The sequence below is a fragment of the Mumia sp. Pv4-285 genome (genome assembly GCF_041320275.1).
In the GTDB taxonomy this organism is placed as follows: Bacteria; Actinomycetota; Actinomycetes; order Propionibacteriales; family Nocardioidaceae; genus Mumia; species Mumia qirimensis.
In genome coordinates this window covers 1,183,047-1,295,685 of sequence record NZ_CP162023.1, presented here as the reverse complement: position 1 = coordinate 1,295,685, position 112,639 = coordinate 1,183,047, and the positions used below count along the sequence as shown (strand labels likewise).

Here is a 112,639-nt window from a genome sequence, read left to right as displayed (position 1 = left end):
GCGACGCTCCCGTGGGAGGCGTACACCTTCGCCGTCCCGGAGGACGTCGCCGCCGAGCACCGGCTGCGTCGGTACGGGTTCCACGGCACGTCCGTCGAGTACGTCACCGGTCGCGCCGCCGCGCTGCTCGGCGTCGAGGAGGACGACGTCAACCTGATCGTGTGCCACCTGGGCAACGGGGCTTCGATCACCGCCGTCCGGGGTGGCCGCAGCGTCGACACGTCGATGGGGTTCACGCCGCTGTCCGGTCTCGTGATGGGCACCCGTGCGGGCGACTTCGACGCGTCCGCCGTGCTCTACCTGCAGGACGCCGCCGGCATGTCGACCAGAGAGGTGGCCGAGCTCCTCGAGCGCCGCAGCGGGCTCCTGGGCCTCACCGGAGACTCCGACATGGCGGCGATCCGCGACCGTGCGCAGCGCGGCGACGACGCCGCGCAACGGGCGGTACGCCTCGCCGCGTACCGGGTACGCCACTACGTCGGCGCCTACCTGGCGCTCGTACCCGGCCTCCACGCCCTCGTGTTCACCGGGGGCATCGGTGAGCACGACGACGGCTTCCGGGCCGCGGTCTGCGAGCCGCTCGCACACCTCGGCATCGAGATCGATCCGCGCCGCAACTCGGCGCCGGTCGCCGACGACGGCGGCCTGATCGGCGAGGGCAGCGTCCCCGTGGCGGTCATCCCCACCGACGAGGAAGCCGAGATCGCCCACCACACCGTCAACCTCGTCCGCGGCACCTCGACGCCGCAGACCGAGCGCACGCCCGACCCCTCCCAGACCTGAGGAGAAATCGATGAACGCGACGACCGCACCGGCACTTGCCGACCCGACCGACGACGAGGTGGCCGCTCTCGACGCCTGGTGGCGCGCGAACAACTACCTGACCGTCGCGCAGATCTACCTCAAGAGCAACGTGCTCCTGGAGCGTCCCCTGTCGGCCGACGACATCAAGCCGCGGCTGCTCGGCCACTGGGGCACGAGTCCGGGACAGTCCTTCGTGTACGCCCACCTGAACAGGCTGATCCAGCACACCGGGCAGTCGGCGATCTACCTGTCGGGGCCGGGCCACGGCGGCCCCGCCCTCGTCGCGGCCGGCTACCTCGAGGGCACCTACTCCGAGATCTACCCGGAGGTCTCCCTCGACTCCGACGGGTTGACCCGGCTCTGCCGGCAGTTCTCCACGCCCGGCGGGATCCCGAGCCACGTGTCGGTGACGACTCCCGGCTCGATCCACGAGGGCGGCGAGCTCGGGTACGTCCTGATCCACGCGTTCGGGTCGGTCTTCGACAACCCGGATCTCCTGACCGTGGCCGTGGTGGGCGACGGCGAGGCCGAGACCGGACCGCTCGAGGGCTCCTGGAAGGGCATCTCGTTCGTCAATCCGGCACGCGACGGCGCTGTGCTCCCGATCCTCCACCTCAACGACGGCAAGATCGCGAGCCCGACCGTGCTGGGTCGCAAACGCCGCGAAGACGTTCGCGACATCTTCACGGGACACGGCTACGAGGTGCTCGAGGTCGAGGGCGACGACCTGCCCGGCATGCATCACCGGTTCGCGGCGGTGCTCGCCGAGGCGTACGGCAAGATCAAGGCCATCCAGGACGCGGCGCGCGGCGGGGACTGGGACGGCGAGATGCCTCGGTGGCCGATGATCGTCCTGCGCACACCCAAGGGCTGGACCGGCCCGCACGAGGTCGACGGCGTGACGATCGAGGGCACCTGGCGTGCACACCAGGTGCCGCTGTCGGGCGTCCGCGAGAACCCCGAGCACCTGGCGCTCCTCGAGGCGTGGATGAAGTCGTACGGCCCCGCGGAGCTCTTTCCCGGCGGGAGGCCCAGCGCCGAGATCGAGGCGAACAACCCTCAGGGCGACCTGCGGATGAGTGCGAACCCCGCAGCCAACGGCGGTGTGCTCACGAAGGACCTCACCCTGCGCCCGTTCCGCGACTACGCGATCGAGGTCCTCCATCCCGCCGCCGAGCGCTTCGAGAACACGCGCGTCCTCGGCGCGATGATGGCCGACCTCTACCGCGACAACCCGGACAACTTCCGGCTGTTCTGCCCGGACGAGACCAACTCGAACCGGCTCGGTGCCGTGTTCGAGGTGAGCGATCGCGCGTTCATGGAACGGGTGACCTCCGACGACGTGAAGCTCTCGCGCGACGGACGCGTGATGGAGGTCCTGAGCGAGCACAACTGCCAGGGCTGGCTCGAGGGCTACAACCTCACGGGCCGGCACGGGCTCTTCGCGACGTACGAGTCGTTCGCGATGGTGAGCGCGTCGATGACCGTGCAGCACGCGAAGTGGCTCGAGGAGGCGAACCACCTCTCGTGGCGGGCCAAGATCCCGAGCCTCAACATCCTCCTGACGTCGACGACCTGGCGCAACGACCACAACGGGTTCTCCCACCAGGGGCCGGGCCTGATCAACGTCGTGCTCAACATGCGCGGCGCCGTGTCCCGCGTCTACCTGCCGCCGGACGCCAACTGCCTGCTCTCGGTCGCCGACCACTGCTTCCGGTCGCGGTCGTACGTGAACCTGATCGCCATCGACAAGCAGCCTCACCTGCAGTACCTGTCGATCGACGAGGCGGCCGAGCACTGCGCCAAGGGTGCCGGCATCTGGGACTGGGCCGGCAACGAGGACGGCGACAAGTCGCCCGACATCGTGCTGGCGTGCGCCGGTGACGTCCCGACCGCCGAGACCGTCGCGGCCGCCCAGCTGCTCAAGGAGTGGGTGCCGGACCTCACGTTCCGGGTCGTCAACGTCGTCGACCTGATGACGCTGCCGCGTCAGAAGGATCACCCGCACGGGATGTCCGCCTCCGACTTCGCGGGTCTGTTCACCGACGACGTCGACGTGCTGTTCGCATTCCACGGCTACCACGGCGCGATCCACAAGCTCGTGCACGGGCGCCCCACCGCGGACCGGTTCCACGTCCGCGGGTTCATCGAGCAGGGGACGACGACGACTCCCTTCGACATGACGGTGCTCAACCAGATGTCGCGCTACCAGCTCGTCGAGGACGTCCTCAACAACACGAAGGCGTCTCCGGCCAACGCGCAGGAGCTGCGGGAGCACTGCCGGCAGATGCTCGAGAAGCACCACCGCTACGTGCGGGAGCACCTCGAGGACATGCCGGAGGTGAAGGACTGGGTGCTGAACCCGGCGACCTGATCCGTACGGCTCCCCCGCGCCCCGTGCGGTGAGTGTGGTCCCACCGGCAGCCGGATCGGTGGGACCACACTCACCGCGTCCGTTCGTGTGACGCGGATGTAACACGCTGCACGTAGCCTCCCGGCATGGAGAGCCAGGCACGGGAGAACGTCCAGGCGTTCATCGCCGCCTGCGAGTACCGCCACATCCCGACCGACGACGTCTACAACCGGGTCCAGACCACGCAGGGTCGGCTGCTCACGTATACGACCTCGCGCAATCCGGTCACCGCGGGCTGGATCCTCCCGGCCTCGGTCCCGGTCGAGGACGCGACGCACGCCCTGGTGCTGCCGGTGGGACTCGTCTACGGCGCGACGACGGTACGGCGCAAGTCCGGGCGCAAGGAGCGCAACGGGGGTTCGTCGGCAGAGGCGTGGGTGATGCTCGAGGTGTGGTGGCGACCGTCGTCACCGCACGACCACGGCCTCACGCAGGCGATGTACGACTTCGTGACCGCGTGGGACCGCGCCCACGTGCGCTGACGGGAGTCGCGGCGCTTGCGTGCGCCGGCGCCGTCACACGCGGCGGTGGAGCAGGAACGGCAGCACCGCTGAGGCCCCCGCCGCGCGAAGCGCCGCGCCCACGATGGTGAACGGCCACAGCGAGGACGTGGCGTCGACCACGAGCAGCACCGTGCGGGCGTCGACGGCCGACTGCGTCTGGGGCGGCACGGTCACGGTGTCGCGCCAGAGCGCGGCCTCGTCTGCTGACGTCAGGTCGCGTACGTCGCCTCCGCTGCGGGGCGCGAGCTCGAGGTCTGCCCGGTCGAGCCGCCCGACTCCGGCAAGGTGGCCGGCGACGCTGTCGACGAGTCGGGTGAACCCCGCGGCGGGCAGCGCGATCGCCACCTCGGGGCGGCTCCGCCACTCTGTCTTCCATCGCGCGAGCACCTGGACGGACGCGTCCAGCACCTCCTGCGGGGCGGGACCGTCGGCGGCGAACATCGTCTGCACGGCCTCGCGCCACTCGGGGGCGTCGGCATGCACGATCGCCCGGCCAGGCTCGACGGCGCGGTCGGGCGGGATGCGGCCGCGCGTGCCGAAGGCTCCCCCGGGCCACATCTTGCGCGGCTCCAGCAGGTGGTCCTCGCCGCGCAGGACGCTCGCCACCGCGCGTACGGTCTCGGGTGCGGGAGCGGCGGCCAGCCCGTCGGGCAACGCGCCGCGGCACACCGAGCACCGGCCGCACGGTGCAGCCTCGGGGTCGTCGAGCGACTCCTGGAGCAGCTGCATGAGGCACCGCTCACCACGCGTGTAGGCGCGCATGATGTCGGCTTCGCGGCGCCGGACGGCCACGACGCCTTCGTAGTGCGCCGCGTCGTACGTCCACGGTGTGCCCGTGCGGATCCAGCCCCGCTCGACCCGCTCGGTGACGCCGTCGACGGCGAGCTGCTTGAGCATCAGCTCGACGCGACCGCGCCGCAGCCCCGTCTCGGCCTCCAGGCTGACGACCGTCGCCGGCGTCTCGAAGGTCGCGCCCTCCATCGCCGTGAGCATCCGCTCGACCTGCGCGGGCTGCGGGATCGTCGCGGTCGCGAAGTAGTCCCAGATGCCGTCGTCGGCGCCGGACGGGAGCAGCACCGCGTGGGCGTGGTCGATCGCGCGCCCGGCACGTCCGACCTGCTGGTAGTAGGAGACGGGTGACGGCGGAGCGCCGACGTGGACGACGAAGCCGAGGTCGGGCTTGTCGTAGCCCATCCCCAGCGCCGACGTCGCGACCAGCGCCTTCACCTTGTTGTCGCGCAGCGCGTCCTCGAGGCGTTCGCGCTCGGCAGCCTCGAGCTGGCCGGTGTAGGCGGCGACCGGCACCGACGCACCGTGGACCGCCTGGATGGCGGAGGTCAGCCGGTGCGCGTCGGCCACCGTGAGCGCGTAGACGATGCCGGACCCGGGAAGGGTCGGCAGGTGGTCGACCACCCAGGCGTAGCGCTCGAGCGGCGACAACCGGTCGACCACCGACAGCTCGAGGCTCGAGCGCGCGAGGGGCCCCCGCAGCACCAGGGTCTCGTCGCCGAGCTGGCGCGCCACGTCGTCGGTCACGCGCGCGTTCGCCGTCGCCGTGGTGGCGAGCACCGGAGTGTCAGGGTTGAGCTGCTGCAGCACGTCGGAGACGCGACGGTAGTCGGGGCGGAAGTCGTGGCCCCAGTCGGACACCGCGTGCGCCTCGTCGACGACCAGCAGACCGATGCGGCCCGCCAGCGAGTCGAGGACCCGCCGCCCGAAGCCCGGGTTGGCGAGACGCTCCGGCGACACGAGCAGCACGTCCACCTCGCCGGCGCGCAGCGCGCTCTCGATCCGGGACCACTCCTCGATGTTGGACGAGTTGAGGGTCTCGGCACGGAGCCCCGCGCGAGCAGCCGCTGCGACCTGGTCGCGCATCAGCGACAGCAGCGGCGAGACCACGAGGGTCGTGCCGTGGCCCTCGTCGCGCCGGATCGCGGTCGCGGCCCAGTAGACCGCCGACTTGCCCCATCCGGTCGCCTGCACGACCAGGACCCGGGCTTTCGGCTCCGACAGCGCCGCGACCGCAGTGACCTGGTCGGAGCGCAGCGACGCCTCCGGACCGGCGAGGGCTCCGATGACACGATCGGCGGCGGCGGCACGGGACGGGGGTAGCACGGATGCTGGGGCGGAGGGCATGGCCTCCACCGTACGCATCCGCGCCGACACCCGTCGTACGGCATCCACAGGGCCGCACGCCCGCTCTCCGTTTGAGGCGTTCCCACCCCAAACGCAGGGATCGCACCTCGAATTCGAGGTGCGATCCCTGGCGATGCGGTGTTGACACCCCAAACGTGGGGAGCGTGGCGAACGGACTCAGCGGAGCTTGTAGTCCTTCAGCAGGCTCCGGCCGATGATCATCTTCTGGATGTCGCTCGTGCCCTCGCCGATGAGCATGAACGCCGCCTCGCGGTAGAGGCGCTCGATCTCGTACTCCTTGGAGTAGCCGTAGCCGCCGTGGATGCGGAACGACGCCTCGACGACCTCGTTGCAGTACTCCGAGGCGACCATCTTGGCCATGCCGGCCTCGACGTCGTTGCGCTCGCCGGCGTCCTTCTTGCGCGCCGCCCGCACGACCATCGCGTGCGCGGTCTCGACCTTCGTGCCCATCTCGGCGAGCCGGAACAGGATCGCCTGGTGCTGCGCGATCGGCTTGCCGAACGTCTCGCGCTGCTGGGCGTACGCGATGCCGAGCTCGAAGGCACGGTTCGCGATGCCGACGGCACGGGCACCGACGTTGACGCGGCCGACCTCGACGCCGTCCATCATCTGGTAGAAGCCCTTGCCCGGCTCGCCACCGAGGACCTGCTCGGCCGAGATCTGGTGCTTGTCCAGGATCATCTCGGTCGTGTCGATGCCCTTGTAGCCCATCTTGTCGATCTTGCCCGGGACGGTGATGCCCTGGGCCGTCTCGCCGAAACCGGGCTCCTTCTCGATCAGGAAGGTCGTCATGTTGCGGTAGACCGAGTCGGCACCCTCGTCGGTCTTGGTGAGCACCGCGACCAGGTTGGACGATCCGCCGTTGGTCAGCCACATCTTCTGGCCGGTGATCGAGTACGACCCGTCGTCCTGCCGGGTCGCCTTCGTCGCGACCGCTGCCACGTCCGACCCGAGCGACGGCTCCGACATCGAGAAGGCGCCGCGCACCTCTCCGGTCGCCATCCGCGGGAGGTACTTCTGCTTCTGCTCCTCCGTACCGTGCTGCATCAGCATGTAGGCCACGATGAAGTGCGTGTTGATGACGCCGGAGACGCTCATCCACCCGCGCGCGATCTCCTCGACCACGAGCGCGTACGTCAGCAGCGACTCGCCGAGGCCGCCGTACTCCTCGGGGATCGTCAGCCCGAACAGGCCGAGCTCCTCGAGGCCGTCGACGATCGCCTGCGGGTACTCGTCCTTGTGCTCGAGCTCGGTGGCGACCGGGATGATCTCCTTGTCCACGAACTCGCGGACGGTCTTGAGGATCTCCTCCTGGATGTCGGTCAGACCATCGGTGGTGACCAGGCGGCCCATAGTGCTCTCTTCTCTGTGATCAGGTCCGGTGCTGGGGAGGTCGGCCGACCGTCAGTCGGTCGGCGGCTGCCACGTCGAGCTGCGCTGCATGCCGGCAGCGCGTCCCTTGGCCGAGATCACGAGCGCCATCTTGCGCGAGGCCTCGTCGATCATCTCGTCGCCGAGCATCGCCGAGCCCTTCTTGCCGCCGGCCTCCGAGGTGAACCAGTCGTACGCGTCGAGGATGTTCTCGGCGTGGTCGTAGTCCTCCTGGCGGGGGCTGAAGACCTCGTTGGCCACGTCGACCTGGCCGGGGTGCAGGACCCACTTGCCGTCGAAGCCGAGGGCGGCCGAGCGCGAGGCGACGCGCCGGTAGCCGTCGGTGTCGCGGATCTGGAGGTACGGGCCGTCGATGGCCTGCTTGTCGTACGCCCGCGCCGCCATGAGGATGCTCATGAGGATGTGGTGGTACGCGTCGCCGACGTCGTAGCCGGGGGGCTGCTCGCCGACGACCAGCGACTTCATGTTGATGCTGGCCATGAAGTCGGCGGGGCCGAAGATGATGGTCTCCACGCGCGGCGAAGCGGCCGCGATCGCGTTGACGTTGGTGAGGCCGAGGGCGTTCTCGATCTGTGCCTCGATACCGATCCGACCGACCTCGTACCCCATCGTCTTCTCGATCTGGGTGAGGAGGACGTCGAGCGCGACGACCTGCTCGGCCGTCTGGACCTTCGGGAGCATGATGCAGTCGAGGTTGGCACCGGCGCCCTCGACGACCTCGATCACGTCACGGTACGTCCACTGCGTGGTCCAGTCGTTGACGCGGACCACGCGGACCTTGTCGCCCCAGCCACCCTCGTTGAGCGCGGCGACGATGTTCTTGCGGGCGTCGGGCTTGGCCAGCGGTGCGACCGCGTCCTCGATGTCCAGGAAGACCTGGTCGGCGGGCAGACCCTTGGCCTTCTCCAGGAAGCGCGGGTTCGAGCCGGGGACGGCGAGGCACGAGCGCCGCGAGCGCAGGGCCTTGTCTTCGGTGGGCACAGACTCTTCAGACACGGGTCACCTCGGTGCTACGGGGATCGGATCAGGCCTGACTGTACCTACGAGTAGTGTTAACGACTAGTAACAGCGGTGTGAGTGTGACCCGCTTCTCACCCCCGCCTCAGTCGGAGTCGGGCACCTCGCTCGGGCGCGGCGGGCGCCGGGTCACGACAACTGCCAGGCCCGCCATGATCAGGGCGAGACCGGCGTACACCCCGGCTCCGGGCGCCTGGCCCAGCATCGCGGTCGCGAGCAGCGCGGCGCCCGGCACCTCGAGCAGCAGGATGAGCGACACGAGCATCGGGCTCATCACCGCGAGCAGGTGGTTGATCAGCGAGTGCCCGAGCAGCTGGGCGGTGACGGTGACCGCGAGGATCCCGACCCACGCCTGGGCGCTGAAGCCGACCAGCGGTACGCCTCCGACCAGGCAGGCCACCAGCAGAATCACGGCGCACGACCCGTAGCAGAGGAACGTGTAGGTGGTCGTGGACAGCGACTCCCGCGCCCGCGCCCCCGCGATCGTGTAGACCGCCGCCGTCAGACCACCGACCAGCGCGAGCAGGTCTCCGACCAGCGCGTCGCGCGACAGGGTCAGGTCCACGCCGGTGATGACGAGGACGCCTCCGAACGCGAGTCCGACGCCGAGGAGGACCATCGGAGGGATCGCCTTGCCGCGGAGCCGGTCGATCAGCGCGATCCAGCCGACCTGCATCGACACGAGGGCGATGGCGGCCGCGACCGACGTGAGCTTGAGCGCCGTCACCCAGGTGGCGAAGTGTGCAGCGAGCGCCGCTCCCGCGAAGAGGCACGTACGGAGGTCGGCCCGGGTCAGCGCCCGCAGCTCCCGCCGGTTGCGGGTCACCGCCACCGGCAGCAGGACCGCCTCCGCGAGGGCGTTGCGCCAGAAGGCGATCGCCAGCGCGGGCGCCTGCGTCCCCGCCATCAGCGGACCCGACAACGAGACGCCGAGGACGGCCACGGTCGCGAGCAGGACGTTCACCTCGGCAGTATGCGCTGCGGTGGGACGCCAGAGATCGACGACCACCCCGACGGCCGGGACCGGCCTATGCTGTCGCTCATGGAGCCTGTGGAGCCAGTCGCCGACTTCGATGCCCTGTTCCGGCGGGCGTTCGTGGCCGAGGTCGCGAAGAAGTCGGGGCTGCTCTGGATCATCTACGGCGGCACCTGGCACCCGGTCTGGCACGTGTGGCACGGCGATGCCGTGTGCGTGGTGGCCGGCGGCGACGAGCAGCCTCTGCCGGGCATCCGTGACGAGCGCGAGGTCGTGCTCGACCTCCGCGCGAAGTCCAACCGGGCCCAGGTGGCCAAGGTCCGCGCCGACGTCGAGGTGATCGAGCCCGACCACGAGGACTGGGACGACGTGACGGCGGCGCTGGCCGCCGACCGTCTCAACCTGTTCGAGGCGGACGAGGCCTCGGCACGCTGGGCGCGCGAGTGCGTCGTCGTACGCCTCCGTCCGACCGACCTCCTCGCGTCCCCGGCCGGGCAGCTCGGGACCTCGGACCAGCGCGAGCACCCGGTCGAGTCACCCGCACGGACCGTACGCGCCAGGCCGTTCTCCTTGCACCGGCAGCGACGCGCGCCGCGGTTGTCGGAGCCGACGGACTCATGACCGAGCCGGAGCTCGAGGTCGGCCGCCCCAAGAAGGCGGCCGCCGGCGTGCGCGGCGTCGCGGTGGCCCTCGACCGAACCGTCCGTGCGATGGGTCCGGTGCGCGCGACGAAGACCCTCGCCCGGCTCAACCAGGTCGACGGCTTCGACTGTCCGAGCTGCGCCTGGCCGGATCCCGAGCACCGGTCGGCGGCGGAGTTCTGCGAGAACGGCGCGAAGGCGGTCGCCGAGGAGGCGACCCGCACGCGTGCGACCCCCGACCTCTTCGCGTCGCACTCCATCGCGGAGCTGGACGCCCACGACGAGATGTGGCTCGGTCAGCGGGGACGCCTCACCCACCCGATGGTGAAGCGACCCGGCGCGACGCACTACGAGCCGATCGGCTGGCACGACGCGTTCGACCTCGTCTCCGACCACCTCGCCGCGCTGGAGTCCCCCGACGAGGCGGCGTTCTACACGTCGGGCCGTGCGTCGAACGAGGCCGCGTACAGCTATCAGCTGTTCGCCCGCGCCTTCGGCACCAACAACCTCCCGGACTGCTCCAACATGTGCCACGAGTCCACCGGTGTCGCGCTGCAGGAGACGATCGGCATCGGCAAGGGCAGCGTCCAGCTGCACGACCTGTACGAGGCCGAGCTGATCGTCGTCGCGGGCCAGAACCCGGGCACGAACCACCCCCGGATGCTGAGCGCGCTCGAGACCGCCAAGCGCCGCGGGGCGAAGATCCTCGTGATCAACCCGCTGCGCGAGACGGGCCTCGTCGCCTTCAAGAACCCGCAGAAGCCCCGAGGAGTCGTCGGTCCGGGGACCCCGCTGGCCGACCTCCACCTCCCGGTACGCGTCAACGGCGACCTCGCGCTGCTCCAGGCGATCGGCTCGCTGCTGGTCGAGTGGGACGCGATCGACCACGACTTCGTCGACCGGCACACGGTCGGGTACGCCGCCTGGGCGGCCCACGTCGCCGCCGTCGACTGGGACGTGGTCGAGACAGCGACGGGCCTCGGCCGCGAGCTGATCACCGAAGCAGCGACGATGCTGCGCGGGTCGAAGGCGACGATCTGGTGCTGGGCGATGGGGTTGACCCAGCACCGCAACGCGGTCGCGACGATCAAGGAGGTCGTCAACCTCGCGCTGGTCCGCGGCGACATCGGCAGGCGCGGTGCCGGCCTGTGCCCGGTGCGGGGTCACTCCAACGTGCAGGGCGACCGGTCGATGGGGATCTGGGAGCGCCCGCCGCAGCAGTTCCTCGACACGCTCGCACGGGAGTACGCGTTCGAGCCGCCGCGCGAGCCCGGCTACGACACCGTCGACTCGATCCGCGCGATGCGGGACGGCCGCGTGAAGGTGTTCGTCGCCCTAGGCGGCAACTTCGTCCAGGCAGCGCCCGACACGGGCGTGACCGCGGACGCGCTGCGGCGTACGGATCTCACCGTTCACGTGTCCACCAAGCTCAACCGGTCGCACCTGGTCTGCGGGCGCACCGCGCTCATCCTTCCCACCCTCGGCCGCACGGAGATCGACCGGCGACCGTCCGGCGAGCAGCACGTGACCGTCGAGGACTCGATGTCGGTGGTCCACGCGTCCCGCGGGCGGCTCGAGCCGGCGGGCGAGATGCTGCTGTCCGAGACGGCGATCGTCTGCCACCTCGCGGAGCGCACGTTGTCGCGTCGACCGGGAGCACCGCGGATCGACTGGGCCGCGATGCGCGACGACTACACCGTCGTACGCCGCCACATCGCCCGCGTCGTCCCCGGCTGCGCCGGTTACGAGGCGAACACCGACCGTCAGGGCGGGTTCGTCATGCCGCACCCTCCACGCGACTCGCTGACGTTCCCGACCGTCGCCGGGGCCGCGGTGCTCACCGTCTCGCCGATCGACGTGCTGCACGTCCCCGACGGCCACCTGCTGCTGCAGACCCTGCGCAGCCACGACCAGTTCAACACCACCATCTACGGGTTGTCGGACCGCTACCGCGGGATCGAGGGCGGACGGCACGTCGTCTTCGTGCACCGCGAGGACATCGCGACGCTCGGGTACGACGACGGCGACGTGGTCGACCTCGTGTCGGTGGCCGAGGACGGGTCTCAGCGGCGCGCTCCGGGCTTCCGGGTCGTGGGGTACGAGGTGCCGCGCGGGACCGCCGCTGCGTACTACCCGGAGACCAACCCGTTGGTGCCGTTGGACTCGGTCGCTGTCGGCTCGAACACCCCCACGTCGAAGTCCGTCGTGGTGCGGCTGGAGGGCCCGGGAAGGCCTCTTAATAGTTGAATCTCATACCACGCCGATGCGGTTCTTGTATTGGCCCTTTCATCGGTTATCTTTCTGTAGCACTGATCGTCCTGCCAGGAAGGCACCCCCCTGTGAACACCCTCTTCAAGCGCGCCTCCGCTGCCCTGGCGGGCGGCGCTCTCGCGTTCTCGGGCCTCGCGCTCGTTTCGGCCGCTCCGGCCGCCGCTGACACGCTCGATGGCGCACCCATCGGCAAGGCCGGCGCGCGGGTCACCGCCGCGACCCTCACGCCTCAGCGCCCCGTCGACATCCTCTCGGCCTCCGCGAGCAGCTACGTCGTCAACTCCGCCAGCGAGTACGGCAACATCGCCGTCCGCGGCTCGGCAGCGACCGACATCATCAGCACCTACACGATCACCGCCAACCTCTACCGCGGCGCGACGCGTCTCGGCTCGGTCCGGATCTACACGAACGGCAATGGCTACCTCACCTTCCCGAACCGCTGGGGCCGTGGCACCTTCCGCGTCGCCAACTTCCGTATCACGGGCACGCTGAACAGCGCCTACAACTACCAGAAGTTCGACTACGTCGACGGCGCCACCGGCGGCTACTTCACGGCGAAGTCGGCCCTCCCCTACTCGGCCGGCAAGGTCAGGTACCGGTACGGCTCCTCGAAGAAGGTCGCCACCATCAAGCTGAAGCGCTACACGACCTCGGGCTGGAAGAACTACAAGACCAAGGTTCAGCTGCAGCGCAAGAAGGGCGGCTGGAAGAAGGTCAAGACCCTGAAGCTCAACCGCAAGGGCAAGGCGTCGTACACCTTCTACTCCTCGAAGAAGTACAAGTACCGCTTCGTCGTCAAGGGCACGTCCACGACCGCCGGGGGCAAGTTCACCCTCTCGAGCAAGGTCTGACCTGCGCCTGCACCACGACGACGCCCCGTCACCGCACTCGCGGTGGCGGGGCGTCGTACGTCCGGCACGACGGCGCACCTCGAGCCGTTCCAACCTCGCCCTGTTTCGCCTCGCCCGGCCGGTGAGCCTGGTCCCATGCCGACGCACCCCGGTGGGACCGCACTCACCGCGGGGCGTCGTACGCGTACGCCGGTGGGACCGCACTCACCGCGGGGCGTCGTACGTCCGGCACGACGGCGCACCAGGGCTAGGCTGAGCCCGTGACCTCGACGAGCCGCATCTTCCTCGCCAGGCTGGCCGGGCACGCCGTCTTCGACCCCGCCGGGGACCAGGTCGGGAAGCTGCGCGACGTCGTCGTCACGCAGCGCACCGCCGGTCGGCTCCCCCGCGTCCTGGGGCTGGTGATCGAGGTGCTCGGTCGGCGACGCGTGTTCCTTCCGATGACCCGGGTGACCTCCCTCGACGGCGGGCAGATCATCACGACCGGTGTCCTCAACCTGAGACGGTTCGAGAAGCGCCAGACCGAGACGCTCGTCTTCGGCGAGTTCTTCGACCGTTCCGTCACCGTGCCGTCGCTCAACCTTTCCGGTGACGTCTACGACGTCGCGATGGAGCAGGACCGCAGTCGCGACTGGCACCTGAGCGACGTGGCCGTGCGCGAGCGCGGGTCGCGCTTCGGACGACGCGGCCACGGCGTCGTGGTCGCGTGGGGCGACGTCGCCGACCTCGCCGGCCACCAGCCCGACCAGGGCGCCACGCACCTCCTCGCCACCATGGACACGATGCGGCCCGCCGACCTCGCCAACGCGCTTCGCGAGCTGCCGATCCTGCGCCGTACGCAGATCGCCGCCGAGCTCGACGACGAGCGCCTCGCCGACGTCCTCGAGGAGATGCCCGAGTTCGCCCAGGTCGAGATCCTCGGTCGTCTCGATCCCGAGCGTGCGGCCGACGTCCTCGAGGAGATGTCGCCCGACGACGCCGCCGACGTGATCGCCGAGCTGCCGCTCGCGACCGCCGAGGAGCTGCTCGCCCTCATGGAGCCGGAGGAGGCCGAGGACGTTCGACGGCTGATGGTCTACGAGGAGGGCACCGCAGGTGGCCTCATGACCTCCGACGCCGTCATCCTCCCTCCCGACGCGACCCTCGCCGAGGGACTCGCCCGGATCCGGGAGCCGGAGCTGGCGCCGTCCCTCGCCGCCCTCGTCTACGTCGCCCGGCCACCGGTCGAGACCCCGACGGGCCGTTTCCTCGGCGTGGTGCACTTCCAGCACCTGCTGCGCGAGCCACCGTCGTCGCTGGTCGGCGCCATCGCGGTCAACGACATCGACTGGCCCCGTCCCGACACCTCCCTGCACGAGGTCGCCCGGATCCTCGCCACGTACAACCTCGTGGCGTGCCCGGTCGTCGACGAGTCGAACCACCTCGTCGGCGCGATCACCGTCGACGACGTGCTGGACGAGCTCCTGCCCGAGGGTTGGCGCGACCAGGAGTCGGAGGTGGCGCGATGAGCGAGCGCGAGGACCGTCGCGTCCGCCTCGACCAGCCCCGCGACCCGCAGCGCTGGCGCCGCCGCAAGCGCCGCGTGGACGCCGAGACCTTCGGGAAGTTCGCCGAGGGCTTCGCGCGCTTCATGGGAACGGCCACCTTCATCGCCTGGATGACGGTCTTCGTCGTCGCGTGGCTCCTCTGGAACACGTTGTCGCCGGAGTCCCTGCAGTTCGACCCGTTCCCGTTCATCTTCCTGACCTTGATGCTCTCGCTGCAGGCGTCGTACGCCGCCCCGCTGATCCTGCTCGCTCAGAACCGCCAGGAGGCGCGCGACCGGGTCATCCAGGAGCAGGACCGCGACCAGAACACCCGCGCGCACGCCGACATGCAGTTCCTGGCCCGTGAGGTCGCCAGCCTGCGTCTCGCGCTGGGCGAGGTCGCGACCCGAGACTTCCTGCGGTCGGAGCTTCGCGGCTTCCTCGCCGACCTCGACGAACGGGCCAATCCGTCCGACGAAGCCGTCGCCGACGGGCAGCCCGACCCGACAGGTCGTTGATTCGTCCCCGGCACGTAGCATCGAGACATGCCCACCGAGACCATGGTGAACCCGGACGCCGTCCACACGGCGCTGTCGACCGTCAACGACCCCGAGATCCGCCGACCGATCACCGAGATCGGCATGGTGGAGCGCGTGGACATCGACGGCGGGGCCGTCACCGTGCACCTGCTGCTGACCGTCGCCGGGTGCCCGCTGAAGGACACCCTGACGCGCGACATCACGGCTGCCGTGACGAAGGTCGACGGAGTCACGGACGTGCACGTCGACATGGGCGTGATGAACGACGACCAGCGCAAGAACCTCCAAGAGGTCCTTCGTGGTGGTCAGGCACAGCGGGAGATCCCGTTCGCCGCGCCCGGAGCGCTGACCAAGGTCTACGCGATCGCCTCCGGCAAGGGCGGCGTCGGCAAGTCGTCGGTCACCGTCAACCTCGCGTCGGCGCTCGCCGCGCAGGGGCTGAAGGTCGGCATCGTGGACGCCGACATCTACGGCCACTCGATCCCCGACATGCTCGGTGTGGGTGACTCGCGTCCGACCCAGGTCGAGGACATGATCATGCCCGTCCCCGTCGGCAACATGCAGGTCATGAGCATCGGCATGCTCAAGCCGCGCAAGGATCAGGTCGTCGCGTGGCGCGGACCGATGCTCGACCGCGCACTCGTCCAGATGCTCTCCGACGTCTACTGGGGTGACCTCGACGCGCTGCTCCTGGACCTGCCCCCGGGCACCGGTGACATGGCGATCAGCCTCGGCCAGCACCTGCCGAACGCCGAGGTCATCGTCGTCACGACGCCGCAGGAGGCCGCAGCGTCGGTCGCCGAGCGCGCAGGCACGATGGCGTCGATGATGCATCAGCGCGTCGTGGGCGTCATCGAGAACATGTCGTGGCTCGAGCTGCCCAACGGCGACCGCATGGAGGTCTTCGGGTCCGGCGGCGGCCAGAAGGTCGCGACCACGCTGAGCCAGCGCTTCGGCTACGACGTGCCCCTTCTCGGGCAGATCCCGCTCGACGAGCAGATGCGCGTGGGCGGCGACACCGGTGTCCCGATCGTCGACGAAGCGCCCGACAGCGCTGCAGGCAAGGCGCTGCTTCAGGTCGCCTCGACGTTGTCGGGCCGATCCCGCGGCCTCGCCGGCATGCAGCTCGGCCTTTCGCCGACCGGCCGCTGACCCGCCCCTCGACCACGGGCTAGGCTTCCCCGCATGTGGGACATCGGGCTTCCGGAGATGCTGGTGATCGCCATCGTCGCGATCGTGGTCTTCGGGCCGGAGCGCCTGCCGGAGTTCGCCCGGACGCTCGGCCGCTGGGTCCGCACCGTCCGCCAGATGGCCGACAACGCGAAGGCCGACCTCCAGCGTGAGATGGGCGACGACTTCACGTCGCTGCGGGACGAGCTCAAGGGTCTCGACCCGCGCGAGATGATCAAGGGTGCCGTCGATGACGACGAGCCGGACCGTCCCTCCGACGGCGACGCGAAGTCAGGCCCCGCGAAGTCCCCGGGTCAGCGTCCTCTGGAGGCCGGCGAGCCCGCCCCGTTCGACGTCGACGCCACCTGAGGCACTGCGTATCGGCATTCCGACCACGTGGTGGCGGCAGTGCCGATACGCAACGTCTCAGGAGTCGCGCGACCCCGGCGTCACCCAGGTCGTGAGACGCACCAGACCGGTGCGTACGCGCTCGAGCGGGCCGACGCCGGAGGGGTGCTGCGGCAGGTCGGCGACGGCCTCACGAAGGCGTTCGGCGGATCCGTCGGTGACTGCCGTGTAGACGACGTCGTTCGCGTCCCACGTGGCGACCGTGGGAGCCCCGTCGCGGACCCACACGTCGTTGTCACCGATCCGGACGCGCTCGAAACCGGTCGTCGCGCCTCGATCGAGCGACCCGTGCTGCTCGTAGACGGACAGCGTGGACTCGCCATCGGTGTACGTGAGGGCGATCACGCGCTCGCCGTTGACGTCGATCCAGTGGGCGGCGACGCGCTCGAGCGTGTTGCCGAGGCGATCGTGGCAGGGCCACCCGTCGGCGACCAGGCGCTCCATGACGGCCGGCTCGATCCGCTCGGCGCCCTGCTGAGAGCCCTGCTGCCGAGCCACGGGCGTCCGTGTCGACGCGCTGCGCGCCACGGGCTGGATCGCCCTGACGACCGAGTCGAGTGCGTCGTGCTGCGCGTACCGGACCACCTTGCGGAGGGTGCTCGTCTCCTCGTCGATGCGGTACGAGGCGACCCGGTGCCCCCCGGAGGCCACGACGACCTCGGGCAGGCCAGGACGCTGGCGGTCGACCGAGAGGTCGTACCGGTGCGCGAGGAGGCGCGCGCTGACGTCAGACCCGAGCGCTCTCTCCAGGAGGGTGACGGCCTCGGCCTCGGTGGTGTCGTCCACGGTCGCCGCGGCGTGCGCGGGAACCGCGGCGAGCGACACCTCGGCGGGCGGCCGGGCAGCGGCGCGGACACTCTGCGCGACGGGGTCGGACGCCCCCTGGAACTGCGAGACGAGCTGCCCGACCGGCGGGGTGACGGTCTCGACCGGCTGGTGCGGGGCCCCGACGACGTACGCGATGCCGGCCAGCACGGCCGTGGCGCCGGTCGCCGCGATCGTGGCACGGATGACGAGGTGGTCGAAGATCACGGTGAGCCGCGAGGGTGGGCCGGCGGCCGCGAGACGCTCAGGGTCGGAGAGCGCGGACAGCAGGCTGGAGGACGGACCCGGCGTCGTGACGAGCCCGGTCATCCGGCGCTTGAGGGCCCGCTGGGCACGGACGGCCTCGCGGCACTCCTCGCACGTGGCGAGGTGGGTGTCCGCGCGCGCCGACTCGTCGGCGGGCAGCTGCCCGTCGACGTAGGCTGCGACGCGGTCTCCCAGGTGTGCCATCAGCGCGGGGCCACCACCGCCGGCTCGAGCGGCCCGGCGAACCGGGTACGTGCTCCGGAGGGCGCGCGGTGCTCCAGCGACGAGCGGAGCAGCTTGCGGCCGCGGTGGATGCGGGAGCGGACGGTGCCGAGCTTGACGCCGAGCACGTCGGCGATCTCCTCGTACGAGAGGCCCTCGATGTCGCACAGGACGACGGCCACGCGGAAGTCGTCGGGCAGCGCGGCGAGCGCGGACTCGACGTCGGCGTCGAGGTTGGCGTCGGACCAGGCGAGCTCCGGCGACGGGTCGGCGGCGCGGAGCCGCTCCTCAGCGCCCTCACCGAAGCGGTCGAACCGGTACTTCGACTTCCGGCGGACCCGGTCGAGGAAGAGGTTGGTGGTGATCCGGTGGATCCAGCCCTCGAACGATCCGGGCTTGTAGGAGTCGAGCGAGCGGAACACCCGGATGAAGACCTCTTGGGTGAGGTCCTCGGCGTCGTGCTGGTTGCCGGTGAGGCGGTAGGCGAGCCGGTAGACACGAGCAGAGTGCTGCTCGACGATCTCTTCCCAGCTGCCGACGACGGCTCCCGCCGCAGGCTGGGATCCGGCCGGGGTGCCGGCGGGCTGCGTCGTGGTGGTGCCCATGTGTGTGACGACCTCCTGTGCTGCTCGGATCCTGATCGTCTCCCGTCAACCTGAGACAACGATGAGACGAGCCTGGGCGTTCCCTATGACGCCCGAACGGGACGCGGCCTCGAAGGGCGTGGGTGACCTTGGTCACACCCCGGTGACGGCGGGTACGGCGAGGCGGCCCCGACATCCCCGGTCTCACGCCGGTGATGCCCTAGGCTGTGGCCCAGGTTGCCGGGCTTCCCCGGCGTGCGAGAGGAGTCCGTCATCGCCACCGCGATCACCCCGCAGAGCTGGCTGTACGCCGAGGAGTTCGTCGTCGAGGACGAGCACCTGCAGAACGGGCGCGCCCGCGCGGACGAGGTGGGCGTGGCGCCGATCGGGCCCGGTGGCGGAGCCGCGCTGCGGCTGCTCGCCGCCGTCGCCAACGCCGGCGCCGTCGTCGAGGTGGGCACCGGCACCGGGGTCTCCGGGCTGTGGCTGCTGCGCGGCATGCGCCCGGACGGCGTCCTGACCTCGGTCGACCGCGAGGCCGAGCACCAGCGTCTGGCCCGTGCGACGCTCACCGAGGCCGGCATCGCCGCGAACCGCTTCCGCCTCATCTCCGGATCCGCCCTCGAGGTGCTCCCGCGCCTGGCCGACGGCGGGTACGACCTCGTGTTCGTCGATGCCGACAAGCGCGACTACCCGCTGTTCGTCGACGAGGCGGTTCGCCTGCTGCGTCCCGGTGGCGTGCTCGCCTTCGACAACGCCCTATGGCACGACCGCGTCGCCGACCCCGCGCGTCGCGACGAGGACACCGTCGCCGTGCGCGATCTCGGACGCGCACTGCTCGAGGACGAGCGGTTCGTCCCGGCGCTTCTCCCGGTCGGTGACGGCCTGCTGGTGGCGCAGCTCCGACCCAGCTGATTCAGCCGAGGTCATCCAGCCGGTCGGCCAGCTCGCTGCGGGTGGAGATCCCGAGCTTGATGTAGACGTGCCGCAGGTGGTACTCGACGGTCTTCGGGCTGAGGAACAACGCCGCCGCTGCCTCCCGGGTCGTACGCCCGTCTCCCAGCAGTCGCGCGACCTGGAGCTCCTGCGGGGTGAGCGGCTGCTCGGCTCCCGTCGTACGCCGCTGCACGCGCTCCCCGCTCGCGGCGAGCTCGGCCGAGGCCAGTTCCGCCCACGGCACGGCCGTCAGCCGGTCGAACGTGGCGACGGCGTCCCGCAGGTGCTCCCGCGCCTCGGTCCGTCGTCGCGCGCGACGCAGGAACGCGCCGTATGCCAGCTGCGTCCGGGCTCGCTCGTACGTGTCCGGGCTGCGGGCGTGCTCGAGGAGTGCCGCGGCGTACCGCTCGTCCGGATCGATCCCCGCCAGGGCGACGGCGCGGTGGGCACGGGCCCGCGACCACGGCTGTCCCTTCTCCTCTGCGAGGCGCTCGAACGCCTCCGCCTCAGCACGGGCGCCGTCGAGGTCTCCGACGCGTACGAGGCAGTCCACGAGCTCCGGGACGGCCGAGAGGTCCGCGTCGTCGACGCCGAAGTGGCGTACGAGCGACTGCTGCTCGCGATAGCACCCGACTGCTGTCTCGTACCGGCCGAGCCCCGCCGCGAGGTCGCCCCACGCGAAGCGCACCCACGTCCTCCCGAAGTTGAGGCGGCTGCGCACGCACTGGCGTTCGGCCTCCTCTGCCTCGGCGCGCATCTCCTGCTCTTGCCCGCGACGGGCCAGCAGCCACGCCAGCCCGGCGTGCGCGATCGCCTCGTCGGTGCGCTGGCCGGTCTCGCGAGCGAGGGCGATCGCCTCTTGGTACCCGGCCTCGGCGGTGGTCCAGCGGTCGGTGGCCGCGTCGTCGCGCGAGGCGTGGAAGAGGAGGAACGGCAGCGTTCCCACGGCAGCCTGCTCGCGCGCGTCGATCACCACAGCCTCCACCAGCGCGCGCGCATCGCCCGTCTCGCGCAGCCACATAGGTCCGATGAGGACCCACGCTCGCCACCGCGGGTCGCCGACGAGGTCGCCGGTCCCCGAGGCGGAGACGGCACGACGGATCAGCGCCGTCCCCGCATCGCCCTCGCCGGTGATGACCCGCGCGATGCCGGCGGCGAGATCACCGATGATCCGGCTGCGTGGGTGCTCGGTCCGGCCGTGGACGGCATCGAGCCGGGAGACGACCGTGCGCGCTGCGGCCGTGTCGCACAGGTAGACGGACGCGTACGCGGCCTCGGCCAGCAGCAGGACCGCGGTGTCGGGATCGTCCACGGCGATCGGGGCCGACGCCTCGAGGAGCAGGTCGCGCGCCTCAACCAACGACCCGCACCGGGCACTGACGACGCCGCGCAGGGCCAAGGCACGCCGGCGGTTCGCCTCTGAGGGTGCGCTCGCGACCGCCTCGCCGAAGATCTCGAGGGCGCGATCCGCGAGGCCGCCGAGCCAGGCGTGCTCCCCTGCTCCCACGAGCCGACGTGCGCGCTCCTCCGGGTCGTCGCTGGCGTGGGCAGCGCGCTCGCCCCAGCCGGACGCGACGGCGTACGCGCGCCGCTGCGCCGCCGATGCCGTCGCCGCGTCCAGCACAGCGACCGCCTCGGCGTCCGGCCCGATCGTCGACGCCGAGAGGTGCAGGGCCCGCCTGTCGAGGTCGCCCTCCGGCAGCGCGTGCGCGAGCGTACGGTGCAGCCGCCGGCGTACGGAGGGCTCGGTCCCCTGGACGAGCGAGGCACGCATGAGGGGGTGCAGGAACCGGACCCGGTCGTTCGCCACCTCGACGAGCTCGGCACTCTCGGCCTCGTCGAGGTCGCCGAGGTCGCTACCGGCTGCCGCGCACGCCCGCCCGATCGTGGCGAGGTCGACGTCGCCGGCCAACGCCGCCACCGTCATCGCCGTGCGGGCCCGCGGCGTCAGGACGCCGAGCCGGCCGGCGAACGCCTCCTCGATGAGCCGGGGCACCGGGATCGCGCCAGGATCGCGGGCGAGCAGGTCCGGCGTGCGAGCCATCTCGAGAGCCGCGAGCGGATTGCCGCCGCTGACCGCGTGGAGCCGCTCGACCTGCGTGGACGTGAGCCCACGGGGTGCCACCAAAGCGGTGCACTCCTCGCGCGACAGCCCGCCGAGCTCGATGCGGTCCAGTCCGGTGACGAGATCGTCGACGCCCTCCCCCACCCGTGCCGCGACCACGACCGCCACGGCATCGGTGAGCAACCGGCGGGCGGTGAAGAGGATCGCGTCGACGGACGGCCGGTCGAGGTGCTGCAGGTCGTCGACGAGGAGCAGCAGCGGCTGGTCCTCGGCCGCCCGGCTCACCAGCCCGAGCGTCGCCGCGGAGATCGCGAAGCGCTCACCAGGACCTGTCGGCCCGGAACCACCGCCTCCTGGCCGAAGCGCCAAAGCCTGGGCCAGTGCCTCGGACTGCACGTCAGGGAGGGTGTCGAGGTGGCCCAGCACCGGTCGCAGAAGCTGGGCAAGACCGGCGAACGGCAGGTCCCGCTCGGGAACCGCGCCTGACGTCGCGAGCACCCGCACGTCGGGTCGTGCGGCCTCCACGGCCTGGCTGAGCACCGTCGACTTGCCGATCCCGGCCTCGCCGAGGACGACGGCAGCGCCGCTGGTGCCGTTTCGCGCCCGCTCCAGCAGCGTGGCGATCGCGGCCGTCTCCCGCGCCCGTCCGACGAGCATTCCTCGAATCTAGTGCGTCGGACAGGCCACGAGTCCGTGGTTCGCACGAACCAGGGGGGTCGCCTGATGCGCCGAGACACCGCCGGTTCCTAGCGTCGGCACCACGAGACAGACTCACCGAGGAGGGTGACATGACCGCACAGGTCGACACCGAACAGATCGACGAAGGCGTCCTGATGGCCTTCGTCTTCCGCGCCGTGGACGAGGTCGGGGCGACGCTCAACGCCGCCCTGGTCGTGCTCGGCGACAAGCTGGGCTACTACCGGGCGCTCGCCGACGGCGGTGCTCTCACGCCGTCGGAGCTGGCAGAGCGGACGGGTACGGCGGAGCCGTACGCCCGTGAGTGGCTCAACGCGCAGGCCGCGGGCTCGTTCGTCCGCTACGAGGCCGACACCGGGCGGTACGTCCTGCCGGCCGAGCACGCGATCGCGCTCACGGACGAGTCCAGCCCCGCCTTCCTGCCGGGGCTCTTCCAGATCGCGCTCGGCACGGTCGCCGACTCCGACCGCATCGTCGAGGCGGCCCGAGACTCCGCCGGTGTCGGGTGGCACGAGCACAACAGCGACGTGCACGTCGGCTGCGAGCGGTTCTTCCGCCCCAGCTACCTCGCGTACCTCGTGGACGCCTGGCTGCCGGCGGCGGGCATCGCCGACAAGCTCCGCTCGGGCGCCGCCGTCGCCGACATCGGGTGCGGCCACGGCGCATCGACGATCCTCATGGCCGAGGCGTTCCCGAACTCGACGTTCGTCGGGTCGGACTACCACGCCGCATCCATCGACGTCGCCCGCGAACGCGCCCAGGCCGCCGGTGTCTCCGACCGGACGCGCTTCACGGTGGAGCCGGCGCAGAAGCTCGGTGAAGGCGCGTACGACGTGGTGACCACGTTCGACGCGCTCCACGACATGGGCGACCCTGTCGGTGCCGCTCGCCACGTGTACGGCGCACTGGCCGACGACGGCGTGTGGATGATCGTCGAGCCGATGGCCGGTGACCGGGTCGAGGACAACTTCAATCCCGTCGGACGGGCGTACTACGGCTTCTCGACGCTGCTGTGCACACCGGCCTCGCTCTCGCAGGAGGTGGGGCTCGCCATCGGTACGCAGGCCGGGCCCGCGAAGATCCGGGAGATCACCGCGGCCGCGGGGTTCACGCAGTTCGCCTCGGTCGCCGAGACGCCCTTCCACCGGGTGATCACGGTCCGCAAGTGAGGACCTGGGTTCGCCACGACTGACAACGGCGGGCCGGGGCCCCCGTCTGCAGGCGCAGACTGGGGGCAACGGTCCGTCGCCGGAAGGAGAAGACCTCCATGCGAGCCAGGGAACCCGACAGCCACGGTGTCGTCGAGCGCGACGGCGTGCACGTGGCGTACGAGGTGTTCGGGGACGCGCCGCACACCGTGCTGCTGATGCCGACCTGGTCGATCATCCCGTCGCGCTCGTGGAAGGCGCAGGTGCCCTTCCTCGCGCGACGCTTCCGTGTCATCACCTTCGACGGTCGCGGGTCGGGCGCCTCGGACCGACCCGTCGGCGAGCGCGCGTACGTCGACGAGGAGTTCGTCGCCGACGCGCAGGCCGTGCTCGACGCGACCCGCCGGGGGCCGACGGACACCGATCCGGTCGCCGTCGTGGGGTTCTCCTGCGGCGTCGCTTGGTCGCTGGCCCTCGCGCTCGAGGCGCCCGAACGCGTCGCCGGGGTCGTCGCGATCGGCCCCGCCCTGGGGCTGGTGCCAGGGCTTCCGCAGCGAGACCGGGCGCTGTTCCTCGCCGAGCCTCCCGACCGCGCAGAGCCGTCCGAAGACCCCGACCAGGGACGTACGCCGGTGCCGGTCGGCTGGGAGTCGTTCAACCGGCACCACTGGCTGCACGGTGACTACGACGCGTTCCTCCGCTTCTTCTTCGGCCAGATGTACATCGAGCCGCACTCGACCAAGCAGATCGAGGACTGCGTGGCCTGGGGACACGAGATCGGACCCGAGCGGCTCGTCGAGACCGAGCTGGCGCGGTCAGTGTGCCGTGACCCCGGTTTCGCCCAGCGCGTCATCCACGCCGACGTGCCTCTGCTCGTGGTCCACGGCGACGACGACCACATCCGTCCGGCCGGCGAGGCCCTGGCCCTCGCCGATGCCATGGGCGGGTCACTGCTCACCATCGTCGGGGGCGGCCACGCACCGCACACCCGCGAACCCGTCGCCGTCAACCGCGCGCTGCGTGGCTTCCTCGAGCGGCTGTGGCCCGATGCGGCCGACACTGCTCGACGGACGTGGACGCGCGCACGCCGTCGCCAGCCCCGCGCCCTGTTCCTCACCTCCCCGATCGGCCTCGGCCACGTGCGACGTGACCTCGCCATCGCCGACGCGCTTCGCAAGAGGCACCCTGACCTCCAGGTCGACTGGCTGACGCAGCAGCCCGCGACCACGGTGCTCCAGCGCGCGGGCGAGCGCGTCCATCCCGCATCGGCCTACCTGGCCAGCGAGTGCGCGCACTTCGAGGACGAGGCCGCGGAGCACGACCTCCACGCCTTCCAGGCGATCCGCCGGATGGACGAGATCCTCGTCGCCAACTTCGGCGTGTTCGACGACCTCGTGAGCGACGAGCCGTACGACCTCGTCGTGGGCGACGAGGCGTGGGACGTCGACCACCACCTCCACGAGAACCCGGAGCTCAAGAGGTTCGCGTTCGCGTGGCTGACCGACTTCGTCGGATGGGTGCCGATGCCTGACGGCGGGGCGGCGGAGGCGGCGCTGACGGCGGACTACAACGCCGAGATGCTGGAGCAGCGGGCCCGTCTCTCGCGCGTCCGCGACCGGTCTCTGTTCGTCGGGAACCCGGCGGACGTCGTCGAGCAGACGTTCGGGCCGGGTCTGCCGCGGATCCGCGACTGGACGCAGGACCACTTCGCGTTCACCGGCTACGTCACCGGGTTCGAGGCGGTGAGCGAGGCGGACCGGGCCACCGTGCGCGCATCGGTGGGGGTCGGGCCCGACGAGCTGCTGTGCGTCGTCACCGTGGGCGGCTCAGGGGTGGGTGAGCCGCTGCTCCGTCGGGTGCTCGAAGCGGTGCCGCAGCTGCGCCGCGAGGAGCCCCGGCTGCGGTTCCTCGTGGTCGCCGGGCCCCGGATCGATCCTGGCGCGCTGCCGCGTCGCCGTGGGGTCCGCGTCCGCGGCTTCGTGCCGGACCTGCACCGGTACCTCGGCTCCGCCGACGTCGCGCTGGTCCAGGGAGGCCTCACGACGTGCATGGAGCTCGCGGCGCAGCGCGTGCCGTTCGTCTACGTCCCGCTGCGCCACCACTTCGAGCAGAGCGTCCACGTGCCGCAGCGGCTCGCCCAGTACGGCGCCGGGCGCCGGCTCGCGTACGAGGAGGCCGCCGACCCGGACCTGCTGGCCGACGCGTTGCTCGCCGAGCTGCGAACCGTGCCGGCGGGGCCACCGGTCGAGACGGACGGCGCCGAGCGTGCGGCGGCGATGCTCGCCGAGCTGCTCTGACGAGCCGCGTGCCGCCTGCACGTCGCGTACGACCCGGCGGCGGGCACACGTGATCCCCGCCGCGCATCACCGTGCCGGACTTCGGCGGTCGGCGGTCCGCGGCGGGGACCCGATGGATCAGGCGTACGAAGGGCTGGGCCGGAAGCCCGCCGCACCCTCCGCGATCGCCACGACCTCGCACTCCTCGATCAGCTCCGGTGCGCTCCCGATGATCTGCGACCCAGGAGCGGTCGCCGCGGTGGCCGCGAACGACTCCTGGAAGGCAGCACGAGCGGCATCGTCGACGAACACGTACACGCCCTCGAACCACGCACCCTCACGGGCACGCCAGGTCTTGTACGCGAGGCCTTCCATGCCGGAGAACCGGTCGAAGGAGGTGTCCCGGACGTAGGCCTTCAGCTGCTCGAGCGTGTCGACGGGGGCGTCACGCAGCGACCAACGGACGGTCAGACCGGGCTGCGAGGCCACTCAGACAGCCTTCAGGGCGTCGCCGAGGTTGGATGCTTCGTCGTTGGTCAGCTCGACGACGAGTCGTCCGCCACCTTCGAGCGGAACCCGCATCACGATGCAGCGTCCCTCTTTGGTGACCTCCAGCGGGCCGTCCCCGGTCCGAGGCTTCATGGCCGCCATGCGTTCCCCTTCCTCCGTGCGCAGCGCGGGCGCGTGCACCTTGAATACACCCATTATCGCGCACGCCGGCGTCAGGAGTGAATGCGGCAGACTGAGGCCATGACCGAACCTCACGCTCCCGTCTCGTACGAGGTCGCCGACGGCGTCGCCACGATCGCCCTGGCACGGCCCGAATCCCTCAACGCGTTCGACGACGCGACCAAGGTCGCCTTCCGCGACCACCTGCACGACGCGGCCGCCGACGACACCGTGCGGTGCGTCGTCCTGACCGGCTCTGGGCGAGCCTTCAGCGCCGGACAGGACCTCAAGGAGCTCGTCGCGAAGCGCGACTCGGGCGCTCCTCTGAGCAACACCGTCGAGGAGCACTACAACCCGATGGTGCTCGCGATCACGACGATGCCGAAGCCCGTGATCGCCGCGGTCAACGGCATCGCGGCCGGCGCGGGGGCGTCGCTGGCCTTCGCAGCAGACTTCCGGATCGTCGCCGAGTCAGCAGGCTTCAACCTCGCCTTCGCGGGCATCGCGCTGTCGGCCGACACCGGCGCGTCCTGGACGCTGCAGCGGCTGGTCGGCTTCCCGAAGGCGACCGAGCTCCTGCTGCTGCCTCGTACGATCCGGGCCGACGAGGCGCTGCAGCTCGGGATCGCGACGCAGGTCGTGCCCGACGACGAGCTCGCCGACGTCGTCCGCGAGCTCGCGACCCGGCTCGCCGCGGGTCCGACCCTCGCGTACGCGTCCCTCAAGCGCGCGCTCGCCTACTCGGCGACCCACAGCCTGCCCGAGGCTCTCACGAACGAGGGACGGCTGATGGCGCTGACCGGGGCGTCGGAGGACCACCGGGCGGCGGTCAACGCGTTCCTCGCGAAGGAGAAGCCCACCTTCGTCGGGCGCTGACGCCGCCGGCCTGTCCCGTCCGGCCTGGAATCAGGGGCGAGTGCCGCCCAGCGCCTTGAGAAGACCCTTGGGCGCCGTACGGGTCAGGTAGGCCTTCGACGGGCGGCGGCCGAGCTCGACGGTCACCAGCTGACCGTCGAGCCGGTGGTTGAACCACTGCGACATCGTGCCGTGGCACCCGGACCCGCAGGAGAAGCTCCGCTTCGGAAGGCGCAGGTGCTTGGCCAACCTCCGCGCGAGCGGACGGTTGCCGGTGCCGCTCGTGTCGATCCCGTAGAGCGGCTGGTGGAACGAGACGACCTGGTCGGGCGCGACCTTGCGGAGGAACCGCATCATGGCGCGTGTCTCCGGCTCCGACGCCGCCTTCGGCCCCGACCACGTCGGCCCGCGCTTGGACGCCTTCCACCTCCGCGGGAAGTTGCGGTTGAGATCCACGCCGCGAGCGTTCCGTCGCGCCTTGCGCGCGACACCGTCGGGGTTGGCGTTCGGCACCACCCACAGGTCGAGCCCGCTGATCGGGCTGCCGTCGCGCAGGTTGCGCAGGATCGCCTGCGGCTTGCGCTCGTCGCCGTGCATCGCGGCGATCACCACCGCCGATCGGCGCGCTTCGGGATCGCCCAGGCGGTAGGCGACGATCTCCCGACCTTTGCGGGAGTGCCCGACCACCACGCGCTCGACCACGGCGGGACGTGACGCAGACGTCGCGACCTGCACCGTCAGGACCGCCCGGGGGGCCGAGGTGGTCGGGGACACGGCACCGGCGGGTGCCCCGAGGACGGAGACGACCGCCACGAGGGTGCCGGCGGCGACGGCATGAGCAGTGCGCATGCCGCCGATCCTCGCTCAGTCTGCTGTCGGCCGCACGTGGCACTCGGCCAGGTGGTCGTCGACCATGCCGGTGGCCTGCATCATCGCGTACGCGGTCGTCGGGCCGACGAAGACGAACCCGCGCTTTTTGAGCCCGGCTGCGAGGGCCTTGGACTCCGGTGTGATGGCGGGGACGTCGGCGAGCGTCACGGGCCGTGGCGCGCGCGGCGGGGCGAACGACCACACGAAGTCGGCGAACCCGCCCTCGAACGCTCGCACGGCGGCCGCGTTAGCGATCGTCGCCTCGACCTTCGTCCGGTTGCGGATGATGCCCGCGTCGTCGAGCAGCTCGGCGACACGGCGACCGTCGTACGCCGCGACGACCACCGGGTCGAAGTCGGCGAAGACCTCACGGAAGCGCGGCCGCTTGCGCAGCACGATCGCCCACGAGAGCCCGGACTGGAACGCCTCGAGCGTGAGCCTCTCGAAGAGACCTCGCTCGTCCCGGACGGGCCGGCCCCACTCCGTGTCGTGGTAGGTCTGCATCTCCGCCGCCGACGCACCCCACGGACAACGGGCCAGACCGTCGGGACCCACCACCACGTCACTCACCGCCGTCACCGCGCTCCTCGACAGGATCGCCGGCGGCCTCAGACGGCACGTCGGCGGCCTCGGCTGCCGGAGGCGCCTCGACCACCTCCGACTCGGCGCCACGGGACGACAGGTCGTGCTCCAGCCGCGCGAGCAGCGCGTCCACCTCGTCGCGGGCGTAGCCGCGCCACGCCCAGCTGAACCGGACCGCCCGGAGATCCTCGACCGTGAGCTCACCCTCAGCAGGGACCAGGACGTCTCGGCGCGAGGACGGCAGCGGCGCGAGAGCACCGGTGCGTCCGGCGACCCACGTGACGGCAGCGCCCACGAGCACCGCGACGACGACCACTCCGATCCAGATCACGCCACGATCGTGCCACGGACCTCCGACGACCGGCACCGCGACCGCCGGGCGGACTAGTCGACCGGCTTCGCGAACTTCGCGAACTGGCCGATGAAGGTCTCGTACACCTCGCGCGCCTTCGCGGCATCGCGGTCCACGAGCCAGGCCAGGACGACGCCGTCGTTGATCACCACGACCATCCGCGAGAGCAGCTCGACCGGCACCGCCCACTCGATCCGGCACACCTCCGCGACCTGCTCCAGCGCCCGTGCGGCCACCGCGCGGTAGGTGTCGTACTGCCAGCGCGCGAGGTCGTCGAAGCCGGCGTTGCGCAGGGCGTGGGCGGCGACCTCGAAGGTCAGCAGGTGACCCTCGGGATCGCCCTCGACGTCGGACCACATGTGGTTGAAGCTCGCCTCGAGGAGGGTGGTGACGTCCGCCTCCTCAGGCGGGGGCAGCTCGCTGACGCTGACGACGTAGTCCTCTGCCATCCGCGAGATCATCGCGCGCAGCAGCTCCTCCATCGAGGAGAAGACGTAGTGGACGATCCCAGGGGTGGCGCCGGCCTCGGCGGCGACCGTACGGGTGCTCACGCCGCCGACGCCCTCACGCTTGGCGACCACCAGCGCGGCCTCGATGAGCTGTTCGCGTCGCTTCTCCGACGAGACCCGCACGTGTTCTCCGTCCCTCGAGCTTGTCCCCCTGATTGTGCCGCACAGGGCACGTCAGGACGGTACGAACTGCCCGACGACCTCCTCGAGATCGTCGGTCACGATCAGCCGGTCGACGTCTGCCGCCGCGATCGCACCGTGCTCGAGGACCGAGTCCCGGAGCCAGTCGATGAGGCCTGACCAGTACGGCGTCCCGTAGAGGACCACGGGGAACTGCGTCACCTTGCGGGTCTGCGCGAGCGTCAACGCCTCGAAGAGCTCGTCGAACGTGCCGTAACCGCCGGGGAAGACCACGAACCCCTGCGCGTACTTCACGAACATCGTCTTGCGGGCGAAGAAGTAGCGGAAGTGGACCCCCAGGTCGACCCAGGGGTTCATCCGCTCCTCGAAGGGCAGCTCGATGCCGAGGCCGACGGACACACCGCCCGCCTCGCACGCGCCGCGGTTCGCGGCCGCCATGATGCCGGGGCCTCCGCCGGTGATGACGCCGATCCCGGCCTCGGCGAAGCGCCGCCCGAGCTCCTGCGCCGCCGCGTAGTAGGGCGAGTCGGGCTTGGTGCGCGCGGAGCCGAAGACGCTGACCGCCGGACCGAGCTCGGCCAGCGCCCCGAACCCCTCGACGAACTCGGCCTGGATCCTCATCACGCGCCACGGGTCGGTGTGCAGCCAGGCCGCCCGCCCCGAGTCGTCCAGCAGCCGCTGGTCGGTCGTCGTGGACGGGATCTGGTCACGACGCAGCAGCACCGGGCCCTTGATCCGCTCGTCGTCGCGAGGCTCCGGGTCCAGCTCGTCGCGTGCTTCGTCACTCATCACGTCCTCCTTGGTCGCCCCGCAGCCAGCCGAACAGGCGCTGCTCCGTCAGGCGCAGCTGGTCGACGGGGACACGCTCGTCCTGCTTGTGGGCGAGCAGCGGGTCACCCGGTCCGAAGTTGACGGCGGGGACGCCGATCGCGGTGAACTGCGCGACGTCGGTCCACCCGAACTTCGGGTTCACCTCGACGCCCATCGCGCGGACGAACGCCGCCGCTGCCGGCCGGTCGAGGCCGGGCGCCGCCGCGGGTGCGGAGTCCGTGACGACCAGCTCGAACCCCGAGAACAGGCCTTCGAGGTACTCGAGCGCCTCGGCCTCGGTGCGGTCGGGCGCGAAGCGGTAGCTCAACGAGACGCGCGCCTCGTCGGGCACGACGTTCGAGGCGACACCGCCGCTGATCGCGACCGCGTTGAGGCCCTCGTGGTAGGTGAGACCGTCGATGATCGGCGTGCGACGGACGGCGGCGACCAGGCGCTGGAGCACCGGCTCCAACAGGTGGATGGCGTTGGCGCCCGTCCAGGATCGCGCCACGTGGGCACGCTCCCCGCGGGCGATCACGTCGACACGCAGCACGCCCTGGCAGCCGGCCTCGATCACCGCGTTCGAGGGCTCCATGAGGATGGCGAAGTCTCCGGCCAGCAGCTCCGGCCGTTCGCGGGCGAGGCGACCGAGCCCGTTGGCCGACGCCTCGACCTCCTCCGCCTCGTAGAACACGTACGTGACGTCGCGGACGGGCGCGGGAACCTGCGCAGCGGCGCGGAGGGCGACCGCGACGCCACCCTTCATGTCGCACGAGCCGAGGCCCCAGAGCTGGTCGCCGTCGAGGCGGGAAGGCATGTTGTCGTTGGCGGGCACGGTGTCGAGGTGGCCGGCGACGACCACGCGGCTGTCACGCCCGAGGCTGGTGCGCGCCACGACGGTGTGCCCGTCGCGCACCACGTCGAGGTGCGGGTAGGCGCGCAGCGCGGTCTCCACGGCATCGGCGATCACCGCTTCCTCGCGGCTCTCGGAGGGGACGTCGACGAGGGCTGCCGTGAGCGACACGACGTCGGCGTCGAGATCGAGAGAGACCATGCCGCCCATCCCATCACGCCCATGGCCGTACCGGGTGGCGCGGCTCGCTGGGGGCTGCTCGATAACCTGGCCCGCATGACCTCCACTGCGCAGTCCGCCTGGGCCTACGGCATCGCCACGCTGACCGAGGACGGGACCGTCCTCGACGTCTGGTACCCGAACCCGGCGCTCGGCTCGTACGACGGCACCGCGGAGCCGACGGGGCTCACGGCGCTCGAGGGCACGGACGACGTGCGCGAGGTGCGGCGGACCTTCGTCCGTACAGAGGTGGCGGACCTGGCTGCGCCGGTCGCCGACGCGTACGACGCCTACCTGCGGCTTCACCTCCTGTCGCACCGCATCGTCCAGCCCCACGGCACGAACCTCGACGGGCTCTTCGGGGTCCTGGCCAACGTCGTGTGGACGACGATCGGTCCGTGCGCCGTCGCCGGCTTCGAGCAGACCCGGCTGCGGGCCCGCGCTGCTGGTCTCCACGTCTCGGTGACCAGCGTGGACAAGTTCCCGCGGATGACCGACTACGTGCTCCCCACCGGCGTACGCATCGGCGACGCCGACCGCGTGCGTCTCGGCGCCCACCTCGCCGAGGGGACGACCGTCATGCACGAGGGTTTCGTGAACTTCAACGCCGGCACCCTCGGACACGCGATGGTGGAGGGCCGCGTCAGCGCAGGCGTCGTCGTGGGTGACGGCACCGACGTCGGTGGGGGCGCGTCGATCATGGGCACGCTGTCGGGCGGCGGCAAGCAGGTCATCAGCCTCGGCCGCAACTGCCTGCTCGGCGCCAACGCCGGCATCGGCATCTCGCTCGGAGACGACTGCGTCGTCGCCGCCGGCTGCTACGTGACGGCCGGCTCCAAGGTGACGCTGCCCGACGGCAACGTCGTGAAGGCCGCCGAGCTGTCAGGGCAGGACGGCCTGCTGTTCCTGACGAACTCGGAGACCGGCCGGATCGAGGTGCGCCCGCGCACCGGTGCCGGCATCGAGCTCAACGCAGCGCTGCACGCCAACTGACTGCCATGGACGCCACCGCACGACGCTCGGGTCGTGGCGGCATCGTCCTGCTCGTGCTGCTCCTTCTCGTGGGGGTGGTCGCCGCAGGCATCGTCGTCCTCGCCAGGAGCGGCTTCGTCCCTCAGCTCCGCGCCGAGGAGTGCCGTGTCGAGGTCGGGGAGACCACCGCGACGCTCGACCTCGAGCAGGCCGAGCACGCGTCGCTCATCGCCGCGATCGCCGTACGCCGTGGGCTGCCGGCGCGCGCCGTCACGATCGCCATCGCCACCGCGTACCAGGAGTCGAAGCTCCACAACATCGACTACGGCGACCGTGACTCGCTGGGCCTCTTCCAGCAGCGGCCCTCACAGGGGTGGGGAACCCCGGAGCAGATCATGCGTCCGCGGTACGCGATCAACCGCTTCTACGACGGCCTGGAGAAGATCGACGGCTACCGGTCGATGTCGGTGACCGAGGCCGCGCAGGCGGTCCAGCGGTCGGGGTTCCCCGAGGCGTACGCCGACCACGAGGCGTACGGCCGCGCGCTGGCGTCGGCGTTGACTGGGAACTCCCCCGCGGCCTTCACGTGTGAGATCGAGCCCGCGGACGCCGCTCCGGGTGCTCCCGGCGCGAACGGCCTGACGCCGGCGGCGGAGGCCGTACGCGTCGACCTGCGGCAGTCGTTCGGCCGCATGCCGACGGGGGGCTACGCGCCCGAGGGCGTGAGCACGGGCCACTCCGAAGGCTCGAAGCACTACGAGGGAAAGGCCGTGGACGTGTTCTTCCGGCCGATCTCGCCCGAGACCAACCGGCACGGCTGGGCGGTCGCGCAGTACCTCGTCGCGAACGCCGACCGGCTCGGCATCGCCACGGTCATCTTCGACGCGAAGATCTGGACCGCGCGCCGCTCGCCGCAAGGCTGGCGCGAGTACACGGTGCCGGACCGTGACGGAGACCGCGCCATCCTCGAGCACCGCGACCACGTGCACGTCGACGTCGCCTGAGCCGAACGTCGTCCCGGATGAGGGTCGGGACCTCATCCGGGACGACGTCAGTGGTGCTGCGTCAGGCGATGGGCTGACGGGTGAGGAACTTGTAGCTGTAGCCGGTCGCGATCAGCGTCATCGGGATGGTCACGAGCAGGCCGAGGCCGCACGGGATCGCACCCAGGATGTTGATGCCGATCAGGGCCAGCGCCAGCAGGAACACCGGACCGAGGTTGTTGCCGACGAGCCGGAAGCTCGACTGCAGCGCGTCGATCGGGCTCTGCCCCTGGTCCATCACGAACCACAGCGTGTACCAGGCGAAGAAGATGAAGATGATGCCCGGCAGGATGCACAGCAGCAGCCCGACGAACGACAGCACGGCGAGCAGCAGGAAGGTCAGGACGACCTTGCCAGCGTGGTCACCCCACTGGAAGAAGTCACCGAACCCCGGCTTGCGCCCCTCGGTCTCGGACAAGGCACCCCTGGTCTGGGCTGCCTGCATGAACCAGCTGACGAGCGTGTTGAGCAGGTTGAAGACCAGCGCGAGGAACGAGAAGCCGCCGGCCGCCGCCCACACACCGTTGTCGATCGCGCTGTCGCTACCGGACTGCGCAGCGGTGCCGATGCCGCCGATGACGAGCTGGATCACGAAGAAGACCAGGGTGATGCCGACCCAGACGCCCCAGTTGTCCTTGAACTTGTTCCAGCCGTACGAGATGGCGTCGCCGACGCTCAGGCCTTGCGGCTGACCGTACGACTCAGGGCCGCCGGTGTAGCCGGGCGGCGGGCCGTAGCCGCCGGGCGGGGGCGGCGGGTAACCGCCGCCTCCTGGCGGACCCTGCGGCGGGCCGTAGCCGCCGCCACCGGGCGGCGGACCCTGCGGCGGCGGTCCGTAGCCACCTCCGGGCGGCGGGCCCTGCGGCGGCGATCCGTAGCCGCCACCACCGGGCGGTGGTCCCTGCGGCGGGCCCTGCGGCGGAGGCGGGTATCCACCTCCGGGGGGTCCCGGGGGAGGCTGATAGGGCGGTGGCCCGCTCGGCGGCTCACCGCTCGAGGGATCGTTGACCGGCGGCTCGCCGTCGTTCGGCTCGCCGCCGGGAGGGTTCTGGGGGTCGCTCATCGACCGATCTCCTCCGTTGCGCAACGTCGCAGGGATGCTGTCCCCCCGCTCTCCTGGTGAGGCTATCGAAGTTCGGCGGCCATCCGCCCAGATCCGACACGCAGGCGCGGTCGGCGCGTCGCGGTCTCAGGCGAACGATGCGAGGCGCTGCGCGGCCGCGGCGACCCGTTCGTCGGTCGCCGTGAACGCCACCCGTACGTGGCGGGCGCCGGCAGCGCCGTAGAAGCTGCCCGGGGCGACGAGGACACCGATCTCCGCGAGCGCAGCCACGGTGTCGAGGGCCGGCTCGTCGCGGGTCGCCCACAGGTAGAGCGCGGCCTCGGAGTGGTCGATCCGGAAGCCGGCAGCGAGCAGGGCGTCGCGCAGCACGGCGCGGCGGGCGGCGTACGACGCGTGCTGCGCGTCGGCGTGGGCATCGTCGTCGAGCGTGGCCTTCATCGCGTGCTGGATCGGCGCCGGCATGATGAGACCGAGGTTCTTGCGGACCTCGAGCAGCTCCTTGACGATGGCGGGGTCACCAGCGACGAACGCCGCACGGTAGCCCGCGAGGTTGGACCGCTTCGACAGCGAGTGGACCGCGAGGATGCCCTCGTGGGAGCCACCGTTGATGTCGGGGTGCAGGATCGACTGCGGCGTCGCCTCCCACGCGCAGTCGAGGTAGCACTCGTCGGAGATCAGCAGCACGCCGCGCTCGCGTGCCCAGGCGAGCGTCTTGCGGAGGTGGTCGGCGCCGAGGACACGGCCGCTCGGGTTTGACGGCGAGTTGATCCACATCAGCGCGGGCGACGACGGACCGAGCGCGACGGTGGAGTCCGAGACGACGACGTCGCATCCGGCGAGGCGGGCACCGACCTCGTACGTCGGGTAGGCGAGCTCGGGGATCACGACCGTGTCGCCCGGACCGAGGCCGAGGTGCAGCGCCATCGCCCCGATCAGCTCCTTGGAACCGATCGCGGGGATGACGCCGTCGACGCCCAGCCCGTTCACGCCGTGCCTACGGGCGAGCCAGTCGACGGCTGCCCTCCGCAGCGCGGGCGTACCGACCGTCAGCGGGTATCCCGGCGCATCGGCCGCCGCCGCCAGCGCTGTCTGGGCGACCAGCGGCGAGGAGTCGACCGGCGTACCGATCGAGAGGTCGACGATGCCGTCGGGGTGCGCGGCCGCCACCGCCTTCACCTCGGCGAGGGAGTCCCACGGAAAGTCGGGAAGACGCCGCGAGACCGCCCGCGAGGACAGACGCGCCGCCGCGCTCGGGCGTGACGGCGCCGACGACGTCGGGTCGAGCATCAGTCCTGGTTCTGCGGGGGCAGTGCTGCGATCATCGGGTGATCCTTGTCGATCGCCCCCATCTTGGCGGCACCGCCGGGCGAGCCCAGGTCGTCGAAGAAATCGACGTTGGCGGTGTAGTAGTCCTTCCACTCCTCGGGAGTGTCGTCTTCGTAGAAGATCGCCTCCACAGGGCACACCGGCTCACATGCGCCGCAGTCGACGCACTCGTCGGGATGGATGTAGAGCATCCGCTTGCCTTCGTAGATGCAGTCGACCGGACACTCGTCCACGCAGGCACGGTCCTTCAGGTCCACGCACGGCTGAGCGATGACATACGTCACGAGGGGTCCACTCCTTCTGTCGAGCTGTCGGAACTAGTATCACCCTCGGCGGAGAGGGTCCGTTCATGAGGTCCGACTTACGGACGGAACGCCGTTCCAATTTCACCGAGGAGCCTACCCGTGAGCCGTTTCGACACCCTCGTCGGGCACCGAGTCGTCATCCGGTCGACCGTCCCGGGAGAGCGCGGACCGTCCGGCGGCCCGGCCTTCACCGACGTGGTCGGACGCCTGCTCGAGCACGACGGCGTGCAGCTGCGCATCCAGCGTCGCGACGGCTCCGAGGTGCACGTGGCAGCCGCAGACGTGGTCGCAGCGAAGCCGGTCCCGGACGGTCGTGCACGGGTCAGGACCCGGCCGGCGCTCGACTACTCGCCGGAGGAGCTCGCGCGGATCTGCACCCGCGGCTGGCCACCCCGGTTCTCCGAGCCGCTCGGCGAGTGGACGCTCCGCGCCTCCGGCGGCTTCACGGGGCGAGCCAACTCGGTCGCGGTGCACGGCGACCCCGGTACGCCCCTGCCCGAGGCGCTCGCGCTCGTCCAGGCCTACTACGCCGCGCACGACCTCCCGGTGAAGGCGCAGGTCATCGACGAGACCGTCTGGGCCGCACGGTTCGCGGCGGCAGGATGGGCCGGCATCAGCGGGACCCGCGACCACGCCGTGGTCCAGGTCGCCGACGTCGCGACGATCGAGTCTGCGTCGGGAGCGTCGTCGACGGGTACGGCGACGGTCCGTGTCGACGACGCACTCACCGACGCCTGGCTCGCCGCAGCGGAGCGCGACACCCGCGGGGTCCCCGAAGACGTCGGCTACGTGCTGGCCTCACCACCGGTCGTCGGGTTCGCTCTGGTCGAGGGCACCGACGGCGTCGAGGCCGTCGCCCGCATCGTCGTGACGGGCGAGTGGGCCGGTCTCTCCAGCGTCCACACGCTGCCGCACGCACGCCGACGAGGACACGCGGCACGCCTCCTGGAGGAGTGCACGAGCTGGGCGGCCGACCACGGCGCCGACAAGGTCTACCTGCAGACGATGCGCCAGAACACGCCGGCGCTCACGCTCTACGGGCGGTACGGGTTCGTGACGCACCACTCGTACCAGTACGTCGCTCCGCCCGCGTGACCCACCGTCCGAACGTCCGAACGTCCGAACGAATTTCACAGAGTGCTCGCGCCGTTTCTAGTACGCCGTACTAGTACGCCGTACTAGAAACGGCGAGGACAACATCGCGCGCCGCCAGAACGTCGCGCGTCGGTCGTCAGTCGCCCTTCTTCGGCGCCTTCTCGCACTTGACGTTGTCGGCTGCGTTGTAGTTCGCCGTGATCGTCTCGCGATCGACGACCTTGCCATCGATCTTGAACGTCCGAAAGACGTCGATGTCGAACCCCGTCACGCCGCCTTGGGGGACGCACTTGTCCGACGCGTCGTAGCGGGTCGCCGGCGAGCGGAAGTTGCGCTTGCTCGACACCCCCGCCGTGACGTCCCACTTCTTCGTACCCCACATGGTGACGTTCATCGAGCCCGACGACCCCGGCGTGCTCTTGTTGACCCAAGCCTGGATGTAGATGCCGTGGTCCGTGGTGTTCTTGAACTTCAGATCCACCGTGGGCCACGCGACGGTCGCCTCACGACCCACCGGATAGCGGCTGATGTAGAAGCTGTGCGGCTTGTGCGTGACGTCTTCGAGCCCGGCGAAGAACCCCGCGTTGTAGAGCGTCGTCGCCACCTGCGAGACGCCTCCGCCGAGATCCTCGCGGAAGACCCCGTTGCTGATCATCGTGCCGGTGGTGAAGCCGTTGGCGGCCGTACGCTCACCGACGGTGTCGTTGAAGCTGAACGTCTCGCCCGGTTCCAGGATGGTGCCGTTGACCAGCTGTGCGGCTCGACCCTGGTTGACGTTGCGGTACTCGGCGTAGGGGAAGTTGGTGCTGAACGAGCTGACCTTCTCCTCGATGCCGAGCTTCTGGAGATCATCGGTCGTCCGGTCGGGCTGCTTCTTCGAGGCCTCGACCGTGAGCACCCGCGCGTCGCCGGACTTCGACAGGACCGGCACGATCGCCGTCGCCACGTCGTCGGCCGCCACGCCCACGCCGGGCTTGCCGGGCACGACCGCCGGCCTGCCGTTGCGGATCGCGATCGTGGCGTCCTTCGCCGGGGTGCCGATCTCGGTGGTCGCGTCCGCGAGCGGCTCGGCGAGCTTCATGGGGTCGACGACCGGCGTGAGCTTGCCGTCGGTCACCTGGATGCTGAGCGCCTCGGCGTAGTCGGAGGGAGCGAGCTGGGCAGACTTCTTGCCGACGACGATCTTCACGGGCCCCGAGACGGCCGGCTCCGCGATCTCCGTGACCGCTGCGGTCAGGTCGTCGCTCGTGACGGTGGGCTCGAGAGCGTCGACGGGAAGCTTCAGCGTGGTGTGCTCGAGCGGGTAGGACCCGCGGACGAGGGCCACCGTCGCGTCCTGGTCGACGGCGCGGCCGGCCTTCGGCTCCGTCACCTCGGGACGTCCGTCCGGGAAGTCGATGCGGCCCTCGGCGACCTCGCGGTCGGTGTCCTCGGCGACCGATGCGACCGCAGCGTCCAGGGCGCTCTCGTCCACGTCGAGCTCGACCGGGTAGTCCTCTGACCCGACGAGGACGTCGATCATGGTCAACGGGTTCCAGACCGAGTCGGCAGCACCGGTCTGGGCGATCGACGCGTCGAGATCGACAGCGAGCCCGGCCTCCTCCGGCGTGAGCTCGTACGTCTTCTTGCCGCGTACGATCCGGACCGGCTCCGCGGCGGGACCCTCCAGCTCGTCACCCAGCGTGCTGCGTGCCTCGTCCAACGAGACCATCCCGACCTCGACGCCACCGATCGAGGTGCCGGCCGGGACCCGGTCGGACGTCGCGAAGTGCAGGACCACATATCCGACCACGACGACCAGCCCGACCGCGGTGAGCACGATCAGGGCGATGATGTTGCCGCGCTTGCGGCGTTGCTCGTCGAGCGAGGGGTCCTGCTCGGAGAGCGTCGGTGCGGTGGCCAATGGGTGTCCTCGTGTGCGGGGATTGCGTCTTCCGGGCTGGCGCGCAGGTCAGCGGTGCTGCTCGACCGGCGACGGGCCCGAGTTCTTCTCGCTCTCGGGAGAGCGTACGAGGGCGCCGTAGTGCGAACGGTAGTAGAGCAGCGGCTCGCCGAGGGGCGACTCCCCGATATCGAGACCGGACTGTTCCGTGTCGAGACGGACCGATGCGGCGACGACCTGCCCGACGACGATCGTGTGGTCACCACCGTCGTACGTCTGCCAGGTGGTGCACTCGAGCCAGGCGATGCCGCGGTCGAGCAGCGCGACACCCGTCTCGACACCGCGATGGTGCGGAACCCGTGCCAGCTGGTCCTCGAGCGGCCGCCCGCGGTGAGCGAGCCAGGTCGCGTCGTCCTGGCCGCCCTCGGAGAGGATCGAGACCCCCCACGCGCCCGAGGCGAGGACGGCATCGTGGAAGCGGTTGCGCCTGTCCACGACGACGAGCACGAGGGCAGGGTCGAGCGAGACGGAGGTGAAGGCGCTCGCCGTCATCGCGTGATCGACCCCGTCGACGACGCTCGTCACGACGGTGACACCGCTCGCGAAGCGCCCGAGGACGTCACGGAATGCCCGTGACGTCGCGGGATCCAGGGGGTGGGACGCTGCGCTCACGATCCCAGCGTACGGGGATCGTCCGGCCGACCGGGGGCGATGTGACCTGCGCCTCGCATCGTCCAGAGGAGGCCTGCCACGAGCGCGGCGAGCGATCCGAGCAGGAAGGCGTAGCCGAGCGTGTCGGCCGCCACCAGGTAGTCGCCCTCCGGCCGCGACGACGTCCCCAGGAAGAGCACGACTCCGTAGCCGCCGGCGAGCGCGACCGCACCCGCCGTGCCGACGAGGTAGCCGGCCGCCCGTGTCGCGAGCACGACCGTGGCGAGCACCAGGAGCAGACCCCACGGCACGGACAGGTCGACGTGTCGGTGGACCACGAGTCCGGCGACGCACACGGCGGCACCGAGCAGGACGGCGAGCACGAGCACGAGCGGCCTCACCGTCACTGCGTACCCGCGCTCGGCCGTCACCGCGTGCCTGCGAACAGGTCGTGCTCCAACCCGTCCTCCCCCGGGACCGGCGTGCCCTTTGCGATCCGGAAGAACTCCGTGCCCCACACGTAGGCGCCGAGGTTGTTGGACAGGGCGAAGAACGGGCTGTCGACCTGGATCTGGGTCGGGTACGCACGCATCGCCGCCAGCTTGGCCTCCGCGAACTCGTCGGCCTTGACCGACGCCGCGATCTGGTCGTCGGGCACGGCCATGAACGACAGGTCGCCGTCGGGGTCCAGCCCCTCGAACGTGGTGTGGTCGCCCGCCTCGCGCAGTCGTCGGAGGCCCTCTCGCAGCCAGGACTCGGAGTTGGCCGTCCAGTAGACCTTGGCGACGTCCCAGGCGGCGCCGAGGTCACGGCGGTAGGAGTCGACGGCGGCGAGCGCGACCGCGTACGTCGCCACGCGGTGCGCCTGCACGTGGTCAGGATGGCCGTAGTTGCCGAAGTCGTCGTACGTGATGAGGACCTGCGGCCGGATCTCTCGGATGACGGCGACGAGGTGGTCGGCCGCCTCGCGCAGGTCGGCGAGCCAGAAGGCGTTGTCGGCGACGTCGGGAGCGACGGTCGCCGCGCCCGAGTCCGACCACGCCATGCCCGAGTCGCGGTAGGTGCCGGCGCCGCCGAGCCAGCGGGTGTCGGTGATGCCGAGGACCTTCATGGCGTCGTCGCGCTCGGTGATGCGGTGCTCGCCGAGCCGGTCGTCACGGTCGGCGGCGAGGTGCGCGAGCTCGGGGACCAGGACCTCACCCTGCTCGCCGAGCGTGCACGTCACGAGGGTGACGTGAGCACCGTCGGCGGCGTACTTGGCCATCGTCGCGCCGGTCGTGATGGTCTCGTCGTCGGGGTGCGCGTGCACCAGCAGCAGGCGGCGGTCGGGAAGGTTGTCGGACATGCGGTCCAGCGTAGCGACGCGCACCGACCGGATCGCCGGGCGCAGGACGGGCCGCTTGACGCCGGCCGGACCAGTGCTCAGACTCCGGTCGTGGCGACGATGCGCTCGGCGGGGGTCAAGGGCTTCCGCGCGGTGGTGGAGTCGCTGGGCGGCGACGCCGACGCGATGGCCCGACGCGTGGGCCTCGACCCCGCGGTCCTCGACGAGGACGACATCCTCGTCAACTCGCCGAGCGTCGGCGAGGCGCTGGCCGCCGTTGCGCGCTATCTGCGGTTCCACACCGACACGATCCGCGTCGACCTCCGCCCGGACCTGAGCGGGGACACGGCGACGACGGCGTTCGTGTACGAGGCGAACCTCGGCGCGCCACCGCGGGTCCAGTCGATGGATGCGGGGATCGGGTTCGTGCACCGCGCGTTCGACCTCATGGCGGGTCCGGGGTACGGGCTGCGGTCGGTGCACCTCGCGTACGAGCCGATCGCACCCCTCGCCGTCTACGAGGAGTTCTTCGGCGTACCGGTCGTGGTCTCGTCCGCGCTGACCTACCTGCGCCTCCCGGCCGACTTCGCCTCCACGCCGATCGCGGGCGCGGACGAGGCGAACCGCGCCCGCGCGATGGCGTACCTCGAGTCGGTCCTGCCTGCCGAGCTCGAGGACCTCGCAGGTCGCACTCGTGCGATCGTCCACGAGACCCTCGCGTACGTTCCGCCGCAGATGACGCACGTCGCCCGGCTGCTCAACGTCCACCGCCGCACACTGCAGCGCCGCCTCGCCGACCAGGGCACCGGGTTCGCCCAGATCGTCGACGACGTGCGTCGCGAGACGGTCCACCGCTACCTCACGCGGACCGCGGTGCCGCTGCACGAGATCTCCGCCGCCGTCGGGTTCGCCGAGCAGGCGACGCTGACTCGGAGCGCGCGGCGGTGGTGGGGGGAGACTCCGACGGCGGTACGACAGGGCAGCCACTGAGATTGTCGTCGAGAGTCAAGTATTCGCGAGTGGTCCGCGTCACAATCGAACACGGCGGACCCCGTCTGCCGGCATGACCGAGACCAGCGAAGGAGGCCCCATGGCCGACCGCACCGTCGACGTGCTCATCGTGGGCGCAGGACTGTCGGGGATCGGGGCGGCGTACCGCCTCCAGGAGCGTCGCTCCGACCTCAGCTACGAGATCGTCGAGGCGCGGGCCGCGATCGGCGGCACCTGGGACCTCTTCCGCTATCCCGGTGTCCGCTCGGACTCCGACATCTTCACCCTCTCCTTCCCCTTTCGTCCTTGGCGGGGGAAGGACGCGATCGTCGACGGCGACAGCATCCGCACCTACCTTGTGGACACCGCCCGCGAGTTCGGCATCGACCGGCACATCCGGTTCTCCACGCGGGTCGTGAGTGCCGACTGGTCGTCCGAGAAGGCGCGCTGGACCGTCCGCGTCGTCACGGGCGACGACCAGCACGAGGAGACGTACGAGGCGCGGTTCGTGTCGTTCTGCAGCGGCTACTACGACTACGCCGCTCCGTACGACCCCGGCTTCGCGGGTATCGAGGACTTCGCGGGCCGGCTGGTGCACCCTCAGTTCTGGCCCGAGGACCTGGACTACGCCGGAAAGAAGGTCGTCGTCATCGGCAGCGGTGCGACAGCGGTGACGATCGTCCCGGCGGTCGCCGAGCAGGCCGGTCACGTCACGATGCTGCAGCGCACCCCGACGTACGTGGTGGCGCAGCCGAGGCAGGACGCGATCGGCAACGCGGTCCGGTCGGTGCTCCCAGCGAAGGCCGGCCACCTCGCGGTGCGCACCAAGAACACGGCTCTGCAGTGGGCGTTCTACCAGGCATGCCGCCGCCTCCCCGGCACGATGGCGGGCCTCTTCCACAAGGGCGCCGCGAGCGCCACCGGGTCGCAGGCCGTCGCCGATGCGCACTTCAGCCCGCCGTACAAGCCGTGGGACCAGCGGCTGTGCATCTCCCCCGGAGGCGACCTGTTCGAGGCGATCCGCACGGGCCGCGCCTCCGTCGTCACCGACCGGATCGACCGGTTCGTCGACAACGGGATCCTGCTCGAGTCCGGCGACGTCCTCGAGGCCGACGTGGTGATCACGGCGACCGGCCTGTCGCTCCAGCTGCTCGGCGGGGCCACGATCAGTGTCGACGGCGCGCCGGTCGACCTCCGCGACACCGTCGCGTACCGCGCCTGCATGCTGAGCGGCGTCCCGAACTTCGCGTTCTGCGTCGGCTACATCAACCTGTCCTGGACGATGCGGTCGGACATGACGGCCCGTCTCGTCGCGCGGATCATCGACCGGGTCACCCAGGTCCCGACGGGCACGGTCACGCCGACCCTGGACGGCGCACCGGCGTCACGGCCGCTGATGGACATGCAGTCGGGCTACCTCCGGCGCTCGGCCGACCTCCTGCCGCGGGCGACCCGCCAGTACCCGTGGGCGATGGCGCAGAACGTCGTCGTCGACTCGTGGCAGACCAACCGCGCTGACCTCGACAAGGGTCTCGTCTGGACCACGGCGCCCACGAGCACCGTCACGGCGACGGCGTCGGCCACGAGGACGTCGGCATGAAGGCGGTCACCTGCCACGAGGGCAGGCTCGCCGTCGAGACCGTCCCCGATCTTGTGCCGGACAAGGGACAGATCCTCATCGACGTCACGCGCTGCGGGATCTGCGGGTCCGACCTGCATGCCCGGACCTGCAGCGACGTCACGGCCGACGGTGCCGCCGAGATCGGCTACGACGCGTTCATGCGCCACACCGACACGGTCGTGATGGGCCACGAGTTCACCGGCACCATCGCCTCGTACGGTCCCGGGTGCCGCAAGCGCTGGCCGATCGGCACCCGCGTGGTCGCGCTGCCGATGCTCCGCCAGCCGGACGGCATCCACCTGTCCGGGCTCTCCGAGCGAGCACCGGGCGGGTACGCCGAGCAGATGCTGGTGGCCGAGGAGCTCACGTTCCCCGTGCCCGACGGCCTGAGCGACGACCTCGCCGCCACCACCGAGCCGATGGCGGTCGCGCACCACGCCGTCCGTCGCAGCGAGATCGGCCGGCGCGAGGTCGCGGTCGTGATCGGGTGCGGTCCGATCGGGCTCGCGGTGATCCTCATGCTGAAGGCGCGCGGCGTCCGCACGGTCGTCGCCAGCGACCTCTCTGCGACTCGTCGCGACCTCGCCGTGAAGTGCGGCGCCGACGTGGTCGTCGACCCGACCCTCGCCTCGCCGTGGACGGCGTACGGCGAGCGCCGGGGTCACGTCCGGACCGCGACCGGCCTGTTCGAGCTGGCCCTCGGAACCGTCCGTACGCTGCGCCGCGTGCCGGGGCTGCCGTGGGCTCGCGTGATGCGTGCCGCCCAGAAGGCGGGTGCCGGTCCACGGGGGCCGGTGGTCTTCGAGTGCGTCGGCGTGCCCGGCATGATCGAGGACGTCATCAGCAACGCGCCGCTGCTGTCGCGGGTCGTCGTGGTCGGCGTCTGCATGCAGCCGGACACGTTCCGGCCGTCGATGGCGATCAACAAGGAGATCGACCTGCGGTTCGTGTTCGCGTACGGGCCGGACGAGTTCTACGAGACGCTGCAGATGATCGCCTCCGGATCGGTCGACCCGACTCCGCTGGTCACAGGAGTCGTCGGGCTCGACGGTGTCGAAGGAGCTTTCGCCGCCCTCGCGTCGGCCGACCGCCACGCCAAGATCCTGATCGACCCGCGCAGCGACGTCGTGGAGGTCTGACCCCTCCGGATACGCTCGGACGCATGTCGAGCACCGCTGACGAGACCACCTCGTACCCCCGTCTGCAGGCCCGGTCGCTGCGGTTCACCCTGGGTGTCCCGCGTGACCTGACCGTGAGCCCCGACGGGTCCCGGGTGTTCTTCGTCCGTACGCCGGACGGCTCAACCCGCACAGGGTCGCTGTGGGCGTACGACGCGGAGACCGGCGAGGAGACCTGCCTCGCCGATGCTGCGGCGCTGCTCGGGGACGGTGGCGAGAAGCTCTCCGCCGAGGAGCGTGCCCGCCGTGAGCGCAGCAGGGAGTCCGCTGCGGGCGTCGTCGCGTACGCGATGGACGAGGCCTGCACGCTGGCCGCGTTCGCCCTGTCGGGCAAGGTCTGGGTGTGCCGGACGGACACCGGCGAGACGGCCGCCCTGCCGACCGCCGGTGCCGCGATCGACCCCCGCGTCGACCCGACCGGACGGCGCGTCGCGTACGTGGCCGACGGCGCCCTGCGCGTGATCGGCGTGGACGGCACGCTCGACTACCCGGTCGCCGAGCCCGACGGCGAGAACGTCGCGTGGGGCCTTGCCGAGTTCGTCGCCGCCGAGGAGATGGAGCGCCACCGCGGCTACTGGTGGGCGCCCGACGGCGAGTCGCTGCTGGTCGAGCGCTACGACGAGTCGCCGGTGGCGACCTGGTTCGTCGCCGACCCCGCCGACCCGTCCCGCTCGCCGGTCGAGCACCGCTACCCGGCCGCCGGCACCGCTGACGCCGACGTGTCGCTGTGGCTCGTGCACCTGGACGGCACCCGGACCGAGATCGCGTGGGACCACGACACCTTCCCGTACCTCACCCGCGTCTCCTGGACGCCGCACGGAGACCCGCTCGTCCAGGTCATGTCGCGCGACCAGCGGCACGCCGCGGTCCTCGCCGTGGAGGTCGAGACCGGCGAGACGACCCTCGTAAGGGCCCAGAGCGACGACGTCTGGGTCGACCTCATGCCGGGTGTCCCGGCGTACGCCCCCGGTGGCGGCCTGGTGACGATCGAGCATCAGGACGACACCGCGACGCTGTTCGTCGACGGCGCACCGGTCTCGCCGAAAGGCCTCCAGATCCGTCGGGTCGTCTCGCTCGGCGCGGACGGCGCGATCGTGACGGCGTCCGAGGAGCCGCGCGAGATCCACGTGTTCGCGATCGGGTGGGACGGCGAGGCCGTTCCGCTCACCGACGGCCCCGGCGTGTGGTCAGGCACCGAGCGCGGAGGCACCGCCGTACGCATCCGTGCCTCCCTCGCGTCGCCGTTCCCGACGACCACCGTCCTGCGCAACGGCACCACCGTCGGCACTATCGCGTCGAACCCGCTCGATCCCGGCTTCCAGCCCGAGGTCCGCTACCTGGAGGCCGGCGACGACGGGATCCGTACGGCCGTGCTGTTCCCGCGGTCGCACGAGCACGGACACGCCGCGAGGCTGCCGATCGTCATGCACCCGTACGGCGGTCCGCACGCGCAGCGCGTCCTGCACTCCGCCAAGGCGTTCCTCGAGCCGCAGTGGATCGCCGACCAGGGCTTCTGCGTCGTCGTCGCGGACGGCCGCGGCACTCCCGGTCGAGGGCGCGCGTGGGACCGGGCGATCCGCGACGACTTCGCCGGCGTCACGCTCGACGACCAGGTGACGGCCCTCGAGGCGGTGGTCGCCAAGTACGGCTCCGACGTCGACCCGGAGCGCGTCGGCATCATGGGCTGGTCGTACGGCGGCTACCTGTCCGCGCTGGCCGTCCTGCGCCGCCCCGACGTCTTCCACGCGGCGGTGGCGGGAGCGCCCGTGACCGAGTGGCGGCTCTACGACACCTTCTACACCGAGCGCTATCTCGGGCACCCGGACGAGCAGCCCGAGGTGTACGACGCCAACTCGCTGCTGAACGGGCTCGACGAGATCGGCGACCTTCCGCCGCTGATGATCGTCCACGGCATGGTCGACGACAACGTCGTGGTCGCGCACACGCTGCGGCTCTCGTCGGCGCTGCTCGCGGCCGGCAAGCCGCACGCGGTGCTCCCGCTGACCGGCGTCACCCACATGACGCCGCAGGAAGTGGTGGCAGAGAACCTCGCGCAGCTCCAGCTCGACTTCCTGCGCCGCGCCCTCCGCGCCTAGCGACTCGGCGGCGACGGGCCCGACCGCGGCCGCCCGGGTCGCCTCACTCGCGCTTGAGGCGTTTCGGGCCCGACGGGAGAGGCGGCGGGGGCACGGCCGGTGCGACGACGGGGTCGACGATCCAGGCGAGGTCCACCTCCGCGACGAGCGCTTCCAGCCGCTCGGCTGCCGCAGCATCCTCGACCCGTACGAGCCACGCGCGGTCCTCGCTGTCGTCCTCGCCGGCGAACCCCTCGCGGCCGAGGTAGGCCTCGTACCCCTCGCCGTGGAGGGTCGCCAGAACCGCCTCGGCGTCCTCCCCCTCGTCGAAGTGCGCCTCCACCGGGTCGTCACCGTCCGGTCGCCGCCGGAGCAGGTCGGCCACCTGAGGGAGGAACGGTCGATCCGCCGGCAGCCACGGGACGGCATCGAGCTCCTCCGGCCCGAGCCACATCAGCTGGTCGTGCTCGGTCGCCACGGGTTCTCCGGCGACGATCTCGCCGACGTGGACCCTCAGCACGAAAGCGCCTACGGGCACCTCACCGTCGAGGCGGTGCCCGACGACGACCTCGCACCCGAGCTCCTCGACGACCTCGCGACGCGCTGCCTCGGCCTCGGACTCGCCTGGCTCGACCTTGCCGCCGGGGAACTCCCATCCGCCCGCCGCTGCCGCCGGCGCCGTACGCCGTGCGGCCAGCACGCGGCCCGCCCGCAGGAGCGCGACCCCCACGACAGTGCGCGGGCCTGGCGTCGGATCGTCGCGCTCGTGGTCCACAAACGGCGACGTTAGCGCGTACGGTCGAAAGATGAACGCATCCGAGCACTCCGACGCCCTTCTGTCCGAGGCGGAGATCGCGAAGGCGCTGGAAACCCGGCCCGGCTGGGTCCGCGACGGCGGCACGATCGTCCGTTCGGTCCGCGCGTCAAGCTATCTCGACGGCATCGGTCTCGTCGACGCCGTCGCGGCCGCCGCCGAGACCGCCGGCCACCACCCCGACATCACGATCCGGTGGCGCGACCTGACGTTCGCGCTCTCGACCCACTCTGCCGGCGGGCTCACCGCCAAGGACTTCGCGATGGCGGCCACCATCGACGAGGTGGCAGCGGGCACCGAAGACGACTGACCGGCCCGTACGCCGAGGCTCGAGGGGCATGACAGGCTGGTGCGCGTGACCCACCCGCACAGCCACCTCTCCGGCAGCGAAGATCACGGCCGTCGCGGTCTCGCAGCCGTCCTCGCGGTGGTCGTCGGCCTGATCGCGATCACGCTCGCGATCGGCGTGTGGGTCCTGTGGCCCGATGCAGACGACGTCGCGAAGGCCCCCAACCCGTACGGCACCCAGGGCGTCTCGATCGTGTCCGGCACGGTCACCGACGTCCGTGCCGTCGACTGCGGCGGCGGTGCCGTCGGTCCGGACGGCCTCCCCGCGGTCCAGGGAGACTGCGGCGAGCTGCTGGTGCGGACGGCCGACGACGAGTCAGCGAGCGTCACCGTGCAGCCGGCCGTGTTCCGTGCGGGTGTCGAGGTCGGCGACGCCGTCGACGTGATCCGCATCAAGCCCGAGGGAGCGGAGACCGCGTCGTACGAGTTCCTCGACTTCGACCGCGGCATGCCCCTCGCCTGGCTCGCGCTCGCGTGCGCCGTCGTCATCGTCGCCGTCGCGCGGTGGCGTGGTCTGCTCGCGATCGGCGGTGTCGTCGCGACCGTCGGGGCGATCGTCGTGTTCATCCTCCCTGCGCTGCTCGCCGGCGAGAATCCCCTCGTCGTCGCCGTCGTCGGCTCGAGCGCGATCATGCTCGTGGTCCTCTACCTCGTCCACGGCGTCTCGATCAGGACGACGTCCGCGCTGTTCGGCACCTTCATCGGGATCGCGCTGACGGCCGTCCTCGGATGGCTCACGACGGACTGGACCCACCTCACCGGGATCTCCTCCGAGGACGACCAGATCCTGATGGCGATCGCCGACCAGATCACCCTGTCCGGTGTCGTGACGGCCTCGATGGTGATCGCCGGGCTGGGTGTCCTCAACGACGTCACGGTGACCCAGGCGAGTGCGGTGTGGGAGCTGCGCGCCGCTCAGCCCGCGGCGAGCCGGCGGAGCACCTTCACGTCGGCGATGCGGATCGGACGCGACCACATCGCGTCGAGCGTCTACACGCTGGTCTTCGCGTACGCGGGCACGGCGACCACGGTGCTCCTGCTCGTCACCGCGTACGACCGCTCGCTGCTGGAGATCGCCGGGACGGAGCAGGTCGGTGCAGAGATCGCACGCACCCTCGTCGGGCTGATCGGGCTCGTCCTCGCCGTCCCCGCGACCACCGCGATCGCGGTCGCCCTCGCCCCCGCACCGTCGGACCACGCCGCGGCCTACGCCGACGGCGTACCGAACGAGGGGCAGGACCCTCAGCTCGTGTGAGGTCAGGAGGTGGGGGCGGGCAGCACCGCGACCACCTCGTACGCGGCGTCGAGCGCCACGAGCTGGGCCGGCGCGCCAGCGGTGATCGATCCTCCCTCGAACCCCACCGCCGATGCCGGTGCGGCCGAGGCGGCGTGGGCGACCGCGACCGGATCGAGCCCGAGGACGCCGAGCGCGCGGCGTACCGCGGCATCCATCGTCAACGTGCTGCCCGCGATCGCGCCGCTGTCGGCGAGCCGCGCGGTGCCGCCGGTGACCTCGACCGCGAGACCGCCCAGCGTGTACGCCCCGTCGCTGGCCGCCGCGGCAGCCATCGCGTCCGTGACCAGGACGCTGCGCGAACCCGCGTCCACCAGGAGCCGCCGGGCCCAGGCGTCGTGCAGGTGCACCCCGTCGAGGATGACCTCGAGGCGGACCTCAGGGGACTCGAGCGCGGCGACGATGGGCCCGGGCGCGCGGTGGTGGATGGGGAGCATCGCGTTCGAGGCGTGGGTGAGCATCGTGGCTCCGTGCGCGAATGCCTCCGCCGCGAGCGCATGATCAGCGTCCGTGTGCCCGACCGCGGCCACCACGCCGGCTTCGACGAGCTGTTCGATCGCCGCCATCCCCCCGTGCAGCTCGGGCGCGATCGTCACCATGCGGACCAGACCGCCGCCGGCCTCGAGGAGGGTTGCCACCGCCTCCTCGGTCGGGGCGGTGAGCGCGTCGGGGTCGTGAGCGCCCCGGTGCTTCGGCGAGAGGAACGGACCCTCCAGGTGGATGCCGCGTACGGGCCCCAGCTCACCGGCGCGGATCGCTCCGGCCAGGCCGCGGACCTGTTCGGCGAGCACCGCGACCGGCGCCGAGACCAGGCTCGCGAGCATCGAGGTCGTGCCGTGGGCGGCATGGACCCGGGCGGCGGTCCGCGCCTCGTCGAGCCCGCCGTCGAACGACGCTCCCCCGCCGCCGTGGCAGTGGACGTCGACGAACCCCGGAAAGACCCACCGGTACGCGTCCGCGACCGCGCCGTCGTTCTGGCCGACTGCCGTGACGACGCCTTCGCGGTGCTCGACCCAACCGTTCGGGATGACACCGCCTGGGACGACGACACGGTCGGCGTCGATGTGCTCGGGCAAGGTCGTCGGCTCGCGGGTCACGGGGACCAGCCTAGAGTGCGTGCGCCGTGCCACCTAGCATCGAGCGCATGAGCACACCGCAGCACGTAGCCCGCGTCGCGGGTCCCCTCATCGCGTCACTCGTCGTGCTGCTCTTCGCGCTCCCGATGGCGTGGATGCTCGCGTACTTCATGAACGACGACATCCAGCGCGGCGACCACATCGTCTTCCTCGCCGTCCCGATCCTCGAGCTCGTGGTCACCGGCATCGTCGCCGGGCTGGTGATCGGTCGGTCGTCGGGCATGGGATACGGCCGGGCGATCGGCGGAGCCCTCGCGCTGGTCTTCGTCCCGTTGCTCGCCGTAGCGACCGGATACGCCCTGCTGAGCCTGACCCCGCTCTTCGACGACGCGATCGGCAGCACCGCGAGCGGCCTGGTGTGGTCCGGGGTCGCCGTGGTCGCCGTGGTCCTGGCCGTGATGCTCGTGCGTACCGGAGTCCGGCTCCTGGATCCGAGCCACGATCCCCGTGCAGCGGGAGCGACCGCCTAGCATCGGACGCATGAGCGTCATCAAGATCAACGCGATCACCGTCCCTGCAGACTCCGGCGACGAGCTGGCCAAGCGATTCGCGGCCCGTGCCGGCGCGGTCGACGACACCGACGGATTCGAGGGCTTCGAGCTTCTCAAGCCGACGGACGACCGGAACGTCTGGCTCGTCATCACGCGGTGGCGTGACGAGGAGGCCTTCGAGGCGTGGAAGTCGTCGCCGGCGTTCGCGCACGGCCACCGTGGCACCCCGGCCGGTGAGCACGCAGGTCATGGCGGCCACGGGCACGGCGGCGAGGCCGGCCACGGGCACGGCGGCGAGCACGCCGCCCACGGACACGGGGGTGTGCACGCAGGCCACGGCGACAAGCCGGTCAGCGTCTCGGCCGAGCTCTGGTCGTACGAGGTGGCGGGCGGCAGCTGACCGTCGGGGCGTCCGCGCGTCGTGCGTGCGCGGACGCCCGGCTAGCTCCAGGCAGCCATCCGCTGCAGGAGGTCCGGAGCACGACGATCGAGGATCGCGCCGCCCTTGCGGACGCCGACCACCAGTGCGACGGCACCGGACACCAGGCCCACCACCGCAGTGAGGATGGCCGCCCAGGTCGAGCCCGTCGCGAGCGAGACCACGAAGACGACGAGGGTCGGTGCGGAGAGCACGGCGACGACCACGATGCCGAGCGTCTGACCGATCAGGATCGCTGTCGTGCCGCCCTGCGGCTGCGAGAAGATGCCTTCGCCCGGCTTCTGGACGGGATACAGATAGGTCGCCGACAGCACCGACGAGGCGCCTGTGGACACGAGAAGCACGCCGAGCGACGCACCGAGGACCGGGAGCAGCATGTCCCACTGCCCCACCGCCCACACTCCGCCGATCGCGAGCAGCACCACGATCGGCACCGCGATGACGAAGAGTGCGATCACACGGCCTGCCCGGTCGGCGACACCGCGCACGCCCGAGACGATGTGCAGCCAGAACGCCGTGTAGTCGTACGCGAGGTCTGCCGAGATCGCGAAGCCCATGATGTAGGCGACGATCGGCCCCAGCCAGAGGAGGCTCGTATTGCCGTCGAGGCCTCCGAAGACGATGAAGGGCACCGGGATGAACGGCACGAACGCGATCGAGCCGGCGTACCGAGGATCCCGCTGCCAGTAGGTGAGGCAGCGTGCGGCCACGGCACCGGCGCCAGTGGCCGGCAGCCGGTCGAACCAACCGAACCCACGCGCCTGCGCGACCGGGCCCCGTGACGGTGGACGCTCGAGCGTCCTGGCGAGTGAGGCGCCCCACGCGACGAGCATCAGCGCGAGCGAACCGAGCGTCAGGGCGATGCGCGCCAGCACAAGCAGCCAGTCGCCGGCGGCGACGTCGCCCGCGATGGACCACGGAGCGCCGAGCGGAGTCCACGCGAGCACGTCGGCGACCTGCGGAAGCCAGTCGTCGGAGCCCGACGCTTCGTCGACGAGGCGACTGAGCAGCGGTGCGAGCATGATGACCGGGACGACGACCACCACGACGGCGATCTCCCGGAACCGGCGCCAGTCGAGCAGCGGTGCCACGACGGCGGCGAGGGTGCGTGACCCCACGGCGCACACGGCCACGCCGAGGACGGCTCCGACGCCTGCACCGAGGAGCGCGAGCGGCGTGTCCCACCAGGTCAACCCGGTCGCCAGACCCGACAGCAGCGTGGCGATGCCGGGAACTCCGACCAGGCCAGCCAGCGCGAGGCCGACCAGGAGCTCACGACGCGGGATGCCGTACGGCTGGAACCGGCGAGGGTCGAGCGTCGCGTCGAGACCGTAGGCGAGCAGCGGCAGCAACCACCAGCCGAGCACCACGAGCGAGCCGCCGAAGACCTGCCACGCACGGGCCTCGCCCTCGGGGAGGAAGGACAACCCCACGGATGCGGCCCCGAGCATCACCACGACCGACAACGCGTACAGCGCGGCCAGCACGAACCCGATGGTCTGCCACACCGACCGGCGGAACCCGTTGAGGAGCAGCGTGACCTTGAGCCTCAGGAGGACCGCAACCACGAGAGTCCTTCCGTCGCCTGCCGCCCGCCGACCAGCTGGACGAAGCGGTCTTCCAGCGACTCGCCCGCCCGGACCGCGTCGACCGTGCCGGACGCGAGCAGCACTCCACGGGCAACGACCGCGACGTGGCTGCACATGCGCTGGACGAGGTCCATGACGTGGGACGACACGACGACCGTGCCGCCGCTCGCGACGAAGTCGGTGAGCAGGTCGCGGATGCCGGCCGCGGAGACGGGGTCGACCGACTCGAACGGCTCGTCGAGCACGATCACCCGAGGTGCGTGGACGAGTGCCGACGCGAGCGCGACCTTCTTGGTCATGCCGGCCGAGTAGTCGACGACGAGGGTGTCGGCGTCGTTCGCGAGGTCGAGGGCCCGCAGCAGGTCGTGGGTGCGCGAACGGACGGTCTCGCGGTCGAGGCCGCGCAGCTCGCCGGCGTAGGCGATGAGCTGGGCGCCGGTGAGGCGGTCGAAGAGCCGGAGCCCGTCAGGGAGCACCCCGAGCTGGCGCTTGGCGGCGTCGGGCTCTCGCCAGACGTCGACGCCGTGCACCGAGACGCGACCGAGGTCGGGCCGGAGAAGTCCCGTCGCCATCGAGAGAGTGGTCGTCTTGCCCGCTCCGTTGGGGCCGACGATCCCGTAGAACGAGCCCGCTGGGATGTCCAGGTTCACGCTGCCGACGGCCAGCTTGTCGCCGAACGACTTGCTGAGATTGCGCAGGGACAGCGCCGCAGCGGGGTCGAGCGGCGAGTCTGTCGTGGGGGGCGGGGCGTAGGTCGGCGAGAGGGGGCCGGAGTGGGCGCGGGGAACGTCCGGGGTGGACAATCGATCAGCTCCTCGAGGGGGTCGGTGAGTCCCACGTTATGCGGCTCCGGTGTCAGGCATGCGGTCGGCATTCGCCAGTCCGATTTGTTAGGTTCGACGGGTGCGGCCACCCCGGGCCGGACGCATCGGTAGGGGGTACCGGATGCCGCTCGTCGCGGGTCGCCGTTCTCGGAAGTGGCTGGCGCTCGTCGCCGCCGTCGCGCTCGCGGCGGTCCCCGTGTCGATGGGCACTCCGGCACAGGGTCAGGAGCCCGGGACACTCTCGCTCTACAAGCGGATCGAGAACCTCGACAGCGGAGCGAGCGAGGGGCGCCGAGAGCTGTGGGAGATGCACGCCAGGCACGTCGCGACGGGCGAGGAGCTCTCCGGCGACGGTCTCAACGGCTTCCAGAGCCGGACCGTGCCCGACGGCGACTACGTGATCTCCGAGAGCGGCGGCGTGGACGGCTACCGGTTCCAGGACTGGAGCTGCACCGACGGCTTCGAGTCCACCGACCCGTCACCGACGATCACGGTCCCGCCGGGCGGCAACCTCACCTGCACGGTCGACAACGAGGCGATCGAGCCCACTCTCTCCCTGGTCAAGGTCGTCAACGGGGGCTCAGCGGTGCCGGGCGACTTCCAGCTCACGGCCCAAGGCCCGACCAACGTCACCGGACCGGGCGGCTCGGCGGCCGTCACCAACCAGAAGGTCCGCATCGGCACCTACTCCCTCTCCGAGACCGGACCGGACGGTTATGACGCCGGGCCCTGGGCCTGTACGGAGACCTCTGTCACGGGCGAGACCGTCCCCTTGCCGGTGACGAACGGCCAGATCACCATCGGGCTGGACCAGGCGGTCGTCTGCACGATCACCAACTCGGCGGACCTGCCCCACCTGACTCTCGTGAAGGAGGTCGTGAACGCCGGCGGAGGCACGGCCCAGCCGTCGGACTGGACGCTGGTCGCGGAAGGACCGGGTCAGCAGCTGTCCGGCACGAGCGGCAGCGACGCTGTCTCCCACGTCGCCGTCGAGCCCGGAGTCTTCGCTCTCGCAGAGTCCGGTGGGTCGAGTGGCTACGAGGCCGGTGACTGGTTCTGCGAGACCAGCGGCGATCCGGTGCCGGTCTCCGGCGGCTCGGTCAACATCGACGCGGACGACGACATGACCTGCACCATCACGAACACCTGGGCAGGTGGGCAGCTCACCCTCCTCAAGGACGTCGTCGGCGGCAGCGCGCCACCGGCGTCGTGGACGCTCAGCGCGACCGGCGACGGCGCAGCCCTCGCCGGCACCGACGGTGTCACGGGCGGTCTCCCTGCAGGTCAGTACGCCCTTGCCGAGGCAGACGGTCCGAGCGGGTACGACCTCACCGGCTGGGCGTGCGTCCCCGCGAGCGCGCTCACCGGCACGACGGTCACCGTGGCCGCCGGCGGGGACGTCACGTGCACCGCGACGAACACGTGGGTCCCACCGCACCTCACCTTGATCAAGGAGGTCGTCGGCGGTCCCGACCCGGCCGAGGCGTGGACCCTCACGGCCCAGGCGCCCGGCGGCACCGTGATCAGTGGTCCGAGCGGGAGCAACGACGTCAGCCACGTGACGGTCCCGGTCGGGCCCTACGCGCTCAGTGAGTCGGGGCCGACGCCGGAGCTGTACTCCGCGAGCCCTTGGTCCTGTACGGCGAACGGAGTTCCTCGTACGGTCGTGGGTGGTGTCGTCACGCTGGTCTCGCCGTCCGATGACGTCGTCTGCACCGTCACGAACACCTGGCAGGGAGCGAGCCTCACCCTCGAGAAGGACCTCGACAACGGTGAGGGCGGAAGTGCCGAACCGACCGACTGGACTCTGACGGCGGCCGGAGCGACGACGCACTCGGGTGTCTCAGGTTCGGACGAGGTGACGGGTGTGCCGGTGGCGCCGGGGACGTACGACCTCTCCGAGAGCGGCGGCCCGCCCGGGTACTCGTCCGACGGCTGGTCCTGCACCGGTGGATCCCTGGAGGGAAGCGCCCTCACGCTGGCGGCCGGAGACGACGTGACCTGCACCGTCGACAACCAGTGGGTCGGGTCCTTCCTCACCCTGGTCAAGGTGGTCGATCCCGAGGACGCCGCACCGCAGGAATGGATGCTGTCGGCGACCGGTGGACCGGAGACTGGCGGGACCATGGTGAGCGGGCAGAGCGCGGACGACGACGTCACCCGCGTTCCGGTCCCTCCGGGCGACTACACGCTCGCGGAGTCGGACGGGCCGGACGGCTACCTGCTCGACGGGTGGGAGTGCACTGGCGCCGACGTGTCGGGCGCGGTGGTGACCGTGCCGGCCGAGTCCGAGGTCACGTGCACCGCGACGAACCTGTGGACAGGACCGATCCTCACGCTCGTCAAGGCGGTCGACGGTGGAACGGCGACCGCCACCGACTGGACACTGTCCGCGACCGGCCCCCGGACCGTGAGCGGGACGACCGGCGACAACGACGTCACACGCGCTTCCCTGACGGCGGGGACGTATGAGCTGGCGGAGTCCGACGGGCCAGACGGGTACGAGGCCGGTCCGTGGTCGTGCGAGGGCGACGGAGTCCTCGAGGGGGACACGATCACCCTCGAGGACGGCGACGAGGCCACCTGCACGATCACGAACACGTTCTCCTCCGGCCCGACACCGCCGACCACACCGGTCACGACGGCGACGTCGCCTCCGACGACACCACCGACCACCCCGTCCACGACCGCACCGACCCCGACGCCCACCAACGGCGGCGGTACGGACGGCGGTGGTAACGGCGGTGGCGCCTCCGACGACGCAGGCACCGGTGGCGCCGGAGACAACCTCCCAGGCACCGGTACGACCGTCGCGCTGTCGGCGGTCGTCGTGGCCGCGGCACTGCTGATCGGCGGCGCCGCCCTCCTGGTGACCGGTCGGCGTCGCCGGCGCGACCACGAGATGTGACGGCCGCGGGACCTAGGGCGATGACGTGCGTGCTCGACCTGCCGTTCACGGGCCGGTGGCTGGTGCAGAACAGTCCGGCCCGCCGCGTCCCGAGCCACGGCACCGACCGCTTCGGCTCCCGGTACGCGATCGACTTCGTCGGCGTCGACCACGGCCGGCGCACGGCTCCTGTCCGAGACTGGCGCACCTTTCTCGCGACCGAGCCGCCCGAGCGCTTCTTCGCCTACGGGCGCCCGATCCTCGCGCCGTGCGCGGGCAGGGTCGTCGCGGTGCACGACGGGGAGGTCGACCACGAGGCGAGGCGTTCGCAGCTCGCTCTCGTCCCGTACGCCCTCGGCCAGGCGTCGCGCGCACGCGACGGCATCTCCGCGCTCGCGGGGAACCACGTCACGATCGCGTACGGCGACGCGTTCGTGACCGTCGCCCACCTGCGGCGGGGGTCTCTGCAGGTTGCGGTCGGCGACACGGTCGCGTCGGGGCAACAGGTCGCCGACTGCGGAAACTCCGGCAACTCGACGCAGCCGCACGTCCATGTGCACGTGACCGACAGCATGGACTACGCGGTCGCGCGAGGCGTGCCGGTGGTCTTCCGCCGCTATCGGGAGGATCCTCGGCGCGGGGCTCGCGCGATCGTCGACGAGGGCATCCCGGCCGAGGGTGCGGTCGTCGAGCCGCTGGGCGGCCAGGTGTGACACCACAGGGCGGGGTCTCGTGACCCCGCCCCGTGGCATCCGGTGCTCTGACCTCAGCTGCTGAGGCGCCTTCGCAGACCGAGGAGCAGTCCACCGCTCAGCACGAGCATCAGTCCGAGGACGGCGGGAGCGAGCGGTGCGCCGCCTGTGTTCGGCAGCGGCGGCCTCGCGCTCGGCGGCGTCGAGCCCGGCGGGGTGTAGCCGACCGGCGTGTCCGGCTCATCCGGCGTACCCGGTGTGTCCGGGTTGTCCGGGTTGCCCGGCACGCGCTTCGGCGGGTTGGCGCAGGACGACGTCTCCGACGGGTACGCGACGGTGGTCGAGTAGGTCGGGTTCACGTCGAACCGGACCGTGATCCCCTGGCGGGTCCACGCGAAGTTGCCGTCGGTCTCGACGTACGTGCCGTCGGGCAGCAGCTCCCAACCCGGCCACATCAGCGGCTCGGTCGCGGACGCTCCCGGCCACAGGAGCTGACCGCTCAGCGGCAGTCCCGACACCACGTAGTCCTCACCGTCAGGGTTGACGAACGTGATGGTCACCGGGTTCGCACCGGGGTCCTGGAAGCCCGGCGGGAGCGTCACTCCGTACGACAGGTACGGGACGGCGCTGACGCACTGCGACTCGATGTCGCCCGGCAGCAGGTCGCAGTCGCCCGCGTCCTCGGTCTCCGTCCACGTCATCACTGAACCCGGCGGGAGCGTGTAGCCCTCGTCGACGATGAGCGTGACCGTCTGCGATCCACCCGGGACCGCGGTGACCTCGTACCGGTAGTGCTCACCGTTCGGCGGCACCGCCCAGCTCCCGACGGTCTCGCAGCTGTCGGTCCACACCGGCGGCGGTGCGTCGATCACGCACGCCTCGTTGGAGTCGGTCTCCGTCCACTCCGTCACCGTGCCCTCGGGGAACTCGTAGCCCTCGTTGGGCGTCGCCGTGACGGTGATCGAGCCGTCCTCGTTGACCGTCTCGGTGTACGTGTACGCCTCGGTGTCGGTGTACTCCCAGGTGCCGTTGCCGGGGCCGCACTCGTCGACCCAGGTCGGCGCCGGCGGCGACGCATCACCGACGCAGTCCGGCACGGGGATGGTGATCGTCAGCTCGGCGTGCCCGTAGCCGCCCTTCACGACCCAACCGGCCGGCAGGTTGTCGAACACCGGTCTCGGGTTGACGTTGGCCAGGACCGCTCGAACGAGGTAGGTCTTCCCGGCCTCGACGGTCGTGACGGGCAGGCTGGTGGCGGCGTCGAACAACGAGTACGTCACGAGGCCGGTGTTGGGAGGAAGGGTGATGGACGGCAAGGTGTACTGCCCTGGTCCCGTGCAGACCGCCTGCGCGACAGTCGGGCTGACCGGGGTGACCTTCGGGTTGCAGTAGGTCCCCTGCAGCGTGACGTACCGCCACGGCGCCGGATCGAGCGCCGCGTCCTGCCCGGGAGCAGACAGCCCCTTCGCCTTCAGCTCTTCGAGCAGGTCCTCGTCGGCCTGGTTCTCGATGTTGTAGCTGTCGACCTGGTACGAGGTCGGCGTGCAGGTGACGGGCGGCTGCGACGTGCCGGCGTAGACCTGCGGCGGGTCCCACACGGCGGTGTCGCTGACGCGCGCCATCTTCCACCAGACCTCGACCTCGTACGGCTCGAAGTCGGCAGCGGCGGTCACCTCGGCCTTGCTCTTCTGGCTCCTGGGCTTGCTCTCGTCCTTCGTCGCTGGCTCGGGCGCGGAGGACTTCTCGGGCTCAGCCGCCTGATCGTTCTTCGCGGGCTTCTCGTCCGACTTCTCGCTGGTCGGGTCCTTCTTCGGCGGATCCTCGCTCGAGTCCTTCGCCTCGTCCTTCGCCGGCTCGGCGGGCGGATCCTCGGCGGTGGTGGCGTCTTCCGTCTCTTCCGGCTCGTCGGCGGCCGCCTCCGTCTCCTCGGCCTTCGGGGCGTCGGACTGTGCCGCCTGCTCAGACGCAGCCTCCGCGCCGGTTGCGTCGTTCGCGACGGCGGCCACGTTCACCTGCATGCCGACCGACAGCAGTGCTGCCACGACAAGGACAAGAACCTTCTTCATCCGACGCTCCCCCGGTTACTCGCACGTTGGCAGGGAGCGTACGCAGCCTAGGGGTCGCTTCGTGGCGAATTGTCCAACATCGGGCAGCCTGCCCAATCCCGCGGTCGACGTCATCAGCCGTGAAGACGTCGACGACGCGCCTCTTCGAACTCAGTGGGGTCAGCCATCCAGAGCGCGAGTCCGTCCAAGGCGTCGAAGCCGCCAGCGACGAAGCCGCGCACCATGGCGCGATAGTGGGCGAGGTCGTCGATGAGGGCGTACTCGACTCGGTACTTCGTTCCCGTGTCGCCACCCTCATCTGAAACAGACGCGATCCGGGCGAGGGACGACGCGTAGAAAAGCAGCTGGATCCCTTCGCCCAGCGCCTCGTCCTCGAGAGTGAACACCTCGTTCCGGGAGCCGATCCGTTCAGCCACGAAGTCCCAGAACGCCTCGACAGCATGTCGTTCGTCACCCGGATCCCACTTCTCCTCGACCTCCTTGTCGTCGGTGAAGGTGAGCGTGCGCTCGCGCCGCTGCGTCATCGGCTCGTGCTCTGCTGCGTCGACGTCGAACGGTTGCGTTCGCGCGCGATGAGCGGCCTCGGAGCACATCAAGAAGCTCACGGTCCTCACCGCATCGGCGGCGAGATCCGGGTATGCACCGCGTACTGCCGCCTCAACTGCGGCCTTCATTCGTTTCCAGTCCTGCTTGTCCGTGCCGGTCCTTCCGCGGCGGGCATCGCGCTCGATCCTCAAGCCCGCACTCGCACGCTCCGCGGTATCGATCACCTGAACCACCTCAGGCAACAGTTCGGGGTCGACGGCCTCCGGGTCGCGATGCGGAATCGTCGAGCCGTGAACGTACTGCCCGGTGAACCTGAGGATCGCGGCGTCAAGCGGGGAGAGCGTCGTACCGCGCTGTGCACGGCGCCGATCCACGTCGTACTCCTGTGCCCGCTGCCAGTCCGGCCGCTCCGTCGCCGCTGTCATTGCCTCGACGACGCGACCGCTCTCGAGCAGCTCGACGTCGGCACCATAGGCGACGAGCTGAGCCCGCTCCAATCTCGTGTGCTGGAGGAACGCATCGACCTCGTCAGGACGCCCGAGCAGGATCGGGTCCAGCAGCGCGACGGCCGCGCCGTCGTCAAGCGCTTCGTCGATACCGGCCGCGAACGACAGCGGCGTCAGCGCGCTCCACACGATCAGGTGCCGTGCCAGGTCCGCACGGAGCACGGCAAGGTGCTTCTCCTCGATCGGAAGGCTGAACGTCCGTGGGTCGTGCAGAGCATCCGCTCCTCCGGCGAACTCGAGCCGCAGTCCCTCACCCTCGCGAACCACCTTCGGCAACCAGCCGTTCTCACGGTCGAACACGATCGCACTACTGATTGAGTCTCCTCTTCGATGCACCACGCCAGCCGGTCGCGCCCCGCTGGTGGACGCGGCAGGATTGAGGCATGGACGTGGATGCCGCCTGGGACATCATCGAGGACGTGCTGCGAGCCCGGCTACCGGAGGTCGCTGCAACGCTGAGGGGCCCTGTCTCCGATACCGACCTCGATCGCCTCACTCGCACGGTCGGCAAGGAGCTGCCCACCGACTTCATTCAGAGCCTGCGGCGGCACGACGGACAAGACAACCCCACGAAGCTGCTGGACCTGTTCAACCACCACACGCTCCTCAGCGCCGAGGCGATGGTCGAGACCTCGGACATGCTCGCCGATGCTCTGGGGGACGACTCCGGCGATGTCTACGACTGGATGACGCCGGACAAGGTCAGAACCGTTCCGAACATCCGAGGATGGCTCCCTTTCACGGCCGCGGAGGGCGACAGCTTTGCCCTCGACCTCGACCCGTTGCCCCCCGGGGACCCGGGCCAGGTCATCTCGCTGCCGATCGACGGCCCGACGCCCGCTCCCGAGCACCGGTCGTTTCGTGACTGGCTCGCCGCGCTCGCGCAGAGGCTCGACGCCGGGGCGTTCCGCATCGATGACACGCTCGGGCTCTGGCTCGAGTCCTGACCCAAGAGAGACCGGCGAGGCCGGTCAGTTCTTCCGTACGGCCTTGCGCGCCTTGCGGGTGCGTGCCTTCAGGTCAGCGACGGCCCGATGGACTCGGAACGAGGTGGTGAGCCGGCCGGCTCGCGCCTCCTCACGGGCGTGCAGCCTGCCGTAGGTGAACGTCGGTTCGCCGGCGGCCGTCGCCGCCTTCGCCACCGCGAGCAGCTCGGCGCGGCTGACCGTGGTGTCCTGCAGCTCGCCGAGGTGAGAGGTGACCCGGTGCGCGTCGCGGTCCAAGCGTCGCGCCTTCTTGCCGGCCACGGGCTCGACCGCCTCTGCGGCGTACCGCAACCGCTTCGCGGCCTTGCGCGCCTCGTGGAGCGCATGCTCGGGCTGGTCGGCGGCTCCCGCGGCCTCGGCCCGTCTGCGGAAGCGCTTCAGCTCCTTGCCGAGCACCTTCGGCGCGAGGTCGCGATCCGGCGCGTCGGCGCGCTCGGTCCACGGCGGGTCGGCTGCGAGCTGGTCCAACCGGTGGCGAAGGGCGAAGTAGCGCTGGGAGTCGAGAGCGGCGAGCACCTCGCCTCTGCCGCGTCCTTCGAAGGTCGTACGAAGCCGGCGGAGCACCGGCCCGTGGACCTGGCTGCGAGCCTCGTCGGCCAGGAGGTTCCGCAACCGCTCGTGGATGACCGTGGCGTCGCGGGACTGCCCGAGCACGCCCGCGAGCCAACGCAGCTCCTCTCGCACCGGTTCTGTCTGGTCGCGGTCGAGGGTGGGCCGGAACGTGGCGAGCAGCGCGCGCAGTCGCCGGCAGGCGACCCGCATCTTGTGCACGCCTTCTTCGGTCCCCCGACGCGCGTCGACGTCGCGGCGGGCCAGCACCCCGACCTGCTCGACCAGGCGCGCGTGGACCAGGCGGGAGACCGGTTTGCCGGCCGCCGGCGACCGTAGCCGGGGTGCGGGCGGGATCCGGTCACCGAGCGTCCGTGCGACCTTCCTGCTCTGCTGCGCGCGCCCGACCCCCGCGGTCGCGAGCACCCGGTCAGCCGAGTCGAAGAGGTCGGTCGCTCCGTCCACGAGCTCGAGCTCCCACTCGCGCCAGGCGACGGTCGCGCCGTCGGGCGTCGACGCAGTGACACGGTCGTCGGTGAGCTCCGCGAGCACAGCACCGCCCGCGCCGAGCAGCTGCGTCGGTGACCGGTCGGTGAGCACGGTCGCGACCTGGACCAACGACTCTCCACGCACCCAGCCGGCGACGAGATCCCGCAGCGGCTTCGGAGGCGTGGTGGTCGCCCTGCCGAGCGGGCGACGGAGCTCGTCGCGCCCGCCCTTGGTCGGAACCTTCAGGTGCCATCCTTCGTCAGCGCCACCCGTGCGGCGACGCAAGCTGACCCCCGCGCGCAGCAGTCTGAAGTCTTGCCGAACATGCCGGTCGAGTAGCCGTTCATGCGCAGCGTCTGTGCCAGCGTCGCGCAGTCGTCCGGCCGGACGCCGGTGTAGCCCGGGATCGACGTCGCGACCTCGGCCACCAGACTCCACCGTGGGAGACCAGCCCGTCCGGTCCCTTCGAAGCCTTCACCGGTCGGCCATTCTGGCACGACCGTGTCCTCGGCGGGTGCGTAGGTCACCTCGACCTCGTGGTGGCTCTTCATCCGTCCTGCCTACCGGACGGAGGTGAACAGCACCGATCGTGCCGTGCGTGCCGTCAGGACCTGGCCGGGCCGAGCCGGGAGGCGGCGCTGTCGTCTGTCTGGCAGGCTGGCCGAGAACGCGCCGACCGGGCGGGTGATCCGCTGGCCGCGGCCGTCGAACTCAGTGGCACAGAAAGGTGGAACGTGGCTCGCGAGGTCGTCCCCGAGGTGGACCGTCGTCGACTCCCGATCGGCAAGCCGCGCGTGGTCGCGGACACGCCGCTGGACGCCCGGGACGCGGTGAAGCCCGAGCCCGCTGCGCCGTCGCACTGGGGCGGGACCCGGACCGGCATGATCGCGCGCCTTCCGAGCCAGATCCCCGGCGGCGAGGTGCGCTCGCAGTTCACCCACGTGATCGACGTCGTGCCGACCATCCTGGAGTACGCCGGCATCCCGGAGCCGGACCAGGTCAACGGCATCCCCCAGCGGCCGCTCGAAGGCATCAGCTTCAAGTACGCCATCGACGACGCAGCAGCGGAGGAGCGTCACGACACCCAGTACTTCGAGATCGGCGGGAACCGCGGCATCTACCACCGCGGCTGGACGGCCGTGACGCAGCACTGGCTGCCCTGGCCGGACCCCGATGACCACATCCCAGCCCTGAGGGACGACACCTGGGAGCTCTACGGCCCGGACGACTGGACCCAGGCGCACGACCTCGCGTCCGAGCAGCCGGACAAGCTGCGCGAGCTCCAGGAGCGGTTCCTGATCGAAGGCGCCAGTACAACGTGCTCCCCATCGACGATCGACAGCGCGAACGCTTCGACCCGGTGGTCGCCGGAAGACCCGACCTGATGCAGGGCCGGACCACGATGACGTTGCGGCCCGGGATGACCAGGCTGAACGAGAACACCGTCCTCAACGTCAAGAACACCTCGTTCAGCGTGACCGCGACTCTCACCCTGCCCGACGGCCCGCCTGGCCAGGGCGCGATCGTTGCCCAGGGCGGCAGCTTCGGCGGCTGGGCGCTCTACCTCCGTGACGGCGTGCCGACATATGCGCACAACTTCGTCGGGATGGAGACGTACACCGTGCGTGCGGACGAGTCGGTCGGTCCGGGCGACCACGTGATCGGGATGCGCTTCGACTACGACGGCGGCGGCGCCGGCAGGGGTGGCGCCGTCTCCTTCACCTGCGACGGCGAACCGATCGGCACCGGCCGCGTCGGCAAGACCGTGCCGGGCCTCTTCTCCTTCGACGAGGGTCTCGACATCGGCCTCGACAGCCTCGACCCCGTCGTCGACGACTACACCACCCCGAAGGGCGCCTTCACCGGCACCATCGACAACGTCGTCCTCGACATCGACCCCGACGCCGACCACGACGAGGACCTCGTCATCCGCGCCAGGTACCGCAAGCAGTAGCGTCGACGCGTTGCTTCTCCGCCGCCGCTCAGCGGGTCCGGTAGCGCGCGTAGACCACCCCGCTGTCGAACGCGCGTTCCTCGACCAGCTCGAGATCGAGGCGGACGCCGTCGGGGAAGAACCGCTTGCCGCCGCCGACCACGGTCGAGGTGATGAGCAGGTGGTACTCGTCGACCAGGCCGGCAGCGATCGCCTGGGCGGCGAGTGTCGGGCCGTCGATGCTGAGGTCGTGATCGCTGTCTGCCTTGAGCCTGCGCACCGCGTCCGCGTCGAAGGTCCGCTCGATCCGGGTTCTGGCGCTGGACACCGACTCCAGCGTCTTGGAGTACACGACCTTCTCCGCGGCCTGCCAGTCGTCGGCGTACTGCAGGATGTGCGGCGGCGCGTCGGGCAGGGTGTGCGCGGTCTCCCAGAAGACCATCGTCTCGTACATCCTCCGGCCGTACAGGAACGTGCGCACCGGCCGGAAGGTGTCGCCGATGAAGGTGTGCACCTCAGGATCGTCGGCCGCCCCGGTGCCGAGGTCACCCTCCGCCGCCTCGGCGTAGCCGTCGAGCGAGGTGATCATCGAGTAGATGAGCTTGGCCATGGTGTCCTCCGTCAGTCAGGCAGTGGGTCCTGCCTGATGTGACGCCTCCAGGACCCGGAACTCATCAGAAAACGGCGCAGCTCGCGGGTGACGTCGTCCGGGGCCTCCACCGAGCTCGCGTGTCCCGGCCCGGTGAGGACGACGAGCTCGGACCCTGGCACCGCGCGGTGCATGGCGTCACCGATCGACGTCGGAGCGCGTACGTCGTGCTCGGCGCAGAGCAGGAGCATCGGTACGTCGACCTCCGCCAGCACATGGCGCTGGTCCGCGTAGCTGGCGCGAGCCATCGCCCGGAAGCCGGTCGGACGGAACGCACGGACGCTGTCGAGGAATGGAGCCACGAGCGTGCCTTCGGCCGACGGCGAGAACATCGACGGCGCCATCGCGGCCACGAACTCGTCGGGAGCCAGCCGGGACGCCTGCAGCGACCGTGACAACCTCTGATCTGCTTCGTCCCGTCCGAGCGAGCCGAGCCAGCCGGCGTACCCGCTCACGAGCGTGAGCGACGACGCGAGACCGCGGTGCCGGTGGAACGTCGCGAGCGCCAGAGCCGCACCGAACGACAGCCCGACGAGGTGAGCTCGCTCGATCTGCAGAGCCCGGAGGAACCCGGCCAAGCAGTCGGCGTAGGCGTCCATCCCGAATTCCTCCGGGGGGTCGGACGAGCCGCCCATCCCGGGGGCGTCCCAGGCGATCACGGTGAACTCGTCGGCGAGCGCCTCGATCTGACTGCCCCACGTCGACCGCGCGTCGCCGACGAAGCCGTGCGCCAGCAGGACGACCGGCCCGCTCCCGGCGTGCTCGAACCCGATGCTCAGTCCGCCCACCTCGACGTACTGGGTCACGGTCGATCACGCAGCGGTCGGTAGTTCGCGTGCTGGATGCGGGCACCGAAGCGTTTGAGCAGGAGGTTGCGGAGGGCGGGAGGAAGCCCTCGGGCGCGGTCGCGCCGATGGGTCTGCTCGCGAACCCAGTCGGTGCGCGGGCGACGACGTTCCTCGAAGGTGGCCAGCGCCTGGGTGAGCGTCCAGGCCGACACGAGGGTCTCGGCCAGGACGATGGCGTCCTCGACCGCCAAGCCGGCGCCCTGGGCCATGTTCGGCGAGGTCGCATGAGCGGCGTCACCGATCAGCAGCACCGTGTCCCGCGCCCACGAGTCGAGCACGACCTCCTCGACCTCGCCCTCCTGGACGGCGGTCTCCGTGTCGAGCGAGTCGAGCAGAGCCGGCACGGGGTCGGCGTAGCCGGCCAGCAGGTCGCGCAGGGACCGGGGACCATCGAGCGGAGCGTCGACGTAGCAGTAGACCTGGTGCTCGCCGATCGGGATCGTGAGGAACGCCGATCCGGGTCCGAGACGCACCGACCACGTCGCCGGATCGAGGTCGCTCTTGACGACGAAGCGTCGCGCGTACTGACCGACCTTCCGCACCGCGCCGCGTCGGAAGACCAGCTGCCGAACCGTGGAGTGGACTCCGTCCGCGCCGAGCACGAGGTCGTACAGGGTCGGGGTCCCAGCCACGGTGACGGTGACGCCGGCGTCGCCGAATGCGACCGCCTCGAGACTCTTCCCCCACCGCACCGGGACCTCACCGACACCGGCGAGGAGCACTTGGTGGAGGTCGACCCTGGGGAGCGCCAGGCTCGGCGCGACGCCCTGCCAGAGCTCGTCGGTCTCGACCTCGAACAACGTGCGGCCCCGGTGGTCGAGGGTGCGTTGCCGATGGATGCCGACCGCTCGTCGGGCCACCTCGTCCCCGAGCCCGAGGTCGCCCAGGGCACGCACCGAGCTCCCGGGGAGAAAGATCCCGGTGCCTTCGAGCGGGGGTGTCGGCTGTCGGTCGACGACCTCGACCGAGGCGCCCCACTCGTGCAGGGTGCGAGCGGCCGCGAGCCCGGCGATGCCGGCACCGACCACGAGCACGCGTACGCCGTCACCGCGCATGGGTCGCTCCTCTCCTCGAGTGATCTCAAACCCAGCCTCATCCGGTGACCGGCCCCGCCGCATGTGCAGAACTACCCATCCTCTGGCGCGCATGCGCCCGCCGCGGCACCCTGAAGAGGTGTTCCGGCTGCTGGGTCTGCTGGCCGGGCTCGCCGGCGCCACCGATCTCGGGACCGGAGGACAGCCCGACGAGTCCCTCCGCCGCTGCGTCGTGGCGGCTCGACTCGCCCGGGCCGTCCAGGCCGACCCGTCGGTGGTCCGGGACGTCCTCGTGGTCTCCCTGCTCGAGCACGTCGGCTGCACGGCGTACGCTCACGAGTCCGCCGCGATGTGGGGCGACGACATCGCCACGACGCACGCTGCGCTGATGAGCGATGCCGGCTCCGCGACCGATGCCTTCCGGACGTTCCTCCCGACGGTCGCCTCAGGCACGGGGCGCTCGCTGCCCCGGGTCGCACTGACGATGGCGAGATCGATGCGCGTCATGCTGCGCGACGCGCCGGTGGCGACGTGCGAGGTGGCGCAGGAGGCCGGTCGGCGGCTCGGGTTGGACAAGGTCGCGCAGGACTCGCTCGGCCACATGACCGCGAGGTGGAACGGCAGGGGGTTCCCACCCACGGGCGGGGAACAGATCCCCTTCCCGGCGCGGGTCATGCACGTCGCCGGGACCGCGGTCCTGTTCCGGGCGGTGGGCGGTGACGAGGCCGCCGTCGAGCAGGTACGCCGACGCGCCGGCGGCGAGCTGGACCCCGATCTGGCAGCCGTGTTCGTCGCCAGGTCGGGCGAGCTGCTGGCCGGCCTGGACACGGACGACCCGCTCCGGGCAACGCTCGACGCCGAACCCGATCCGGTCGTGTGGGTGGACGACGACCGCCTGCTCGACGTCGCTCGGGTGTTCGGGGACCTCGTGGACCTCAAGAGCCCGTGGCTGCACGGCCACGCCTCGGCCGTCGGTGACCTTGCAGGCACGGCGGCAGAGGGGCTCGGTCTCGCCGAAGCGGAGGAGGTCCGCGTAGCCGGGCACCTGCACGACGTCGGCAGGGTCGGGATCAATAGCCGGATCTGGGACCTCGCACGCCCGTGGACCGCTGCCGAGCAGGACCAGGCACACCTGCACGCGTACCACACCGAGCGGGTGCTGGCCCGTACACCCGAGCTGGCCCACGTCGCGGGGACGGCTGCTGCGCACCACGAGCGGTGTGACGGCAGCGGGTACCACCGAGGCCTTCGCGGAGACATGCTCACCATGGGCGCGCGTGTGGTGGCAGCGGCAGACGCCTACCGCACGCTGATCGAGGACCGACCGCATCGCGCGGGGCTGCCCGTCGCGCGGGCGCGGCAGCGGCTCGAGGCCGACGCACGCGCCGGCGTCCTGGATGCTGACGCCGTGGCCGCGGTGCTCGCAGCCGCGGACGGGTCGACCCGGCGCCGCCCCAGTGGCGCCGTCGGACTGACCGCGCGACAGCTCGAGGTCCTGCGGCTCGTCGCGCACGGCATGTCGAACCGCGAGATCGCGCGTCGCCTCGGCGTGTCGCCGCGGACGGTCGACAGGCACGTCAGCGACGTCTACGAGCGGATCGGGGTGCGGAGCCGCGCCGCGGCCGCGATGTTCACCATCGAGCACGGGCTGGCGGGCCCGGGAACAGGATCTGAATAGCTGCTCAAGCAGCTGAGCAGGGGCATCCGGGTCACGAACCGCGGACTCACCTGGATCTCTGGGGTCGCGACGACCAGATCCTGCCCTCGTGTCCCTCTAGACGCGACCAGCCCTAGCAGCGACACGGGGATGTCGATGGTGTCGAGAAGATGCTCGTACTCAGCGGTGTCGGCTTGGCTCAGCCGCCGGTACTGGCGATAGACCGCTGCTTGCCCGGCGGATCCGAGCCAGGGGGCCAGATAAGTCTCCAACACCCCTGGCCGGTAGCCCTGCTTGGTTCCGTTCCGCAGATATGCGGAGACGAGCGCCTCGTGAGCGTATGCGGGCAGCTGCTCGAACACCGCGTGGTGCTTCCGGATCAGCGCGAACAAGCCTCGTTCCCAGTCGCCGCCGGTGACGGCGTCGAAGAGGGTGAGATCGGAGTACGCAGCACCCTCGAGCAGCAGGGCTCGCAGCGCGATGGCGCCCCCGATGTCGCACGCGACGACGCTAGGTCGATCCAGCTCCCAGCGATGGAGCAGCTCGGCGAAGTTGCGGCCCTGCGCTGCGAGCGAGAGATCTTGGCCCTCGCGCATCTCGGACTGCCCGTACCCGAGGTGGTCGAACACGATGACTCGGCGACCGCGGCGGCCCAGCGCGACCGCGAGATTCTTCCGTCCGGGTCAGCCACCGTGGTCTCGCGATGGATCCGTTCCTCAGACCAGGTCCGCAAAGCTGTCCTCCCCGGGTCGCCAGACCATCCACGCCTCGTCGGCAAACCCGGTGAGGGAGGCGATCTCTGCGTAGACCTCCTCAACGGTCGGGTGGAGCACGATCTCACCGGTGTCGAGGGCGATGCGTATTCCCGCGCCTGTCTGCTCGGACGTCGACATCACTGTTCCGGGCACCAGTTTGCGCAAGGCATCCGCGTACCCAAGATCGACCTCATTCCACACCCTGCCGTCATAGTCGACCGCCGGCCAGACGTAGCAGTTCAGTGTCGCGGGGCCCGAAGCTTCGCGATCACCGTCGAATCTCAGCTGTACGTAGTCGTTGAGAACGAACTCGACCGAGTACATCCGGTCGCCGACGAGCCGCGACAGCAACTCGTTCGGCACATATGTCATCTCGTCCATGGCGCCCCACCGTAGCCACCGTAGGAGTGCGCGTGAGGGAGCGCTGCGCGACCTCGGCTGGCACGTGGTGCGGGTGAGGTGGGCGGACCTCGCTCCGGCGAATCGCGAGCAGACCGCCGCATACCTGCGCCGCGAGCTCGAACGGGCGGCGAAGATGCGGGCGCGACAACGGTGAGCGCGCTCCGCAGGTGGTGAGCCCGCTCCACAACACGCGCTCACCACCGGCGTACGGGGGCTCACCGTGGAGGGTCTTCAGCGATTCCTGGGCTCGAGCACGCAGTCGCCGCAGAACCCACCGCCCGGCGCGCGGCAATAGAGACAGCACGACCGCCGTACGGACCGGCCTCGTACGACGCCACCGGTGCCGTCGAACGGCGTACGGACAGACGGCCACGGAGCGAGTGCTACACGTTGAAGCGGAACTCCACCACGTCGCCGTCGGCCATCACGTAGTCCTTGCCCTCCATACGGACCTTGCCGGCCGACTTGGCCGCGTTCATGGAACCCGCCGCCACGAGGTCGTCGAAGGACACGATCTCGGCCTTGATGAAGCCGCGCTGGAAGTCCGTGTGGATGACGCCGGCCGCCTCGGGTGCTGTGGCGCCCTTCTTGATGGTCCAGGCCCGGGACTCCTTGGGACCGGCGGTGAGGTACGTCTGGAGGCCGAGGGTCTCGAACCCGACCCGCGCCAGCAGGTCGAGGCCGGGCTCCTCGATGCCCATCTCGGCGAGCATCTCGCGGGCCTCCTCGTCATCGTCGAGCTCGACCAGCTCCGCCTCGAACTTCGCGTCGAGGAAGACGGCCTCCGCCGGGGCGACGATCTCGCGCATGCGGGCCTTGAGCTCCTCGTCGGCGAGCTCGTCGGAGTCGCAGTTGAAGACGAACAGCTGCGGCTTGGCGGACAGCAGGTGGAGGTCACGGAGCGGCTCGCGATCGAGCCCGGCGGAGAAGACGCTGGTGCCGGCCTCGAGGTGGGTGCGCGCCTCCTTGACGGCCTCGACGACCGGCACGAGCTCCTTGTCCTTCTTGGCGTCCTTCTCCAGACGCGGCAACGCGTTCTCGATGGTCTGGAGGTCGGCGAGGATCAGCTCGGTCCGGATGGTCTCGATGTCGTCGCTGGGCGACACCTTGCCGTCGACGTGGGTGACGTCGGGATCACGGAACACACGCGTGACCTGGCAGATCGCATCGGACTCACGGATGTGGCTCAGGAACTTGTTGCCGAGCCCCTCCCCCTCCGACGCGCCCCGCACGATGCCGGCGATGTCCACGAACTGCACGGTCGCCGGGAGGATCCGGTCGGAACCGAAGATCTTGGCGAGCTCGTCGAGGCGTGGATCGGGGACTCCGACCACGCCGACGTTGGGCTCGATCGTCGCGAACGGGTAGTTCGCTGCGAGGACGTCGTTCTTGGTGAGGGCGTTGAAGAGGGTCGACTTGCCCGCGTTGGGGAGTCCGACGATGCCGATGCTGAGTGCCACGAGGAACTAGCGTACGGGGCGCCCCTCACGGTGCGCCGTCCAGTCGTCGCGCGTGGTGACGAAGATGTGGCCCTCGCCCTCGTACCAGGGGTCGTCGCGGATGCCGGTGTCGCGGAGCCCGAGTCGCACCGCGATCGCAGCGGAGGGCTCGTTGTCGGCGAACATGTCGCACCAGACCCGGTCCACCAGCGGGCGCCCGTCGGCTCCGTCGAAGTGGGCGTACGCCGCGTCGAGCAGCGCGCGTGCCGCCTCCGTGGCGTATCCGTGGCCCGTCGAGTCGGGGTGCAGGTGCCAGCCGACCTGGAGCTCGGCCGGGTCCGTCCGAGGGAGCGTCGTGAGCATGACCGTGCCGACGACGACGCCGGAGCCGACTGCCTCGACCGCCAGGCCGATGCACCGGGGGTCGTTGTCGGGCAGGGCGTTGAGGTCCTCGATCCACGTCCTCGCCTCGGCGAGCCCCGCCATCGGCACGTGCGGAGGGTCGCCGAGCCACCGGATCACGTCGTAGCGGCTCTGGATGTCGAGCACGCGCGCCGCGTCGTCGGGAGCGTACGGCCGCAGGCTGAGTCGGTCGGTCCTCAGCGGGAGCGGCAGCGTGGTGCGAGGGGGCAGTCCGGTCACCCTGCCTTCGTACCATCGAGCACCGCCGCACCACCTCGTACCGACCCTCCGGCGACCAGCGCGTCGCCGAGCTCGGATCGCAGGTAGAGGACCGATCGCCCCTGGCGAGCGCTGGTCAGCAGCCCGGCGTCGCGCATCGCCCGCAGGTGCTGGTTCACCGCCGGTGTCGTGACTCCGAGGCGGCCGGCGAGCTCGGTCGACGAAGCCGGGGTCGAGAGCGCCGTGAGCAGACCCGCCCGCGCCGCACCGAGCAGGTTGACCAGCACCGCCGGGGACCGTCGCGGTTCGGCCTGCCACAACGTGCCCACGCCGCGCACGCCGTACATGATCATCGGCGGCTCGTCCTCGCTGATCGGCACGCTCGCACCACGTGTGAAGAGGCTCGGCACGAGGGTGAGGCCGGCACCGCGGGTCGGGAGCCGCGAGCGACGCGCCGTGTTCAGGCGGACCCGGACGACATCGTTCTCGAGGGTGATGCGGTCGCTGAGGCCGCCGAACATCGCGGCGACGCCCTCGCTCGCGGTGACGTGGCCGCGGTAGACGATGTCGGCCTGCAGGACAGCGCGCATGCGGGGCCACCACGGGGCGAAGCAGGCGTCCCAGTACGCCCGCAGCGCCCGCATCATGCGAGCCCGGACCTCGTCGGTCGGGCCGCGGAGCGCGTGCGGGAGGCGGCCGGGATGGACTGCCCGCAGGTCGGCACGAACCCGCTCGTCGTCGACCCGGGCCACCGCGCGGAGCTCGTCGTCGATACGGGTCAGCGGCGAGTACGGGCGGGGCGTGAGGAAGTCCGGAGTCGAGAGCTCGTCGTTCGTCAGGGCCCGGAGCATCGTCGTGTCGAGACGCTCGCGCGCCTCCTGGGTCTCCCGCAGCCACGGCAGGTGGGCGGGGTAGCGGCCCGGCTCGCGGAAGGTCCGCAGCGAGAGCGTCAGCTCGTTGGCCGGCGACAGCGCGAAGCGGACCTCCGCGAAGTCCCACCCGCTCAACTCGTACTCCAGCACCCCTACCATGAAGCCATACCCTATATCTCTTTGGTTTCACTGGGCAATCAGGGAGAACTGTCCCGTGATCGAGATCTTCTTCCCCAGTGACCGGGTCGCGCGTTCGCTGACGCTCAGCACGATGGCGTTCGCGCTGTCGAGCGGCGTCTTCTACACGGTGAGCGCCTTGTACTTCACCCGGGTGATCGGCCTCGAGGCGACGACGGTCGGCCTCGGCCTCGGGATCGCTGGAGGCGCCGGTGTCCTGAGCTCGTACGCCGCCGGCCGGCTGTCCGACCGTGTCGGCGCGCACCAGGTGCAGTCGTGGTCGACCGGCCTCAACGGCGTCGCGATGCTCGCCTACACGCTCGCCGCCGACGCCCTCTCGTTCACGCTCATCGCCTGCTTCGCCGTGGCGATGCGCTCGGCGACCGGGACGTCGAAGCAGGCGATGCTCGCCCGCTGGTACACCGGCGCCGACCGCGTCACCGTCCGTGCCCGGATGCGCGTCGTCACCAACGTCCTCATCGGGCTCGGGACGCTCCTCGCCGCGGCCGCGCTCGTCGTCGACACGGCTGCGGCCTACCAGGCGGCCATGCTCTCGGTGGGAGTCCTCCTCCTCGTCGCCACGGTCCCCCTCGTACGGCTCCCGCGCCTGGTGCCCGGGCTCGCAGCGCAGATGGTGACCGCGCCTCCGAGTCCTCAGACCGACGGGACCACCGATCGGACCCGCTCGCCGTGGAAGGACCGGACCTACGTCGCGAGCGTCGCCCTCAACTCCGTCGTGGCGATGCACTTCAGCCTCCAGACGGTCGGAGTGCCGCTGTGGGTGGCGACCACCGACGCCCCGACCGCGATGGTGTCGGCACTGCTCGTGCTCAACACCGCCGTCGTCGCGTCGTTGCAGGTGCGTGCGTCGCGCGGGACGCACGACCTCCGCCGCGCCGGGATCGCGGTGCGGCGAGGGTCGTGGCTGCTGGCCGCCGCGTGCGTGGGCTACGCGCTCGCCGGGTACGGCGACCTGGTGACCGCGTGCTGTCTGCTCCTCGTCGCCGCCTTCGCGCACTCGCTCGGCGAGATCCTCGGTGAGGCGGGTGGCTGGGGGATGGCGTTCGAGCTCGCGGACCCGCTCAGCGCGGGGGCGTACCAAGGCCTCTCCCAGACCGGGTACGCCGTCGCGTCCATGGTCGCCCCCGCCCTCGTGACCGCGACTGCGATCGAGCACGGGACCCCGGGCTGGCTGGCACTGGCGGCGCTGTTCGTGGTCGCGGGGACGGGCGCCGCTGCGGTCGCTCGACACGCCGCGGCCCGCGCGACGACCTCCGAGGAACTGTCGGCGGAGGCTGCGACCCTGGCGACATGACGCTCCTCCTCGTCGCGCTGCTCGCCCTGCTCGCCGGCCTCGCCGCCGGCGTCGTCCTCGGCAGCGGCCTGCTGCGCCGCCACGACAGCACGACGGCCGACCACGTGCAGCTCTCCGCGCACGCGACCGCGCAGGCGGTCGGGCCGGTCAAGGAGAGTCTCGACCGGTTCGACACCCGGCTGCGCGAGCTCGAGTCCAGCCGCATCGCGTGGCACAGCCAGCTGCGCGAGCAGGTCGAGCAGGTGCGGGCGACGAGCGAGTCGCTGCGGCGCGAGACGGCGGCGCTCTCCACCGCGCTCCGCAAGCCGCAGGTCCGCGGCCGCTGGGGCGAGATGCACCTCCAGCGCGCCGCCGAGCTGGCCGGCATGGTCGAGCGCTGCGACTTCGACCTGCAGACGACCGTCCGCGACGACGGTGCGGCCCTGCGCCCCGACATGGTGGTCCACCTCGCCGGCAACAAGCAGGTCGTGGTCGACTCCAAGGTCCCGCTCGACGCCTTCCTCGACTCCACCGAGGCCGAGGACGACGACGAACGCGCAGCACACCTCGCGCGCCACGCACGTCAGCTGCGCTCCCACGTCGACGGACTCGCCGCGAAGACGTACTGGCGCCAGTTCTCGACGACGCCCGAGTTCGTCGTGCTGTTCGTGCCGGGCGAGGCATTCCTGTCGGCGGCCCTCGAGACCGACCGCGCCCTGATCGATGACGCTGCCGCGAAGAGGGTCGTCCTCGCGACGCCGACGACTCTCATCGCTCTGCTTCGCACGGTCGCCTTCGCCTGGGGACAGGCGCAGCTGGCCGACGAGGCCCGCCAGGTGCACGAGCTGGCCCGCGAGCTGTACGACCGGCTCGGCACCCTCGGCGCCCACGTAGGCAAGGTCGGCCGCAGCCTCGACAGCGCGGTGAAGGCCTACAACAACGCCGTCGGATCGCTGGAGACGCGTGTCCTGGTGACGGCTCGCAAGATGTCCGAGCTGCACGCTCCCGACACCGACCTGGCGGCACCGGCGCCGGTCGAGACCCTGGCTCGACCGCTCCAGGCGCCCGAGCTGGTGGACCCGCTCGTGGACGAGATCGTCTCCGCCGAGGTCGCACGCGCTGACGTCTCCCGCCCGGGCCTCGCCCGTGCCGACGCGAGCGATCCCCACGACGGATCGGCGCGCCGTACGGGGTGATCCCCTTCGACGGCCTAGCGTGAAGACGTGCAGGACAGGGCCCGGCTCCCACGCGGTCCTCAGCGACCGGCGCCTCGACGGCGACGGTCGTGGACGGCCCGCGCCGCCGAGCGCGACCTCAGCGCCCGCAGCGTCGTCACGATCGCCGTCCTCATGGGCGCCTCGACCGCCTGGCTGGAGATCGCCACGACCGAGCGCCTCGGATGGTTCTTCGACGCGATGCTCGTCCTGGTCTCGGCGACCAACGCACTGGCTGCGTCGCGGGACGCGATGTACGCCCCGATGGTGACGCCACCGTTGGTGCTGCTGGCCGTCACCGTCGTCGTCGCCGTGGTCCGGCCGGGTGCCGTCGACGAGCCCGGCTCGCCGCCCGACGCCTCGGTCGTCCAGCTGGTCGCCATCGCGCTCGTGCAGCACGCCGTCGCGCTCATGATCGCGCTCGGTGCCGCACTCGCGATCACCGCCTGGCGCCGTACGCCGACGCCTGGCTGACACGCCGAGAGCCCGGCCCCAGGGGATCGCTCCCCCGAGACCGGGCTCGTGACGCAAACGCCTGTCGCGGCGCCGGGGCCGACGTCAGCTGAGCGCCTTGGCCTTCAGCTGGTCGAACTCGGCCTGCGTGATCGTGCCGGCGTCCAGGAGACCCTTGGCGGTCTCGATCTGGTGCGCCGGGCTGACCTGGCCGGCGGTCTGCTGGATGTACTGGTCGGTCTGGGCGCGTGCAGCGCTTACCGCGGCGGCCTGCCGCTTGGCCATGCCGCTCCCGCGCGCGATCACGTAGATCAGCGCGGTCAGGAACGGAGCGATCACCAGGAAGATGATCCACACCGCCTTCCACCAGCCGCTCAGGTCGTGGTCGCGGAAGAGGTCGCCGATGATCTGGAAAAGGATGATCAGGTAGGCGACGAAGACGAAGCTCCAGAGGAGGAGCCAGAAGAAGTCCCAGAAGTCGTTCACAGAAGGTGCCTTTCACGAGGGCGTTCACAGGCGCCGCACAGGCGCCGCCTGTGGACACTATGCCCCGCGACGAGCGGCCGCGGCATCGCCCCTGAAGGGTGAGTCGCGAGCGGTCAGGCGGTCACGCGCTGGTGCGCGTAGTCGGTGCGCCGCTCCCTGACCGGACGTCCGATCCCCTCGCCGATCACGCGCAGCTCCTCGACGGTCTTGGCGGAGCCGTGCTGGGAGCCGGCCATCCGACTGATCGTCTCCTCCATCAACGTCCCACCCAGGTCGTTGGCACCGCCCGTGAGCATCGATCGGGTGCCGTCCACGCCGAGCTTGACCCAGGAGGTCTGGATGTTGGGGATGCGTCCGTGCAGCATGATCCGGGCGAGCGCGTGGACCGCGCGGTTGTCGCGCATCGTGGGGCCCGGACGCGCGACGCCCGCGAGGTAGATCGGTGCGTTGGTGTGGATGAACGGCAGCGCGACGAACTCCGTGAAGCCTCCCGTGCGCTCCTGCACCTCCGCGAGGGTCCGCAGGTGTCCGACCCAGTGGCGCGGGTTGTCGACGTGGCCGTACATCATCGTCGAGCTGGACCGGATCCCGAGCGAGTGCGCGGTCTCGACGACCTCGATCCACTGCGCCGCCGGCAGCTTGCCCTTGGTGAGCACCCACCGGACGTCGTCGTCGAGGATCTCGGCGGCCGTCCCGGGGATGGTGTCGAGACCGGCTTCGCTCAGCTCGGTGAGCCAGTCGCGGATCGAGCGTCCCGCCTTCGCCGAGCCCGTCACGATCTCCATCGGGCTGAAGGCGTGCACGTGGATGCCCGGAGACGCCGCCTTCACCGCACGCACGATGTCCGCGTAGGCGGAGGGACCGAGGTCGGGCGCGATGCCGCCCTGGAGGCAGATCTCTGTCGCGCCGAGCGCCGCCGCCTCGCGGACGCGGTCGCCGATCTGCTCCAGCGACAACGTGTACGCGTCGGCGTCGGACTTGCGCTGCGCGAACGCGCAGAACCGGCACCCGACGTAGCAGACGTTGGTGAAGTTGATGTTCCTGTTGACGACGTACGTCACCTCGTCGCCGACGACGTCGCGCCGCAGGTCGTCGGCCAGGCGGCACACTGCGTCCAGGGCGGGACCGTCCGCCGTCATCAAGAGGAGGTAGTCGTCGTCCGACAGACCCGCAGGATCGGCCTCGGCCCGAGCCAGCGCCGTACGGACGTCGGAGTCGACGCGCGCGGGGACGCTCGGGAGGCCGAGCGGCTCGGAGGTCCGCGACGCGTGCTCACGCACCTCGTCCCAGTCGCCGTACACACCCCCGAAGTCGCTCCGCCGGTCCGCACTCCGCCCGACGCTGTCGACCTCGTGGTGGAGCTCCGTACGACCGGCGGCCTCCATCGGCGTGTCCGGCTCCTGCCACGGGCGGCCCTCGACCGCGGCCGCGGGGTCGGCCAGGCCGTCGGCCGCGGCGAGTGCAGAGACGTGCGGGAACAGCCGGGAGTCGAACCACGGTCGTTCCCCGGAGAGCGTCTCGCGGACGTAGCGCGGATGGGCGGTCAGGCGTTCGGACAGCTGCAGACCCGACTGCGCCGTCCACGACGCGAGGTCGTCGATCTGCGGCCACGGGCGCTCCGGATTGACGTGGTCGGGAGTCACCGGAGACACGCCGCCCCAGTCGTCGACGCCCGCGGCGAGAAGCGGCGCGATCGACTCCGGGTCGGACAGGTTGGGCGGAGCCTGGATCGTCACCGACGGACCGAGCACCAGACGCGCGGTCGCGATCGTCGCGAGGTACTCGTCGACGCCGAGGTCTGGGTCGTTGCGCATCGCGGTGTCGTCCTTGGCGCGGAAGTTCTGGACGATGACCTCCTGCACCCCGCCGTACGTCCGCGCGATCCGCCGCAGCTCGAACAGCGCGTCGACCCGCTCGGCGACCGTCTCGCCGATGCCGACCAGGATGCCCGAGGTGAACGGGATGCCGATGCGTCCGGCGTCCTCGAGCACCCGGATGCGCAGCGCCGGGTCCTTGTCGGGCGACCCGTAGTGGGGGCCACCCGGCTCCGACCACAGGCGCGTCGCCGTGGTCTCGAGCATCATGCCCATCGACGGAGCGACTGGCTTCAGGCGCTGCAGCTCGGCCCACGACATGACGCCGGGGTTGAGGTGCGGGAGGAGGCCTGTCTCCTCGAGGACACGGATCGCCATGGCACGGACGTACGACAGCGTGTCGTCGTATCCGTGCTCGTGCAGCCAGCTCTTGGCCTGCGGCCAGCGGTCCTCGGGGCGGTCGCCGAGCGTGAACAGCGCTTCCTTGCACCCCTGCGCGGCTCCCTGCGCGGCGATCGCGACGATCTGGTCGGGCGACAGGAACGGCTGCTCCACGCGGTTCGGGGTGGTGGCGAACGTGCAGTAGTGGCAGCGGTCCCGGCACAGCCGGGTGACCGGGATGAAGACCTTGCGCGAGTACGTGACGACACCCGGTCGTCCGGCCGCGACCATCGCGGCGTCGCGCACCCGGGTCGCCACGGCGCTCAGGCGGACGAGATCGTCGCCGCGGGCGGACGCGAGCGCCACGGCCTCGCCGTGGTCGAGGGACTTGCCGGCCTCGGCGCGGGTCAGCGCCCGTCGGATCTCACGGTCGCTGGTCATGGTCGCGGGTGCGGCTCGTCAGGCGGGTTGGCCGGCGGCGCGCAGGTCGCGACGCAGCTCCGGCGGCAGCGCGAAGATCAGGCTCTCCTCGGCCGTGTGCACCGCCTTCGCTGCCGGGAAGCCGCGGTCGTTGAGGAAGGCGAGCACACCCTCCACGAGATCCTCGGGGACCGACGCGCCGGACGTCACGCCCACCTTGTCGACGCCCTCGAGCCACTCCTCGCGGATCTCGCTGACGTCGTCGACGCGGTACGAGGCCTTGGCACCCGCCTCGAGCGCGACCTCGACGAGCCGGACCGAGTTCGACGAGTTCGCCGAACCGACGACGATCATCAGGTCGGCCCCCTCAGAGATCTCCTTGACGGCGAGCTGGCGGTTCTGGGTGGCGTAGCAGATGTCGTCGCTCGGCGGGTCCTCCAGCTGCGGGAACTTCGCGCGGAGCGCATCGACGATGGCCATCGTCTCGTCGACGCTGAGCGTGGTCTGGGAGAGCCAGGAGAGCTTGGTGCCGGCCGGGAACGAGAGCCCCTCGACGTCGGCGACGGTCTCGACGAGCGTGATGGCCTCGGGAGCCTCACCCGCCGTGCCCTCGACCTCTTCGTGACCGGCGTGGCCGATCAGGAGGATGCGGTAGTCCTCGCGGGCGAACCGCTTGGCCTCGTGGTGCACCTTGGTGACGAGCGGGCAGGTGGCGTCGATCGTCTTGAGCCCGCGTTCCTCGGCCTGCTCGTGGACTGCAGGCGAGACGCCGTGGGCCGAGAACACGACGGTCGCGCCGCCGGGAACCTCGTCGAGCTCCTCGACGAAGACCGCCCCGCGATGCTCGAGGGTCTGGACGACGTGCTTGTTGTGGACGATCTGCTTGCGCACGTAGACCGGAGCGCCGTACAGGTCGAGCGCCTTCTCGACGGTGATGACGGCCCGGTCGACACCCGCGCAGTATCCGCGGGGGGCGGCGAGCAGCAGATCGCGGTCCGCGCCGAGTGCGGGCATGCCGAGAGTCACCGTGTCCGAAGCCATGCCCCCATCGTAGGGGAGCCGTCCACAGGTCCTGGCGCCGTCACCGTCCGCTGTCGTCCGATGCGCCTAGGGTGGCGGGATGGCCCTCGAGACGAGCCCCGACTCCCCCGCACCGCTGCGCGTGATCTCGTCGCTGATGAGCGACTACATTTCGCGTCTCGGCGCGCAGTGGATCGAGGGCGAGATCGCGCAGCTCACGCTGCGCCAGGGCATCTGCTTCCTCACGCTGCGCGACGTCGACGCCAAGATCTCGATGTCGGTCACCTGCCGCCGCTCCGTGCTCGACCGGTCCTCGACACCGATCACCGAGGGCGCGCGCGTGGTCGTCCACGCGAGGCCGGACTTCTACCCCGCCAACGGCACCCTGTCGCTCAACGCCCGCGAGGTCCGGCCGGTCGGCATGGGTGAGCTCCTTGCCAGGATCGAGCAACGCCGCCAGCTGCTCGCCGCCGAGGGCCTCTTCGACGCCGCCCGCAAGAAGCCGCTCCCGTTCCTTCCGCACCGCATCGGCCTGATCACCGGCAAGGGCTCGGCGGCCGAGCACGACATCCTCGAGAACGCCCGCCTGCGGTGGCCGGGGGTCGAGTTCGAGATCTCGTACGCCCTCATGCAGGGCAACCAGGCCGCTGCGCAGGTGATCACCGCGCTACGCGAGCTCGACGGCGACGGGTCGGTCGACGTCATCGTCATCGCCCGCGGCGGAGGCTCCGTCGAAGACCTGCTGCCGTTCTCCGACGAGGGCCTCGTCCGTGCCGTCTCCTCCGCCCGTACGCCGGTGGTCTCCGCGATCGGCCACGAGCCCGACACGCCGTTGCTCGACTACGTCTCCGACCTGCGCGCCTCGACACCGACCGACGCGGCCAAGCGCGTGGTGCCAGCGGTCGCCGACGAGCTCCACCACCTCACCCAGCTGCGGCGGCGCTCGCGCTACGCCGTCGACCAAAGGCTCGGACGCGAGCAGCACTTCCTCGACGCCGTACGCAGCCGCCCCGCGATCGCACGGCCCACGACGCTGATCGACGAGCAGACCACCCGCGTCGGCGACCTGCAGGCACGTGCCCGACGGTGCCTCAGCCACCGGCTCGACCTCGCCCATCACGAGGCTGCAGCCCAGCTCGCCCGGGTTCGCGCCCTGTCGCCGCTGCGGACCCTCGAGCGCGGCTACGCGGTGGCGCTGGCCTCGGACGGCGCCGTCGTGACATCGATCTCCCAGCTCGGCCCCGACGATGAGGTGTCGCTGCGTGTCGTCGACGGACACGCGCTCCTCCGTACCCTTTCCACGACCGCTGCCGCCCGCACCGACCTCGACGAGGAGTCCTGATGTCCGACACCCCTGCGGCCGAGACGCCCGCCGACGGCAGTCCCGAGATCCCTTACGAGCAGGCGCGCGAAGAGCTCGCCGAGGTGGTCGGCAAGCTCGAGGCGGGCGGCACGACGCTGGAGGAGTCGTTGACGCTCTGGGAGCGTGGCGAGAAGCTCGCGGCGATCTGCCAGCAGTGGCTCGACGGTGCCCGTGCTCGCCTGGAGCGCGCCCAGCAGCAGGCGCGCAGCTCGGAGTGACCTCGCTGGTCGGGGCGCTCACCCCGCTGGTCGAGGCGCTCACCCCGCTGGTCGAGGCGCTCACCCCGCTGGTCGAGGCGCTCCCCCCGCTGGTCGAGGCGCTCACCCCGCTGGTCGAGGCGCGAAGCGATCGAGACCCCTACCGCTTCCCCGCCGGCCTGCGCTGCAGCACGATCGGCAGCTCGACCCCCGGCCGCACGGTGATCTTTCGCACGCGGCCGTACCGCTTGACCTTCCCGTTCGCATAGGTCAGGCCGCGCACCTCGAGCCGGATCGGCCGCTTTCCCTTGCGGACTGTCGCCAACGGCGCGTTGGTGCGATCGAGCCAGCGCACCAGGCGTTTCCCCAACCGTTGGACCACCTTCGGACGGCGCGGCGCGAGGTTGCGCCGTTCGCCGATGTCGCGGCGCAGGTCGTACAGCTTCCAGCTCTGGTTCTCGTACGAGTAGACCAGCTTCCACCGGCCCTGCCGGATGAACGACTGCGGTCGCTGGTCGCGCGAGGGCCCACGCACGTACCCCGGGAAGTGCGCGAAGCGCGGCAGGGTGAGCCGCTTGCCGGTGCGCAGGGCGCTGACCAGACTGGTGCCGTCGGTCGTGACGCTGCGCGGGATGCGCACGCCGGCGAGTGCCGCGACGGTCGGGTGCAGGTCGGTGCCGTTGATCGGCGAGTGGTTGATGCGGCCGGGGCGGACCAGTCGCCGGTTGCCGCTCCAGACGATCCACGGCACGCGGACCCCGCCCTCGCTCATCTCGCTCTTCTGACCCTTGAGCGGTCCGTTCGAGGCGCCCAGGTCTGTTCGGCCGCCGTTGTCCGAGGTGAAGACGACGATCGTGTTGTCCGCCAGGTCGTGGCCCGGACGCCGCGGGTCGGGGCTCGTCTCGAGATAGTGCGTGAGTCGGGCCACGGACTGGTCCAGCCCCTCGGTCAGGGCCGCGTACGACGGTCGCGCTCGCTTGGCCTGAGCGGCGCGATCCTGCGTGGGCGCCTCGAAACGCTTGGAGCCCGCTCGCTTTCCGCGGTACTTCGCGAGCAGGTCTTGGCGGGCCTGCGCGTCGTCGACGGGTGAGTGCACCGCGTACTCGGCCATCACGGCGAAGAACGGCTGCGACTTCTTGCGCGCGATGAAGTCGATCGTCGCGTCGGCCACCGCATCGGTGACGTGCTTGGGGGTCCCCACCAGGGCATCGATCGCCGCCACCGTGGTCCCGTTCGCGTGGGGCTTGAGACGCTCGTCGACGTAGTCCTGGGTGTAGGCCCCGGCGAACCTGTCGAGCGACGGCGAGATCCGCCCGTTGAACCTGCCGTTCCTGGCGTGGTAGTCCGTGGCGTTGCCAGCCCGGCTCCCGCCCCAGTTCTCGTCGAAGCCGTGGGCGGTCGTGACCTGCCCGGGTGTCTTCGTGACGTGGAACTTGCCGGCATACCCAGTGGCGTATCCAGCCCGCTTGGCCGTCTCGGCCACCGTCACGGCCGATGCGGGGAGCACCTCGTCGTCGTTGATCCCCTGCTTCGGCCCGACGAGGAGAGCCCGCTTGCGGCCCCGGTTGAGGTCGCTGACGGCGTAGATGTTGTTCTGAGGCCGTGGCGCGTAGGCCCCGGTGAGCAGCGCCGCACGCGTCGGCGCGCAGTTCGGTGCGGCGTACGCGTTGTCGAAGGACGTGCCCTCTCGTGCCAGCCGGTCGATCGCGGGGGTGTCGTTGAACCGGCTTCGCGCTCCCAGGCTCGACCGTCCCGCACTGGTGTCGGCCCAGCCGAGGTCGTCGGCGAGCACGAGGACGATGTTCGGCGGTGTTGCAGGGCGCGCCTGGGCCGCCGCCGGTGACGCAGCCGTGGCCTCCTGCGCGGGGGCCGCCGTCAGCAGGCCGATCCCGAGAGCGACCGCAACGGGTGCGGCGACGACCGCGGCCGCTGATGGCGTCTTGATGTCCGATCGTCTTAAGTCAACCATTCCGAGAGACTAACGATACTTAGACGCAGCCCCGCGACGTCTCGCCGTACGGGCCCGACGAGACGGGATTTAACTCGTGGAGAGCAGTCCGATGTAGCGCTCGATGTCCTCGCGCGGCGCAGACCCCGTGACCAGGACGGTCATCTCGCCCTCCTCGCGGACGAACGTCGTCTCGCCGCCACCGGTCCACAGCTGCCAGGTCTGGCCGGCGACCTCGACGTCACCGCGCTGCTCGACCTCCGGCGCGTAGGTCTCGACCATCCGAGGCGCGGAGTCGATCGCCTGCTCGAGACCGATGTACTTGTCGTCGTCGGTGAGGACGCCCAGGTGCCACCGACCGCTGCGGCCAGTGTCGTACGTCACCGCGTTGGCGCCCCACCCGTCAGGCAGCGACGTCGGCGCATAGACCGGGTACGGCGCGGTCTGGCGTACGTCTTCGACGGTCTTCTCGTACTCCACCGGCGGCTTCTCGTCCGGGGTGTATCCCCAGAAGATCTGGCCCACGACGAACAGCCCGACCACGATCACCCCGATCACCGCCATCGAGCGTGCGATGTCGGAGAAGGCGGGATTGCCGTACGACGAACGCGGCTTCGCCTTCGTCGGCGCGGGGTCGGTGCTGCTCACGGGGCCATTCTCCCAGGCGGGTCCCAGAGGCGAGGCCGAGGCCGGACGTGTCGACCGCAGACGCGTCGAGTATCCGAGGAATCTCCCGCATCTGCGGCTACTACGCTAGGTTTGCTGACGTGCCCGAGTACCGCTACTCCGAAGCCGCCGACCTGCTCGGCGTCAGCGACGACACCGTGCGCAGGTGGGCCGACCACGGCCGCTTCACCCCGACCCGTACGCCCTCGGGCACCGCGGCGATCGACGGCGCCGACCTCGCCGCGCTGGCGGTCGAGCTCGCCGACGGCACCGACGACCCCGCACGGAGTCGCGCGCGCAGTGCACGCAACCAGTTCCGTGGCATCGTGACCCGCGTCGTCACCGACACCGTGATGGCGCAGGTCGAGCTGTGCTGCGGCCCGTACCGCGTGGTCTCCCTGATCAGCGCCGAGGCGGTGCGCGACCTCGGGCTCGAGGTCGGCGTCGTCGCCGTCGCCGGTGTGAAGTCCACCAACGTCACGCTCGAGGTGGAGGTATGACGCGCCTCCGCAGGACCCGCGTCCTCGCACTCGCGCTCGCCGTCGCCGTGCTCACCCTGGGCGCCTGCGGGACGGACCCCGACGAGCGTGGGTCTGCCGACGGGGAACGCACACTGACCGTCCTCGCCGCGGCGTCGCTGACCGAGTCGTTCGACGAGATCGCCGAGCTCTACGAGGCCGAGCACGACGGTGTCGACCTCCGCCTCTCGTACGACTCGTCGTCGGTCCTCGCCGAGCAGGTCAACCAGGGCAGCCCCGCTGATGTGCTCGCGACCGCGGACCAGAAGACCATGGCGTCCGTCGTCGACCAAGGCAACGCCCAGGGGGATCCGCAGGTGTTCGCGACCAACACCCTCGTCATCGCCGTGCCGCCGGGCAATCCCGGCGGGGTCGCCGGCATCGGCGACCTCGGCAAGGCGACGTTCGCCGTGTGCGTGCCCGAGGCCCCGTGCGGCGACGCGGCGGTTCGCCTGCTCGCCCTGGACGGCAACGACGCGAAGCCGACGACCGAGGAGACGAACGTCAAGGGCGTCCTCACCAAGGTGACGCTCGGTGAGGTCGATGCCGGGCTCGTCTACCGGTCGGACGCGCTCGCGGCGGGAGACGCGATCGAGACGGTCGACGCCGAGAACGCCTCCGAGGTCGTCAACGTCAACCCGATCACCGTCCTCGCAGGCTCCCGGGCCACCGATGACGCGCAGGCCTTCGTCGACCTCGTGCTGAGCGACGAGGGGCAGCAGATCCTCGCCGACCACGGCTTCGGCCCGGCGACCTGACCCCGCGATGTCCAGTCGGCCGGCGCTGGGCCGTACCCCGATCGCCCTGGTGGCCCCGTCGGTCGTCGGCCTGCTGCTGCTGCTCCTGCCGCTCGTCGCCCTGCTGGTCAGGGCGCCTTGGTCGACCTTCGTGGAGCGCGTCCGCGACCCCGAGATCCTCGACGCGCTCCGGTTGAGCCTCGTCACGTCGACGGTGTCCACGTTTCTCTGCCTCGTCCTGGGGGTCCCTCTCGCGTGGCTGCTCGCCCGCACCACGTTCCGCGGGATGGGCCTCGTACGCGCGCTGGTGAGCGTGCCGCTCGTCCTCCCGCCCGTCGTGGGGGGTGTGGCACTCCTGATGGCGTTCGGGCGGCGGGGCGTGGTCGGGCAGTGGCTCGACCAGTCGCTGGGCGTCACGGTGCCGTTCACGACGACGGCGGTCGTGCTCGCGCAGACGTTCGTCGCGATGCCCTTCCTCGTGATGAGCGTGGAGGGGGCGCTGCGTACGGCGGACCCCCGGTACGACGAGGTCGCCGCCACCCTCGGAGCGCGCCGGCTCGTCACGTTCTTCCGGGTCACGCTCCCCTTGGCCGGTCCCGGGATCGCAGCGGGCGCGGCACTGGCGTGGGCACGAGCGCTCGGCGAGTTCGGCGCGACCATCACCTTCGCCGGCAGCGTGCCCGGGGTGACCCGGACGATGCCGCTGCAGATCTACAACGCGATGCAGGCCGACACCGACACCGCCATCATGCTGAGCGTGATCCTGCTCGCGATCAGCGTCGCGGTCCTGGTCGCGCTGCGCAGCAGCTGGACGGGCAGGGCGTGGGCACGCAGGGACGGGTTGGACACCCCGTGAAGGGCCTCGACGCACACCTCGCACTCCGGCGCGGCGCGCTCGAGATCGACGTGACCCTCGCCGTACCCCCGGGTGAGGTCCTCGCCCTCGTCGGCCCGAACGGCGCCGGCAAGAGCAGTGCCCTCCGCGCACTCGCCGGCCTGACGGCGATCGACTCCGGCCACGTCGTCCTCGGAGACGCCGTGCTCGACGACCCCGCCACCGGCGTACGGGTCCCGACGCCCCAGCGCGATCTCACGATGGTGTTCCAAGATCCACTCCTGTTCCCGCACCTTTCCGTGCGCGACAACGTCGCGTTCGGTCTGCGCCACCACCCGGGCGCCGGCCGGGTCCGGCGGGGACTCGCCCGCTCCCGCGCCGACGAGGCGCTCGGACGTACGGGGCTCGCCGAGCTCGCCCGCCGCAAGGCCGCACACCTGTCGGGCGGCCAACGTCAGCGCGTCGCGATCGTCAGAGCACTCGCCTGCGACCCCGCACTCCTGCTCCTCGACGAGCCGACCTCGGCGCTCGACGTCGCCGTCACGACCCAGGTACGCGCGTTCCTGCGGCGCCACGTCCGCGAGTTCGGCGGCGTCACCGTGCTCGTGTCGCACGATCCGCTCGACGCGTTCGTGCTGGCGGACCGCGTCGCCGTGCTGGAGGACGGCCGCGTCACCCAGCTCGGGGCTCCCGACGAGATCGCCCGCCGTCCCCGGACGGAGTACGTCGCCCACCTGATGGGGATGAACCTCATGCGCGACGGCACGACGTACCGGACCTTCTCCCCGACCTCGGTCACGCTCTACCGCGAGCGGCCGGTGACCTCCGCGCGCAACCTGTGGAGTCTGCGGATCACGAGCCTCGTCCCCCACGGCGACGCCGTACGCGTGCAGCTGCGCGGCGCGGTGTCGCTGGTCGCCGACGTGACGCGCGGGGCGGTCGCCGATCTCGACCTGCACGAGGACGTCGAGGTGTGGGCCAGCGTCAAGGAGACCGAGGTGACGACGTTCGAGGACTGACACGCGCTTGGCACGTTGCGTTGGCCCCCACGCAGCGTCGCTTCCCCACCTGAAACTTCCGGTGGGGCACGCACTTTCCGTTGGCCCCCACGCAGAGTGCAATTGTGGTGCGGTACGCGAAAACGCCGCCCCCTGCGCCGTGGCCGTGCCCACGTAGGATGCGGCCATGACCGACGCCTCGCAAGGATCGAAGCTGCCCGGCCACCTCACCCCCGCCGCCGAGGCACCCGACCGCAACCTCGCCCTCGACCTCGTCCGCGTGACCGAGGCCGCTGCGATGGCCGCTGGACGCTGGGTCGGCCGTGGCGACAAGAACGGCGCGGACGGCGTCGCGGTCAACGCCATGCGTTCGCTCATCAACACCGTCGGCATGCGCGGCGTCGTCGTGATCGGCGAGGGCGAGAAGGACGACGCCCCGATGCTGTTCAACGGCGAAGAGGTCGGTGACGGCAGCGGACCCGAGGCGGACGTGGCCGTGGACCCGATCGACGGCACGACGCTCGCCGCGAAGGGCATGCCCGGCGCGGTCTCCGTCCTGGCCGTCGCGCCGCGCGGCGCGATGTTCGACCCCTCGGCCGTGTTCTACATGGACAAGCTCGCGGTCGGGCCCGAGGCCGCCGACGTCATCGACATCCGGCTGCCGATCTCGGAGAACATCCGGCTCGTCGCCAAGGCCAAGAACCTCTCCGTCTCCTCGGTGACGGTCTGCGTGCTGGACCGCCCCCGTCACCAGGGGCTGGTCGACGAGATCCGGCAGACGGGCGCGCGCATCAAGTTCATCACCGACGGCGACGTGGCCGGCTCCATCTACGCCGCGCGCCCGAGCACCGGTGTCGACATCCTCGCGGGCGTCGGCGGCACCCCCGAGGGCATCATCACCGCGTGTGCGATGAAGGCACTCGGCGGCGCAGTCCAAGGCAAGCTGTGGCCGACCGACGACGAGGAGCGCCAGAAGGCGGTCGACGCCGGGCTCGACGTCGACGCCGTGCTCGGCACCGACGACCTCGTCAAGGGCGACGACTGCTTCTTCGTCGCCAGCGGCATCACCGACGGCGAGCTCATGCGCGGCGTCCGGTACGGCTCGGGCATCGCGGTCACCGAGTCGCTGGTGATGCGCTCGCGCTCCGGCACGTTCCGCAAGATCACCTCGGAGCACCGCATGGAGAAGCTCCGCGCGTACGCCGCCATCGACTACGAGAGCTGAGCCCACGATGCCTGCGGCCGACGGCCGCGCGCTGGTCGTCGGTGAAGCCCTCATCGACCTGACCCGCGACAGCTCCGGGCACGAGTCCGCTCACCCGGGCGGGTCGCCGCTCAACGTCGCGGTCGGCATGGCTCGCCTCGACGTGTCGACGGTGCTGGCCGCGCAGGTCGGCGACGACGAGTACGGCGAGCTCCTGCGCGACCACGTCGACGCGTCCGACGTCGATCTCCGCTCGCTCCCGCCGCACCGCGGCGACACCGGGACGGCGCTCGCCGAGCTCGACGACGACGGCGCGGCGACGTACCGGTTCGAGCTCGACTGGGACCCGACCGAGATGCCCTCGGCAGACGCCTTCGACCTCGTGCACGTCGGCTCCATCGCCACGGTGCTGACCCCTGGCGCCGATGCCGTGGAGCGTCTCGTCCACGACGCCGTACGCGCTGGGGTCCCCGTGTCGTACGACCCCAACATCCGACTCGCCATCACCCCCGACGTCGAGGTCGTGCGCGAGCGGGTCGACCGGATCGTCAGCTGCTCGGCGATCGTGAAGCTCAGCGACGAGGACGCGCGGGTGCTGCGTCCCGACCTCGAGCCGACTGCGTACGCCGTCCACCTCGCCGCCGCCGGCCCGCGGCTCGTGGCGCTGACACGCGGCGGCGACGGTGCGGTGCTGATCAGCGGCGACCTCGTCGTGGACGTCGCGCCGCCGGTGACCGAGGTCGCCGACACGATCGGTGCGGGCGACTCCTTCATGGCGGCGCTGCTCGCGGGCATCCTGGTCCGCGGCTGGACGCGCCGCCTCTCGTACGACCGCGAGGCCCTGACGTGGCTCGGCGACCTCGCCGTCCGTGCGGCGGCGATCACCTGCTCGCGTCCGGGCGCAGATCCGCCGTGGCGCCGCGAGCTGCGACCTCTCACGGGCTGAGGCCTTGGCTCAGCGGGCCCTACCAAAGGACGTACAGGAGGAGGAGCCCCGAGATCAGCGCGACGCCGATCCACGCCTCGCGCAGTTGACGGCCCGACTCCGCCAGTGCTGTCGAGATGGACGCAGATCCGGCGGCCGCGAGCACGGCCACGGCCAGGAGCGCGTTGCCGAGGGCGGCGTCGCCTGGCCAGCCATAGCGGCAGACAAGCGCTACTGCCCAGAGCGCGAATGCCGTCCTGGCGAGCATCCGGTCGACGGATCTGAGGGCTGAACGTCTCGCGGTCGCACCATGCTCGACACCCTCGGTCACGAGGACATTGAGCCACACGCTTGGAGCGCCCCGCACGAGATCACATGGATTGGCGCCGCGAGCTGCGACCTACGATGGGGACGTGACCGAGCGCCTCGCCGACCTGGATACCGGCATCTCCCTCGCGTACGACACGTTCGGAGACGCGCAGGACCCGGCGGTCCTCCTGGTGATGGGCCTCGGCTGTCCGATGAACTGGTGGCGCACCGAGTTCTGCGAGACGCTCGCCGCGGAGGGGTTGTTCGTCATCCGCTACGACAACCGGGACACCGGCCGCTCGACGCGCTTCGACGACCGACCGGTCAGGCGGTCCCAGGTCGCCGCGACGTTCGCCCGCCGGCGGCGTGCGACGCCGTACGCGTTGTCCGACCTCGCTGACGACGCCGTCGGCCTCCTGGACGCCCTCGACCTCGAGCAGGCCCACGTGGTCGGCCAGTCGATGGGCGGGATGGTCGCGCAGACGGTCGCTGTCGCGCACCCCGGCCGGGTCGCCTCCCTCACCTCGATCATGTCGACCACCGGACGACGTACGGTCGGCTGGCAGCACCCGCGGCTCGCGTCCATGCTGCTCGCAGCGCCCGGGCCGGGCGAGGAGGGTTATGTACGCAGGTCCTTGCGGAGCGCCCGGGCGATCTCGAGCCGCCGCTACGGCCTTCCACCGGAGGCGGTGGAGGTCCGCGCCCGTGAGACGTACGCCCGTGGCTGGTCGATCCAGGGCACGATGCGTCACATGCTCGCCGTGATGACTCAACCCGACCGCACCCTCCCGCTGGGAGCCGTGGGCGTCCCGACCCTGGTGATCCACGGCACCGCCGACCCGATGGTGCACGTGTCCGGCGGACGGGCGACGGCTGCCGCGATCCCTCGATCGGAGCTTCTCCTCGTCCCGGACATGGCGCACGAGATCCCGGTGGCGCTCGAGGGCGTCTTCGCGGCCGCGATCGCGGGCACGGCGAGGAGGTCCCATGCACACGCGAGGTGACGCGGTCGTCCGCCGCCGGGAGGACGGCGCGCTCGAGCTGCGGGTCAACGGCGTGTTCGTGATGGACGACGTCGAGACGACGTCGGAGCGCCTGCTCGCCCGTGCGGCGCTCGCGGGTGCGGCCAACCCTCGCCACGTGGTCGTCGGCGGGCTCGGCATGGGGTTCACGCTGCGCGAGATCCTCACCGACCGCCGGGTCGCGCAGGTGACGGTCGCCGAGCTCGAGCCGGCCATCCCGGAGTTCATGCGTGAGGGGACCCTGCCCGGCGCCGACCTTCTCGCGGACCGGCGGGTCGACCTGCACGTCGACGACGTCCGGGAGGTGGTTCGCGCGCTGGGCGGACGCAGCGTCGACGTGATTCTGCTCGACGTCGACAACGGTCCCGACTTCCTGGTGCACGACCGCAACGCCGCGGTGTACGAGGCACCCTTCGTGGCCGACTGCGCTGCACGGCTGAGCGACCTCGGCGAGCTGTGCATCTGGTCGATGGACGACTCGGCGCCGGTCCGTGACGCGCTCGCCGCGTCGTTCGACCACGTGTACGCCGAGCAGGTGCCGGTGCGTCTGCAGGGGCGCGCCGAGGCGTACTGGCTGCTGCGCGGACGCGTCCCCCAGCGCTGACCTCCGTGCTCGGTGCGTCCACGGCTCGACCTCGGCGCGGGGAACCGCAAGACGGCCGTTAATCTCGGACCCATGAGCACTGAGACCGAGTACCGCATCGAGCACGACACCATGGGCGAGGTCAAGGTGCCCGCCAACGCGCTCTACAAGGCCCAGACGCAGCGAGCCGTCGAGAACTTCCCGATCTCCGGCACGACCCTGGAGCCCCAGCACATCCGCGCGATCGCCCTCGTCAAGTACGCCTGCGCGAAGGCGAACGCCGAGCTCGGTGTCATCGAGCAGGACGTCGCCGACGCCATCATGGGTGCCGCGAAGGACGTCGCGTCCGGTGCGTACGACGACCAGTTCCCGATCGACGTGTTCCAGACCGGCTCGGGCACGTCGAGCAACATGAACATGAACGAGGTCATCTCGACGCTCGCAACCCGCAGCCTGGGACGCGAGGTCCACCCGAACGACCTCGTCAACGCGTCGCAGTCCTCGAACGACACGTTCCCGACGTCGATCCACGTGGCCGCGACCGAGGCCGTCGTGACCGCGCTGATCCCGGCACTCGACCACCTCGCGACGGCGCTCGAGACGAAGGCGTCCGAGTGGGCCCAGATCGTGAAGTCCGGCCGTACGCACCTGATGGACGCGACGCCTGTGACCCTCGGTCAGGAGTTCGGTGGGTACGCCGCTCAGATCCGCCGCAGCATCGAGCGCGTGCAGTCGACGCTCCCGCGCGTGGCCGAGGTGCCGCTCGGCGGCACGGCGGTCGGCACCGGCATCAACACGCCGGCGGGCTTCCCGCAGCGGGTCATCGCGATCCTCGCCGAGGAGACGGGCCTGCCGATGACGGAGGCGGTCGACCACTTCGAGGCCCAGGGCGCCCGTGACGGGCTCGTCGAGCTCTCCGGCCAGCTCAAGACGGTCGCGGTCAGCCTGATCAAGATCAACAACGACCTGCGCTGGATGGGTTCCGGTCCGCGTACGGGTCTCGGTGAGCTCTTCCTCCCCGACCTGCAGCCGGGATCGAGCATCATGCCGGGCAAGGTCAACCCGGTCGTCCCCGAGGCCGTGCTCATGGTGTGCTCGCAGGTGATCGGCAACGACACCGCGATCACGGTGGCCGGCCAGTCGGGTTCGTTCGAGCTCAACGTGCAGATGCCGGTGATGGCGCGGGCGCTGCTCGAGTCGATCCGCCTGCTCGGCAACGCCTCGACGGTGCTCGCCGACAAGTGCATCGCCGACGCGGTCGCCAACGAGGAGCGTTGCGCCGAGCTCGCCGAGTCGTCGCCCTCGATCGTGACGCCGCTGAACAAGTACATCGGGTACGAGAACGCCGCCAAGGTCGCCAAGACGGCGCTCAAGGAGAAGAAGACGATCCGCCAGACGGTGCTGGACATGGGGTTCGTCGAGGACGGCACCGTGACGGTCGAGCAGCTCGACGCCGCGCTCGACGTGCTGTCGATGACGCACCCGTGAGCTGACCCACCGCGCCCGCAGGGGCCGTGCCGCCATGTGCGGTACGGCCCCTGCTGCGTGTACGGTCACCAGGCACTTATGGCGCGGTTCGCGCAAAAGTACGTCGCCTCCTGTTGTAAGTGGATGTGATCTGCATTACGTTCAACCCAAACGATCGCTGGGGAGGACGACATGTGCTACGGATTCGACGGTGACGGAGCCCTCGACGAGGCCACCGGACGCAACGGCATGGACAGGCGTCGCCTGATGAAGACGCTCGTCGGCACCGCCGCCGCCGGGGCGCTCGCCTTCGGCGCGCCTGGCACGGCGGCAGCAGCCGGACGCAGCGAGGAGCACCGCGGACGCCCTCGCCCAGGCAGGCGCCGCGTCGACCCGAACAAGATCAGCATCCAGCTCTACTCGATCCGCGACGACCTGGCGGTGGACTACCGCAGCTCGCTGCGCTACGTGGCCGACGCCGGCTACCGCAAGGTCGAGCAGGGCGGCTACTACGGGCAATCCGTCCGCGAGGTCCGCCGCTTCCACGACCGCATCGGCATCCGTACGTCGTCGAGCCACGACAACCTGTCGAGCACACGGACGGCCCTGTACGAGAAGCTCGACAACGCCAACATCCTCGGCCAGCGCTACATCGTCGTCCCGTACCTCGCCAACGACGACCCCGAGCAGTGGAAGCGCTGGGCGTACCAGATGAACAGCGAGGCGGCCGCGGCTCAGCGCGAGGGACTGCGGTACGGCTACCACAACCACGCGCACGAGTTCCTGCCCCTCGTGAACGGTGAGCGGCCGTGGGACATCCTCTGCGCCGAGCTCGACCCGGTGCTCGTGCACTTCGAGGTCGACCTCTACTGGATCGCGACCGGCGCCATCCAGAGCGGCGACGGCGTGGACGACCCCGAAGGGGTTCATCGCGCAGCACCTCGACGACTCACCGCTCGAGGTCCGGCAGTACCACGTGAAGGACCGCGATCCCGACACCGGCGTCATGTGCGACCTCGGCACGGGCAACCTGGACTTCGCGCGGATCTTCGCGCACCACCAGGTCGAGGAGTACATCGTCGAGAACGACCGGCCCAACGTCACACCACGGCAGACCGCGGAGGTCGGCTACGACTACCTCCGCGCCCTGCGGTTCTGACGGGGGCGGTCAGTCCGTCAGGAGCGAGTCGACCTCGGCGGCGTCCCAGAGCAGGGTGAAGGACGGTCCCGCCACCGATACGCCGCCGGCGATCTCGACCTCGAGGTCGCCGTCAGCGGTGTGCTCGCCGAACGGGTCCTCGGCGTACAAGGCACGAGTCGTCCCCGACCGCCGCACCTGGATCTCTCGTCTGCCGGGCACGACGAGCAGCTCCGGACGTGACAGCCGGACGACACACACCTCGGGGTCGCCGCCCTTGCCGTCGCAGGCGAGCGTCCGCTCGGACACGGCGAGGTTCGTCGACCCGATCCCGGCACGGACGAGAACGACAGTGCCGACGACACCGACGACACCGACGACGAGACCGAGGAGCAGGACGAGCACGCGGGGCATGGCGCACAGTCTGGCGTACGGCGTGACTCGCGGACCGTACGGCGTGACTCGCGGTCAGTCGGTGCGGCGCGCGACCTGGTAGCCGTCGCGGTCGAGCACGACCTCCCACGAGGTGCCGGGATGCTGCTGGCGTGCGTACGCCGCCGCGTCCGGAGCGGCGTCGCCCCAGCCCGAGTAGGCGTCGACGACCATCCAGTCCGGTACGGCGTCGCCGACGGTGCCGGTCCAGTACACCGTGCGCCCTGTCGCCAGGTGGGTGATGAGCCCGATGTCGGTCTCGACGCTCGCTCCCTCGGGGACGAGGTCCAGGATCTCCTGGGCTGCCGCTGCCCGCGGGCTCGCCTCGTACGTCACGGGGTCGACGAGTCGAGCGAGCGGGTACTGCGGCAGCATCGCGAGCGCGACGGCGGCGGCGATCGCGGGCACGTGTGTCGCGTAGCGGCGCAGCCACGGCGGCGAGGCCCAGGTCGCACCGCTGCCGCCACCGTCGTCGGCCGCGCGGAGGCGCACGATCGCGTCGAGCATCGCGGCGAAGACGACCGGCATGATCACGAGGGCGTAGTGCCAGTCCGTGCCCCAGTAGTACTCGTTGTCACCCACGAACCGCCACAGCATCGTCGGGCCCGCCACCAGCACCCACGGTGAGCGCAGCGCCAGGAAGCCGGTGATCCCGAACGTCGCGAGCAGCGTCGGCAGCTTGAGGTCCCACCCGGTCCAGAACGTCGCCCACGGTCCAGGACCCCCGTCGCCGTCCGCGCCGATGACGCCGACGTAGTCGTAGCCCCCGCCGGGGTTGAACGCCGGGATGATCACGAACAGCGTGAGCAGGAAGCCCCCGAGGCCGATCGCGGCCGTGGCCAGGCCGATACGTCGTGCGCCCGACAGCGCGAGCACGACACCGACGGCGAGGACGGTGAGGCCGAGATCCTCCTTCACCAGGAGCAGCGGAACGGACCACAGCGCCGCCGCGAGCCATCTCCGCTCGACGTACGCGATGCCTGCGACCGCGAGGAAGAGCACACCGAACGCCACCTCGTGGAAGTCGACCCAGACGGCCGAGGCGATCCCGAAGGAGAACCCGTACCCGACTCCGACCGCGAGGCCGCCGGCGAGGCCGAGCAGCCGCACGGCGCCGCGGGCGATCACGTAGACCGAGATCGCGATGAGGACGGCCTGGGCGACCAGCAGCGTACGACCGTCGGGGAAGACGCGGTAGAACGGCGCAACGAGCGCGGTCACCGGCGAGAAGTGGTCGCCAAGGATGTTGTAGCCCGGCGCCTTGATGTCGACGATCGGCGCCTCGAGCCGCGAGTACGCGGCGATCGCCTGCTCGAAGATCGCGTTGTCCCACGACGGGGTCTCGAAGCGACGGAAGCGGAGCAACGACAACAAGGCGTACGCCGTACCACAGATCAGCGCGAGGACCGCGGGGCCGACCACCCCGGCGACGCCTGAACGCCGCTGCACTCCGGGGTCGTCCTCGGTCGTCGGCTCGGTCATGCGGACACGGTATCCGGGCGGCCGAACGCCCCCGACGCGCGGCTCACGCGCTCGTTGCGGCTCGGCGTCCGGGGGACTCGCCGCCGGCGACGCTAGGGAGCCGGCTCAGTACCAGCCGTTGCCCTGCTTGAAGGACTGCGCCGCGCACGGGGTTCCGTACACGTCCTTGATGTAGCCCAGGCCCCACTTGATCTGCGTCGCCGGGTTGGTCTCCCAGTCGGCGCCGGCCGATGCCATCTTCGACCCGGGGAGCGCCTGCGGGATGCCGTACGCGCTCGAGGTCGGGTTGTCGGCGTTCCAGCGCCAGTTGCTCTCGCCGACCCACAGGTCGTTCAGGCAGCTGAACTCTCCGGCCCCGAAACCGAAGTCGGCGAGCATCGCCTTGGCGATGTCACGCGGGTCGCGGTCCTGCATGCGCGCCGTCTCGGTGATGACCTTGCGCGGCGCCTCGGCCTTGGCTGCCTGCTGCTTCTTGGCGGCAGCCACCGAACCGGACTTCGGCGCCGCGGTCCTTGCGGCGTCGGTCTTCGCGGTCTCGGTCTTCTCGGCGTCGCCTACCGCGGCGCGCTCACCCGAGCGCGAGACGTCGGTCGTCGTGCGCTCGGACGGCGCAGCAGTGGCCGCTGAGCGCTCGGTCACGTCGGCACCGACGACAGCAGCGGTCTGCGACTCGGGCGATGCCGCAGCGCCGACGACGGCGCCACCGACGATCGCGAGCGCCGCAGCGGTCGCGCCAGCGGCTGCGAGCCGACCACGCGGCGTACGGGCGCGCGTCAGGAGCCGCGTCGTGACGGGCGTGCGGGCGGCCTTGCGCTTGCCGTCCTGGGCAGCAGAACGACGCACAGGCATGAGGGGGGATGGCACTCGTGGTCCTCCGGGGGAAGGAATCGCGGGTAGAAGCCCCCAGCATGCGTCGAGACTGAATCGTTATCAAACGGACATACGGACTAAAGCGGACGCAACGCCGCTCTGACCTGCGCAGACGGACTTTCCTGAGAATCTGCCCTGAGAGTCCGACCAGTCCCTACTGCCGCTCGTGGTCGACCGGCCTCTCGCCGTCCGCGACCTTGTCGCCCATCGACTCCTTCTCCGTGGCGCCGAGCATGAGGTTGTCCCCGGTCTCGGGATCGAACAGGTGCAGCTTCGACACGTCCATCATCAGCTCGGCCTGCTCGCCGACTCCGAGCCTCGTGGTCGGTTCGAGGCTGACGACGATCTGCTGCTGCATCTTCTCGCCGTCGAGGTCCTTCGCCAGGTCGTCGAGCGTCTGACGCACCTGCTCCGGTGCCTCGAACGGGATGTAGGCGTACTGCTCGTTGCCGAGCCACTCCACGACGTCGACGTCCGCGTTGAAGCTCACCGCTCCTTCGGGCGGTTGCGGCGAGGCTGCGTCCACGAAGTGCTCCGGCCGGATCCCGGCGATCAAAAGCTCGTGGCCCTCGGCCGCCTTCGCCATCTCGGGCGGCATCGTGAACGTCACGAACGGGAGCTCCATCTGGTCACCGTTCGGCTTCGCCGGAAGCATGTTCATCGGAGGCGACCCGATGAAGCCCGCCACGAACAGGTTGACCGGCTTCTCGTAGAGCTCGCGCGGCGTCGCGACCTGCTGCAGCACGCCCTTCTTGAGCAGCGCGACGCGGTCGCCGAGGGTCATCGCCTCGGTCTGGTCGTGGGTCACGTAGACCGTGGTGACGCCGAGCTTGCGCTGCAGCCGTGCGATCTCCGTACGCATCTGGCCACGCAGCTTCGCGTCGAGGTTCGACAGCGGCTCGTCGAAGAGGAACGCCTGGGCGTCGCGCACGATCGCGCGGCCCATCGCGACCCGCTGCCGCTGGCCGCCGGAGAGGTTCGCCGGCTTGCGTTCGAGGAACTCCGTCAGCTCCAGCGTCTCGGCAGCGTCACGCACCTTCTTGTCGATCTCCTCCTCCTTGTTGCCCTTGTGGAGGCGCAGCGGGAAGGCGATGTTCTCGTAGACGCTGAGGTGCGGGTAGAGCGCGTAGTTCTGGAAGACCATTGCAAGATTGCGGTCGCGCGGCGGCTTGTCGTTGACGCGGTCGCCGCCGATGAGCATGTCGCCGGAGGTGATCTCCTCCAGACCGACGATCATCCGGAGCAGCGTGGACTTGCCGCACCCGGACGGCCCGACGAGGATCACGAACTCCCCGTCGTCGATCTCGAGGCTGACGTCGCGCACCGCCGGCGCGTTGTCGCCGTACTGCTTGACGATGTTCTTCATCTCGATGGTGGCCATGGTGATCAACCCTTCACTGCACCGGAGGTCAGCCCGGAGACGATCTTGCGCTGGAACAGGAGGACGATGATGAAGATCGGGATCGTCACGACGACCGAGGCCGCAGCGATCGCCGCGATCGGCTGGTCGAACTGCGACGCGCCGGTGAAGAACGCGAGCGACGCAGGGACCGGGATCGATCTCTCGGTGGAGCTCAGGGATATGCCGAAGACGAAGTCGTTCCAGGCGAAGAAGAACGTGATGATCGCCGCGGTGAAGACACCGGGAGCCGCGAGCGGCACGATCACCTTCCGGAACGCCTGCCAGGCCGTCGCCCCGTCGACCTCGGCGGCCTGCTCCATCTCCCACGGGATCTCGCGGAAGAACGCCGAGAGCACCCAGATCGACATCGGGAGCGTGAACGACAGGTACGGGATGATCAGGCCTATCCACGTGTCGTAGATGCCGATCGCACGCCACATGTCGAAGAGCGGACCGACGAGTGCGACCACCGGGAACATCGCGATCGCCAACGCGATCGACAGCACGAACTTCTTGCCTCGGAACCGCAGCCGCGCGACCGCGTACGCGGCGAAGGTGGCCAGGACGACCGAGATGACCGTCGAGATGATCGAGATGCCGAACGAGTTGAACAGCGCGTGCTGGAACAGGCTGAACTGGAAGACGGTGTCGTAGTTGGTGAAGCTCGGGTCGTGCGGGAGGAAGCCTCCCTGGTTCACGTCCGCGTTGCCGCCCTTGAGCGACAGCGACACCAGATAGACGACCGGGGTCAGCGTGTAGAGCACGATCAGCTCGGCGCCGACGATGGAGCCCCACGAGATGTGGGGAGCCTTCTCGCCCATGACCAGGCCGACGGCGCCGGTCAGCACGAACACGGTGCCGGTGATCAACCACAGCCAGAGGTCCGGCCGGTCGATGAGCCAGAGCCCCGCTCCGGCGAAGATCAGCCCGATGACGATCGCGACGAGCGACCACAGCACACGGGACTTGCGTCGCGGCGACATGTCAGTCTCCCCTCACCTGGCTCAGGTCCACCCGGAACAGCTTCATCAACCCGAACGCGATGATGAGGACCGAGAGGAACAACAGCACGGACATGGCCGATCCGAGCCCGAGCTCGACGCGCTGGATCATCGCGTTGTAGACGAGACCCGACGGCGGTGCGGTGCCGTTGGCGAAGCCGGTCATGATGAACGGGCTGTCGAAGATCCGGTACGCGTCGAGCGCGCGGAAGAGCACGGCGACCATGATCGCGGCACGCATCGACGGCAGGATCACCTTCGTCAGCCGCTGGCGCCACGTCGCGCCGTCGACGGTCGCCGCCTCGATGGCGTCGTTCGGGACCTGCGAGAGCCCGGCGAGCAGCAGCAGCGACACGAACGGCGTCGTCTTCCAGATCTCCGCCAGGCAGATGACGAAGATCGAGCCCCAGAAGTCGTCGAACAGGTTGGTGCCGGGGTCGAGGTGCAGCCACTGGTTGACGAACCCCGTGGTGGGCTGGAACGCGTACAGCCAGGCGTAGGCCGAGACGACGGTGATGATGCCGTACGGCACGAGGATCGAGGCTCGGACCAGGCCGCGGGCGACGAGGATGTTGTTCATCACCATCGCGAACCCGAAGCCGATCACCAGCTCGACCGCCACGGTGACCACCATGATGAACACGGCCACCCCCACCGCGCGCCACCACAGCGAGTCCGACAGGACCACCCCGTAGTTGGAGATGCCCACGAGCTCGCGGTTGTCCGGGTCCGTGAGGCGGTAGCTGAAGAGCGACAGGTACAGCGCTCGCAGCATCGGCCACGCGGTCACGAGCAGCATCACCGCGACCGCAGGGCCGGCGAGCTTCCAGCCCAGCCGGTTCTCCGCGCTCTCCGGCGTGCGTGTCTTCGTACGCCGCCCGCCTGGCGCGGCCTTCGTCGGCTCGAGCGTCGTCGTGCTCGCCATCGTCATCGCCTCCCGCTCACAGCAGCGCCTCTCACAGCAGAGCCTTGCCTTGAAGAACGTCCTCGATGTACTGCTGCGACTCCGCCGGAGTGGTGTCGGGGTCGACCGACGACGGCGGGTGCCAGCTCGAGTAGAGCGCCGTGCTGATGTCGCTCCAGTACGGTGTGAGCGGCCGCGGCGCAGCAGCGTCGATGCTCTCGCGCCACAGGGCTGCCATCGGGAACGCCTTCTTCATCTCGGGGTCGTCGTAGACCGCCGAGCGCGCCGGCTGGTTGCCCGACGCCTGCGCGTAGGTCTTCTGGCTCTCGGCCGACGTCAGGCACGCGGCGGCCTCGTACGCCGCATCGGTGTGCTTGCCGTAGCTCGAGACGCCGATGTTGATGCCGCCGTACGGAGGCCGGCTCTCGTCGCCCTCGGTGGTCGCCGGGTAACGGACCCAGCCGAGGTCGTCCTTGAACGGGGCGACGTTCGGGTCGGAGTAGACGTACGTCCAGTTGACGAGGAAGCCACCGTCCGCGGCCGAGAACGACGCCACCGTGCCGCCCTCGTCGGCGTTCGACAGTGCCGGAGGCGCGGCCGGGGAGTTGCCCAGCTTGGAGACGACCTCGGCAGCCGCCTTGCCCTCAGGGGTGTCCACGGTGATCTCCGCGTCCTTGCCCGCCTCGGGGTCTTCCAGGATCTGGCCGCCGGCACCGGAGATCAGCGCGTTGATCCACACCGAGTAGCCCTCGTACCGCTTCGCCTGCACGCTCACCGTGGTGTTCGTCTGCTCGGCGGCGTCGATGATCTGGTCCCACGTCACAGGCTTCGTCATGTCGAGTCCGGCCTTCTCGGCGACCGACTTCTTGAACCAGAGGATCTGGGTGTTCGACCACAGCGGCACGGCGATCAGGTTGTCGTCGTACGTGGCCGCCTCGATCGCGCCGTCGAGCATGCCCTCCGACAGCTGGGCCTGCTCCTCCTCCGGGATCGGCTCGAGGAAACCGGCGTTGGCGAACTCGGCCGTGAACGCTGGGTCGAGGCTCATCAGGTCGATCGAGTCGTCCTCGGCCGCGAGGCGGCGGACGAGCTGCTCGCGCTGCTGGGAGGCGTCGTTCGGCAGCAGCCGAACCTTGATGTCGTAGGCGCCGTTCGACTCCTCGGAGCACTTCAGTGCGAGGTACGCCTGACCGCCGGGCGCCTGGTTGCCGTCGGCGTCGGTGACGTACGCCTCGAGGTTCGAGACGTCCGGATTGATGTACCAGTTGAGCGTCGGCGTGCTGCCGCTCGACTCCCCACCGCACGCAGCCAGCCCGGCCGCCGCACCGGCGATCGCGGCGACAGCCGCCACTCGCCGTCGAGCCCTGATCCCCATCGACCGCTCCCGTCCGTTGCTGCACCTCACGGGCGCCTACGTACGTGACTCCCATCACTGAACCACAACGGTGGGATCCCTGCAGACCGAGGAAAGGCCCGGACGTCGTTGGACGTCCGGGCCTTCCGAGACCTCTCGCTGGTCGAGCCTGCCGACGCCTACAGCGCGGTGTCCTCGAGCATCTCGGTCACCAGCGCTGCGACCGGCGAGCGCTCGGAGCGGGTGAGCGTGACGTGGGCGAACAAGGGGTGTCCCTTGAGCTTCTCGACGACGGCCACCACACCGTCGTACCGGCCGACTCGCAGGTTGTCGCGCTGCGCGACGTCGTGCGTGAGGACGACCCGCGAGTTGGCGCCGATCCGGGAGAGCACCGTCAGCAGGACGTTGCGCTCGAGCGACTGCGCCTCGTCGACGATCACGAACGCATCGTGCAGCGAGCGTCCGCGGATGTGGGTCAGCGGGAGCACCTCGAGCATGCCGCGGTCGATCACCTCGTCGAGGACGTCGCCGGAGGTGACCGCACCGAGCGTGTCGAAGACCGCCTGCCCCCAGGGCCCCATCTTCTCGGCCTCGGAGCCGGGCAGGTAGCCGAGCTCCTGGCCGCCCACGGCGTACAACGGCCGGAACACGACGACCTTCTTGTGGAGCCTGCGCTCCATCACGGCCTCGAGCCCGGCGCACAGCGCGAGAGCCGACTTGCCGGTGCCGGCGCGGCCACCCATCGACACGATGCCGATCTCGGGATCGAGGAGCAGGTCGAGCGCGACCCGCTGCTCGGCGGAGCGCCCGTGGAGACCGAACGCCTCGCGGTCGCCGCGGACGAGCTTGACCCGCTTGTCCGCCGTGACGCGTCCGAGGGCGCTTCCCCGCTCCGACAACAGGACCAGGCCCGTGTGGCAGGGCAGGTCGCGCGCCTCCGGCAGGTCAGCGACGCCGCTCTCGTAGAGGGCGTCGACGTCCTCGCCGACGACCTCCAGCTCCACCATGCCGGTCCATCCCGCCTCGAGGGCGAGCTCGGCGCGGTACTCCTCCGACGGGAGCCCCATCGCCGACGCCTTGACCCGCATCGGCAGGTCCTTGGAGACGAGGGTGACGGCGTTGCCCTCGTCGGCGAGGTTTTTCGCGACCGACAGGATGCGGGTGTCGTTGTCCCCCAGCCGGAACCCCGACGGCAGCGCACTGGAGTCGGTGTGGTTGAGCTCGACACGGACGGTGCCGCCCTCGTCGTTGACCGGGAGCGGGCTGTCGAGCGTGCCGTGGCGGACGCGGAGCTCGTCGAGGAGACGGAGCGCCGAGCGGGCGAAGTAGCCGAGCTCGGGATGAGCCCGCTTGTCCTCGAGCTCGGTGATCACGACGACCGGGATGACGACCTCGTGCTCGGCGAACCGGGTCAACGCCCGCGGGTCGGCGAGAAGCACGCTGGTGTCGATCACGTACGTGGTGGTGATGTCAGCAGCCACGGCAATCTCCTCGTACGAGCCCGCGCGCATCCCCGCGCCGGCTCACTCTCTCGCGAATGGAGCCGGGTTCAGGGCAGCAGGCCCGGGGGCGGGCCGACCTCCCCACGTGCGCACCGGACCAGCGCTTGCGCCGAGCGATCGGTGGTGCACGGAGGGCCTCCCGGTGCCGACGAGAGGTGGCCCCGCCGACGAGCACGACGCTACGCCGCGCGCGGGCGCGATCCATTGCGACACGCCACCGTCCGGATGAACGTCTGGTTACGTGCTCGGAGTCCCGCGCAGAAGGCGTACGAACCCACGAACCACGCTCCAGAGCACCACCGACCCGCAGAGCACGGCCAGCGCGAGCCCGCCCCACTGATACCAAGGCGCGGTCGCACGGGCACTGTCGAGGCGCTCGCCGGTCTCGTCGGTGTTCACGAAGGCCGCATAGCCCTCGGGGTCGTAGATGACAGGAACCGTCGAACCCAGCTCCGGGAGATCGTCGGGGTCGCGAGCGCACCCGTGGGTCAGCGTGCCCTTGCCTCCGCCGTCGGGGTAGGTGTAGACGGCGCACTGGACGATGACCATCCTGCGGCGAGCCGCCTGCCGGCGCTCCGTCGTCCCGGTCATCGTGCCGGTCGTCGTGACGCCCTCACCGGCACGAAGGCGATCGAACGCGTCGGCCTCCGCGTTTGCCGACGCGATCGAATAGCTGCTCACGCTGAGCCAGAAGATGAGCCCGCCGAGTATGCCGAGCAGGACGACGACCCCGTACCTCACTGACCGAACCGGCGCTCACGCTCCGCGTACGAGCGGATGGCCCGCAGGAAGTCGACCCGCCGGAACGCGGGCCACAACGCCTCGCAGAAGTAGAACTCGCTGTGGACGCTCTGCCACAGCAGGAATCCCGACAGGCGTTGCTCGCCGGAGGTGCGGATCACGAGGTCGGGATCGGGCTGACCCTTGGTGTAGAGGTGCTCGGCGATGTGCTCGACGTCGAGGACCTCCGCGACCTCGTCGATCGTGCGCCCCTGCTCGGACTGCTCACGCAGCAGGGAGCGTACGGCGTCGGTGAGCTCCTGGCGGCCGCCGTAGCCGACGCAGAGGTTGACCTCCATGCCGTCGACGCCGCTGGTCGACGCGGCGGTGGCTTCGAGGGAGCCCGCGAGGTCCGCGGGGAGCAGGTCGAGGTTGCCGATGAGTCGGACGTGCCACCGCTGCGCCGCAGTGAGCTTGTCGACGAGACTGCCGATCACCCCGAGGAGCGCACGGATCTCCGGCTCGGGCCGCTGGAGGTTGTCGGTCGAGAGCAGCCAGAGCGTGACGACCTTGACGTCGAGGTCGTCGCACCAACCGAGGAACTCGATGATCTTGTCGGCGCCGGCCTGGTATCCGCTGGCGACGTCGCCTCCCGCGCCCTTCGCCCAACGCCGGTTGCCGTCGACGATCACGCCGACGTGTCCCGGGACCTGATCCGGCCGGAGCCTGCCGAGCAGCTGACGCTCGTACGCCGAGTAGAGCAGATCTCGTACCGACACCGATCGGCCTCTCGTGAGGAGTCTTACCTACGATTGCGTAGGTTCGTTGGCTAAGGTCTCTGTGTGAGCAACCAGCAGGCTGTCCCCTACCCCGTCGGCGATCGTATCCACGATGCCGTCGTCGAGATCAAGCCTAGACTGCGCGGTTGGCTGCACGCCGCCACCTGGCCTCTCGCTCTGGCTGCCTTCGTCGTCCTCCTCGTGCTCGCTCCCGGCGCCAAGCCGAAGGCCGGGGTCGCCGTCTACATGGTGAGCGCTCTGCTCCTGTTCGGGGTGAGCGCGTTCTACCACGTCGGCCGGTGGGGTCCGCGCACGCAGGTGCTGCTCAAGCGCTTCGACCACGCCAACATCTTCCTGCTGATCGCCGGCTCCTACACCCCCTTCGCTCTGATCCTGCTGTCGCCCCGCGACGCCGCGATCCTGCTGACGCTGGTGTGGGTCGGCGCGATCGGCGGGGTGGCCTTCCGGGTGCTCTGGGTCGAGGCGCCCCGCTGGCTCTACACCCCGATCTACGTGCTGCTCGGGTGGGCCGCGCTGCTGTGGCTCGACGAGTTCGCTGCTGCCTCGTCGACCGCGGTCCTCGTCCTCATCATCGTCGGGGGTGGGCTCTACTCACTCGGAGCCGTCGTCTACGGACTGCGGTTCCCGGATCCGTTCCCCCGGTGGTTCGGCTTCCACGAGGTGTTCCACACGTTGACGATCGCGGCGTTCGTCGTGCACTACGTGGGCATCTCGATCGCCGCGTACTCAGCCTGACGGGGTGGGCCTAGGGTGGGCAGATGACGCCGCACCCCATCGGACTTCCCCCGGGACGGCCGCTGACGCGTGCCGACCTTGATGCCATTCCCGACGACGGCCACCGTTACGAGATCATCGACGGCTCGTTGATCGTGACACCCGCGCCGTCGACCGAGCACCAGGAGGCCGTCCTGGAGCTGACCGTGCTGCTCCGCGCGGTCTGCCCTCCCGAGATGAAGGTCTTCGTGTCCCCGCTCGACGTCGTGCTCGCCGAGGACTGCGTGGTCCGACCGGACGTCGTCGTCGCACGCCGTGCGGAGGTCGACGGCCGGATTCTGTCCGCCCCGCCGGTCCTCGCGGTGGAGGTGATCTCGCCCAGCACCCGCACGATCGACCTCCTGCTGAAGAAGGCGCGCTACGAGTACGCCGGCGCCGCGTCGTACTGGGTGGTCGACCCGGACCCGTACGAGCGTTCGCTGAAGTGCTGGGACCTCGAGGGAGACGAGTACGTAGAGGTCGCTCGCGTCGTCGGAGCCGAGGCGGCGCAGCTCGAGCACCCCTTCCCGGTGACGCTGTCGCCGGACGACCTCCTCGGCTGATCTGCCGTCAGGCGGCCGCTAGCCGGTCAGCGCCGTCGGGTCGGTCACCGGGCGCTCGCAGGCGAACCCGCGGCACACGTACGCCGCCGCCCTTCCGTCGACGAGGTCCTTGTAGGCGAACAGTGGGAGGGGCGTCCCGACGGGGGCCGCGACGACGACGGCACCCGGTGACGCGAGGCCGAGCGCGGCTCGGTGCAGGGCTGCGGCGTCCTCGCCGTCACCGACCACGGCGATCTCGAGGGGGCCGGCGAGCATCGCCTCGGCGACCGACAGCGTCCACCCGGCGAAGCGCGGCGCGCCCGTCGCGAGCGCGGAGGCGGAACGGACGGCATCCTCGGCTGCAGTGCGGAACCGGTCCTCCCCCGTGACTGCCGCCGCAGCCAGGAGCGCAGTCGCGACCGACGACGTGCCCGACGGGGTCGCGTTGTCGCTGAGGTCGCGCGGGCGTACGACCAGCCGCTGCGCGTCGTCGGCGGTGTCGTAGAAGCCGCCCGCTCCCGTCTCCGCCCCGACGGCGCTGTCCACACCAACCGCGAAGTGCTCGAGCACCGCGTCGAGCAGAGTCGTCGCCCGCTCGAGCCACACTGCGTCACCCGTCACTCCGAGCACGGCCACGTACGCCTCGGCGACGCACCCGTAGTCCTCCAGCACACCGGCGTTCGTCGAGGCCACGCCGTCCCGAGACGTCCGCAAGAGGCGTCCGTCCGCGTCGGTGTGCACGGTCGCGAGCAGTGTCGCGGCGACGACGGCGGCATCCGTGTACTCCGGCTCGTCCAGCAGGACTCCGGCCTCGGCGAGGGCAGTGACCGCGAGCGCGTTCCATGCGGCGACGACCTTCTCGTCGCGCGCCGGGGCCGTACGCTCCGCGCGGCGCGCCGTCGCCAGCCGCTCGCGCACCGACGCCCAGCGGGCGGGATCGTCGGCGTCCTCGCGCAGCTGGAGCGTGGAGGCGCCGTGCTCGAAGGTGCCGGACTCGGTCACCGACAGCGTGCCCGCCGCCCACGCCCCGTCGTCGTCGCCGAGGGCATCGACGAGCTGCTGCGGGGTCCACACGTAGTACGTGCCCTCAGCGCCGTCGGTGTCGGCGTCGAGGGCGGAGGCGAACCCGCCCTCGGGGGTCGCAAGGTCGGTCACGAGGAAGTCGGCCGTCTCGCGCACGACCCGCAGAGCCAGCTCGGACCCGGTCTGTCGCCACAGGTGCACGTAGACCCGCAGCAGCAGCGCGTTGTCGTACAGCATCTTCTCGAAGTGCGGCACCACCCAGTCGGCGTCGACGCTGTAGCGCGCGAAGCCCCCGCCGAGCTGGTCGTACATGCCGCCCCGCGCCATCGCCTCGCAGGTGTGCTCGACCATCGCGAGCGCGTCGCCCGACCCGGTGCGCGCGGCGGCGCGCAGCAGGAACTCCAGGCACATCGACGGCGGGAACTTCGGCGCACCGCCGAACCCGCCTCGTACGGCGTCGTACTGCGCGGCCAGCCCGCGCACCGCCTGGTCGAGCGCCTCCGCGTCCAGCGCCGGCCCATCGCCGGCCTCGAGAGCACCCAGGTGCGAGACGACCTCGGCGCTGATCCGGTCGACGTCGCTGCGCCGGTTCTCCCACACGTCGACGACCGCCTCGAGCACCTGACGGAACGCGGGCATCCCGTGCCGCGGCTCCGGCGGGAAGTAGGTGCCGGCGAAGAACGGGTCCCCGCCCGGTGTCAGCATCACCGTCATCGGCCAGCCGCCCTGACCGGTCATCGCGGTCGTCGCCCGCATGTAGACCGCGTCGACGTCCGGCCGCTCCTCCCGGTCCACCTTGACCGGGACGAAGTGCGCGTTGACGTAGTCGGCGGTCGCCTCGTCCTCGAACGACTCGTGCGCCATCACGTGGCACCAGTGGCATGCGGCGTAGCCGACGCTGAGCAGCACCGGGACGTCGCGCTCGGCCGCGAGCGCAAGTGCTTCGTCGCCCCACTCGTGCCAGTCGACGGGGTTCTCGGCGTGCTGGAGGAGGTACGGGCTGGTGGCTCGGCTGAGTCGGTTGGCCATACCTCCACCGTAGGCGCCTGTCAGGGCTTGGCGGCAGCCCGTCGTGCGAGCCGGGCATGGCGGTAGCCGTACCCGAAGTAGACCGCGAAGCCGATCAGCAGCCACACCAGGAAGCGCAGCCACGTCTCGACCGCGAGACTCGCCATCAGCCCGACGCAGCAGGCGACCGCGAGGATCGGGACGAGCGGGACGAGCGGCGTACGGAACGGGCGCGGCATGTCGGGGCGGGTCCGGCGCAGGACCACCACGGCGACCGCCACCACGACGAACGCGAACAGCGTGCCGATGCTCACCATCTCGGCCAGGACCGTGATCGGCACCAGTCCGGCGAGGAGGGCGACGAAGCCGACGGTCGCCGCCGTCATCAGGACCGGAGTGCCCCAGCGGCCGTGGACCCGTCCGAACACCGGTGGGAGCAGCCCGTCGCGGGCGAGCGCAAAGCCGATGCGTCCCATCGCCACGATGTCGACGAGGATCACCGACGTGAGGCCCGCAACCGCCGCGATGCCGATGAGGAGGCCCGCCCACTCGAGTCCGACCTGGTCGAACACGTCCGCGACGGCATCGCTCTCGCTGAGGTCGCGGTAGTCCACCATCCCGGTGACGACCAGGCAGACACCGACGTACAGGACGGTGCAGATTCCGATGGTGCCGAGCAGCCCCAGCGGCATGTCACGGGCGGGCTCGCGGGTCTCCTCGCCGAGGTTCGCCACCGCCTCGAACCCCGAGTAGGCGAAGAAGACGACGGCTGCCGCGACGAGCACGCCGGCGATGCCGAACTGTGTCGGCTCGACGCCGGACAGGAACTGCCACAGCGGGGCACGGAGTCCGTCGGCCGAGGAGTCACCGGTGCTCGGCTCGGCCGGCGGGACGAACGGCACAAGGTTCGCGGGATCGATGTGGAACGCGCCGACCGCGATCACGAACACGCAGATCGACACCTTGATCACGACCAGGCCGTTCGTGAGCCACTTGGACTCCCGGATCCCGCGGATGGCGACCCACCCGAGCACGAGGACGATCGCGATGGCGCCCACGTTCACGACCGACCCCTCCTCGGCGAACCAGCGGTCCGGCAGGTTGAAGACGCCTGCGAGGTAGCCGGACCAGCCACGGGCCACGACGGCGGCGCCGAGGGCGAACTCGAGGACGAGGTCCCACGCGATCACCCAGGCGAACACCTCGCCGATCGTCGTGTAGGCGTAGGTGTACGAGCTCCCCGCCGTGGGGACCGCTGCCGCGAGCTCGGCGTAGCAGAGGGCCGCGAGCAGGCTCACCACGCCGGCGATCAGGAACGACACCATCACGGCAGGGCCGGCGTTCTCCTTCGCCTGAAGGCCGGTGAGCGTGAAGATGCCGGTGCCGATCACGATCCCGATGCCGAACCCGACGAGGTCGCGCGCGCGAAGATCCTGGTGCAGCCGACCTTCGGAATCGATGTCGGCCGGCGGGGCGTCGTTCTGGTGGACGACGTCCTCGACCGCCTTCCGCCGTGTGAGGTCCATCGCTCGACGGTAGGGTCTGCACCCCGTTCTGTCAGGGGAGGCGTCAGGACCTTGGATCCCGGGTCCTGACAGGATCCCGCAGAGGTGGCAGGCTGCGTCCGTGCCAGACATGACGAGCAGCAGCAAGCAGGCGGGCCGCGAGGTCCGCAACAGCAAGGCCCTGGAGAAGGGTGCGCAGGTGGGCCTGGTCGCCTACGGGATCGTGCACCTCCTGATCGCCTGGATCGCGATCCAGGTCGCGTGGTTCGGGAGCGGAGAGGACGCCAGCCAGGGCGGCGCGCTGAAGTCGATGTCCGACAACCCCGTGGGTGTCGCCATCTTGTGGATCACGGCGGTCGGGTTCGTCGCGCTCGTCCTCTGGCAGATCTCCGACGCGATCTGGGGCTTCGCCGAGGAGGACGGCGCCAAGAAGGCGTTCAAGAAGGCCAAGGCCGCCGGCCGAGCCGTGCTGTACGCGGTGCTCGGTGTGGTCGCCTTCCAGTCGGCCACCGGAGGAGGTGGAGGCGGCGGCAACAGCGAGGAGACGCTGACCGCGAAGGTCATGAGTGCTCCCGCCGGGCGCTGGCTGGTGGCGCTCATCGGCGTCGCGATCGTCGCCGGAGGCATCTACCAGATCTACCGGGGCATCTCCCGCAAGTTCGAGAACGACCTGAAGTCGTCGGCCACCAGCGGGACCAGCGGGACGGCGATCGTACGCCTCGGCCAGGTCGGCTATGTGGCGAAGGGCATCGCCCTCGCCATCATCGGTGTGCTGTTCGTCCTCGCAGCGATCGACTACGACCCAGACAAGGCCGGCGGGCTGGACGACGCGCTGAAGACGTTGCGCGACCAGCCCTTCGGTCCGTATCTCCTCACGCTCGTGGCGGTCGGCCTCGCGGCGTTCGGCGCGTACTGCTTCGGCTGGGCGCGCTACGTGAAGCGCCGCTGAGGGTTGGTCGCTCGGCCGCCTTCAGGGACTCGCGCCCCGCGGCCGAGCGACCGTCAGACCTCAGGGATTGATGCGCAGCACCCGGCCGGACTTCCGGCCCGGCTGCATGGGCCGCTTGGTCTCGTTGGGGTAGCGCGTCACGAAGAGGCTGCGCTTGGCCGCGACCATCGTGCCGGTGTTGTTGATCCGGAGCACCGGCGCGGACGGCTTCCCGCTGGCGTCGATCGGCATGACGCCCTCGGCGCAGTACGTCGTCGGCCGGCCGCAGGCGGTCCCGTCCTGGAGGAGCCACACCTGGCCGTTCGCCGTCGCCGTCGCCGCCGTCGCCCGGGGCAGGCCCTCCCACGTCCGCAGGACACGCCCGTTGGGGTGAAGCTTGACGACGCGGCTCGTCATGGACTGGATGCTTCGGACGACCACGTAGACGTACCCGTCCGCTCCGATCGACATCGCGGAAGCACGCGCGGCGTTGTAGGACGGCGTCCCCGGGGCCTGAGGCGGCTTGTGCCAGAGGGTCAGACGTCCTTTGCGGTAGCGCAGGACCACGCCGGCGTCCGCGTCGAGGACGAGGACCTGCCCTCGCAGTGCGATCACGTCGGTCGCCTCGGACCCCCAGCGGCCGAGCCAGTTGTGGCGGCGGGCGAGGGCCACGGGGTTCGCGACGACGCGGATCTTGCCGCTCCGGGACTTCTTGATCAGCTTTCCTCGCAGCTTCTTCGCAATGCTGGGTCGAGTGCCCACCATCGAGGAGACCGTCGCGTAGATCGAGCCGTTGGGTGCCTTGTCGATCCCGTTGAGCCCGCTCGAGTAGGAGTCGGACGCCTCGCGCACCGACGGCATGCGCTTCAGCACGCTCTTCTTGTCCCGTCCGGTCACCTTCATCGAGAACGCTCGCCCGGAGAGCCCGAAGCACAGCATGTCGAGCGCGGCGCCCGGTCGACATGCTCTCGAGCGCCACTTCCCGTGCCCGGCCTCGGCGACCAGGAGCCGGCCGCCCGGGGTGACGCTCAGCTGGCGCACGTTGTCGAGCCCGCTCGCGATGCGTTCGACCGAGGCGGCTCGGGCGGACGACCCCGGTTCTTCCGTGGCGCTCGCTCCGGGGGCGGCGCCGGTGGTGCCCACCATCATCGCCGAAGCGGCGACGACGCCCGTCACGATCATGGTCCGGTGGTACGACGACATAGGTCCTCCTCGTGGCCTGCGGCCGAGGGTTCGCCTCTCGGTCGATCCAGACCTACCACGAGCGCTGGTCCAAGCCGTAGGGTATTTGACTGGCATCGAAACGACTCAGCGCGGTGGCGTGCTCGAATCCGACGGCCTCTCGACCTGCTCGACGAGCCGGGCAGGCGCTTGGAGACAGTAGGCGTCGACGAGGAGCTCGGCGAGCTCGTCCCAGTCCGTGGCGTCGTCGAGCAGCATCCCGACGACGTTGTCTCCCCACTCGGCGCGGAAGTAGGGCGGGCCGAGCTGCTCGAACGCCATCAGCTCTCCCGGCTCGGCGCGGAAGGTGATGCGGAACAGCCCGTCTTCGCCGCCGAAGACGTGCGCGACGGTCGTTGTGCCGACGCGCCACCGCACACCCACCCAGGCGTCCTCCTCGTCGCAGGACGGAAGCCCTGAGAACGTCGCGCGGAGGCGGTCGAGGATCTCGACGGGGACCTCAGGTCTCTCAGCCACGGCACCAGCCTCGCGCACCGCACCGACAGTCCCGCAGGAGGCTTCCGGGTCAGGCTAGATTGAGCGCGTGCACGACGCAGAGACCCGTACCCGAGTGACGCGCACCCGGGTCTGGTTCGGCGTGATGGCTGCACTCGGCCTGTGGGCGACCGTCGGTCAGGCGATGCGGGTGGCCGACGAGGGCCGCAGCCTCGTCAACTTCTTCTCGTACTTCACGATCGAGTCCAACATCCTCGTGCTGCTCACCGCGACCGTCATCGCGCTGCGCGGTGGCATCGACGGTTGGTGGCAGCCGGTCTACCTCGCCGGCCTGGTCGGCATCGTCATCACCGGCGTCGTCTACCACCTGCTTCTCGCCGGGCAGCAGGTGCTGGTGGGCATCGACGTCTGGTACAACCTCGTCCACCACACGCTCGTCCCCGTCGGCTCCGTGATCGGGTTCTTCCTGCTCCGGCCCCGCCTCGAGCGACGCGCGTGGTGGTTCCTGGTGTGGCCGGTCGCCTGGGTCGCCTACACGCTCCTCCGGGCGGGCGTCTCGACGCCGCAGTTCGTGGGTCCGGAGGGCGAGCCGCCGATCCCCGTGCCGTACGACTTCCTGGACGCGGCAGACCGCGGCTGGGGTCAGGTGA

109 protein-coding genes and 1 pseudogene (2 of these 110 only partly in view) are annotated in these 112,639 nt (G+C 70.6%); 50 read left to right on the top strand and 60 right to left on the bottom strand.

The window, feature by feature from the left end; genetic code table 11:
* The 3 genes from AB3M34_RS06230 to AB3M34_RS06220 all read left to right on the top strand — a co-directional run.
* Positions 1–783: the 3' portion of an acetate/propionate family kinase gene (locus AB3M34_RS06230; protein WP_370618240.1), read on the top strand. Its footprint begins 453 nt before the window's first position; only the last 783 of its 1,236 coding nucleotides appear in the window; its start codon lies beyond the left edge, outside the window; it ends in the stop codon at positions 781–783.
* 10 nt (positions 784–793) lie between these two features.
* Positions 794–3,178: a phosphoketolase family protein gene (locus tag AB3M34_RS06225; RefSeq protein ID WP_370618238.1), complete on the top strand. Its 2,385-nt coding sequence runs from the start codon at positions 794–796 to the stop codon at positions 3,176–3,178.
* Between the two features lie 125 nt (positions 3,179–3,303).
* Positions 3,304–3,699, top strand: a complete 396-nt coding sequence (locus tag AB3M34_RS06220; protein WP_370618236.1) for a hypothetical protein — start codon at positions 3,304–3,306, stop codon at positions 3,697–3,699.
* 33 nt (positions 3,700–3,732) lie between these two features.
* Here the strand turns inward: AB3M34_RS06220 and AB3M34_RS06215 are convergent, their stop codons facing one another.
* From AB3M34_RS06215 to AB3M34_RS06200, 4 genes are all read right to left on the bottom strand, one after another.
* Positions 3,733–5,856, bottom strand: coding sequence for a RecQ family ATP-dependent DNA helicase (locus tag AB3M34_RS06215; protein ID WP_370618234.1), 2,124 nt, complete (start codon positions 5,854–5,856; stop codon positions 3,733–3,735).
* Between the two features lie 177 nt (positions 5,857–6,033).
* A complete protein-coding gene (locus AB3M34_RS06210; RefSeq protein ID WP_370618232.1) occupies positions 6,034–7,230 on the bottom strand; it encodes an acyl-CoA dehydrogenase family protein in 1,197 nt (398 codons plus the stop codon).
* A gap of 51 nt (positions 7,231–7,281) precedes the next feature.
* Positions 7,282–8,265: an HpcH/HpaI aldolase/citrate lyase family protein gene (locus AB3M34_RS06205; protein WP_370618230.1), complete on the bottom strand. Its 984-nt coding sequence runs from the start codon at positions 8,263–8,265 to the stop codon at positions 7,282–7,284.
* A gap of 106 nt (positions 8,266–8,371) precedes the next feature.
* Positions 8,372–9,250, bottom strand: a complete 879-nt coding sequence (locus tag AB3M34_RS06200) for a DMT family transporter (protein ID WP_370618228.1) — start codon at positions 9,248–9,250, stop codon at positions 8,372–8,374.
* A gap of 78 nt (positions 9,251–9,328) precedes the next feature.
* Here AB3M34_RS06200 and AB3M34_RS06195 point away from each other — a divergent pair, with 78 nt between their 5' ends.
* The 7 genes from AB3M34_RS06195 to AB3M34_RS06165 all read left to right on the top strand — a co-directional run bounded on the left by AB3M34_RS06195 (position 9,329) and on the right by AB3M34_RS06165 (position 16,629).
* Positions 9,329–9,883, top strand: a complete 555-nt coding sequence (locus tag AB3M34_RS06195; RefSeq protein ID WP_370618226.1) for a hypothetical protein — start codon at positions 9,329–9,331, stop codon at positions 9,881–9,883.
* Positions 9,880–12,150, top strand: a complete 2,271-nt coding sequence (locus AB3M34_RS06190) for an FdhF/YdeP family oxidoreductase (RefSeq protein ID WP_370618224.1) — start codon at positions 9,880–9,882, stop codon at positions 12,148–12,150. Before AB3M34_RS06195 ends, AB3M34_RS06190 begins: the two co-directional genes overlap by 4 nt.
* 92 nt (positions 12,151–12,242) lie before the next feature.
* Positions 12,243–13,025, top strand: coding sequence for a hypothetical protein (locus tag AB3M34_RS06185; RefSeq protein ID WP_370618222.1), 783 nt, complete (start codon positions 12,243–12,245; stop codon positions 13,023–13,025).
* A gap of 260 nt (positions 13,026–13,285) precedes the next feature.
* The gene (locus AB3M34_RS06180; RefSeq protein ID WP_370618220.1) at positions 13,286–14,533 is read left to right on the top strand and encodes a magnesium transporter MgtE N-terminal domain-containing protein; all 1,248 of its coding nucleotides are present in this window, start codon (positions 13,286–13,288) and stop codon (positions 14,531–14,533) included.
* On the top strand, positions 14,530–15,069 hold the full coding sequence (locus tag AB3M34_RS06175; protein ID WP_370618218.1) for a DUF1003 domain-containing protein: 540 nt from the start codon (positions 14,530–14,532) through the stop codon (positions 15,067–15,069). The genes AB3M34_RS06180 and AB3M34_RS06175 overlap by 4 nt, the downstream gene beginning before the upstream one ends.
* Positions 15,070–15,096: 27 nt before the next feature.
* Positions 15,097–16,242: an Mrp/NBP35 family ATP-binding protein gene (locus tag AB3M34_RS06170; protein ID WP_370618216.1), complete on the top strand. Its 1,146-nt coding sequence runs from the start codon at positions 15,097–15,099 to the stop codon at positions 16,240–16,242.
* 33 nt (positions 16,243–16,275) lie between these two features.
* The gene (locus tag AB3M34_RS06165) at positions 16,276–16,629 is read left to right on the top strand and encodes a sec-independent translocase (RefSeq protein ID WP_370618215.1); all 354 of its coding nucleotides are present in this window, start codon (positions 16,276–16,278) and stop codon (positions 16,627–16,629) included.
* Between the two features lie 57 nt (positions 16,630–16,686).
* On the opposite strand, the gene AB3M34_RS06160 is transcribed toward AB3M34_RS06165, so the two are convergent.
* On the bottom strand, positions 16,687–17,943 hold the full coding sequence (locus tag AB3M34_RS06160; RefSeq protein WP_370618213.1) for an anti-sigma factor family protein: 1,257 nt from the start codon (positions 17,941–17,943) through the stop codon (positions 16,687–16,689).
* A complete protein-coding gene (gene sigE / locus AB3M34_RS06155; protein WP_370618211.1) occupies positions 17,943–18,566 on the bottom strand; it encodes an RNA polymerase sigma factor SigE in 624 nt (207 codons plus the stop codon). Before sigE ends, AB3M34_RS06160 begins: the two co-directional genes overlap by 1 nt.
* A gap of 216 nt (positions 18,567–18,782) precedes the next feature.
* On the opposite strand from sigE, the gene AB3M34_RS06150 reads away from it, so the two are divergent.
* Positions 18,783–19,460 (top strand): O-methyltransferase, encoded by a 678-nt coding sequence (locus AB3M34_RS06150; RefSeq protein WP_370618209.1) that lies wholly within the window; start codon positions 18,783–18,785, stop codon positions 19,458–19,460.
* A gap of 1 nt (position 19,461) precedes the next feature.
* Here AB3M34_RS06150 and AB3M34_RS06145 read toward each other — a convergent pair whose 3' ends face one another.
* Positions 19,462–22,203 carry a helix-turn-helix transcriptional regulator gene (locus tag AB3M34_RS06145; RefSeq protein ID WP_370618208.1) on the bottom strand — a complete coding sequence of 914 codons (2,742 nt, stop codon included), beginning with the start codon at positions 22,201–22,203 and terminating at the stop codon, positions 19,462–19,464.
* 131 nt (positions 22,204–22,334) lie between these two features.
* Here AB3M34_RS06145 and AB3M34_RS06140 point away from each other — a divergent pair, with 131 nt between their 5' ends.
* Both AB3M34_RS06140 and AB3M34_RS06135 read left to right on the top strand, forming a co-directional pair.
* On the top strand, positions 22,335–23,411 hold the full coding sequence (locus tag AB3M34_RS06140) for a class I SAM-dependent methyltransferase (protein ID WP_370618207.1): 1,077 nt from the start codon (positions 22,335–22,337) through the stop codon (positions 23,409–23,411).
* A gap of 98 nt (positions 23,412–23,509) precedes the next feature.
* The gene (locus AB3M34_RS06135) at positions 23,510–25,687 is read left to right on the top strand and encodes an alpha/beta fold hydrolase (protein ID WP_370618205.1); all 2,178 of its coding nucleotides are present in this window, start codon (positions 23,510–23,512) and stop codon (positions 25,685–25,687) included.
* A gap of 117 nt (positions 25,688–25,804) precedes the next feature.
* Here the strand turns inward: AB3M34_RS06135 and AB3M34_RS06130 are convergent, their stop codons facing one another.
* The gene (locus AB3M34_RS06130; RefSeq protein WP_370618203.1) at positions 25,805–26,155 is read right to left on the bottom strand and encodes a hypothetical protein; all 351 of its coding nucleotides are present in this window, start codon (positions 26,153–26,155) and stop codon (positions 25,805–25,807) included.
* On the bottom strand, positions 26,156–26,317 hold the full coding sequence (locus AB3M34_RS06125; protein ID WP_139087699.1) for a DUF3117 domain-containing protein: 162 nt from the start codon (positions 26,315–26,317) through the stop codon (positions 26,156–26,158).
* A 99-nt stretch (positions 26,318–26,416) separates the two neighbouring features.
* On the opposite strand from AB3M34_RS06125, the gene AB3M34_RS06120 reads away from it, so the two are divergent.
* On the top strand, positions 26,417–27,211 hold the full coding sequence (locus AB3M34_RS06120) for an enoyl-CoA hydratase-related protein (RefSeq protein WP_370618202.1): 795 nt from the start codon (positions 26,417–26,419) through the stop codon (positions 27,209–27,211).
* Between the two features lie 30 nt (positions 27,212–27,241).
* Here the strand turns inward: AB3M34_RS06120 and AB3M34_RS06115 are convergent, their stop codons facing one another.
* Genes AB3M34_RS06115 through dapE form a run of 6 tightly spaced genes read right to left on the bottom strand, consistent with a single transcriptional unit; the run spans position 27,242 to position 31,508 of the window.
* On the bottom strand, positions 27,242–28,039 hold the full coding sequence (locus tag AB3M34_RS06115; protein ID WP_370618200.1) for a M14 family zinc carboxypeptidase: 798 nt from the start codon (positions 28,037–28,039) through the stop codon (positions 27,242–27,244).
* Positions 28,040–28,054: 15 nt separating this feature from the next.
* Positions 28,055–28,630, bottom strand: coding sequence for a DNA-3-methyladenine glycosylase I (locus AB3M34_RS06110; protein WP_370618198.1), 576 nt, complete (start codon positions 28,628–28,630; stop codon positions 28,055–28,057).
* Entirely contained in the window at positions 28,623–28,973 is a 351-nt protein-coding gene (locus AB3M34_RS06105) for a DivIVA domain-containing protein (protein WP_370618196.1), read from the bottom strand. Before AB3M34_RS06105 ends, AB3M34_RS06110 begins: the two co-directional genes overlap by 8 nt.
* 53 nt (positions 28,974–29,026) lie before the next feature.
* Positions 29,027–29,626 carry a TetR/AcrR family transcriptional regulator gene (locus AB3M34_RS06100; protein ID WP_370618194.1) on the bottom strand — a complete coding sequence of 200 codons (600 nt, stop codon included), beginning with the start codon at positions 29,624–29,626 and terminating at the stop codon, positions 29,027–29,029.
* Positions 29,627–29,677: 51 nt separating this feature from the next.
* Positions 29,678–30,433 (bottom strand): TIGR00730 family Rossman fold protein, encoded by a 756-nt coding sequence (locus tag AB3M34_RS06095; RefSeq protein WP_370618193.1) that lies wholly within the window; start codon positions 30,431–30,433, stop codon positions 29,678–29,680.
* Positions 30,426–31,508, bottom strand: coding sequence for a succinyl-diaminopimelate desuccinylase (dapE, locus tag AB3M34_RS06090; RefSeq protein WP_370618192.1), 1,083 nt, complete (start codon positions 31,506–31,508; stop codon positions 30,426–30,428). The genes AB3M34_RS06095 and dapE overlap by 8 nt, the downstream gene beginning before the upstream one ends.
* A 75-nt stretch (positions 31,509–31,583) precedes the next feature.
* On the opposite strand from dapE, the gene dapD reads away from it, so the two are divergent.
* Positions 31,584–32,519 carry a 2,3,4,5-tetrahydropyridine-2,6-dicarboxylate N-succinyltransferase gene (dapD, locus tag AB3M34_RS06085; RefSeq protein ID WP_370618191.1) on the top strand — a complete coding sequence of 312 codons (936 nt, stop codon included), beginning with the start codon at positions 31,584–31,586 and terminating at the stop codon, positions 32,517–32,519.
* A 5-nt stretch (positions 32,520–32,524) separates the two neighbouring features.
* The gene (locus AB3M34_RS06080) at positions 32,525–33,502 is read left to right on the top strand and encodes a hypothetical protein (protein ID WP_370618190.1); all 978 of its coding nucleotides are present in this window, start codon (positions 32,525–32,527) and stop codon (positions 33,500–33,502) included.
* Positions 33,503–33,563: 61 nt separating this feature from the next.
* Here AB3M34_RS06080 and AB3M34_RS06075 read toward each other — a convergent pair whose 3' ends face one another.
* The 3 genes from AB3M34_RS06075 to fdxA all read right to left on the bottom strand — a co-directional run bounded on the left by AB3M34_RS06075 (position 33,564) and on the right by fdxA (position 36,214).
* Positions 33,564–34,604, bottom strand: a complete 1,041-nt coding sequence (locus AB3M34_RS06075) for a hypothetical protein (RefSeq protein ID WP_370618189.1) — start codon at positions 34,602–34,604, stop codon at positions 33,564–33,566.
* 126 nt (positions 34,605–34,730) lie between these two features.
* Positions 34,731–35,891, bottom strand: coding sequence for a succinyldiaminopimelate transaminase (dapC, locus tag AB3M34_RS06070; RefSeq protein WP_370618188.1), 1,161 nt, complete (start codon positions 35,889–35,891; stop codon positions 34,731–34,733).
* Complete coding sequence (gene fdxA / locus AB3M34_RS06065; RefSeq protein ID WP_149769630.1) at positions 35,891–36,214, bottom strand: ferredoxin; 324 nt, start codon at positions 36,212–36,214, stop codon at positions 35,891–35,893. Before fdxA ends, dapC begins: the two co-directional genes overlap by 1 nt.
* A gap of 120 nt (positions 36,215–36,334) precedes the next feature.
* Between fdxA and AB3M34_RS06060 the strand changes: the two genes are divergently transcribed.
* A complete protein-coding gene (locus AB3M34_RS06060) occupies positions 36,335–37,330 on the top strand; it encodes a GNAT family N-acetyltransferase (RefSeq protein WP_370618187.1) in 996 nt (331 codons plus the stop codon).
* 136 nt (positions 37,331–37,466) lie between these two features.
* Here AB3M34_RS06060 and AB3M34_RS06055 read toward each other — a convergent pair whose 3' ends face one another.
* Genes AB3M34_RS06055 through mshB form a run of 4 tightly spaced genes read right to left on the bottom strand, consistent with a single transcriptional unit; the run spans position 37,467 to position 41,208 of the window.
* The gene (locus AB3M34_RS06055; RefSeq protein ID WP_370618186.1) at positions 37,467–39,233 is read right to left on the bottom strand and encodes a VanW family protein; all 1,767 of its coding nucleotides are present in this window, start codon (positions 39,231–39,233) and stop codon (positions 37,467–37,469) included.
* A 48-nt stretch (positions 39,234–39,281) separates the two neighbouring features.
* Positions 39,282–39,884: a flavin reductase family protein gene (locus tag AB3M34_RS06050; protein ID WP_370618185.1), complete on the bottom strand. Its 603-nt coding sequence runs from the start codon at positions 39,882–39,884 to the stop codon at positions 39,282–39,284.
* Positions 39,881–40,264 (bottom strand): DUF6113 family protein, encoded by a 384-nt coding sequence (locus tag AB3M34_RS06045; protein ID WP_370618184.1) that lies wholly within the window; start codon positions 40,262–40,264, stop codon positions 39,881–39,883. The genes AB3M34_RS06050 and AB3M34_RS06045 overlap by 4 nt, the downstream gene beginning before the upstream one ends.
* 26 nt (positions 40,265–40,290) lie before the next feature.
* Positions 40,291–41,208: an N-acetyl-1-D-myo-inositol-2-amino-2-deoxy-alpha-D-glucopyranoside deacetylase gene (gene mshB, locus AB3M34_RS06040; RefSeq protein ID WP_370618183.1), complete on the bottom strand. Its 918-nt coding sequence runs from the start codon at positions 41,206–41,208 to the stop codon at positions 40,291–40,293.
* Between the two features lie 99 nt (positions 41,209–41,307).
* On the opposite strand from mshB, the gene AB3M34_RS06035 reads away from it, so the two are divergent.
* The 4 genes from AB3M34_RS06035 (at position 41,308) to AB3M34_RS06020 (ending at position 47,072) form a co-directional block, all read left to right on the top strand.
* Entirely contained in the window at positions 41,308–42,177 is an 870-nt protein-coding gene (locus tag AB3M34_RS06035; RefSeq protein WP_370619957.1) for a helix-turn-helix transcriptional regulator, read from the top strand.
* Between the two features lie 100 nt (positions 42,178–42,277).
* Positions 42,278–43,777 (top strand): flavin-containing monooxygenase, encoded by a 1,500-nt coding sequence (locus tag AB3M34_RS06030; RefSeq protein WP_370618182.1) that lies wholly within the window; start codon positions 42,278–42,280, stop codon positions 43,775–43,777.
* Positions 43,774–44,937, top strand: coding sequence for a zinc-binding dehydrogenase (locus AB3M34_RS06025; protein WP_370618181.1), 1,164 nt, complete (start codon positions 43,774–43,776; stop codon positions 44,935–44,937). The genes AB3M34_RS06030 and AB3M34_RS06025 overlap by 4 nt, the downstream gene beginning before the upstream one ends.
* 23 nt (positions 44,938–44,960) lie before the next feature.
* A complete protein-coding gene (locus AB3M34_RS06020; RefSeq protein WP_370618180.1) occupies positions 44,961–47,072 on the top strand; it encodes a prolyl oligopeptidase family serine peptidase in 2,112 nt (703 codons plus the stop codon).
* Between the two features lie 43 nt (positions 47,073–47,115).
* On the opposite strand, the gene AB3M34_RS06015 is transcribed toward AB3M34_RS06020, so the two are convergent.
* Positions 47,116–47,826 (bottom strand): (deoxy)nucleoside triphosphate pyrophosphohydrolase, encoded by a 711-nt coding sequence (locus AB3M34_RS06015; RefSeq protein WP_370618179.1) that lies wholly within the window; start codon positions 47,824–47,826, stop codon positions 47,116–47,118.
* A gap of 31 nt (positions 47,827–47,857) precedes the next feature.
* Here AB3M34_RS06015 and AB3M34_RS06010 point away from each other — a divergent pair, with 31 nt between their 5' ends.
* Both AB3M34_RS06010 and AB3M34_RS06005 read left to right on the top strand, forming a co-directional pair.
* Positions 47,858–48,175: a 4a-hydroxytetrahydrobiopterin dehydratase gene (locus AB3M34_RS06010; RefSeq protein WP_370618178.1), complete on the top strand. Its 318-nt coding sequence runs from the start codon at positions 47,858–47,860 to the stop codon at positions 48,173–48,175.
* A gap of 45 nt (positions 48,176–48,220) precedes the next feature.
* On the top strand, positions 48,221–49,468 hold the full coding sequence (locus AB3M34_RS06005) for a YibE/F family protein (protein ID WP_370618177.1): 1,248 nt from the start codon (positions 48,221–48,223) through the stop codon (positions 49,466–49,468).
* Positions 49,469–49,470: 2 nt separating this feature from the next.
* On the opposite strand, the gene nagA is transcribed toward AB3M34_RS06005, so the two are convergent.
* A complete protein-coding gene (gene nagA / locus AB3M34_RS06000; protein WP_370618176.1) occupies positions 49,471–50,604 on the bottom strand; it encodes an N-acetylglucosamine-6-phosphate deacetylase in 1,134 nt (377 codons plus the stop codon).
* Between the two features lie 47 nt (positions 50,605–50,651).
* Between nagA and AB3M34_RS05995 the strand changes: the two genes are divergently transcribed.
* Together AB3M34_RS05995 and AB3M34_RS05990 are read left to right on the top strand one after the other, a co-directional pair.
* Positions 50,652–51,113, top strand: coding sequence for a hypothetical protein (locus AB3M34_RS05995; RefSeq protein ID WP_370618175.1), 462 nt, complete (start codon positions 50,652–50,654; stop codon positions 51,111–51,113).
* Positions 51,114–51,123: 10 nt separating this feature from the next.
* Positions 51,124–51,534: an antibiotic biosynthesis monooxygenase family protein gene (locus AB3M34_RS05990; RefSeq protein ID WP_370618174.1), complete on the top strand. Its 411-nt coding sequence runs from the start codon at positions 51,124–51,126 to the stop codon at positions 51,532–51,534.
* Positions 51,535–51,575: 41 nt separating this feature from the next.
* Here AB3M34_RS05990 and AB3M34_RS05985 read toward each other — a convergent pair whose 3' ends face one another.
* Positions 51,576–53,141, bottom strand: coding sequence for a hypothetical protein (locus tag AB3M34_RS05985; RefSeq protein ID WP_370618173.1), 1,566 nt, complete (start codon positions 53,139–53,141; stop codon positions 51,576–51,578).
* A complete protein-coding gene (locus AB3M34_RS05980) occupies positions 53,123–53,965 on the bottom strand; it encodes an ABC transporter ATP-binding protein (RefSeq protein WP_370618172.1) in 843 nt (280 codons plus the stop codon). The genes AB3M34_RS05985 and AB3M34_RS05980 overlap by 19 nt, the downstream gene beginning before the upstream one ends.
* 142 nt (positions 53,966–54,107) lie before the next feature.
* On the opposite strand from AB3M34_RS05980, the gene AB3M34_RS05975 reads away from it, so the two are divergent.
* Both AB3M34_RS05975 and AB3M34_RS05970 read left to right on the top strand, forming a co-directional pair.
* Positions 54,108–56,894, top strand: a complete 2,787-nt coding sequence (locus tag AB3M34_RS05975; protein ID WP_370618171.1) for a hypothetical protein — start codon at positions 54,108–54,110, stop codon at positions 56,892–56,894.
* 20 nt (positions 56,895–56,914) lie between these two features.
* Positions 56,915–57,586 (top strand): M23 family metallopeptidase, encoded by a 672-nt coding sequence (locus AB3M34_RS05970; RefSeq protein WP_370618170.1) that lies wholly within the window; start codon positions 56,915–56,917, stop codon positions 57,584–57,586.
* A gap of 53 nt (positions 57,587–57,639) precedes the next feature.
* Here the strand turns inward: AB3M34_RS05970 and AB3M34_RS05965 are convergent, their stop codons facing one another.
* Positions 57,640–59,631 (bottom strand): hypothetical protein, encoded by a 1,992-nt coding sequence (locus AB3M34_RS05965; protein ID WP_370618169.1) that lies wholly within the window; start codon positions 59,629–59,631, stop codon positions 57,640–57,642.
* 113 nt (positions 59,632–59,744) lie between these two features.
* Entirely contained in the window at positions 59,745–60,983 is a 1,239-nt protein-coding gene (locus tag AB3M34_RS05960; RefSeq protein WP_370618168.1) for a DUF6357 family protein, read from the bottom strand.
* An 83-nt stretch (positions 60,984–61,066) separates the two neighbouring features.
* Here AB3M34_RS05960 and AB3M34_RS05955 point away from each other — a divergent pair, with 83 nt between their 5' ends.
* The gene (locus AB3M34_RS05955; protein ID WP_370618167.1) at positions 61,067–61,630 is read left to right on the top strand and encodes an SMI1/KNR4 family protein; all 564 of its coding nucleotides are present in this window, start codon (positions 61,067–61,069) and stop codon (positions 61,628–61,630) included.
* 24 nt (positions 61,631–61,654) lie between these two features.
* Here the strand turns inward: AB3M34_RS05955 and AB3M34_RS05950 are convergent, their stop codons facing one another.
* Together AB3M34_RS05950 and AB3M34_RS05945 are read right to left on the bottom strand one after the other, a co-directional pair.
* On the bottom strand, positions 61,655–62,992 hold the full coding sequence (locus AB3M34_RS05950; RefSeq protein WP_370618166.1) for a CHAD domain-containing protein: 1,338 nt from the start codon (positions 62,990–62,992) through the stop codon (positions 61,655–61,657).
* A complete protein-coding gene (locus AB3M34_RS05945; protein ID WP_370618165.1) occupies positions 62,950–63,258 on the bottom strand; it encodes a hypothetical protein in 309 nt (102 codons plus the stop codon). Before AB3M34_RS05945 ends, AB3M34_RS05950 begins: the two co-directional genes overlap by 43 nt.
* A 183-nt stretch (positions 63,259–63,441) precedes the next feature.
* Here AB3M34_RS05945 and AB3M34_RS05940 point away from each other — a divergent pair, with 183 nt between their 5' ends.
* Positions 63,442–64,092, top strand: a complete 651-nt coding sequence (locus AB3M34_RS05940) for a hypothetical protein (RefSeq protein WP_370618164.1) — start codon at positions 63,442–63,444, stop codon at positions 64,090–64,092.
* A gap of 35 nt (positions 64,093–64,127) precedes the next feature.
* A complete protein-coding gene (locus AB3M34_RS05935; RefSeq protein WP_370618163.1) occupies positions 64,128–64,661 on the top strand; it encodes a hypothetical protein in 534 nt (177 codons plus the stop codon).
* Positions 64,662–64,689: 28 nt separating this feature from the next.
* On the opposite strand, the gene AB3M34_RS05930 is transcribed toward AB3M34_RS05935, so the two are convergent.
* The 3 genes from AB3M34_RS05930 to AB3M34_RS05920 are packed head-to-tail and all read right to left on the bottom strand — an operon-like array spanning position 64,690 to position 67,192.
* Positions 64,690–65,250, bottom strand: coding sequence for a dihydrofolate reductase family protein (locus AB3M34_RS05930; RefSeq protein WP_370618162.1), 561 nt, complete (start codon positions 65,248–65,250; stop codon positions 64,690–64,692).
* 11 nt (positions 65,251–65,261) lie between these two features.
* Positions 65,262–66,095 (bottom strand): alpha/beta fold hydrolase, encoded by an 834-nt coding sequence (locus AB3M34_RS05925; RefSeq protein ID WP_370618161.1) that lies wholly within the window; start codon positions 66,093–66,095, stop codon positions 65,262–65,264.
* Entirely contained in the window at positions 66,092–67,192 is a 1,101-nt protein-coding gene (locus AB3M34_RS05920; RefSeq protein ID WP_370618160.1) for an FAD-dependent oxidoreductase, read from the bottom strand. The genes AB3M34_RS05925 and AB3M34_RS05920 overlap by 4 nt, the downstream gene beginning before the upstream one ends.
* A 118-nt stretch (positions 67,193–67,310) precedes the next feature.
* Between AB3M34_RS05920 and AB3M34_RS05915 the strand changes: the two genes are divergently transcribed.
* Positions 67,311–68,849 carry an HD domain-containing phosphohydrolase gene (locus tag AB3M34_RS05915; RefSeq protein WP_370618159.1) on the top strand — a complete coding sequence of 513 codons (1,539 nt, stop codon included), beginning with the start codon at positions 67,311–67,313 and terminating at the stop codon, positions 68,847–68,849.
* On the opposite strand, the gene AB3M34_RS05910 is transcribed toward AB3M34_RS05915, so the two are convergent.
* The 6 genes and pseudogenes from AB3M34_RS05910 to AB3M34_RS05885 all read right to left on the bottom strand — a co-directional run bounded on the left by AB3M34_RS05910 (position 68,759) and on the right by AB3M34_RS05885 (position 73,076).
* Positions 68,759–69,484: an alpha/beta fold hydrolase gene (locus AB3M34_RS05910; protein ID WP_370619955.1), complete on the bottom strand. Its 726-nt coding sequence runs from the start codon at positions 69,482–69,484 to the stop codon at positions 68,759–68,761. The two genes, AB3M34_RS05915 and AB3M34_RS05910, sit on opposite strands and share 91 nt — an antisense overlap.
* A gap of 60 nt (positions 69,485–69,544) precedes the next feature.
* Complete coding sequence (locus AB3M34_RS05905) at positions 69,545–69,964, bottom strand: hypothetical protein (RefSeq protein ID WP_370618158.1); 420 nt, start codon at positions 69,962–69,964, stop codon at positions 69,545–69,547.
* A 252-nt stretch (positions 69,965–70,216) separates the two neighbouring features.
* Positions 70,217–70,294: pseudogene (locus tag AB3M34_RS05900) on the bottom strand ((2Fe-2S)-binding protein); the annotation flags it as partial.
* A gap of 74 nt (positions 70,295–70,368) precedes the next feature.
* Positions 70,369–71,445 (bottom strand): redox-regulated ATPase YchF, encoded by a 1,077-nt coding sequence (gene ychF, locus AB3M34_RS05895; protein ID WP_370618157.1) that lies wholly within the window; start codon positions 71,443–71,445, stop codon positions 70,369–70,371.
* 6 nt (positions 71,446–71,451) lie between these two features.
* Positions 71,452–72,066 carry a GNAT family N-acetyltransferase gene (locus AB3M34_RS05890; protein WP_370618156.1) on the bottom strand — a complete coding sequence of 205 codons (615 nt, stop codon included), beginning with the start codon at positions 72,064–72,066 and terminating at the stop codon, positions 71,452–71,454.
* The gene (locus AB3M34_RS05885; RefSeq protein WP_370618155.1) at positions 72,063–73,076 is read right to left on the bottom strand and encodes an ArsR/SmtB family transcription factor; all 1,014 of its coding nucleotides are present in this window, start codon (positions 73,074–73,076) and stop codon (positions 72,063–72,065) included. Before AB3M34_RS05885 ends, AB3M34_RS05890 begins: the two co-directional genes overlap by 4 nt.
* Positions 73,077–73,131: 55 nt before the next feature.
* Here AB3M34_RS05885 and AB3M34_RS05880 point away from each other — a divergent pair, with 55 nt between their 5' ends.
* The 3 genes from AB3M34_RS05880 to AB3M34_RS05870 are packed head-to-tail and all read left to right on the top strand — an operon-like array spanning position 73,132 to position 76,076.
* The gene (locus AB3M34_RS05880) at positions 73,132–74,409 is read left to right on the top strand and encodes an MFS transporter (protein WP_370618154.1); all 1,278 of its coding nucleotides are present in this window, start codon (positions 73,132–73,134) and stop codon (positions 74,407–74,409) included.
* Positions 74,406–75,584 carry a DNA recombination protein RmuC gene (locus tag AB3M34_RS05875; protein ID WP_370618153.1) on the top strand — a complete coding sequence of 393 codons (1,179 nt, stop codon included), beginning with the start codon at positions 74,406–74,408 and terminating at the stop codon, positions 75,582–75,584. The genes AB3M34_RS05880 and AB3M34_RS05875 overlap by 4 nt, the downstream gene beginning before the upstream one ends.
* Before the next feature lie 27 nt (positions 75,585–75,611).
* Entirely contained in the window at positions 75,612–76,076 is a 465-nt protein-coding gene (locus tag AB3M34_RS05870; protein ID WP_370618152.1) for a DUF6542 domain-containing protein, read from the top strand.
* An 84-nt stretch (positions 76,077–76,160) separates the two neighbouring features.
* Here the strand turns inward: AB3M34_RS05870 and AB3M34_RS05865 are convergent, their stop codons facing one another.
* The 3 genes from AB3M34_RS05865 to AB3M34_RS05855 all read right to left on the bottom strand — a co-directional run bounded on the left by AB3M34_RS05865 (position 76,161) and on the right by AB3M34_RS05855 (position 80,197).
* Positions 76,161–76,541 (bottom strand): SHOCT domain-containing protein, encoded by a 381-nt coding sequence (locus AB3M34_RS05865; RefSeq protein ID WP_370618151.1) that lies wholly within the window; start codon positions 76,539–76,541, stop codon positions 76,161–76,163.
* A 113-nt stretch (positions 76,542–76,654) separates the two neighbouring features.
* Positions 76,655–79,177: a bifunctional FO biosynthesis protein CofGH gene (locus tag AB3M34_RS05860; protein ID WP_370618150.1), complete on the bottom strand. Its 2,523-nt coding sequence runs from the start codon at positions 79,175–79,177 to the stop codon at positions 76,655–76,657.
* 18 nt (positions 79,178–79,195) lie between these two features.
* A complete protein-coding gene (locus AB3M34_RS05855) occupies positions 79,196–80,197 on the bottom strand; it encodes a 4-hydroxy-3-methylbut-2-enyl diphosphate reductase (protein ID WP_370618149.1) in 1,002 nt (333 codons plus the stop codon).
* Positions 80,198–80,276: 79 nt separating this feature from the next.
* Here AB3M34_RS05855 and xseA point away from each other — a divergent pair, with 79 nt between their 5' ends.
* Positions 80,277–81,518: an exodeoxyribonuclease VII large subunit gene (gene xseA, locus AB3M34_RS05850; protein ID WP_370618148.1), complete on the top strand. Its 1,242-nt coding sequence runs from the start codon at positions 80,277–80,279 to the stop codon at positions 81,516–81,518.
* Entirely contained in the window at positions 81,518–81,757 is a 240-nt protein-coding gene (locus AB3M34_RS05845; RefSeq protein WP_370618147.1) for an exodeoxyribonuclease VII small subunit, read from the top strand. The genes xseA and AB3M34_RS05845 overlap by 1 nt, the downstream gene beginning before the upstream one ends.
* Positions 81,758–81,896: 139 nt before the next feature.
* Here AB3M34_RS05845 and AB3M34_RS05840 read toward each other — a convergent pair whose 3' ends face one another.
* Together AB3M34_RS05840 and AB3M34_RS05835 are read right to left on the bottom strand one after the other, a co-directional pair.
* Positions 81,897–83,705: a sulfatase gene (locus AB3M34_RS05840; RefSeq protein WP_370618146.1), complete on the bottom strand. Its 1,809-nt coding sequence runs from the start codon at positions 83,703–83,705 to the stop codon at positions 81,897–81,899.
* A 69-nt stretch (positions 83,706–83,774) separates the two neighbouring features.
* Entirely contained in the window at positions 83,775–84,332 is a 558-nt protein-coding gene (locus AB3M34_RS05835; protein ID WP_370618145.1) for a DUF4245 domain-containing protein, read from the bottom strand.
* 119 nt (positions 84,333–84,451) lie between these two features.
* Here AB3M34_RS05835 and AB3M34_RS05830 point away from each other — a divergent pair, with 119 nt between their 5' ends.
* The 6 genes from AB3M34_RS05830 (at position 84,452) to AB3M34_RS05805 (ending at position 89,588) form a co-directional block, all read left to right on the top strand.
* A complete protein-coding gene (locus tag AB3M34_RS05830) occupies positions 84,452–84,850 on the top strand; it encodes a TOBE domain-containing protein (RefSeq protein ID WP_370618144.1) in 399 nt (132 codons plus the stop codon).
* Positions 84,847–85,626, top strand: coding sequence for a molybdate ABC transporter substrate-binding protein (modA, locus tag AB3M34_RS05825; protein WP_370618143.1), 780 nt, complete (start codon positions 84,847–84,849; stop codon positions 85,624–85,626). The genes AB3M34_RS05830 and modA overlap by 4 nt, the downstream gene beginning before the upstream one ends.
* 7 nt (positions 85,627–85,633) lie before the next feature.
* Positions 85,634–86,461 carry an ABC transporter permease gene (locus AB3M34_RS05820; protein WP_370618142.1) on the top strand — a complete coding sequence of 276 codons (828 nt, stop codon included), beginning with the start codon at positions 85,634–85,636 and terminating at the stop codon, positions 86,459–86,461.
* Entirely contained in the window at positions 86,458–87,459 is a 1,002-nt protein-coding gene (locus AB3M34_RS05815) for an ABC transporter ATP-binding protein (RefSeq protein WP_370618141.1), read from the top strand. The genes AB3M34_RS05820 and AB3M34_RS05815 overlap by 4 nt, the downstream gene beginning before the upstream one ends.
* Before the next feature lie 166 nt (positions 87,460–87,625).
* On the top strand, positions 87,626–88,663 hold the full coding sequence (gene glpX / locus AB3M34_RS05810) for a class II fructose-bisphosphatase (RefSeq protein ID WP_370618140.1): 1,038 nt from the start codon (positions 87,626–87,628) through the stop codon (positions 88,661–88,663).
* 7 nt (positions 88,664–88,670) lie between these two features.
* Positions 88,671–89,588 (top strand): carbohydrate kinase family protein, encoded by a 918-nt coding sequence (locus AB3M34_RS05805; protein WP_370618139.1) that lies wholly within the window; start codon positions 88,671–88,673, stop codon positions 89,586–89,588.
* 19 nt (positions 89,589–89,607) lie between these two features.
* Here the strand turns inward: AB3M34_RS05805 and AB3M34_RS05800 are convergent, their stop codons facing one another.
* On the bottom strand, positions 89,608–89,835 hold the full coding sequence (locus AB3M34_RS05800; RefSeq protein ID WP_370618138.1) for a hypothetical protein: 228 nt from the start codon (positions 89,833–89,835) through the stop codon (positions 89,608–89,610).
* A 145-nt stretch (positions 89,836–89,980) separates the two neighbouring features.
* Here AB3M34_RS05800 and AB3M34_RS05795 point away from each other — a divergent pair, with 145 nt between their 5' ends.
* The 3 genes from AB3M34_RS05795 to AB3M34_RS05785 all read left to right on the top strand — a co-directional run bounded on the left by AB3M34_RS05795 (position 89,981) and on the right by AB3M34_RS05785 (position 92,969).
* Complete coding sequence (locus AB3M34_RS05795) at positions 89,981–90,880, top strand: alpha/beta fold hydrolase (protein ID WP_370618137.1); 900 nt, start codon at positions 89,981–89,983, stop codon at positions 90,878–90,880.
* Positions 90,864–91,502 (top strand): spermidine synthase, encoded by a 639-nt coding sequence (locus AB3M34_RS05790; protein ID WP_370618136.1) that lies wholly within the window; start codon positions 90,864–90,866, stop codon positions 91,500–91,502. Before AB3M34_RS05795 ends, AB3M34_RS05790 begins: the two co-directional genes overlap by 17 nt.
* 72 nt (positions 91,503–91,574) lie before the next feature.
* Positions 91,575–92,969, top strand: a complete 1,395-nt coding sequence (locus AB3M34_RS05785; RefSeq protein ID WP_370618135.1) for a class II fumarate hydratase — start codon at positions 91,575–91,577, stop codon at positions 92,967–92,969.
* Between the two features lie 141 nt (positions 92,970–93,110).
* Here the strand turns inward: AB3M34_RS05785 and AB3M34_RS05780 are convergent, their stop codons facing one another.
* Entirely contained in the window at positions 93,111–93,878 is a 768-nt protein-coding gene (locus AB3M34_RS05780; RefSeq protein ID WP_370618134.1) for a hypothetical protein, read from the bottom strand.
* Between the two features lie 46 nt (positions 93,879–93,924).
* On the opposite strand from AB3M34_RS05780, the gene AB3M34_RS05775 reads away from it, so the two are divergent.
* On the top strand, positions 93,925–94,107 hold the full coding sequence (locus AB3M34_RS05775; RefSeq protein ID WP_370618133.1) for a hypothetical protein: 183 nt from the start codon (positions 93,925–93,927) through the stop codon (positions 94,105–94,107).
* 9 nt (positions 94,108–94,116) lie between these two features.
* On the opposite strand, the gene AB3M34_RS05770 is transcribed toward AB3M34_RS05775, so the two are convergent.
* The 10 genes from AB3M34_RS05770 to AB3M34_RS05725 form a co-directional block, all read right to left on the bottom strand.
* The gene (locus AB3M34_RS05770; RefSeq protein WP_370618132.1) at positions 94,117–94,500 is read right to left on the bottom strand and encodes a hypothetical protein; all 384 of its coding nucleotides are present in this window, start codon (positions 94,498–94,500) and stop codon (positions 94,117–94,119) included.
* Between the two features lie 54 nt (positions 94,501–94,554).
* Positions 94,555–96,000 carry a DUF2079 domain-containing protein gene (locus AB3M34_RS05765; protein ID WP_370618131.1) on the bottom strand — a complete coding sequence of 482 codons (1,446 nt, stop codon included), beginning with the start codon at positions 95,998–96,000 and terminating at the stop codon, positions 94,555–94,557.
* A gap of 105 nt (positions 96,001–96,105) precedes the next feature.
* Positions 96,106–96,864 (bottom strand): lytic transglycosylase domain-containing protein, encoded by a 759-nt coding sequence (locus AB3M34_RS05760; RefSeq protein WP_370618130.1) that lies wholly within the window; start codon positions 96,862–96,864, stop codon positions 96,106–96,108.
* 160 nt (positions 96,865–97,024) lie between these two features.
* A complete protein-coding gene (locus tag AB3M34_RS05755) occupies positions 97,025–98,251 on the bottom strand; it encodes an ABC transporter ATP-binding protein (RefSeq protein WP_370618129.1) in 1,227 nt (408 codons plus the stop codon).
* Positions 98,252–98,256: 5 nt separating this feature from the next.
* On the bottom strand, positions 98,257–99,093 hold the full coding sequence (locus AB3M34_RS05750) for a carbohydrate ABC transporter permease (RefSeq protein WP_370619954.1): 837 nt from the start codon (positions 99,091–99,093) through the stop codon (positions 98,257–98,259).
* Positions 99,094–99,256: 163 nt separating this feature from the next.
* Positions 99,257–100,198 carry a carbohydrate ABC transporter permease gene (locus AB3M34_RS05745; RefSeq protein WP_370618128.1) on the bottom strand — a complete coding sequence of 314 codons (942 nt, stop codon included), beginning with the start codon at positions 100,196–100,198 and terminating at the stop codon, positions 99,257–99,259.
* 31 nt (positions 100,199–100,229) lie between these two features.
* Positions 100,230–101,552, bottom strand: a complete 1,323-nt coding sequence (locus AB3M34_RS05740) for an extracellular solute-binding protein (RefSeq protein WP_370618127.1) — start codon at positions 101,550–101,552, stop codon at positions 100,230–100,232.
* Between the two features lie 158 nt (positions 101,553–101,710).
* Complete coding sequence (locus AB3M34_RS05735) at positions 101,711–103,012, bottom strand: PhoH family protein (RefSeq protein ID WP_370618126.1); 1,302 nt, start codon at positions 103,010–103,012, stop codon at positions 101,711–101,713.
* A gap of 258 nt (positions 103,013–103,270) precedes the next feature.
* Complete coding sequence (locus AB3M34_RS05730; protein ID WP_370618125.1) at positions 103,271–103,774, bottom strand: DUF3592 domain-containing protein; 504 nt, start codon at positions 103,772–103,774, stop codon at positions 103,271–103,273.
* Positions 103,771–104,532 carry an isoprenyl transferase gene (locus AB3M34_RS05725; protein ID WP_370618124.1) on the bottom strand — a complete coding sequence of 254 codons (762 nt, stop codon included), beginning with the start codon at positions 104,530–104,532 and terminating at the stop codon, positions 103,771–103,773. Before AB3M34_RS05725 ends, AB3M34_RS05730 begins: the two co-directional genes overlap by 4 nt.
* A gap of 63 nt (positions 104,533–104,595) precedes the next feature.
* Between AB3M34_RS05725 and trhA the strand changes: the two genes are divergently transcribed.
* The gene (trhA, locus tag AB3M34_RS05720) at positions 104,596–105,288 is read left to right on the top strand and encodes a PAQR family membrane homeostasis protein TrhA (protein WP_370618123.1); all 693 of its coding nucleotides are present in this window, start codon (positions 104,596–104,598) and stop codon (positions 105,286–105,288) included.
* Between the two features lie 23 nt (positions 105,289–105,311).
* A complete protein-coding gene (locus AB3M34_RS05715) occupies positions 105,312–105,869 on the top strand; it encodes a Uma2 family endonuclease (RefSeq protein ID WP_370618122.1) in 558 nt (185 codons plus the stop codon).
* An 18-nt stretch (positions 105,870–105,887) separates the two neighbouring features.
* Here AB3M34_RS05715 and AB3M34_RS05710 read toward each other — a convergent pair whose 3' ends face one another.
* The gene (locus AB3M34_RS05710) at positions 105,888–107,900 is read right to left on the bottom strand and encodes a thioredoxin domain-containing protein (RefSeq protein WP_370618121.1); all 2,013 of its coding nucleotides are present in this window, start codon (positions 107,898–107,900) and stop codon (positions 105,888–105,890) included.
* A gap of 20 nt (positions 107,901–107,920) precedes the next feature.
* The gene (locus AB3M34_RS05705; protein WP_370618120.1) at positions 107,921–109,405 is read right to left on the bottom strand and encodes an APC family permease; all 1,485 of its coding nucleotides are present in this window, start codon (positions 109,403–109,405) and stop codon (positions 107,921–107,923) included.
* A gap of 109 nt (positions 109,406–109,514) precedes the next feature.
* Here AB3M34_RS05705 and AB3M34_RS05700 point away from each other — a divergent pair, with 109 nt between their 5' ends.
* On the top strand, positions 109,515–110,333 hold the full coding sequence (locus AB3M34_RS05700; protein ID WP_370619952.1) for a DUF1206 domain-containing protein: 819 nt from the start codon (positions 109,515–109,517) through the stop codon (positions 110,331–110,333).
* Between the two features lie 60 nt (positions 110,334–110,393).
* Here the strand turns inward: AB3M34_RS05700 and AB3M34_RS05695 are convergent, their stop codons facing one another.
* Together AB3M34_RS05695 and AB3M34_RS05690 are read right to left on the bottom strand one after the other, a co-directional pair.
* Positions 110,394–111,515 (bottom strand): ScyD/ScyE family protein, encoded by a 1,122-nt coding sequence (locus AB3M34_RS05695; RefSeq protein WP_370618119.1) that lies wholly within the window; start codon positions 111,513–111,515, stop codon positions 110,394–110,396.
* Positions 111,516–111,620: 105 nt separating this feature from the next.
* Positions 111,621–112,010: an MmcQ/YjbR family DNA-binding protein gene (locus AB3M34_RS05690; RefSeq protein WP_370618118.1), complete on the bottom strand. Its 390-nt coding sequence runs from the start codon at positions 112,008–112,010 to the stop codon at positions 111,621–111,623.
* 67 nt (positions 112,011–112,077) lie between these two features.
* Between AB3M34_RS05690 and AB3M34_RS05685 the strand changes: the two genes are divergently transcribed.
* On the top strand, positions 112,078–112,639 hold the 5' portion of the coding sequence (locus AB3M34_RS05685) for a Pr6Pr family membrane protein (protein WP_370618117.1). Its footprint extends 83 nt past the window's final position; 562 of the gene's 645 nt are visible here — the first part of the coding sequence; its start codon is at positions 112,078–112,080; the stop codon falls past the right edge of the window.

What these genes read in the sequence shown, in the direction of transcription:
- AB3M34_RS05710 (WP_370618121.1), bottom strand. Translation starts at nt 107,900, where the DNA reads ATGGCCAACCGACTCAGCCGAGCCACCAGCCCGTACCTCCTCCAGCAC.
- AB3M34_RS05820 (WP_370618142.1), top strand. Translation starts at nt 85,634, where the DNA reads ATGTCCAGTCGGCCGGCGCTGGGCCGTACCCCGATCGCCCTGGTGGCC.
- AB3M34_RS05945 (WP_370618165.1), bottom strand. Translation starts at nt 63,258, where the DNA reads ATGAAGAGCCACCACGAGGTCGAGGTGACCTACGCACCCGCCGAGGAC.
- AB3M34_RS05970 (WP_370618170.1), top strand. Translation starts at nt 56,915, where the DNA reads ATGACGTGCGTGCTCGACCTGCCGTTCACGGGCCGGTGGCTGGTGCAG.
- AB3M34_RS05780 (WP_370618134.1), bottom strand. Translation starts at nt 93,878, where the DNA reads ATGAACCCCTTCGGGGTCGTCCACGCCGTCGCCGCTCTGGATGGCGCC.
- AB3M34_RS05935 (WP_370618163.1), top strand. Translation starts at nt 64,128, where the DNA reads ATGACCAGGCTGAACGAGAACACCGTCCTCAACGTCAAGAACACCTCG.
- AB3M34_RS06210 (WP_370618232.1), bottom strand. Translation starts at nt 7,230, where the DNA reads ATGGGCCGCCTGGTCACCACCGATGGTCTGACCGACATCCAGGAGGAG.
- AB3M34_RS05750 (WP_370619954.1), bottom strand. Translation starts at nt 99,093, where the DNA reads ATGGGCGAGAAGGCTCCCCACATCTCGTGGGGCTCCATCGTCGGCGCC.
- AB3M34_RS05990 (WP_370618174.1), top strand. Translation starts at nt 51,124, where the DNA reads ATGAGCGTCATCAAGATCAACGCGATCACCGTCCCTGCAGACTCCGGC.
- AB3M34_RS05995 (WP_370618175.1), top strand. Translation starts at nt 50,652, where the DNA reads ATGAGCACACCGCAGCACGTAGCCCGCGTCGCGGGTCCCCTCATCGCG.
- AB3M34_RS06010 (WP_370618178.1), top strand. Translation starts at nt 47,858, where the DNA reads ATGAACGCATCCGAGCACTCCGACGCCCTTCTGTCCGAGGCGGAGATC.
- AB3M34_RS05930 (WP_370618162.1), bottom strand. Translation starts at nt 65,250, where the DNA reads ATGGCCAAGCTCATCTACTCGATGATCACCTCGCTCGACGGCTACGCC.
- xseA (WP_370618148.1), top strand. Translation starts at nt 80,277, where the DNA reads ATGGCCCTCGAGACGAGCCCCGACTCCCCCGCACCGCTGCGCGTGATC.
- AB3M34_RS06035 (WP_370619957.1), top strand. Translation starts at nt 41,308, where the DNA reads ATGCGCTCGGCGGGGGTCAAGGGCTTCCGCGCGGTGGTGGAGTCGCTG.
- AB3M34_RS05765 (WP_370618131.1), bottom strand. Translation starts at nt 96,000, where the DNA reads ATGACCGAGCCGACGACCGAGGACGACCCCGGAGTGCAGCGGCGTTCA.
- AB3M34_RS06020 (WP_370618180.1), top strand. Translation starts at nt 44,961, where the DNA reads ATGTCGAGCACCGCTGACGAGACCACCTCGTACCCCCGTCTGCAGGCC.
- AB3M34_RS06120 (WP_370618202.1), top strand. Translation starts at nt 26,417, where the DNA reads ATGACCGAACCTCACGCTCCCGTCTCGTACGAGGTCGCCGACGGCGTC.
- AB3M34_RS06140 (WP_370618207.1), top strand. Translation starts at nt 22,335, where the DNA reads ATGACCGCACAGGTCGACACCGAACAGATCGACGAAGGCGTCCTGATG.
- mshB (WP_370618183.1), bottom strand. Translation starts at nt 41,208, where the DNA reads ATGTCCGACAACCTTCCCGACCGCCGCCTGCTGCTGGTGCACGCGCAC.
- AB3M34_RS05965 (WP_370618169.1), bottom strand. Translation starts at nt 59,631, where the DNA reads ATGAAGAAGGTTCTTGTCCTTGTCGTGGCAGCACTGCTGTCGGTCGGC.
- sigE (WP_370618211.1), bottom strand. Translation starts at nt 18,566, where the DNA reads ATGGGCACCACCACGACGCAGCCCGCCGGCACCCCGGCCGGATCCCAG.
- AB3M34_RS06080 (WP_370618190.1), top strand. Translation starts at nt 32,525, where the DNA reads ATGGACGCCACCGCACGACGCTCGGGTCGTGGCGGCATCGTCCTGCTC.
- AB3M34_RS05855 (WP_370618149.1), bottom strand. Translation starts at nt 80,197, where the DNA reads ATGGCTTCGGACACGGTGACTCTCGGCATGCCCGCACTCGGCGCGGAC.
- AB3M34_RS06145 (WP_370618208.1), bottom strand. Translation starts at nt 22,203, where the DNA reads ATGCTCGTCGGACGGGCGCGGGAGACGGCCGCGATCGCCACGCTGCTG.
- AB3M34_RS05805 (WP_370618139.1), top strand. Translation starts at nt 88,671, where the DNA reads ATGCCTGCGGCCGACGGCCGCGCGCTGGTCGTCGGTGAAGCCCTCATC.
- AB3M34_RS05955 (WP_370618167.1), top strand. Translation starts at nt 61,067, where the DNA reads ATGGACGTGGATGCCGCCTGGGACATCATCGAGGACGTGCTGCGAGCC.
- AB3M34_RS06175 (WP_370618218.1), top strand. Translation starts at nt 14,530, where the DNA reads ATGAGCGAGCGCGAGGACCGTCGCGTCCGCCTCGACCAGCCCCGCGAC.
- AB3M34_RS05695 (WP_370618119.1), bottom strand. Translation starts at nt 111,515, where the DNA reads ATGTCGTCGTACCACCGGACCATGATCGTGACGGGCGTCGTCGCCGCT.
- AB3M34_RS05800 (WP_370618138.1), bottom strand. Translation starts at nt 89,835, where the DNA reads ATGCTCGCCAGGACGGCATTCGCGCTCTGGGCAGTAGCGCTTGTCTGC.
- AB3M34_RS05920 (WP_370618160.1), bottom strand. Translation starts at nt 67,192, where the DNA reads ATGCGCGGTGACGGCGTACGCGTGCTCGTGGTCGGTGCCGGCATCGCC.
- AB3M34_RS06095 (WP_370618193.1), bottom strand. Translation starts at nt 30,433, where the DNA reads ATGAGTGACGAAGCACGCGACGAGCTGGACCCGGAGCCTCGCGACGAC.
- AB3M34_RS06165 (WP_370618215.1), top strand. Translation starts at nt 16,276, where the DNA reads ATGTGGGACATCGGGCTTCCGGAGATGCTGGTGATCGCCATCGTCGCG.
- AB3M34_RS06075 (WP_370618189.1), bottom strand. Translation starts at nt 34,604, where the DNA reads ATGAGCGACCCCCAGAACCCTCCCGGCGGCGAGCCGAACGACGGCGAG.
- AB3M34_RS06160 (WP_370618213.1), bottom strand. Translation starts at nt 17,943, where the DNA reads ATGGCACACCTGGGAGACCGCGTCGCAGCCTACGTCGACGGGCAGCTG.
- AB3M34_RS06030 (WP_370618182.1), top strand. Translation starts at nt 42,278, where the DNA reads ATGGCCGACCGCACCGTCGACGTGCTCATCGTGGGCGCAGGACTGTCG.
- AB3M34_RS05740 (WP_370618127.1), bottom strand. Translation starts at nt 101,552, where the DNA reads ATGGGGATCAGGGCTCGACGGCGAGTGGCGGCTGTCGCCGCGATCGCC.
- AB3M34_RS05705 (WP_370618120.1), bottom strand. Translation starts at nt 109,405, where the DNA reads ATGGACCTCACACGGCGGAAGGCGGTCGAGGACGTCGTCCACCAGAAC.
- AB3M34_RS05700 (WP_370619952.1), top strand. Translation starts at nt 109,515, where the DNA reads ATGACGAGCAGCAGCAAGCAGGCGGGCCGCGAGGTCCGCAACAGCAAG.
- glpX (WP_370618140.1), top strand. Translation starts at nt 87,626, where the DNA reads ATGACCGACGCCTCGCAAGGATCGAAGCTGCCCGGCCACCTCACCCCC.
- modA (WP_370618143.1), top strand. Translation starts at nt 84,847, where the DNA reads ATGACGCGCCTCCGCAGGACCCGCGTCCTCGCACTCGCGCTCGCCGTC.
- AB3M34_RS05975 (WP_370618171.1), top strand. Translation starts at nt 54,108, where the DNA reads ATGCCGCTCGTCGCGGGTCGCCGTTCTCGGAAGTGGCTGGCGCTCGTC.
- AB3M34_RS05840 (WP_370618146.1), bottom strand. Translation starts at nt 83,705, where the DNA reads ATGGTTGACTTAAGACGATCGGACATCAAGACGCCATCAGCGGCCGCG.
- dapE (WP_370618192.1), bottom strand. Translation starts at nt 31,508, where the DNA reads ATGGTCTCTCTCGATCTCGACGCCGACGTCGTGTCGCTCACGGCAGCC.
- AB3M34_RS05785 (WP_370618135.1), top strand. Translation starts at nt 91,575, where the DNA reads ATGAGCACTGAGACCGAGTACCGCATCGAGCACGACACCATGGGCGAG.
- AB3M34_RS05885 (WP_370618155.1), bottom strand. Translation starts at nt 73,076, where the DNA reads ATGGTAGGGGTGCTGGAGTACGAGTTGAGCGGGTGGGACTTCGCGGAG.
- AB3M34_RS05860 (WP_370618150.1), bottom strand. Translation starts at nt 79,177, where the DNA reads ATGACCAGCGACCGTGAGATCCGACGGGCGCTGACCCGCGCCGAGGCC.
- dapC (WP_370618188.1), bottom strand. Translation starts at nt 35,891, where the DNA reads ATGCTCGACCCGACGTCGTCGGCGCCGTCACGCCCGAGCGCGGCGGCG.
- AB3M34_RS05745 (WP_370618128.1), bottom strand. Translation starts at nt 100,198, where the DNA reads ATGGCGAGCACGACGACGCTCGAGCCGACGAAGGCCGCGCCAGGCGGG.
- AB3M34_RS05790 (WP_370618136.1), top strand. Translation starts at nt 90,864, where the DNA reads ATGCACACGCGAGGTGACGCGGTCGTCCGCCGCCGGGAGGACGGCGCG.
- AB3M34_RS06220 (WP_370618236.1), top strand. Translation starts at nt 3,304, where the DNA reads ATGGAGAGCCAGGCACGGGAGAACGTCCAGGCGTTCATCGCCGCCTGC.
- AB3M34_RS05905 (WP_370618158.1), bottom strand. Translation starts at nt 69,964, where the DNA reads ATGGACGAGATGACATATGTGCCGAACGAGTTGCTGTCGCGGCTCGTC.
- AB3M34_RS06170 (WP_370618216.1), top strand. Translation starts at nt 15,097, where the DNA reads ATGCCCACCGAGACCATGGTGAACCCGGACGCCGTCCACACGGCGCTG.
- AB3M34_RS05755 (WP_370618129.1), bottom strand. Translation starts at nt 98,251, where the DNA reads ATGGCCACCATCGAGATGAAGAACATCGTCAAGCAGTACGGCGACAAC.
- dapD (WP_370618191.1), top strand. Translation starts at nt 31,584, where the DNA reads ATGACCTCCACTGCGCAGTCCGCCTGGGCCTACGGCATCGCCACGCTG.
- AB3M34_RS05770 (WP_370618132.1), bottom strand. Translation starts at nt 94,500, where the DNA reads ATGCCCCGCGTGCTCGTCCTGCTCCTCGGTCTCGTCGTCGGTGTCGTC.
- AB3M34_RS06225 (WP_370618238.1), top strand. Translation starts at nt 794, where the DNA reads ATGAACGCGACGACCGCACCGGCACTTGCCGACCCGACCGACGACGAG.
- AB3M34_RS05875 (WP_370618153.1), top strand. Translation starts at nt 74,406, where the DNA reads ATGACGCTCCTCCTCGTCGCGCTGCTCGCCCTGCTCGCCGGCCTCGCC.
- AB3M34_RS06190 (WP_370618224.1), top strand. Translation starts at nt 9,880, where the DNA reads ATGACCGAGCCGGAGCTCGAGGTCGGCCGCCCCAAGAAGGCGGCCGCC.
- AB3M34_RS05715 (WP_370618122.1), top strand. Translation starts at nt 105,312, where the DNA reads ATGACGCCGCACCCCATCGGACTTCCCCCGGGACGGCCGCTGACGCGT.
- AB3M34_RS06215 (WP_370618234.1), bottom strand. Translation starts at nt 5,856, where the DNA reads ATGCCCTCCGCCCCAGCATCCGTGCTACCCCCGTCCCGTGCCGCCGCC.
- AB3M34_RS06115 (WP_370618200.1), bottom strand. Translation starts at nt 28,039, where the DNA reads ATGCGCACTGCTCATGCCGTCGCCGCCGGCACCCTCGTGGCGGTCGTC.
- AB3M34_RS06025 (WP_370618181.1), top strand. Translation starts at nt 43,774, where the DNA reads ATGAAGGCGGTCACCTGCCACGAGGGCAGGCTCGCCGTCGAGACCGTC.
- AB3M34_RS06125 (WP_139087699.1), bottom strand. Translation starts at nt 26,317, where the DNA reads ATGGCGGCCATGAAGCCTCGGACCGGGGACGGCCCGCTGGAGGTCACC.
- AB3M34_RS05845 (WP_370618147.1), top strand. Translation starts at nt 81,518, where the DNA reads ATGTCCGACACCCCTGCGGCCGAGACGCCCGCCGACGGCAGTCCCGAG.
- AB3M34_RS06195 (WP_370618226.1), top strand. Translation starts at nt 9,329, where the DNA reads ATGGAGCCTGTGGAGCCAGTCGCCGACTTCGATGCCCTGTTCCGGCGG.
- AB3M34_RS06135 (WP_370618205.1), top strand. Translation starts at nt 23,510, where the DNA reads ATGCGAGCCAGGGAACCCGACAGCCACGGTGTCGTCGAGCGCGACGGC.